Origin of the sequence: Aneurinibacillus sp. XH2 (genome assembly GCF_001439585.2) — a bacterium.
Classification (GTDB): domain Bacteria; phylum Bacillota; class Bacilli; order Aneurinibacillales; family Aneurinibacillaceae; genus Aneurinibacillus; species Aneurinibacillus thermoaerophilus.
Genome location: NZ_CP014140.1, coordinates 1,851,011 through 1,966,353, shown reverse-complemented (window position 1 = coordinate 1,966,353; position 115,343 = coordinate 1,851,011). Strand labels below are relative to the sequence as shown.

At 41.8% G+C, this 115,343-nt stretch carries 125 protein-coding genes, 1 tRNA gene, 2 pseudogenes and 3 riboswitches (2 of these 131 running past the window's edge); of the genes and pseudogenes, 46 read left to right on the top strand and 82 right to left on the bottom strand.

Annotated elements, in window-relative coordinates:
• Positions 1–507 carry the beginning of a M28 family peptidase gene (locus tag ACH33_RS20455; protein ID WP_156424039.1) on the bottom strand. 867 nt of this gene lie to the left of the window's left edge, so 507 of the gene's 1,374 nt are visible here — the first part of the coding sequence; the start codon lies at positions 505–507; its stop codon lies beyond the left edge, outside the window.
• A gap of 308 nt (positions 508–815) precedes the next feature.
• Here ACH33_RS20455 and ACH33_RS19850 point away from each other — a divergent pair, with 308 nt between their 5' ends.
• From ACH33_RS19850 to ACH33_RS09770, 6 genes are all read left to right on the top strand, one after another.
• A complete protein-coding gene (locus ACH33_RS19850) occupies positions 816–968 on the top strand; it encodes a hypothetical protein (RefSeq protein WP_175493568.1) in 153 nt (50 codons plus the stop codon).
• 152 nt (positions 969–1,120) lie between these two features.
• Positions 1,121–2,440 carry an FAD-binding oxidoreductase gene (locus tag ACH33_RS09790; RefSeq protein WP_057898855.1) on the top strand — a complete coding sequence of 440 codons (1,320 nt, stop codon included), beginning with the start codon at positions 1,121–1,123 and terminating at the stop codon, positions 2,438–2,440.
• A gap of 3 nt (positions 2,441–2,443) precedes the next feature.
• Entirely contained in the window at positions 2,444–3,811 is a 1,368-nt protein-coding gene (locus ACH33_RS19265) for a (Fe-S)-binding protein (protein WP_408863316.1), read from the top strand.
• Positions 3,812–3,814: 3 nt separating this feature from the next.
• Positions 3,815–5,227 carry an FAD-linked oxidase C-terminal domain-containing protein gene (locus ACH33_RS19260; protein ID WP_057898854.1) on the top strand — a complete coding sequence of 471 codons (1,413 nt, stop codon included), beginning with the start codon at positions 3,815–3,817 and terminating at the stop codon, positions 5,225–5,227.
• Between the two features lie 423 nt (positions 5,228–5,650).
• Complete coding sequence (locus tag ACH33_RS09775; protein ID WP_057898853.1) at positions 5,651–6,142, top strand: DUF456 domain-containing protein; 492 nt, start codon at positions 5,651–5,653, stop codon at positions 6,140–6,142.
• A gap of 342 nt (positions 6,143–6,484) precedes the next feature.
• A complete protein-coding gene (locus tag ACH33_RS09770; protein ID WP_082705984.1) occupies positions 6,485–7,441 on the top strand; it encodes an MFS transporter in 957 nt (318 codons plus the stop codon).
• 33 nt (positions 7,442–7,474) lie between these two features.
• On the opposite strand, the gene ACH33_RS09765 is transcribed toward ACH33_RS09770, so the two are convergent.
• Both ACH33_RS09765 and ACH33_RS18705 read right to left on the bottom strand, forming a co-directional pair.
• Complete coding sequence (locus ACH33_RS09765) at positions 7,475–7,747, bottom strand: hypothetical protein (RefSeq protein ID WP_057898851.1); 273 nt, start codon at positions 7,745–7,747, stop codon at positions 7,475–7,477.
• A gap of 539 nt (positions 7,748–8,286) precedes the next feature.
• Positions 8,287–8,533: pseudogene (locus tag ACH33_RS18705) on the bottom strand (transposase); the annotation flags it as partial.
• A 344-nt stretch (positions 8,534–8,877) separates the two neighbouring features.
• Between ACH33_RS18705 and ACH33_RS09760 the strand changes: the two are divergent.
• The 7 genes from ACH33_RS09760 to ACH33_RS09740 all read left to right on the top strand — a co-directional run bounded on the left by ACH33_RS09760 (position 8,878) and on the right by ACH33_RS09740 (position 11,540).
• Complete coding sequence (locus ACH33_RS09760) at positions 8,878–9,516, top strand: RNA polymerase sigma factor (RefSeq protein ID WP_057898850.1); 639 nt, start codon at positions 8,878–8,880, stop codon at positions 9,514–9,516.
• Positions 9,503–9,658: a YvrJ family protein gene (locus ACH33_RS18700; RefSeq protein WP_082705982.1), complete on the top strand. Its 156-nt coding sequence runs from the start codon at positions 9,503–9,505 to the stop codon at positions 9,656–9,658. The genes ACH33_RS09760 and ACH33_RS18700 overlap by 14 nt, the downstream gene beginning before the upstream one ends.
• Positions 9,655–9,888 carry a helix-turn-helix domain-containing protein gene (locus tag ACH33_RS09755; RefSeq protein ID WP_057898849.1) on the top strand — a complete coding sequence of 78 codons (234 nt, stop codon included), beginning with the start codon at positions 9,655–9,657 and terminating at the stop codon, positions 9,886–9,888. Before ACH33_RS18700 ends, ACH33_RS09755 begins: the two co-directional genes overlap by 4 nt.
• Positions 9,889–10,145: 257 nt before the next feature.
• The gene (locus ACH33_RS18695; RefSeq protein ID WP_082705981.1) at positions 10,146–10,406 is read left to right on the top strand and encodes a hypothetical protein; all 261 of its coding nucleotides are present in this window, start codon (positions 10,146–10,148) and stop codon (positions 10,404–10,406) included.
• A tRNA-Cys gene (locus tag ACH33_RS09750) sits at positions 10,386–10,459 on the top strand. Before ACH33_RS18695 ends, ACH33_RS09750 begins: the two co-directional genes overlap by 21 nt.
• A gap of 29 nt (positions 10,460–10,488) precedes the next feature.
• Entirely contained in the window at positions 10,489–11,133 is a 645-nt protein-coding gene (locus ACH33_RS19255; RefSeq protein WP_057898848.1) for a phospholipase A2 family protein, read from the top strand.
• A 116-nt stretch (positions 11,134–11,249) separates the two neighbouring features.
• A complete protein-coding gene (locus ACH33_RS09740; protein ID WP_057898847.1) occupies positions 11,250–11,540 on the top strand; it encodes a hypothetical protein in 291 nt (96 codons plus the stop codon).
• Between the two features lie 106 nt (positions 11,541–11,646).
• Here the strand turns inward: ACH33_RS09740 and ACH33_RS09735 are convergent, their stop codons facing one another.
• Both ACH33_RS09735 and lexA read right to left on the bottom strand, forming a co-directional pair.
• Positions 11,647–12,471 (bottom strand): alpha/beta hydrolase, encoded by an 825-nt coding sequence (locus ACH33_RS09735; protein WP_057898846.1) that lies wholly within the window; start codon positions 12,469–12,471, stop codon positions 11,647–11,649.
• 69 nt (positions 12,472–12,540) lie between these two features.
• Positions 12,541–12,648, bottom strand: a riboswitch (SAM riboswitch).
• 175 nt (positions 12,649–12,823) lie between these two features.
• Entirely contained in the window at positions 12,824–13,447 is a 624-nt protein-coding gene (gene lexA / locus ACH33_RS09730; RefSeq protein WP_057898845.1) for a transcriptional repressor LexA, read from the bottom strand.
• Positions 13,448–13,674: 227 nt separating this feature from the next.
• Between lexA and yneA the strand changes: the two genes are divergently transcribed.
• The gene (gene yneA, locus ACH33_RS09725; protein ID WP_057898844.1) at positions 13,675–13,962 is read left to right on the top strand and encodes a cell division suppressor protein YneA; all 288 of its coding nucleotides are present in this window, start codon (positions 13,675–13,677) and stop codon (positions 13,960–13,962) included.
• A 63-nt stretch (positions 13,963–14,025) separates the two neighbouring features.
• Here yneA and ACH33_RS09720 read toward each other — a convergent pair whose 3' ends face one another.
• Positions 14,026–14,355 carry a site-specific integrase gene (locus ACH33_RS09720; protein WP_257721605.1) on the bottom strand — a complete coding sequence of 110 codons (330 nt, stop codon included), beginning with the start codon at positions 14,353–14,355 and terminating at the stop codon, positions 14,026–14,028.
• 371 nt (positions 14,356–14,726) lie between these two features.
• Here ACH33_RS09720 and ACH33_RS18685 point away from each other — a divergent pair, with 371 nt between their 5' ends.
• On the top strand, positions 14,727–14,867 hold the full coding sequence (locus ACH33_RS18685; RefSeq protein ID WP_082705979.1) for an XkdX family protein: 141 nt from the start codon (positions 14,727–14,729) through the stop codon (positions 14,865–14,867).
• 35 nt (positions 14,868–14,902) lie between these two features.
• On the opposite strand, the gene ACH33_RS19250 is transcribed toward ACH33_RS18685, so the two are convergent.
• Positions 14,903–15,067 (bottom strand): hypothetical protein, encoded by a 165-nt coding sequence (locus ACH33_RS19250; protein WP_156424038.1) that lies wholly within the window; start codon positions 15,065–15,067, stop codon positions 14,903–14,905.
• 114 nt (positions 15,068–15,181) lie between these two features.
• On the opposite strand from ACH33_RS19250, the gene ACH33_RS18680 reads away from it, so the two are divergent.
• Positions 15,182–15,319: a BhlA/UviB family holin-like peptide gene (locus tag ACH33_RS18680; protein WP_082705978.1), complete on the top strand. Its 138-nt coding sequence runs from the start codon at positions 15,182–15,184 to the stop codon at positions 15,317–15,319.
• A 266-nt stretch (positions 15,320–15,585) separates the two neighbouring features.
• A complete protein-coding gene (locus ACH33_RS09715) occupies positions 15,586–17,271 on the top strand; it encodes a methyl-accepting chemotaxis protein (protein ID WP_057898842.1) in 1,686 nt (561 codons plus the stop codon).
• Between the two features lie 305 nt (positions 17,272–17,576).
• Here the strand turns inward: ACH33_RS09715 and ACH33_RS09710 are convergent, their stop codons facing one another.
• Together ACH33_RS09710 and ACH33_RS09705 are read right to left on the bottom strand one after the other, a co-directional pair.
• On the bottom strand, positions 17,577–17,942 hold the full coding sequence (locus tag ACH33_RS09710; RefSeq protein ID WP_057898841.1) for a hypothetical protein: 366 nt from the start codon (positions 17,940–17,942) through the stop codon (positions 17,577–17,579).
• Positions 17,943–18,240: 298 nt separating this feature from the next.
• Positions 18,241–18,531, bottom strand: a complete 291-nt coding sequence (locus tag ACH33_RS09705; RefSeq protein ID WP_175493681.1) for an AraC family transcriptional regulator — start codon at positions 18,529–18,531, stop codon at positions 18,241–18,243.
• 278 nt (positions 18,532–18,809) lie between these two features.
• On the opposite strand from ACH33_RS09705, the gene ACH33_RS09700 reads away from it, so the two are divergent.
• The 4 genes from ACH33_RS09700 to ACH33_RS09685 all read left to right on the top strand — a co-directional run bounded on the left by ACH33_RS09700 (position 18,810) and on the right by ACH33_RS09685 (position 22,448).
• Complete coding sequence (locus ACH33_RS09700; RefSeq protein ID WP_408863321.1) at positions 18,810–19,034, top strand: DUF896 domain-containing protein; 225 nt, start codon at positions 18,810–18,812, stop codon at positions 19,032–19,034.
• Between the two features lie 68 nt (positions 19,035–19,102).
• Entirely contained in the window at positions 19,103–19,774 is a 672-nt protein-coding gene (locus ACH33_RS09695; protein ID WP_057900321.1) for a YneB family resolvase-like protein, read from the top strand.
• A 560-nt stretch (positions 19,775–20,334) separates the two neighbouring features.
• Positions 20,335–21,120: a C40 family peptidase gene (locus ACH33_RS09690; protein ID WP_057898839.1), complete on the top strand. Its 786-nt coding sequence runs from the start codon at positions 20,335–20,337 to the stop codon at positions 21,118–21,120.
• A 257-nt stretch (positions 21,121–21,377) separates the two neighbouring features.
• Positions 21,378–22,448, top strand: coding sequence for an NAD(P)/FAD-dependent oxidoreductase (locus ACH33_RS09685; RefSeq protein WP_162265020.1), 1,071 nt, complete (start codon positions 21,378–21,380; stop codon positions 22,446–22,448).
• Between the two features lie 453 nt (positions 22,449–22,901).
• On the opposite strand, the gene arsC is transcribed toward ACH33_RS09685, so the two are convergent.
• The 6 genes from arsC to ACH33_RS09650 all read right to left on the bottom strand — a co-directional run bounded on the left by arsC (position 22,902) and on the right by ACH33_RS09650 (position 31,271).
• Positions 22,902–23,327 carry an arsenate reductase (thioredoxin) gene (arsC, locus tag ACH33_RS09680; RefSeq protein ID WP_057898837.1) on the bottom strand — a complete coding sequence of 142 codons (426 nt, stop codon included), beginning with the start codon at positions 23,325–23,327 and terminating at the stop codon, positions 22,902–22,904.
• Between the two features lie 39 nt (positions 23,328–23,366).
• On the bottom strand, positions 23,367–24,431 hold the full coding sequence (arsB, locus tag ACH33_RS09675) for an ACR3 family arsenite efflux transporter (protein WP_057900320.1): 1,065 nt from the start codon (positions 24,429–24,431) through the stop codon (positions 23,367–23,369).
• A 10-nt stretch (positions 24,432–24,441) separates the two neighbouring features.
• On the bottom strand, positions 24,442–24,786 hold the full coding sequence (locus ACH33_RS09670) for an ArsR/SmtB family transcription factor (protein ID WP_236781848.1): 345 nt from the start codon (positions 24,784–24,786) through the stop codon (positions 24,442–24,444).
• A gap of 482 nt (positions 24,787–25,268) precedes the next feature.
• Entirely contained in the window at positions 25,269–26,522 is a 1,254-nt protein-coding gene (locus ACH33_RS09665) for an McrC family protein (protein WP_057898836.1), read from the bottom strand.
• A 2-nt stretch (positions 26,523–26,524) separates the two neighbouring features.
• Positions 26,525–28,840 (bottom strand): AAA family ATPase, encoded by a 2,316-nt coding sequence (locus ACH33_RS09660; RefSeq protein WP_057898835.1) that lies wholly within the window; start codon positions 28,838–28,840, stop codon positions 26,525–26,527.
• Positions 28,841–29,768: 928 nt separating this feature from the next.
• Entirely contained in the window at positions 29,769–31,271 is a 1,503-nt protein-coding gene (locus ACH33_RS09650; RefSeq protein ID WP_057898833.1) for an aldehyde dehydrogenase family protein, read from the bottom strand.
• Between the two features lie 342 nt (positions 31,272–31,613).
• Between ACH33_RS09650 and ACH33_RS09645 the strand changes: the two genes are divergently transcribed.
• Positions 31,614–33,443 carry a sigma-54-dependent Fis family transcriptional regulator gene (locus ACH33_RS09645; protein ID WP_091260329.1) on the top strand — a complete coding sequence of 610 codons (1,830 nt, stop codon included), beginning with the start codon at positions 31,614–31,616 and terminating at the stop codon, positions 33,441–33,443.
• 158 nt (positions 33,444–33,601) lie between these two features.
• On the opposite strand, the gene ACH33_RS09640 is transcribed toward ACH33_RS09645, so the two are convergent.
• The 6 genes from ACH33_RS09640 to cidR all read right to left on the bottom strand — a co-directional run bounded on the left by ACH33_RS09640 (position 33,602) and on the right by cidR (position 37,771).
• A complete protein-coding gene (locus ACH33_RS09640; RefSeq protein WP_236781847.1) occupies positions 33,602–34,546 on the bottom strand; it encodes a S8 family peptidase in 945 nt (314 codons plus the stop codon).
• A 14-nt stretch (positions 34,547–34,560) separates the two neighbouring features.
• Entirely contained in the window at positions 34,561–34,842 is a 282-nt protein-coding gene (locus ACH33_RS09635; protein WP_236781846.1) for a helix-turn-helix domain-containing protein, read from the bottom strand.
• Between the two features lie 6 nt (positions 34,843–34,848).
• Positions 34,849–34,995, bottom strand: coding sequence for a YvrJ family protein (locus tag ACH33_RS19245; RefSeq protein ID WP_139184939.1), 147 nt, complete (start codon positions 34,993–34,995; stop codon positions 34,849–34,851).
• Complete coding sequence (locus ACH33_RS09630) at positions 34,973–35,614, bottom strand: sigma-70 family RNA polymerase sigma factor (protein ID WP_057898831.1); 642 nt, start codon at positions 35,612–35,614, stop codon at positions 34,973–34,975. The genes ACH33_RS19245 and ACH33_RS09630 overlap by 23 nt, the downstream gene beginning before the upstream one ends.
• A gap of 345 nt (positions 35,615–35,959) precedes the next feature.
• On the bottom strand, positions 35,960–36,763 hold the full coding sequence (locus tag ACH33_RS09625; RefSeq protein ID WP_057898830.1) for an ABC transporter substrate-binding protein: 804 nt from the start codon (positions 36,761–36,763) through the stop codon (positions 35,960–35,962).
• Positions 36,764–36,868: 105 nt separating this feature from the next.
• The gene (gene cidR / locus ACH33_RS09620; protein WP_057898829.1) at positions 36,869–37,771 is read right to left on the bottom strand and encodes a cidABC operon transcriptional activator CidR; all 903 of its coding nucleotides are present in this window, start codon (positions 37,769–37,771) and stop codon (positions 36,869–36,871) included.
• A 111-nt stretch (positions 37,772–37,882) separates the two neighbouring features.
• Here cidR and ACH33_RS09615 point away from each other — a divergent pair, with 111 nt between their 5' ends.
• Positions 37,883–38,254 (top strand): CidA/LrgA family holin-like protein, encoded by a 372-nt coding sequence (locus tag ACH33_RS09615; RefSeq protein ID WP_057898828.1) that lies wholly within the window; start codon positions 37,883–37,885, stop codon positions 38,252–38,254.
• The gene (locus ACH33_RS09610; protein WP_057898827.1) at positions 38,251–38,940 is read left to right on the top strand and encodes a CidB/LrgB family autolysis modulator; all 690 of its coding nucleotides are present in this window, start codon (positions 38,251–38,253) and stop codon (positions 38,938–38,940) included. Before ACH33_RS09615 ends, ACH33_RS09610 begins: the two co-directional genes overlap by 4 nt.
• Positions 38,941–39,148: 208 nt before the next feature.
• Here the strand turns inward: ACH33_RS09610 and ACH33_RS09605 are convergent, their stop codons facing one another.
• Positions 39,149–39,589, bottom strand: coding sequence for a thermonuclease family protein (locus ACH33_RS09605; protein WP_057898826.1), 441 nt, complete (start codon positions 39,587–39,589; stop codon positions 39,149–39,151).
• A gap of 119 nt (positions 39,590–39,708) precedes the next feature.
• On the opposite strand from ACH33_RS09605, the gene kapD reads away from it, so the two are divergent.
• Positions 39,709–40,356 carry a 3'-5' exonuclease KapD gene (gene kapD / locus ACH33_RS09600; RefSeq protein WP_057898825.1) on the top strand — a complete coding sequence of 216 codons (648 nt, stop codon included), beginning with the start codon at positions 39,709–39,711 and terminating at the stop codon, positions 40,354–40,356.
• Between the two features lie 129 nt (positions 40,357–40,485).
• Here the strand turns inward: kapD and ACH33_RS09595 are convergent, their stop codons facing one another.
• The 4 genes from ACH33_RS09595 to ACH33_RS09580 all read right to left on the bottom strand — a co-directional run bounded on the left by ACH33_RS09595 (position 40,486) and on the right by ACH33_RS09580 (position 43,032).
• Positions 40,486–41,079 (bottom strand): LOG family protein, encoded by a 594-nt coding sequence (locus ACH33_RS09595; RefSeq protein ID WP_057898824.1) that lies wholly within the window; start codon positions 41,077–41,079, stop codon positions 40,486–40,488.
• A 1-nt stretch (position 41,080) separates the two neighbouring features.
• Complete coding sequence (locus ACH33_RS09590; RefSeq protein WP_257721604.1) at positions 41,081–41,638, bottom strand: GntR family transcriptional regulator; 558 nt, start codon at positions 41,636–41,638, stop codon at positions 41,081–41,083.
• A gap of 22 nt (positions 41,639–41,660) precedes the next feature.
• On the bottom strand, positions 41,661–42,272 hold the full coding sequence (locus ACH33_RS09585) for a M23 family metallopeptidase (protein ID WP_082706176.1): 612 nt from the start codon (positions 42,270–42,272) through the stop codon (positions 41,661–41,663).
• Positions 42,273–42,468: 196 nt separating this feature from the next.
• Positions 42,469–43,032 (bottom strand): lysozyme family protein, encoded by a 564-nt coding sequence (locus tag ACH33_RS09580; protein WP_257721603.1) that lies wholly within the window; start codon positions 43,030–43,032, stop codon positions 42,469–42,471.
• A 471-nt stretch (positions 43,033–43,503) separates the two neighbouring features.
• Between ACH33_RS09580 and ACH33_RS20355 the strand changes: the two genes are divergently transcribed.
• Together ACH33_RS20355 and ACH33_RS09575 are read left to right on the top strand one after the other, a co-directional pair.
• On the top strand, positions 43,504–43,626 hold the full coding sequence (locus tag ACH33_RS20355; RefSeq protein ID WP_257721566.1) for a hypothetical protein: 123 nt from the start codon (positions 43,504–43,506) through the stop codon (positions 43,624–43,626).
• Positions 43,596–45,206, top strand: coding sequence for a DUF2339 domain-containing protein (locus tag ACH33_RS09575; protein WP_057898821.1), 1,611 nt, complete (start codon positions 43,596–43,598; stop codon positions 45,204–45,206). Before ACH33_RS20355 ends, ACH33_RS09575 begins: the two co-directional genes overlap by 31 nt.
• A gap of 147 nt (positions 45,207–45,353) precedes the next feature.
• On the opposite strand, the gene ACH33_RS09570 is transcribed toward ACH33_RS09575, so the two are convergent.
• The 6 genes from ACH33_RS09570 to ACH33_RS09545 all read right to left on the bottom strand — a co-directional run bounded on the left by ACH33_RS09570 (position 45,354) and on the right by ACH33_RS09545 (position 50,613).
• Positions 45,354–46,244: a peptidylprolyl isomerase gene (locus ACH33_RS09570; RefSeq protein WP_236781844.1), complete on the bottom strand. Its 891-nt coding sequence runs from the start codon at positions 46,242–46,244 to the stop codon at positions 45,354–45,356.
• Between the two features lie 259 nt (positions 46,245–46,503).
• On the bottom strand, positions 46,504–46,764 hold the full coding sequence (locus ACH33_RS09565; protein WP_057898820.1) for a hypothetical protein: 261 nt from the start codon (positions 46,762–46,764) through the stop codon (positions 46,504–46,506).
• Between the two features lie 131 nt (positions 46,765–46,895).
• Positions 46,896–47,921 (bottom strand): YkvI family membrane protein, encoded by a 1,026-nt coding sequence (locus ACH33_RS09560; RefSeq protein ID WP_057898819.1) that lies wholly within the window; start codon positions 47,919–47,921, stop codon positions 46,896–46,898.
• A gap of 215 nt (positions 47,922–48,136) precedes the next feature.
• Positions 48,137–48,340, bottom strand: a complete 204-nt coding sequence (locus ACH33_RS09555) for a hypothetical protein (protein ID WP_057898818.1) — start codon at positions 48,338–48,340, stop codon at positions 48,137–48,139.
• A gap of 11 nt (positions 48,341–48,351) precedes the next feature.
• The gene (locus tag ACH33_RS09550) at positions 48,352–49,380 is read right to left on the bottom strand and encodes a YheC/YheD family endospore coat-associated protein (RefSeq protein WP_057898817.1); all 1,029 of its coding nucleotides are present in this window, start codon (positions 49,378–49,380) and stop codon (positions 48,352–48,354) included.
• A 21-nt stretch (positions 49,381–49,401) separates the two neighbouring features.
• A complete protein-coding gene (locus tag ACH33_RS09545; protein ID WP_057898816.1) occupies positions 49,402–50,613 on the bottom strand; it encodes an ATP-grasp domain-containing protein in 1,212 nt (403 codons plus the stop codon).
• Positions 50,614–50,874: 261 nt separating this feature from the next.
• Between ACH33_RS09545 and ACH33_RS09540 the strand changes: the two genes are divergently transcribed.
• A complete protein-coding gene (locus tag ACH33_RS09540; RefSeq protein ID WP_139184938.1) occupies positions 50,875–51,615 on the top strand; it encodes a hypothetical protein in 741 nt (246 codons plus the stop codon).
• 400 nt (positions 51,616–52,015) lie between these two features.
• Here the strand turns inward: ACH33_RS09540 and ACH33_RS09535 are convergent, their stop codons facing one another.
• On the bottom strand, positions 52,016–53,383 hold the full coding sequence (locus ACH33_RS09535) for a copper amine oxidase N-terminal domain-containing protein (protein WP_057898814.1): 1,368 nt from the start codon (positions 53,381–53,383) through the stop codon (positions 52,016–52,018).
• Positions 53,384–53,693: 310 nt separating this feature from the next.
• Between ACH33_RS09535 and ACH33_RS09530 the strand changes: the two genes are divergently transcribed.
• The gene (locus tag ACH33_RS09530; RefSeq protein ID WP_057898813.1) at positions 53,694–54,074 is read left to right on the top strand and encodes an HAD-IIB family hydrolase; all 381 of its coding nucleotides are present in this window, start codon (positions 53,694–53,696) and stop codon (positions 54,072–54,074) included.
• A gap of 100 nt (positions 54,075–54,174) precedes the next feature.
• Here the strand turns inward: ACH33_RS09530 and ACH33_RS09525 are convergent, their stop codons facing one another.
• From ACH33_RS09525 to serC, 3 genes and pseudogenes are all read right to left on the bottom strand, one after another.
• Positions 54,175–56,268: a molybdopterin-containing oxidoreductase family protein gene (locus ACH33_RS09525; protein ID WP_057898812.1), complete on the bottom strand. Its 2,094-nt coding sequence runs from the start codon at positions 56,266–56,268 to the stop codon at positions 54,175–54,177.
• Between the two features lie 69 nt (positions 56,269–56,337).
• Positions 56,338–57,237, bottom strand: a pseudogene (gene gnd, locus ACH33_RS09520) (phosphogluconate dehydrogenase (NAD(+)-dependent, decarboxylating)); the annotation flags it as partial.
• A 185-nt stretch (positions 57,238–57,422) separates the two neighbouring features.
• On the bottom strand, positions 57,423–58,520 hold the full coding sequence (serC, locus tag ACH33_RS09515) for a 3-phosphoserine/phosphohydroxythreonine transaminase (RefSeq protein ID WP_057898810.1): 1,098 nt from the start codon (positions 58,518–58,520) through the stop codon (positions 57,423–57,425).
• 167 nt (positions 58,521–58,687) lie between these two features.
• On the opposite strand from serC, the gene ACH33_RS09510 reads away from it, so the two are divergent.
• The gene (locus tag ACH33_RS09510) at positions 58,688–59,794 is read left to right on the top strand and encodes a deoxyribonuclease IV (RefSeq protein ID WP_057898809.1); all 1,107 of its coding nucleotides are present in this window, start codon (positions 58,688–58,690) and stop codon (positions 59,792–59,794) included.
• Between the two features lie 76 nt (positions 59,795–59,870).
• On the opposite strand, the gene ACH33_RS09505 is transcribed toward ACH33_RS09510, so the two are convergent.
• On the bottom strand, positions 59,871–60,755 hold the full coding sequence (locus tag ACH33_RS09505) for a LysR family transcriptional regulator (RefSeq protein ID WP_057898808.1): 885 nt from the start codon (positions 60,753–60,755) through the stop codon (positions 59,871–59,873).
• Positions 60,756–60,922: 167 nt separating this feature from the next.
• Here ACH33_RS09505 and ACH33_RS09500 point away from each other — a divergent pair, with 167 nt between their 5' ends.
• Positions 60,923–61,954 (top strand): YeiH family protein, encoded by a 1,032-nt coding sequence (locus ACH33_RS09500; RefSeq protein WP_057900316.1) that lies wholly within the window; start codon positions 60,923–60,925, stop codon positions 61,952–61,954.
• 119 nt (positions 61,955–62,073) lie between these two features.
• On the opposite strand, the gene ACH33_RS09495 is transcribed toward ACH33_RS09500, so the two are convergent.
• Complete coding sequence (locus tag ACH33_RS09495) at positions 62,074–63,186, bottom strand: enoyl-CoA hydratase/isomerase family protein (protein WP_057898807.1); 1,113 nt, start codon at positions 63,184–63,186, stop codon at positions 62,074–62,076.
• A gap of 236 nt (positions 63,187–63,422) precedes the next feature.
• Here ACH33_RS09495 and ACH33_RS19240 point away from each other — a divergent pair, with 236 nt between their 5' ends.
• Positions 63,423–63,581: a hypothetical protein gene (locus tag ACH33_RS19240; RefSeq protein ID WP_156424037.1), complete on the top strand. Its 159-nt coding sequence runs from the start codon at positions 63,423–63,425 to the stop codon at positions 63,579–63,581.
• Between the two features lie 53 nt (positions 63,582–63,634).
• On the opposite strand, the gene ACH33_RS09490 is transcribed toward ACH33_RS19240, so the two are convergent.
• From ACH33_RS09490 to ACH33_RS19235, 3 genes are all read right to left on the bottom strand, one after another.
• Complete coding sequence (locus tag ACH33_RS09490) at positions 63,635–63,820, bottom strand: type Z 30S ribosomal protein S14 (RefSeq protein WP_057898806.1); 186 nt, start codon at positions 63,818–63,820, stop codon at positions 63,635–63,637.
• A 191-nt stretch (positions 63,821–64,011) separates the two neighbouring features.
• Entirely contained in the window at positions 64,012–65,916 is a 1,905-nt protein-coding gene (locus tag ACH33_RS09485) for an ABC-F family ATP-binding cassette domain-containing protein (protein WP_057898805.1), read from the bottom strand.
• 39 nt (positions 65,917–65,955) lie between these two features.
• Positions 65,956–66,120 (bottom strand): TRAP transporter large permease subunit, encoded by a 165-nt coding sequence (locus tag ACH33_RS19235; protein WP_139184942.1) that lies wholly within the window; start codon positions 66,118–66,120, stop codon positions 65,956–65,958.
• A 285-nt stretch (positions 66,121–66,405) separates the two neighbouring features.
• Here ACH33_RS19235 and ACH33_RS09480 point away from each other — a divergent pair, with 285 nt between their 5' ends.
• From ACH33_RS09480 to ACH33_RS09470, 4 genes are read left to right on the top strand one after another with little or no spacing between them, the layout of a single operon-like run.
• Entirely contained in the window at positions 66,406–67,545 is a 1,140-nt protein-coding gene (locus tag ACH33_RS09480; RefSeq protein WP_082705974.1) for an IS110 family RNA-guided transposase, read from the top strand.
• Positions 67,546–67,547: 2 nt separating this feature from the next.
• Positions 67,548–67,691: a hypothetical protein gene (locus ACH33_RS19230; protein WP_156424036.1), complete on the top strand. Its 144-nt coding sequence runs from the start codon at positions 67,548–67,550 to the stop codon at positions 67,689–67,691.
• Positions 67,692–67,722: 31 nt separating this feature from the next.
• Positions 67,723–67,893, top strand: coding sequence for a hypothetical protein (locus ACH33_RS09475; RefSeq protein ID WP_156424035.1), 171 nt, complete (start codon positions 67,723–67,725; stop codon positions 67,891–67,893).
• Positions 67,880–68,275 carry a hypothetical protein gene (locus tag ACH33_RS09470; protein ID WP_057898802.1) on the top strand — a complete coding sequence of 132 codons (396 nt, stop codon included), beginning with the start codon at positions 67,880–67,882 and terminating at the stop codon, positions 68,273–68,275. The genes ACH33_RS09475 and ACH33_RS09470 overlap by 14 nt, the downstream gene beginning before the upstream one ends.
• Positions 68,276–68,504: 229 nt before the next feature.
• On the opposite strand, the gene moaD is transcribed toward ACH33_RS09470, so the two are convergent.
• The 12 genes from moaD to ACH33_RS09405 all read right to left on the bottom strand — a co-directional run bounded on the left by moaD (position 68,505) and on the right by ACH33_RS09405 (position 78,556).
• A complete protein-coding gene (gene moaD, locus ACH33_RS09460) occupies positions 68,505–68,747 on the bottom strand; it encodes a molybdopterin converting factor subunit 1 (RefSeq protein ID WP_057898800.1) in 243 nt (80 codons plus the stop codon).
• A complete protein-coding gene (locus ACH33_RS09455) occupies positions 68,744–69,211 on the bottom strand; it encodes a molybdenum cofactor biosynthesis protein MoaE (protein ID WP_082705973.1) in 468 nt (155 codons plus the stop codon). Before ACH33_RS09455 ends, moaD begins: the two co-directional genes overlap by 4 nt.
• On the bottom strand, positions 69,208–69,711 hold the full coding sequence (mobB, locus tag ACH33_RS09450) for a molybdopterin-guanine dinucleotide biosynthesis protein B (RefSeq protein WP_057898799.1): 504 nt from the start codon (positions 69,709–69,711) through the stop codon (positions 69,208–69,210). Before mobB ends, ACH33_RS09455 begins: the two co-directional genes overlap by 4 nt.
• A 12-nt stretch (positions 69,712–69,723) precedes the next feature.
• Positions 69,724–70,977 carry a molybdopterin molybdotransferase MoeA gene (locus ACH33_RS09445; protein WP_057898798.1) on the bottom strand — a complete coding sequence of 418 codons (1,254 nt, stop codon included), beginning with the start codon at positions 70,975–70,977 and terminating at the stop codon, positions 69,724–69,726.
• Positions 70,974–71,561, bottom strand: coding sequence for a molybdenum cofactor guanylyltransferase (locus ACH33_RS09440; RefSeq protein WP_057898797.1), 588 nt, complete (start codon positions 71,559–71,561; stop codon positions 70,974–70,976). Before ACH33_RS09440 ends, ACH33_RS09445 begins: the two co-directional genes overlap by 4 nt.
• A 130-nt stretch (positions 71,562–71,691) precedes the next feature.
• Positions 71,692–72,909, bottom strand: coding sequence for an aminotransferase-like domain-containing protein (locus ACH33_RS09435; RefSeq protein WP_057898796.1), 1,218 nt, complete (start codon positions 72,907–72,909; stop codon positions 71,692–71,694).
• A 37-nt stretch (positions 72,910–72,946) separates the two neighbouring features.
• Complete coding sequence (locus tag ACH33_RS09430) at positions 72,947–73,177, bottom strand: hypothetical protein (protein WP_057898795.1); 231 nt, start codon at positions 73,175–73,177, stop codon at positions 72,947–72,949.
• Complete coding sequence (locus tag ACH33_RS09425; protein WP_057898794.1) at positions 73,170–73,928, bottom strand: CoA-transferase subunit beta; 759 nt, start codon at positions 73,926–73,928, stop codon at positions 73,170–73,172. Before ACH33_RS09425 ends, ACH33_RS09430 begins: the two co-directional genes overlap by 8 nt.
• Before the next feature lie 5 nt (positions 73,929–73,933).
• Positions 73,934–74,950 (bottom strand): CoA transferase subunit A, encoded by a 1,017-nt coding sequence (locus tag ACH33_RS09420; RefSeq protein WP_236781841.1) that lies wholly within the window; start codon positions 74,948–74,950, stop codon positions 73,934–73,936.
• Between the two features lie 37 nt (positions 74,951–74,987).
• A complete protein-coding gene (locus ACH33_RS09415; protein WP_236781840.1) occupies positions 74,988–75,830 on the bottom strand; it encodes a MetQ/NlpA family ABC transporter substrate-binding protein in 843 nt (280 codons plus the stop codon).
• Between the two features lie 177 nt (positions 75,831–76,007).
• Positions 76,008–76,117, bottom strand: a riboswitch (SAM riboswitch).
• Positions 76,118–76,213: 96 nt separating this feature from the next.
• Entirely contained in the window at positions 76,214–77,071 is an 858-nt protein-coding gene (locus tag ACH33_RS09410; RefSeq protein ID WP_057898792.1) for a tyrosine-type recombinase/integrase, read from the bottom strand.
• A 303-nt stretch (positions 77,072–77,374) separates the two neighbouring features.
• Positions 77,375–78,556 carry a thiolase family protein gene (locus ACH33_RS09405; RefSeq protein ID WP_057898791.1) on the bottom strand — a complete coding sequence of 394 codons (1,182 nt, stop codon included), beginning with the start codon at positions 78,554–78,556 and terminating at the stop codon, positions 77,375–77,377.
• A gap of 168 nt (positions 78,557–78,724) precedes the next feature.
• On the opposite strand from ACH33_RS09405, the gene ACH33_RS09400 reads away from it, so the two are divergent.
• Positions 78,725–79,192, top strand: a complete 468-nt coding sequence (locus ACH33_RS09400) for a L,D-transpeptidase (RefSeq protein ID WP_082705972.1) — start codon at positions 78,725–78,727, stop codon at positions 79,190–79,192.
• A 166-nt stretch (positions 79,193–79,358) separates the two neighbouring features.
• Here ACH33_RS09400 and ACH33_RS09395 read toward each other — a convergent pair whose 3' ends face one another.
• Together ACH33_RS09395 and ACH33_RS09390 are read right to left on the bottom strand one after the other, a co-directional pair.
• The gene (locus ACH33_RS09395) at positions 79,359–79,868 is read right to left on the bottom strand and encodes a MogA/MoaB family molybdenum cofactor biosynthesis protein (protein WP_057898789.1); all 510 of its coding nucleotides are present in this window, start codon (positions 79,866–79,868) and stop codon (positions 79,359–79,361) included.
• Between the two features lie 52 nt (positions 79,869–79,920).
• Positions 79,921–80,265: a thioredoxin family protein gene (locus tag ACH33_RS09390; protein WP_057898788.1), complete on the bottom strand. Its 345-nt coding sequence runs from the start codon at positions 80,263–80,265 to the stop codon at positions 79,921–79,923.
• A 171-nt stretch (positions 80,266–80,436) separates the two neighbouring features.
• Here ACH33_RS09390 and ACH33_RS09385 point away from each other — a divergent pair, with 171 nt between their 5' ends.
• Positions 80,437–81,243, top strand: coding sequence for a DUF2935 domain-containing protein (locus ACH33_RS09385; RefSeq protein WP_057898787.1), 807 nt, complete (start codon positions 80,437–80,439; stop codon positions 81,241–81,243).
• Here ACH33_RS09385 and ACH33_RS09380 read toward each other — a convergent pair.
• From ACH33_RS09380 to ACH33_RS09295, 18 genes are all read right to left on the bottom strand, one after another.
• Entirely contained in the window at positions 81,236–82,408 is a 1,173-nt protein-coding gene (locus tag ACH33_RS09380) for a CaiB/BaiF CoA transferase family protein (RefSeq protein WP_057898786.1), read from the bottom strand. The two genes, ACH33_RS09385 and ACH33_RS09380, sit on opposite strands and share 8 nt — an antisense overlap.
• Before the next feature lie 66 nt (positions 82,409–82,474).
• The gene (locus ACH33_RS09375) at positions 82,475–83,626 is read right to left on the bottom strand and encodes a PASTA domain-containing protein (protein WP_057898785.1); all 1,152 of its coding nucleotides are present in this window, start codon (positions 83,624–83,626) and stop codon (positions 82,475–82,477) included.
• A 429-nt stretch (positions 83,627–84,055) separates the two neighbouring features.
• Positions 84,056–85,330: a cation:dicarboxylate symporter family transporter gene (locus ACH33_RS09370; protein WP_057898784.1), complete on the bottom strand. Its 1,275-nt coding sequence runs from the start codon at positions 85,328–85,330 to the stop codon at positions 84,056–84,058.
• 228 nt (positions 85,331–85,558) lie between these two features.
• Positions 85,559–86,662, bottom strand: a complete 1,104-nt coding sequence (gene ispG, locus ACH33_RS09365) for a flavodoxin-dependent (E)-4-hydroxy-3-methylbut-2-enyl-diphosphate synthase (protein ID WP_057898783.1) — start codon at positions 86,660–86,662, stop codon at positions 85,559–85,561.
• Between the two features lie 168 nt (positions 86,663–86,830).
• Positions 86,831–87,028: a hypothetical protein gene (locus tag ACH33_RS09360; protein WP_057898782.1), complete on the bottom strand. Its 198-nt coding sequence runs from the start codon at positions 87,026–87,028 to the stop codon at positions 86,831–86,833.
• A gap of 74 nt (positions 87,029–87,102) precedes the next feature.
• Positions 87,103–87,639, bottom strand: a complete 537-nt coding sequence (locus ACH33_RS09355; protein WP_057898781.1) for a D-glycero-alpha-D-manno-heptose-1,7-bisphosphate 7-phosphatase — start codon at positions 87,637–87,639, stop codon at positions 87,103–87,105.
• Positions 87,640–87,857: 218 nt separating this feature from the next.
• Positions 87,858–89,150 carry an acetyl-CoA hydrolase/transferase family protein gene (locus ACH33_RS09350; RefSeq protein WP_057898780.1) on the bottom strand — a complete coding sequence of 431 codons (1,293 nt, stop codon included), beginning with the start codon at positions 89,148–89,150 and terminating at the stop codon, positions 87,858–87,860.
• Between the two features lie 219 nt (positions 89,151–89,369).
• Positions 89,370–89,771: an adenosylmethionine decarboxylase gene (gene speD / locus ACH33_RS09345; protein WP_057898779.1), complete on the bottom strand. Its 402-nt coding sequence runs from the start codon at positions 89,769–89,771 to the stop codon at positions 89,370–89,372.
• 180 nt (positions 89,772–89,951) lie between these two features.
• Positions 89,952–90,539 carry a hypothetical protein gene (locus tag ACH33_RS09340; protein ID WP_057898778.1) on the bottom strand — a complete coding sequence of 196 codons (588 nt, stop codon included), beginning with the start codon at positions 90,537–90,539 and terminating at the stop codon, positions 89,952–89,954.
• A 190-nt stretch (positions 90,540–90,729) separates the two neighbouring features.
• Complete coding sequence (locus tag ACH33_RS09335; protein WP_057898777.1) at positions 90,730–92,028, bottom strand: homoserine dehydrogenase; 1,299 nt, start codon at positions 92,026–92,028, stop codon at positions 90,730–90,732.
• Positions 92,029–92,123: 95 nt separating this feature from the next.
• A riboswitch (SAM riboswitch) is annotated at positions 92,124–92,238 on the bottom strand.
• Positions 92,239–92,350: 112 nt separating this feature from the next.
• Positions 92,351–93,214 carry a DUF1002 domain-containing protein gene (locus ACH33_RS09330; RefSeq protein ID WP_057898776.1) on the bottom strand — a complete coding sequence of 288 codons (864 nt, stop codon included), beginning with the start codon at positions 93,212–93,214 and terminating at the stop codon, positions 92,351–92,353.
• 338 nt (positions 93,215–93,552) lie between these two features.
• Positions 93,553–93,867, bottom strand: coding sequence for a YbjQ family protein (locus ACH33_RS09325; RefSeq protein WP_057898775.1), 315 nt, complete (start codon positions 93,865–93,867; stop codon positions 93,553–93,555).
• Between the two features lie 260 nt (positions 93,868–94,127).
• Positions 94,128–94,694 (bottom strand): YyaL domain-containing protein, encoded by a 567-nt coding sequence (locus tag ACH33_RS09320; RefSeq protein ID WP_057898774.1) that lies wholly within the window; start codon positions 94,692–94,694, stop codon positions 94,128–94,130.
• A 343-nt stretch (positions 94,695–95,037) separates the two neighbouring features.
• Entirely contained in the window at positions 95,038–96,174 is a 1,137-nt protein-coding gene (locus tag ACH33_RS09315) for a glycosyltransferase family 4 protein (RefSeq protein ID WP_057898773.1), read from the bottom strand.
• Positions 96,175–96,176: 2 nt separating this feature from the next.
• Positions 96,177–96,887, bottom strand: a complete 711-nt coding sequence (locus ACH33_RS09310) for a glycosyltransferase family 2 protein (protein ID WP_057898772.1) — start codon at positions 96,885–96,887, stop codon at positions 96,177–96,179.
• Positions 96,888–97,157: 270 nt separating this feature from the next.
• Positions 97,158–98,264 carry a glycosyltransferase family 4 protein gene (locus ACH33_RS09305; protein ID WP_057898771.1) on the bottom strand — a complete coding sequence of 369 codons (1,107 nt, stop codon included), beginning with the start codon at positions 98,262–98,264 and terminating at the stop codon, positions 97,158–97,160.
• A 224-nt stretch (positions 98,265–98,488) separates the two neighbouring features.
• Positions 98,489–99,091 (bottom strand): undecaprenyl phosphate transporter UptA, encoded by a 603-nt coding sequence (locus ACH33_RS09300; RefSeq protein ID WP_057898770.1) that lies wholly within the window; start codon positions 99,089–99,091, stop codon positions 98,489–98,491.
• 5 nt (positions 99,092–99,096) lie between these two features.
• Positions 99,097–99,714 carry an undecaprenyl-diphosphatase gene (locus ACH33_RS09295; protein ID WP_057898769.1) on the bottom strand — a complete coding sequence of 206 codons (618 nt, stop codon included), beginning with the start codon at positions 99,712–99,714 and terminating at the stop codon, positions 99,097–99,099.
• A gap of 235 nt (positions 99,715–99,949) precedes the next feature.
• Between ACH33_RS09295 and istA the strand changes: the two genes are divergently transcribed.
• Both istA and istB read left to right on the top strand, forming a co-directional pair.
• Positions 99,950–101,158: an IS21 family transposase gene (gene istA / locus ACH33_RS09290; protein ID WP_057897356.1), complete on the top strand. Its 1,209-nt coding sequence runs from the start codon at positions 99,950–99,952 to the stop codon at positions 101,156–101,158.
• The gene (gene istB, locus ACH33_RS09285) at positions 101,155–101,910 is read left to right on the top strand and encodes an IS21-like element helper ATPase IstB (protein ID WP_057897355.1); all 756 of its coding nucleotides are present in this window, start codon (positions 101,155–101,157) and stop codon (positions 101,908–101,910) included. The genes istA and istB overlap by 4 nt, the downstream gene beginning before the upstream one ends.
• Before the next feature lie 645 nt (positions 101,911–102,555).
• On the opposite strand, the gene ACH33_RS09275 is transcribed toward istB, so the two are convergent.
• From ACH33_RS09275 to ACH33_RS09265, 3 genes are all read right to left on the bottom strand, one after another.
• Positions 102,556–104,445: a thioredoxin domain-containing protein gene (locus tag ACH33_RS09275; RefSeq protein ID WP_057898767.1), complete on the bottom strand. Its 1,890-nt coding sequence runs from the start codon at positions 104,443–104,445 to the stop codon at positions 102,556–102,558.
• 71 nt (positions 104,446–104,516) lie between these two features.
• On the bottom strand, positions 104,517–104,699 hold the full coding sequence (locus ACH33_RS20285; RefSeq protein WP_035502040.1) for a DUF255 domain-containing protein: 183 nt from the start codon (positions 104,697–104,699) through the stop codon (positions 104,517–104,519).
• Between the two features lie 230 nt (positions 104,700–104,929).
• Positions 104,930–106,120, bottom strand: a complete 1,191-nt coding sequence (locus tag ACH33_RS09265; protein WP_057898766.1) for an IS701 family transposase — start codon at positions 106,118–106,120, stop codon at positions 104,930–104,932.
• Positions 106,121–106,289: 169 nt separating this feature from the next.
• Between ACH33_RS09265 and ACH33_RS20555 the strand changes: the two genes are divergently transcribed.
• From ACH33_RS20555 to ACH33_RS19215, 6 genes are all read left to right on the top strand, one after another.
• On the top strand, positions 106,290–106,334 hold the full coding sequence (locus tag ACH33_RS20555; RefSeq protein ID WP_139185036.1) for an erythromycin resistance leader peptide: 45 nt from the start codon (positions 106,290–106,292) through the stop codon (positions 106,332–106,334).
• A 130-nt stretch (positions 106,335–106,464) separates the two neighbouring features.
• The gene (locus tag ACH33_RS09260) at positions 106,465–106,797 is read left to right on the top strand and encodes a hypothetical protein (protein WP_091261525.1); all 333 of its coding nucleotides are present in this window, start codon (positions 106,465–106,467) and stop codon (positions 106,795–106,797) included.
• Positions 106,798–107,008: 211 nt separating this feature from the next.
• Positions 107,009–107,215, top strand: coding sequence for a hypothetical protein (locus tag ACH33_RS09255; RefSeq protein ID WP_057898764.1), 207 nt, complete (start codon positions 107,009–107,011; stop codon positions 107,213–107,215).
• A 440-nt stretch (positions 107,216–107,655) separates the two neighbouring features.
• The gene (locus tag ACH33_RS09250) at positions 107,656–109,230 is read left to right on the top strand and encodes a Vga family ABC-F type ribosomal protection protein (RefSeq protein WP_057898763.1); all 1,575 of its coding nucleotides are present in this window, start codon (positions 107,656–107,658) and stop codon (positions 109,228–109,230) included.
• Positions 109,231–109,385: 155 nt separating this feature from the next.
• Complete coding sequence (locus ACH33_RS09245; RefSeq protein ID WP_057898762.1) at positions 109,386–109,682, top strand: serine hydrolase domain-containing protein; 297 nt, start codon at positions 109,386–109,388, stop codon at positions 109,680–109,682.
• A gap of 465 nt (positions 109,683–110,147) precedes the next feature.
• Entirely contained in the window at positions 110,148–110,303 is a 156-nt protein-coding gene (locus tag ACH33_RS19215; protein WP_156424033.1) for a hypothetical protein, read from the top strand.
• Positions 110,304–110,439: 136 nt separating this feature from the next.
• On the opposite strand, the gene ACH33_RS09240 is transcribed toward ACH33_RS19215, so the two are convergent.
• The 6 genes from ACH33_RS09240 to ACH33_RS09215 all read right to left on the bottom strand — a co-directional run.
• Positions 110,440–110,985 (bottom strand): IS200/IS605 family accessory protein TnpB-related protein, encoded by a 546-nt coding sequence (locus ACH33_RS09240; RefSeq protein WP_082705969.1) that lies wholly within the window; start codon positions 110,983–110,985, stop codon positions 110,440–110,442.
• 494 nt (positions 110,986–111,479) lie between these two features.
• Positions 111,480–112,205 (bottom strand): ABC transporter ATP-binding protein, encoded by a 726-nt coding sequence (locus ACH33_RS09235; protein WP_057898760.1) that lies wholly within the window; start codon positions 112,203–112,205, stop codon positions 111,480–111,482.
• A complete protein-coding gene (locus ACH33_RS09230; protein ID WP_057898759.1) occupies positions 112,198–113,016 on the bottom strand; it encodes an ABC transporter permease in 819 nt (272 codons plus the stop codon). Before ACH33_RS09230 ends, ACH33_RS09235 begins: the two co-directional genes overlap by 8 nt.
• Position 113,017: 1 nt before the next feature.
• Positions 113,018–113,545 carry a nitrous oxide reductase accessory protein NosL gene (locus ACH33_RS09225; RefSeq protein WP_057898758.1) on the bottom strand — a complete coding sequence of 176 codons (528 nt, stop codon included), beginning with the start codon at positions 113,543–113,545 and terminating at the stop codon, positions 113,018–113,020.
• On the bottom strand, positions 113,542–114,885 hold the full coding sequence (locus ACH33_RS09220) for a right-handed parallel beta-helix repeat-containing protein (RefSeq protein ID WP_162265018.1): 1,344 nt from the start codon (positions 114,883–114,885) through the stop codon (positions 113,542–113,544). The genes ACH33_RS09225 and ACH33_RS09220 overlap by 4 nt, the downstream gene beginning before the upstream one ends.
• Positions 114,886–115,023: 138 nt before the next feature.
• A protein-coding gene (locus tag ACH33_RS09215) for a response regulator (RefSeq protein WP_057898756.1) crosses the window boundary here: on the bottom strand, positions 115,024–115,343 show its 3' portion. Its footprint extends 328 nt past the window's final position; the window shows 320 of its 648 coding nt (coding positions 329–648); the start codon falls outside the window, past its right edge; it ends in the stop codon at positions 115,024–115,026.

Below are 115,343 nucleotides of genomic sequence, written 5' to 3'. Positions count from 1 at the left end.
GTTGCGTACTTTGTCAGCGAACGAAATGTTGCCTCGCTGAATGAGGGCGATTTTTCCGTTCAAGTCTTTGCCGGCTACATCCGCAGTTGTGCCGAGTCCCACATAGACAAGTTCGGCGGTGACGTCACTGTTCGGGGAATATGTAAATGCTTCTCCTTCTTTCTTCTCTGTTCCAATTTTTAATGTCACTTCGGAAGGGGCAGTATATCCCTCAAACTGAAACGGCTGCACTTCTACATGATAACCGTATGATTTAAATTGTTGCTCGATATAGCGAACGGCTTTTAATTCCTCTGGTGAACCGGCTACACGCGGTGCCTGGGAAAGAAATTGGATGGTGTTGTACATGTTTTCGGCGTCTGTTCGTTTCGTGATTTGGTGATCCGCATGGGCCGGCGCGGTGTGTTCATGTTGGATCGGGGCAGGCGGCGCAGCATATACAGTACTTCCAGCCAGCAAGCTTGCGGCCAAGATGGTAGATAGAAAAGAAAAAGGCTTGTGCATCATGAATGTATTGCCTCCTTACATATTTTTGTAATTCAAAATTATGGATGGATTTTGGAGAAGAGCCAAGGGTACACAGACCGACATTCAAATAGGATAAGAACAATAAATTTTCGTTTCTATGAGATTGATTAATAGGAAAAAAATAACAGGTTTTTTTTGTGAATGGGACTATTGGCTATATTGTTGGTTATCATTAATTTTTTTGACCTTATATTCAGAAAAAATGAACATCAAGCATCTTTGGCATTTTGTTTGTAATTTTTCATATAAACAAATAGTGTAACTATGAACAAAGGAGTTGGATACATATGCAAAAAAAACAAATTTGCCAGCGATGCCATCGCGAAATGACAGAGGAAACCATTTGTGGCCGTTGTCAGGATGTATTAGAATTCGGCTATCCATCCTTCCCTTTTTATGAACTTGAAGAACATAAAGAAAGGGAGCCTGTTGCACAGTAAGTACAGGCAGGAACCTTTATATCGAGAGGTTAGGACAAAAAGGTGAAACGCGCTATCTAGCAACGTTTCGCCTTTATTTTTTAAATAAATTGAAAAAAAAGACAAAAAGCAGTACCATTCATTTTAAAGAAGCTAAGGGGGGAAGCGTATTCGTGATTTCATTCCCGTTTCAGAAGATGATTTCCCAGCAGCGAATCCGGAGACAGACAGGCCGAGCGTACTGCCCGTTAGGAAATACGGCTCCTTATACGGTGTATCCCCATACAGAGGAAGAAATTGCGCTTATTTTGCGTCATGCAAACGAACGTGGCCTCACAGTTATTCCCGAGGGCGGCGGTACAAAAAGGGGATGGGGAGGAACAAAAGAGAATGTCGACTTTTTGCTTTCTCTTTCCGAATATAAGGGCATCATCGAGCACTCGCCTGGAGATATGATTGTCACCGTACGAGCTGGCACGACCATTCAAGAGTTAAAAGAAGGGCTTGCCGCACATAAGCAAATGCTTCCACTTGATCCGCCTTGGCCTGAATTCGCCACGATCGGCGGAGTCGTGGCGACGAATGAAAGCGGGCCAAAGCGGTTGCGGTACGGCTCGGCCAGAGACCATGTCATCGGCCTGAGGGTGGTATATCCTGATGGCACCGTGATCCGGACGGGCGGAAAAGTTGTGAAAAACGTAGCCGGATATGACATGAACAAGCTGTTTATCGGTTCCATGGGAACCCTTGGAGTAATTAGTGAAATTTCGCTGAAACTTCGTCCTCTTCCCCAGTATGAGAGCCTGGTTCTGCTTGTTTTTCCGGAGAAAGATATAGCAGCGATGCGCCCTTTTGTCGTTTCTCTGCTTGATTCAGTATTGGAGCCGTTCTCGCTTGAGCTTCTAAGCCCAACCTTAACGGAGCGAATGTATGGGGAAAATGGCTATATGCTAGCGATCGCGTTTGAAGATGTCGAAAAGGCCGTCCGCTATCAGGAAGAATGGATACAGTCTCACAGACCGCCCGTCAGCCGTATGTACATTCTGGAATGTGAAAAGGCGGAAAAATGGTGGGACGATTTTAGTCGGATTTCCCCGCGCGGAGCGGAGGAGGAAGGTCTTTGGGATGCAAGGGTGACAGTGAAAATCGGCAGCAAGAACATGGATGTTCTTGACATCGTGCCCATGTGTCATATGCTGGGTCAGGTTAAAGGAATAACCGTGAAGGCTAGGGGAGGAGCAGGCCATGGTTTGAGCTATGTATATATCGGCGAACATACGGAAGAAACGCTTCTCTCCTATATCGAAGAGGTGCGTTCGTTCATCGGCCGAAAGGGAGGATATGCCATTATTCAGCATGCCCCGCTTGCGCTGCGCCAGAAGATAGAGGTATGGGGAGGTACGCCCTCTTCTTTCTTTTTGCTTGAGGGCATAAAACGTTCGATTGATCCGAACCGCATATTAAATCCAGGACGGTTCATAGGAGGGATATAAACAATGAGCCAAATGCCCACAGATTCAGCCGAACACGAAAAACGGGAGCCGGTCTGTGTTTCTTCCGGCAATTACCTTTGGCCCGATCCGCCGAGCGAGGACAAGTATTCAGCTTGTGTGCACTGTGGTATGTGCCTTGAGGCGTGTCCGACGTATGATGAACTGGGACAAGAACACCAATCCCCGCGCGGGCGTGTCTATCTAATAAAAGCCGTGGCGGAAGGAAAGATGGATGTCAACGAAGCGTTTGCCGATCCTATATTCACTTGTCTGGATTGCCGCGCATGTGAGACGGCTTGTCCGTCCGGCGTGCAGGTGGGGACGTTAATTGAAGAAGCGCGAGGGCAGGTGCGCCAGGCCATGCCTTTGACCGGATGGAAGAAGGCAGTAAATGATTTGTTTCTGAAAAAGGTATTTCCTTATCCGGCACGGCTGCATACGCTCGGGAGTTTATTTGCCTTCTATCAGAAAAGCGGGCTGCAGAAACTGGTGCGAAAAACCGGTTTGCTCCATTTGCTTCCGTCCTATTTGCGTGATATGGAGGCAGTCATGCCGAGCGTTTCCAAACCTATCATGAAGACGCATCCACGCATCATACCAGCGGAAGGTCCCGTTAGGAAGCGTGTCGCCTTCTTTACCGGTTGCGTGATGGACGCTATATTTGGAGAGGTTAACGAAGCTACGATTCGTGTGCTAACGAAGAACGGGTACGAAGTTGTGATTCCGGAAGACCAGCGCTGTTGCGGTGCCCTGCACGTTCACGCAGGAGAACGCGAAGAAGGAAAAAAACTTGCCAGGCGAAATATCGATGCATTTCTCGCTTTCGACATCGACCGGATTGTAGTAAATGCGGCCGGTTGCGGTTGTGCGCTCAAAGAGTATCCAGAACTGCTGCACCATGATGAGCGATACAGGGAAAAAGCGGAAACGTTTGCCGGAAAAGTGGAGGACGTAGCAAAATTTCTCTACGATAATGGGTACAGGAAGCCACGCGCGAAACTGAACGTTAGCGTCACGTATCATGATGCCTGTCATCTGGCGCACGGGCAGGGCATTCGCCTTGAACCGCGCCAAATCCTCAAAAATATTCCTGGCGTAACGATGGTAGAATTTCCTGACGCTGATCGCTGTTGCGGAAGCGCAGGCATTTACAATCTGACCCATCCGGAAATGGCGGGCAGGATTTTGGATAAAAAAATGGAAAATGTGCCGCGCGAAGTGGAATTGATTTCTATGGGGAATCCCGGCTGTATGCTGCAAGTTGCCATAGGCATACAAAAGCATGGACGAAATCAGAAGGCGGTGCACACAATCCAGCTGTTGGATTGGGCATACCAAGAAGAACAGAGGCAAACCGCAAAGGAGGGATAGGTGATGCCAGATCGGATCGTTCAGGAATTGACAGCTATCGTCGGGCCTGATGCCATTTTGTATAAAAAAGAAGATTTGCTTGCCTATGAGTGCGACGGGTATACGATTCACAAAGGGCTCTCTAGAGCCGTTGTTTTTCCGTCCACAACGGAAGAAGTGGCTGCGGTGGTCAAATATTTACACAACAAAAAAATTCCATTCATCCCGCGTGGAGCAGGTACAGGATTGAGCGGAGGTGCCACTCCGCTGGGCGGCGAAGTCATAATCAGTTTGGTACGCATGAAGAAATTGCTGCATGTTGATCTTGAGAACCGCTTGGCGGTCGTGCAGCCGGGATTCGTGAATCTGAAGCTTACGCATTCAATTTCTCATAAAGGATATTACTATGCGCCCGATCCTTCCAGTCAATACGCCTGTACGATCGGGGGAAACGTCGCCGAAAACGCCGGGGGTGCTCATTGTCTGAAATACGGCGTAACGACCAACCATGTGCTTGGCCTTGAAGTTGTGCTTTCTGACGGCAAAGTTGTTGAAATCGGAGGTGTCCCCGACGCGCCGGGCTATGATTTGGTCGGACTCTTGACAGGTTCCGAGGGCACACTAGGAATCGTAACGAAAATTATTGTCCGCATTCTGAAAAATCCCGAAGCCAAGCGAACGGTACTTGCATACTTCGATACGGTAGAGGCGGCAAGCTATACGGTGTCTGATATCATTGCTGCTGGCATCGTTCCCGCCGCGCTGGAAATGATGGATACAGTAGCCATCCAGGGAGTGGAAGCCGGAACATATCCGGTCGGGCATCCGCCGGGGATTAAGGCGCTTCTTCTGGCTGAAGTGGACGGCATCGCAGCCGGAATTGACGAGCAAGTTGAACGAATTGTCGGCATATGTGAGAAAAGGGGTGTCGTTGATGTAAAAGTGGCGCGAGATGAAAAAGAGCACATGAGATGGTGGGCCAACCGGAAAACGGCGTTTGCAGCTATGGGCAGCATTTCGCCTGACTATTTGGTACAGGACGGCGTTATTCCACGAAGCCGTCTGCCGGAAGTGCTTGCGGAAATTCAAACCATCAGCGAACGTTCCGGCTTGCGTATCGCTAACGTATTCCACGCCGGGGATGGGAATCTTCATCCGCTTATTCTGTTTGACGCGCGGAAGCCGGGCGAGGCCGAATTGGCTGTTCGAGTAGGCTCGGAAGTACTAAAGGTATGCGCGGATGTCGGCGGAACGATTACAGGAGAACACGGGGTCGGCATTGAGAAGAAAGAAGAAATGCGATACGTATTCAGCGAGGAAGAGATTGAAGCACAAATTCAAATCAGAGAAGTTTTCAATCCGGAGAATTTGCTAAATCCAGACAAATTGTTTCCGACTCCGGGTCGTTGTGCGGAGGTAAAGAAGGGGAGGCAGTAAGGCGGACGCCGCTTTTGATACCTAAGATACAGATAGAATGCCCTCTTTGATAGATAACATAAGGAAAGACAACACAAGTGAAAAACGGAGCGGTGAGCCACTAGATGGGCCACTATTTGTTTCCACGCCTAATCCCTTAGAAGTAAGAATCTTCTCGACTGATATGATAAAATACATCTGGGATTAGGCGTTTCTGAATGGCTAATTATGAAATGATATTCAAAGATGATAAAGAATGTTTTTCTATCTTAAAGTTTTGTTAATTAACAGTTAGTTATATAAGACAATATACGAAAAGAATATAAATACTGCGTACAAAAAATACATACAAAAAACCAAAAAACAAAGCTCAAAAAACTGCTTCCTCTGTGGTTTAATACACGTATAAAAATAAAGGAAAAATAGAAAACAAGGAGGAACCAAATGGAACTTGCACTTTGGTTTATTATTGGTGCGTTATTTTTGTTAAGCCTTGTAGGGGTCGTCATTCCTGTCATCCCTGACGCGCTTTTAATATGGCTTGCTTTCCTTATTTACCAGTTTGGCATTGATAACGCGACGCTCGGATGGACATTTTGGGTGCCGATGACCATTCTTACTTTGTTTATTATTGGCGCGGATATGCTTTCCAATATTTACTTTGTTAAAAAATACGGCGGAGATAAATGGTCAATGATGGCTGCGGTAGCCGGGATTTTACTTGGGCCGTTTGTGCTTGGCTTGTTTCTTGGTCCGCTCTCCATCGTAGTTGGGCCGTTCGTGGCTGTGTTCTTGGTTCAACTTGTACGCGGCTGTGGAGCAGAGAAGTCATTTCGCATCGCACTTGGAACATTACTGGGATTTCTTAGCAGCACGATAGCCAAAATCATTATTCAGCTCATTATGATGATCTGGTTCTTCATCGTTGTTCTGTAAATGTAAAAAATAATAAATAAAGCAAGATAGAACATGACTGAGACACGTGTCAAAACAGGCTACAGACTGGATTTTACTTCCACATCCAATCTGTAGCCTTATTTTTCAGGCGTATCATCAACGTTTTGTATTCGTTCTTATAGTGCTTAATTAGAACATGAAAGAGGGATAAAAAGTGATAAAAAACTTTTCATTTTACTTACTTCTAATAGGTCAGTTTATGGCTAATTTAGGAGACGCTTTATATACAATCACTGTTGTCACCTTAATTTATAAGCTAACTGGATCTGCAACTTTAGCTACAATGATTCCTATTATTCAAACTTTTTTCTGGTATTTTTAATGATGGTAACAAACTATTTAGGGGGAATATTGATTTTAGTCTTTGTAATTTCATTTATGGACGGTTGGACCAGACCTTGTAGAAATTCCTTAGTCCCTCGTTTAGTTTCCTCAAATCAAATAGTAAAAGCAAATAGTTTATTATCAAGTATTAATCAAATAGTTCAGATATTAGGTTGGTCTTTAGGAGGGATACTAATCGTTTATATTGGAGAGATCTATGTTTTATTGATTACAATTTGTTTGCTTGCTTTATCCACAATATCGTTGTTTTTTATTAAGGATCCAACAAATGATACAACAGTAAACCAAGACGCGGAATCTAAATGGAAGCGTTTCAGCTTTGGATGGATAAATATTTGGAATAACAAAATTTTGCGAGTTGTAACATTAATGGATCTTTTTGAAACATTCGCAGGGAGTATTTGGATTGGAGCTATTATTCTAGTTTTTGTAAAGAAAGTACTTTATAAAGGTGAAGAATGGTGGGGGTTTATTAATGCAAGCAATATAACCGGAATGTTGATTGGAAGTGTAGTTGCGTGGTTTTTAGCTAGATGGATTAATAAAAAACTCATCGTTAGTCTGTTTTTATCTTCTTTATCAGTCTGTATCCTTACTTTTATATTTGCGCTAAATAACAATCCATGGATATCACTTGGTATCGTATTGTTAATGGGAATACCATATCAATTAAGAGACATCTCTCAACAAACTATATTTCAAAAAAACGTAGAATATTCTATCCTGCCAATCGTTTTTTCTGCCCATGGGATTCTTATATACATGGTATTTGGTTTATCGGTACTAATCATGGGATTATTATCTGATCTATTTGGGGTTAAAACAGTGTATTTAACAGCTGGCACCCTTTACGGAATATCCGCACTTCTAACGGCGTTAGTAAAATCAAAAGTTAATATTGAAGATAACATAAAAATCAAAAGTACTTTGTAGAATTTTATTATGTTCTTCTCCTTATTTTATAATCTATTTATTACAAAATATTATATAATATGGTATTATGGATGATTCGTTTACAAATATATCAAATAGGAGGGAAAGTTTATGAAAAAAAAATGTACTAAGAGTTTTATCCTCTGCCGTATTAATCACTGCTTTGTTTACACCTTCTGCATTTGCAGAAGAACCAAGTAGTCCATCGGAAAAATCTCCTATGACAACAATTGAATAATTGGACAAATAATTCAATCCCGAAACTGCGACAGATAGTGCCCCTTTTGCTGCCGCCGCTGAAGTCAATGAAAAAGTCTCACCTGTACTAAATGAAAATGTTATCAGTATCTTAGAGAAAAACAATATTGACTTTCAAAGTTAAATGAAACATCACCTGAATTTATAACTGAGGTTAATAAGTTGCTTAGCTCACAGTCACAAATCAACCTTTCTGAGATGAAATGAGACGATTAAATTTTGGGATACTTTATTACTTTCATACTTAACTTTATAGTAGCTTACTTTATCTACGATGAACCCAGCTATGTTAAACCTTTAATGCATTCTGTTTTTATACTGACTTTGGTTGTTATAATGGATTTAATTAAGAAAAACAAAAAGAAAAGAAAAAATTAATCAAGTTAATGAACAAATGGTACCGTCAAGAATTTTGTGTAAGTAAGCAGGGTATCCACCGGAGGTGGATAGAAAATCGGAATCAACTCCCTCCTTAGTGACTCAGAAAAAAATACAGAAGGTTCAGTCAAGGGCAAGCTAAAAAGCGAGGGCCTGCCGAACCCTCGACGGGTTCTTCTATTTTTTACCATACAAACAGGAAGTTGATTCTACTCTCCATATTTTTGTTTAAATTTGTCTTGCAATGCCATATAAGCAGACGCAAATTTCTTTAGCTTGCGGGTAGACCAACGTTCTTGTAAGTCTTGCAGCGTAAGGTACACAATTTTCTCTGCCGCTTTGAGATTCGATAAGCTGTTCATGGGCTTTTAGGCGTTTACGAATTTCTTTGTTTGTACGTTCAATCCAGTTGGTTGTATAAATGACACCTCGGATCGAAGAAGGATAAGACAAAAAGACTCTAAATATTGGTGAATAACCTTACACAAAACACAAAATAATTACGTCATCTATATTATGGAAAAGAAGCAAGAGTATATAATAATTCCAGCATATAAATTATCGGTTTCACACTGGGTCTTTGCCCGTATTTCTGAGGTTGGGGAGTTCCGTATCGTGGCCCTTCACAAATCAAATGTAGTGCAGGATGTAATTTATAATAATTGAAAGGAGAGGGTTGTAGCCTCTCCTTTTTTCTTAGGGACAATAGCCAACTAAAATATATAATTTATGTTTAATTGATATTTAAGGTTGTTTTAATTCCTATATATCCCTTTTTTATAAAAAAAGGGGGGATATCATTGAATAAACCATATTCTTATGGGAAATTAAAAGGTGGGTTAGAAAGGAGCGTAGTGAATTTTATTCAACAATATAAAAGAGGATTATCTAATCGTGTTGTGAAAAGCTTTTTATATAATCAGGAACATTTTCATTTGTTTTTAAAAGCAATTTGTTTTCCTACAGCAGATAATATCGAAGAATTAAATCAAGCCTTCCGAAGACATTATATTGTTATCCGCTTAACTCACTATCTGTCTAAACTTCTAAGTCACACCTCACGAGATTATTACCACAAGCACAAAAAAAGACAGTATCATTGTCTACTTATTTTCGATCAGCCGATTAACAAGGGAGATTCCGTTGAAACCATTGGCAATCTTATAGATATAAATGAAAGTGATACTGCGGAAAAAGTAATTAATAAACAAGATAATTTTTTAGAGCACATCGAAGACTCTTCTTTGTATCACATCTTAACTACATTGAGCAAACGGCAGCTCGAAATTCTAGAATTATCCTTTCTGGACAATCTCACTCATAAACAAATCGCAAAAATCTTAGGTATTACACCTCAAGCTGTGTCTAAATCATATAGACAAGCAGTAAAGAAGCTAGCAGAAGCATACAAAATGAGGGATTCTTATGGAACAGTTTGACTGGGTAGGGGTGATTTCTAATGTAGGCTTTCCCATTTTTATTACGATTTATTTATTGGCTCGCTTAGAAAAAAGTTTTCAGCAATTGGAGAATATAGTGAAAGAACTAATTGACGAAATAAAGAAGAGGGAAACAAAATGAAAAAATTGTATGAACTGGTTGACAATATTCATGATAAAGAAACAATGTTAAAAATTATTAGATTGTTTGAGCCGAAAATTAAAAAATCAAGTCGTTTTATTACCTATTCCGAACAAGAAGATATAGAACAAGAACTACGGATTGAAATGATAAAGGCGATTCAACGATTTGATACATCTAATATACCTGGATTTTTTGAGTTTTTAGAGAGAGCGAATAGTGAAAAGTAAATAGAAATGCAAAAAGAACCTTCCTTCCATAAAAGGTTCTTTTTTTGGTTGTTTTCTTTATCACCTATTCCCTTTTAAGACATAGAAGCCAGCACCTAATCATTCGTTCACCTAAAGTATGGAATAAAAGCGATTATAGTAAAGGGAGTACTAGAGTTATTCCAAAATTCTATTTTTTTAAAGTGGTTGTTATTTTACACCTTGATTCCCTTTTCTATAGTAGAACTTCACAAAAGAGCTAAAGGAGGGAAAATATCATGAGTTCTCCAGAGAAATTGTTTCGCTGTTTCCAAGAAGCAAGGCGAAGTCAAGCACAATACTCTAAATGCTTGCAAGACATATGCTCAGATGGAGAGGAAAAACTTTTTCAGGAGTTAGCTATGGATGCTGCAAAACAAGTAAAGAAAATTAAAGATTTTTACAGAACTTACTATGGGACAAACCTCACATCTTGTCATTGTCGAAAGGAAAGGGGTGATTTATCTAAAAAATTTTTTGGCGGTATAGCCAAGTGGTAAGGCAAAGATCTGCAAAACCTTAATCCTTGGTTCGAATCCGAGTACCGCCTCCACCAAATTTTTAATAAGGAGAGTGTAACTTATGAAACAGTTTGTATCCGATGTTCAGGAGCAACAGTTGGTTGAGCAAGCGAAAAAAAATAAAGACTTTAATATCCTTTTGAAAGGATTAATTAAAGACAACATCTTATTAGCAAAAACCACAGCTTTTACATTAAAAAAAGGGGAAACTATTGTAAATGTTTTGGAGGTCAAATTAGGGAACATAAAAGTTCTTTTTACTGAGTCTGAAGTAGAATCAGTTTTTGGGAGTAAAATTGAAAAGAAAGGAGATATAATCGAAACTACTGGTTATAAAGTTATTGACAACCAAGTTAGTATTGTATATAACAAACAACATACTGAAAATGAGTTTCAAGAAATCCAAGAAATAATGAACGAAAAAATTAATCAAATTGATAGTCTTGATAATAAAACAGAATTAATGGATCTTCCATGTATTTATGGAAATTATTGCGGTCCTAAGTGTGGGTCTGGAACACCAATTAGTCCTGTTGACTGGTGCTGTAAGCATCACGATGATTGTTATGGGAATAATGGTTATTTTAATTGTGAATGCGATAGAAAGTTAATTCATTGTTTAGCACCTTACGTATATGAAGGAAGCGAATGGGCAATTATTATAAATGCTTATTTCCTTAAGCAGTATGAATATAATTGTACTTAAAAAGGTAATTAGAATCATTACAGAAGTAGTGTATTAAACACTACTTCTTTTTTTTGGATAAAATTCCTTGAATTATAATATATAATAAATTTAAATCTAATGATTGAGGTGTTGTTATGAATCAAATTAAATCTCCATGTAATATTGTAGGTTTGGTTTCTTTTTTGTTTTTAGTTTTTTCCATAATAGCCTTTTTTAGTGGTTTTCGCTTATTTGGATCTGAATGGGTGTTGTTTTATGGAAGTAATATAATAGGTTTACTAATTGGAATATCTGCCTTTTTCTTTGAAAAAAATAAACAAATGAACTATTTAAGTAAGTTAGGACTTTGGGGTAATTTAGCCATGGCTATTTTGTTTTTTCCGCCTTTTTACTTTATTTGGGGCACTATTCTTTTTGGTCCTTAAAGTTTTTGATATAGTCAATAATTTGGGGTCCCACCACATCGCCACCAAGCTAGTGAAAAGGAAAAGTTGAGAATCGAAAAACTTGATCATTTTTCCTTCCCAACTATCATATGATCCAGTCGCTCCAATTCTTTTTCCGGGTTTCAAGCTGCTGTAGCCAAGAGCAGGTATGAGCAAAAAGCAATTCGGAGGCAGAAATGGTAGAGAACGTATGATCAGCCCCTTCAAGCGTGATCGCACGACATTCCCCTGTAATCTGCTGCCGCAATACGCCTTCATACAAATAGCAGGCGTCAACCGGAATGACTTCGTCGCGTGTCCCGTGCAAAATAAGTGCATCATCAAGAAAACCAGCGCCAGATACAAGCGGTTGTGCTTCTGCAAGTGAAATGAAGAATTCTTTTTTAAGACGGTAGCCACTGTATTCCGTTTCGCCGTTTCGCATTGCTTCTTCATATGCATCGTTGCCGATGATGCGGGTAATATCCGCGAACGGATGGGCTACCGGTGCCCAAAGAATCAGCGCATTTACCCGCGTATCTCGTTCTGCAGTCAAGCGGGCAATGGCACCGCCCAAACTATGGCCGAGCAAGAACACACGTGTTTTATCAATACAATCGATGCTTAGTACATAATCAAGTACATAACGCGTTTGCTCAATAAAACTATCGATGCCGTAAGAACCGTATTCGCCATTGCTTTCTCCGCATCCAGCATAATCGAAGCGCAGAACAAAATAGCCTTCCGCTGCCAGTCTGCGCGCCGCTTTAACAAATAAGCGGTTAACCCCAATCCGATTACCGACAAATCCATGGCAGATAATAATTACAGGCCAGCATTTCTCCTTTTGTTTCCTTTTTTCTGCGCATGGATAATGCACACTGGCGACAAGTTCAAGACTTTGATACACGATGGTAATACTGCGTTCCATATTATTTCCTCCTTCAATAAATAAAAAGCTTTCTTCTGAAGAGAAGAAAGGAGGAGAAGAAAAGATCCTTTCTTATCTTTCAGAACAAAATGTCCTGTAGGATGTAGCACCTTGCGAATGCATCCGCCGGTTGCTGGGTTTCATTGGGCCTAATCCCTCCACCACTCTTGATAAGAACAAGAAAACCAAGTATAAAGATGTGATATATTACCTTAAAGTATAGCTACAGATGCTATTGACGTCAATAAAAACTTAAATTCAAACCTGTATAGTTGGTATTATTTCTTTTGCCAAAAACACGCATAACTAAAGAAAGCAGCCTTTAAAGGCTGCTTTCTTTAGTTCTCTAGATTTAATGAATGTTGCGGTATACCCCGATTACTTTGCCAAGAATGGTAACTGCAGGAAGCAAAATCGGCTCCATCGTCGGATTCTCTGGCTGCAAGCGAATGTGATTTTTTTCTTTGAAAAAACGTTTAACGGTTGCCTCATTTTCTTCTGTCATCGCCACGACAATGTCCCCATTGTTGGCGGTTTGTTGTTGGCGAACAATGACGTAATCCCCGTCTAAAATACCGGCATCAATCATGCTCTCTCCTTGCACACGCAGCATATAGACCGTATCATTTCCAACCATGTTTTCCGGCAACACGAAGTATTCCTCAATGTTTTCCACCGCTGTAATCGGCATACCGGCCGTAACTTTCCCCAATACGGGAATCGTTACAGTCTTAACGGACGCGTCTGTAGCTTCATTGCGCTCCCCGTCTAAAATTTCGATAGCGCGCGGCTTTGTCGGATCGCGGCGAATCAGTCCTTTTTTCTCCAAGCGTGCCAAGTGTCCATGAACCGTAGAGCTGGAAGCGAGGCCCACGGCTTCACCGATCTCACGTACGGACGGCGGATAGCCTTTTTCCCTGACTTCTTTCTTTATGTAATCAAGGATGGCAAGTTGACGGCTGGACAGCTTTTTCATACTAACACCCCATTCTTTCTATGAAATCTTCCTTGTTCTTAATTATATCAACATTTGTTCTAGTATACAAACATAAGTTCTAATCTTTGTTGACAAGAACGCTTGTTCTGATTAATATATTGATATACAACTAAGAACAAATGTTCTTTTTCATTCAGTTCTATTATACATAGACAAGCATAAACTCTCAATAACGAAAGCGAAAACAATAGAAGGGGGATAGTACGATGAAGATGAACAAGAAATCATTACTTATCGGAATTATTATCGGTATGGGTATCCTCGGCATGGCAAATCTTGTGTTTGCATCTATTGGCGGAAACGATAAGCCAGCGAACCCACTTGGTGTTGAGGTGATAGTAGAAGCTGGCGATACGCTCTGGTCGATCGCTGATCGTTATAATGAGAAGGCTGGCATGTCCATTAACGAGCTATTATTTTATATCCAGCGCGAGAACAAGCTTGACAGCGCCATTGTACATCCAGGTGATCATATTATTATTCCGATTAAATAAAGTAAAAAAGATTGTGGGGAGAGAAAACGCTTGATATATAAGAGGTTCTCTCTTCTTTTTTTCTTAAAAATAGGCAAATGACCACATTTTGACCACCTTTTGTTCAGCCTTATGTTTTCGTAAGCAAGCGACAGCATAGTCGGAAAGAGAAATAACTCTTTTGGAGCCTCTAGTTTTCGGCTCTTGAAACTGGAGTTTGCTAGCGCCTGTACGATATAACGTTTGTCGAATGCTGATTTTCTTTTCATCAAAGTTACAATTTTGCCAACGCAGTGCAAGAATTTCTCCTCGGCGCATTCCGGTATAAATTGCTAGGAGATATATAATAAAGTTGCTGTTTCCTTTCATAGCTTCTAAAAAGTAGTTTGCTTGTTCTAATGTCCAAGTTTTAATATTGGTTGTCTCTGGCCGTGGAGCTTTGGCTAATGAAGCGATGTTTTTTGGGATAAAATTTCACTCTGTTGCTGCGTTTAGTGCTTTTCTGATAATAGAGTGTATATTACGAATGTAGTTAGAAGAAAGGCTATTATCTAGTTTCTTCTTATATAGTTTTTGAAGATGCATTGGCTTTAAATCTTTGAGTTTAATATGTCCTAAAAAGGAAGGGGAGAGAATTGTAAAAAATAATCAATGATTTCACCTTTCATTTCAACAAGGCCCGTCCTATTTTTTGTAGCAAATACCAATTTGGTTTTTTCAACTTCAGTTTATAAGTGGAAAGACCTTATTGCTTACGTTAGCTCGTAATGGGGGGATTTTTGCTTATGTCTATTTGGTATAGCGCAGTAAAAATGTATTTTGACGAAGGATTTTATACAACGGATGATGTAAAAGTATTTGTTGGTGCAAAATGGATTACAGCTGATGAGTATCAACAAATTACGAATGAGCCATATTCAGCTTAACAAGCGTCTTTTCCAGATCGGAAGAGGCGTTTTTATTATGGAATTACTATTGTAATAGTATCTGGCCCCGTAACTTGACTGATAATACTACCGTTATTTATTGGAGCGACGATTACTTCTGTTTCTTTCGTTAGCAAAAATGCAATAGCTAAAGAAAAGAACAAAATCATTAACAATAATGAAAATAAAAATTTTTTCACGGTAATCCCTCCTAATAAACAAGCTTGGACACAAATAATGAGGGAATATACCTGAACACAGTCGCTTTAGCGGCTTTTTATTTTCCCCAACAGGGGGTGAGGAGGAATATAAGGATGGAAGAAAGCTTACTGAAGATTTTGTTTCAACAGGGGCCGTTCGCGGCCCTTTTTGTTTGGTTATTATTGTCCACTAAGAAAGAAGCACGGGAACGCGAGCAGAAACTCATGGAACATATAGACAAAGAGACATAGTGTTAAAGTCGTGCTGACGAGAACGAGTCTTCATTAAACGGATGAATTTGGCCGAATTCCGGCTTTTTGTGTTTAATGAGTTTACCATAGTGGACAGTATCAGACACTATGAATATAAATGGCATTATCAAACAGGCAAGAATTTGTATGAATTTCATGTACTCAAATTCATTAAACAAGGTATTTACGACTACTTAAAATAGGTACTATTATTTATTGAAAGAGTGTAAAATAGATACATATTCATTCATGGAGGAGAGGAAGAAATGAGTATAAGCAAGAAATTGTTTTCTGGGTTTTTTGCTGTTCTTTTGCTTTTAGCGATGATAGCGGCAATTGGCAGTTACCAAATTTCATCCGTAAACAATACATACTCTAACTTAATTGATGACCGAGTCAAAAAACTTAATATTACTAAAGAGCTGAAGTATTTGTCAGCACAAGAAGCTAAAGCGGTTTGGGGATATTTAATTTCGGGTGATGATTCGGATTTCAAAAGTTATGAGGAAAGCAAAGGTAAATTCTTGGAACTATTAAACCAAATGCAGAAGATTACAAAGTCGAAAGAAGCTCAAACCCTTTTGCAACAGTTAAATCAGCTTCATATTGAGTACGAAGAAGTAGCTAAGCAAATAGCTGCGTACAAAAAACAAGGTAATGTAGAAGGCTACATTGCGCTTATGAAGGAAAAGGGAACGCCTATAGGAGTGAAATTGGCTGCAAAAGCGCAACAGTTAGAAAAATACCAGCAGGATTCATTACATAAAGGGAGCCAGGAAACGTCTGCTAAAGTCTCAAATGTTAAAAGCGTTGTATTCATGATTTCGATTGTTACGTTAGTAATCGGAATGCTTATTGCTTTTTATATCAGCCGCATTATATCTAAACCCGTTATAGCAGTAGCAGAAGCAGCGAAACAAATTGCAGAAGGCGATCTTTCCATCTCTGATATTCATATAAAAAACAGAGACGAAATTGGGGAAATGGCACGTTCGTTTAATCACATGAAGCAAAATTTGCGGGAGTTAATTCGTAAAGTGAGTATAAGTTCCGAACAGGTAGCTACTTCTTCCGAGGAATTGTATGCAGGTTCTGAACAGTCTGCTGAGGCAGCCAATCAAGTAGCTACGTCTATTCAAGATATTTCTAGCGCCACAGATGTCCAGATGAAAAGTATGGAAGAAAATAGAAAGGCGATGGAAGAAAGTGCAGCTGGATTGCAACGTATTGCTGAATCAGCTTCCACAGTTTCAGAATCATCCACAGAGGTGCTACACGAGGCTGAACAAGGAAATCAGATCATAGTTAAAACGATACAACAAATGGAAAGCATAAATCTTTCCGTGCAGGAAGCTGCTGCTGTAATTAAAGATTTAGGAGAAAACTCAAAGCAGATTGGAAAAATTATTGAGGTTATTAGTGACATTGCAAATCAAACAAATCTCCTGGCGCTTAATGCTGCAATTGAAGCTGCACGGGCAGGTGAAAACGGAAAAGGATTTGCTGTTGTTGCAGATGAAGTAAGAAAACTTGCAGAACAATCCAAACAATCTTCCGAACAAATTGCAGTCTTAATTCAGAACATACAAGAAAACACGAGACATGCTGTAAGTGTAATGGAAAAAGGAACAGAAGAAGTCAAGTCTGGATCTGCAATCGTACATCAGGCAGGAGAGGCTTTCCGTCACATTTTGGATTCCATTCAGCAGGTTACTAATCAGGTACAAGAAGTATCAGCAGCAACAGAAGAAATATCCGCAAGTGCAGAACAGTTGACAGCCTCTATAGACCAGATTACACGTATTTCGAAAGATATATCAATGAACACACAGGCAGTTGCCGCAGCCTCTGAAGAGCAGCTGGCATCAATGGAGGAAATTACAGCTTCTGCGGATTCTCTAAGTAAGCTTGCCCAGGAATTACAAAATGAAGTGACCAAGTTTAAGGTTTAATCCCCTACAGTAAATATAGATACACTAAAAAAGCAGTTCTAAGTCTTCTAAAGGAACTGCTTTTTTTGCATAAGGAATATTATCGGATGCGCATTAATTCACAAAAATATTTTCCTTTATATTCCTTATGTGTGTTTTCATGTAAAATGGTTTGTAGCTTACCTATAAGGAATTGAAATCTCACATTTATCACTGCAAAAGAAACCCTTCCTATGTTTTTAGCCTACCTAAAAAGAAACAGCCTATTTATTTTGAGGCTGTTTCTTTCTAATCTTTATATACATGTGTATATATAGACCTAACCCTTAATTCTTTTTAACGGTGAAATAGTAATATCTTTTTTCACCATTTCCTATATCAACAGTAACAAGCGCTTCACCCGGCGCCACGCCTTTTACCCTTGCGAAAGTAAGTCCATTTTTATCCTCATAAAGACGGATATCAATAACATCCGGCCAACCGTATTCAGGTACGAAACTATAACCGTAAATCTCGCGAGAAGTGCTACCAACCCTTAATCTTTCATAAAAAGTATCTGATGCTATTTTGGAATCCGATACTACTGTATGTTCTGTAACAGGTGAAATCGATTGTTCAGAAGCGAAAGCGGCTGGTGTTAAGGAAATGGATAGAGAAAGAGCAGATAATGTAGCTAAAACTTTTTTCTTCATTGATTCATCACCTCTTTAATTTTTTGAAACTTATAGAAATTCCTAACAATATATTAATGTATTTTTCTTCCTATTTATATAAAAAAATTTCATCAAAATTCTGTGTAAAATGACAATAAGAGAGTGAATTAAGGAGAATTTCGTCTAAAAATATACATAAATGTAAATAAATATAACTATTATATTAACATACTATTAATAGTAAGATTTTTCTTGATATTATGTGGTAAAAAATACCCCGCTGTCCTTATGGATGGCGGGGATTTTTATTTTCGGCTATGTTAACTAATATTGTTGATTAATAACTAATAATGATACCTTGTTCGTCAGTGGTATCTACTTTAAAGACTTCATATTTCTCGTTATTCGGTATTTCAATAAAAGATTTCCCATTATTATCTTCAATTGCAACGCTTAATGAATAATCTCCTTTATAGTCACTTTCGTAATCATAATAAACTCCATATACACTATTTTGATGGTTTTTCAGTTTGCGAGAGGCTTCTCCCCACATAGTTTTGATTTTCTCCATCATTTGCTCATCATTAAAATTATTAGTTCTAATGCTGTTGATGAAATACAGCTTCATAATAAGTCATCCCTTTCGATAAAATATTTATTAAATTCTGATTAAATATTTAAATAACGAAAACGTTTGTGGTGATCATAGGTTGCAAGGACGATGAAGCAAAAATCAACAAGGGAAACCCCGTGTAAGTGTTAAAGAGAATGCAGAGTATCTTTACTTTGATAAGGTCTAGTAAAATAAGGGCAGTTGACATTCGAGGAAACCATGCTATAATGAATGGACACTTCCGGTCTCCTTTATTCACAACCTCAAGTTATACTTATTATAGAGAGGGGGATATGACTGGCATGGTAACCGAAGAGAAAATTAGACGGATTAATGAACTTGCCGCTAAATCGAAAAGTACGGGGCTTACGGAGAAAGAGAAAGCGGAACAAAAAGCGCTACGTAATGAATATATTCAGGCAGTTCGCCGTTCGCTTAAAGCAAATCTCGAATTGATTCGTTTAGTGGATGAAAACGGAAGGGAAATAGGGCCCTTGCCAAGAAAATATAAACACTGATACAGTCCCTCCGCATATGTTGGAGGGATTTTTTGCCCTTACATAAAGAAAAGAGCGTAGGTGAAAAAATGAGAGTAGGATTATACGCAAGAGTAAGTACAGAGCGCAAAGAGCAGGAAACGAGCCTCGCTCGTCAGATGGAAGAGCTGAGGCGATATGCATCACAAAAAGGTTGGACAATTGTCCATGAAATTTCTGAACAAGAAAGCGGTTTTGACATGGAACGGTCCGGACTTCTGACGCTGCTTGAAGCGTTATCAAACGGTGAGATCGAAGCGATTGTCATTCAGGATGAATCACGGCTGGGACGCGGCAACAGTAAAATTGCCGCCCTTCACCAAATCCGCAAACTGGGTGGCAAAGTGTTCTCGCTTGATAATCAGGGAGAATTACAGGTAAGTGAAATGGAGGGCATGGTGTTGGAAATTCTCGCGATTGTGGAAGAATATCAGCGCAGACTAACCAACCATAAAATTTCACGTGGCATGCAACGTGCTATTGCAAAAGGATACCGTCCAGAGAAAAATTTAAAAAACACTGACCAAGGCGGGCGCAAACGGAATGAACTTCCGATTGACGAAATCATTAAGTTGCGCCGCAAAAAACTTACATTCGAAGAGATTGCCCTCACGCTTCGCGGATTGGGATACGAAGCGTCGCGAGCCACCGTCCATCGTCGCTTCCGTGAGCATATAGCCGCTCAGCAAGTCGGAAAAAACGGCGAGAATACGGGAAGATGAAAAAGTATGTAACGGAACTTTTACCAGTCTGGTATCATTATAATGAACCAAATTGGATAGAAAAATACAGACACAAAATACATATACAACCACCCGCTTTTTAAACGAATCATATGAAAAGCGGGTGGTTTTTGTTTTTGAGGTTGAGAACGTAATTTTTATGTTAACATGATTTTAAGCTTAGTTATGAGAGGTGAGTATCGTTGGAGTGAAGTAGAAAATTAAAAAAGGATAACAGAAAGGGATAGTGTTCGACTGCAAAAAATATAGTCAGTTTTATGAAAAGGGCAATACATTCTTTTTCATTTAATAGATTTTAGAGATTATTTCTATTCATTCGCAAAACGGTTTCGATAGGTATTTTGTACTTAATGCATATTTTTCTTAAAAAAACAATACCCATTCTTCGTGAATAAAGCTAGAATAAGAATATAATCGGTACATACTTTTTACTATTCGCCCGTAATTTGTCGCTTTTGTAACGTGAAAAATAACAGAGAAATAGAAAAATAAAGAAACAGATAATAGAAAAATAGATAAACATGGGGATGGTGAAAGCAATGAGAAGATTAGCGTTGGCAACTTTTTTGTCCATGGCTATTGTCACGCCTGTATCGGCTGCCTCTTATACCGTTGGCAAGGATGATACTTTGTACAAAGTAAGCAAACGGTTTGGTGTTTCGATAGAGGAATTAAAGAAGGTAAACAAATTGACAAGCGATATCATTAAGGTCGGACAAGTTCTAACAATTCCAGGGACAGAAAAACAAACAACTGGAAATGGCAAAGGTTCATTATCCTCCAGAAATGAAACGAGCGGTATTTCGACCGATTATGTGGCGGCAAATTCCACCAAACGAAGCTCGGTGGTAGCTACGCGCGGGCAACAATCGTCAAACACTGCAAAAGTAGCTCGGCAAACGCCAACATTGGCTCTGAACCAGGAAAGGGAAGAAAAAACTTCGCGTTCTGAATCAAGAACATACGAACCAAGCCAGATGAATGCACTTATTAATCAGCTCCTTGGTATTCCGTACAAATGGGGCGGAACCACGCCAGAAGGATTTGATTGCAGTGGTTTTACGGCATATGTATTTAAATCCATGGGTGTCGATTTGCCTCGCACTTCTGAGGAGCAGTTTGAAGTCGGACAAGCTGTAGAAGATGAATTAAAACCAGGTGATTTGCTGTTCTTTGATTCGGAGAAAAAAGGCTATATTACTCACGTGGGCATATACATAGGAGACAACAAAATGGCGCATGCCGCATCAAAAAGTGTGCGCATTGATACCTTAGACTGGTACTTTAAAAATTACCAATATTATGGGGCAAAGCGTTTATTCTAGAACAGTGTGTTGATGTAATAATCCCACCTTCATGCAAAGGAATACTTTCTTATTCTTGTTCTTGAAGGTGGGATTATTTTTTCTTTATTCTTATGAACCTCCTACTATGGGAGAAGGCGACGAAGCAGACAAATCAATAGAAAAGTTGTGAAGAGAAGGACGAGAAAGTATGATAAAAAAAAGTATGATAAAAAAGAAGAAAAATGAATGACGGAAACAATCGACAAAGGCAGAAAGAAGGGGGAAAAGCAAGCGTCATGAACAAGCACATTGTTGTACTAGGTGCCGGTTACGGAGGTATGGCCTTTATCAACACTATATTGCCACATATACCATCTGATGTGTGCATTTCAGTTATCGACAGATTGCCTTGTCATACTATTAAGCCAGAATATTACGCGCTGGCCAGTGGATCGTTGAACGAAAACAAAGTCAAAGCAGCTTTTCCTATACATAGCCAAGTCGATTATATTCTTGATGAAGTCGAGGAAATTCAAGTTGCCTATCATAAAGTAATATGCAAAAACAACGAAGTGGCCTTTGACCAGTTAATCGTTGCGCTTGGATGCGTAGACAACTATTTCAACGTACCTTGGGCGGAAAAATATACAGAAAGCATTCAAACTTTTGGCCAGGCGATGCGGACGAGAAAAAAAATTGACCAGTTACCTCCAGGAAGCTGTGTAGCAATTATTGGCGGAGGGCTTTCCGGGATCGAGTTTGCCAGCGATTTGCGCGAACAACATCCCGATTTGAAAATTATATTGATGGAGCGTTCGAATGAAGTATTGTCGACGTTACCAGACCGCATCCGAAAGTATGTGCGCCAACATTTGGAAGATAATTCTATAGAAGTAATGACGAATGTAAGCGTGACGATGATTGATGAAAGGGCCATATATTATGGGCCTGTACAGGAATGGATGGAATACGATATGTGCGTATGGGCTGCAGGTATTAAACCGAATCCGGTTGCAAGTCCGCTTCTGGCTTATAGTAACGCCGATCGTTTAACTCGTATTGTCGTGAAAGAAAACTATGAACTTCCGTATTATAATGACATATTTGTTATCGGGGATTGTGCGAGCTCGGAATTTGCTCCGAGCGCCCAACTTGCGCATATTCAAGGTAAGCAACTCGGACAATATTTCATTTCTGTATGGGAAGGTCGTGAGTATCTTCCAGAGCCAATTAAACTAAAGGGCGTGTTGGGGTATCTTGGAAAGAAAACAGGATTCGGCCTTGTAAATGGGAATGTGCTACTTGGAAAAGTACCGAATGTAATTAAATCGGGCGTGTTGTGGATGCATAAGCATCATTTGGGATAATGATATTTCCCGCGCCGTAGACAACGCTAATCACTAGCTATAGCTAAATTGAAAGTCTGCGCGCGGGAACATTAAATAAATTTAATACTTACTTTTTACATTTTTCATTTTTTATCTCAAAATCTTAATAAATCTTAAGTTTTAAGATTTATTTCTATTGCGTCCGATAATATATATTATGTAAACTAATAAAATTCAATCGTCCCAATAACTCTCCCCTCTTCAAGTTCTTTATATGACGACATAAAACCATCCCCATTCTGCGACATAAACACATGAGCATAATTGACATAAAACTATCTTTATTCCTCTTTAATGCGTATACATTTATGTCACGATTTTATGACATAAATGTATACGCATAACTCACAAAAAAATATTATTTTTATCTGTGTATTTAGATGCCACCATAGGCTGCGTATACTAGGAATGATTCCATACAGCCTTAAATTTTTATTTTTCTTCTTGGGCAAAACGCTGAATTCTTTTTTCAATTTCGTCACGTACATGCTGGAAGAATGCCCATTTTTCTTCTTCCGTTCCAGTAGCTTTCGCAGGATCATCAAATCCCCAGTGATCACGCTTTACATGAGGAGGAGTCATTGGACATTTATCATTTGCATCACCACAGAGAGTTATCACATAATCAGCTTTATTTAATAATTCTGGATCAATAATGTCGGAGGTCTGATTTGAAATATCGATCCCCTTTTCTACCATGACCTTTACAGCGTTTGGATTCAATCCGTGAGCTTCAATCCCTGCGCTATAGACATCATACTTGTCGCCTAAATATTTTTTCCCGAATCCTTCTGCCATTTGGCTACGGCATGAGTTACCGGTGCATAGGAAATAGATGATTTTTTTATTATCTGTCATGATTATTTCTCCTTAGGATTTATTGTATTTCCTCTTTCCTTATATTTTTTGTTCTTTAAAGTATTTTCTCTGAAGCCAGAATGCAGCATTCACTAAAGCAATTAGGGCTGGAACTTCTACAAGAGGACCAATGACAGCTGCAAAAGCAGCACCAGAATTGATACCAAACACTCCGACAGCCACAGCGATGGCTAACTCGAAGTTATTTCCCGATGCAGTAAAGGCTAGAGTAGTTGCAATCGGATAATTTGCCCCTGCTTTTTTACTGAGATAAAACGATACAAAAAACATGACCACAAAGTAAATGAGTAACGGAATAGAAACCCGTATTACATCAAGTGGCAGTCGAACAATGACATCCCCTTTTAACGAGAACATAACAATAATAGTAAAGAGCAACGCGATGAGGGTAATGGGGCTAATTTTAGGGATAAATACTTTTTCATACCACTCTCTGCCCTTCGCCTTCACCAATACCAAGCGCGTTAGCATACCAGCAAGGAAAGGAATACCTAAATAAATAAAGACACTTTTTGCAACTTCGCTGATGGTAATATCTACGACAACGCCTTGTAAGCCAAACCATCCTGGAATAACCGTAACAAACACATACGCGTAAATGGAGTAAAAGAACACTTGGAATATGGAGTTAAATGCAACAAGTCCTGCGGCATATTCAGGATCTCCTTTCGCAAGGTCATTCCAAACAATCACCATGGCAATACAACGAGCAAGCCCAATCATGATTAAACCAACCATATATTCTGGATAATCACGGAGAAAAAGAATGGCCAATAAAAACATAAGAATGGGTCCAATAACCCAGTTTTGTAAAAGAGAAACCCCTAATATCTTTGTATTGCGAAATACATGCCCCATTTTTTCATAACGAACTTTGGCTAACGGCGGATACATCATCAAAATGAGTCCAATCGCTAAAGGAATGGATGTGGTTCCAGTTTGATATTTATTCAACCCTTGCACAAAATCTGGAGAAAAATAGCCAATTCCAATCCCAATAATCATGGCTGCGAATATCCAGAGAGTTAAATAGCGATCCAAAAAGGACATCCGTTTACGAACGGGAATTTCGATCATTTTCATCACTTTCCTTTTAGCCGTTGTTTTCCCTTTCACACATCATCGAATTTCTTTGTTTTTCATACACTTCCAGTTTTTCTTTAAGGGAAGGTGCATGCTGCAGAATAGCCTGAACCACCGGATGAGCCGATTCATCTAATCGATAATACATCCATGTTCCTTGTTTGCGTTCCTGTACTAATCCTGCCTGCTTCATTTTTCGCAAATGTTGACTAATTCCTGGCTGAGAAATACCAATCATTTCAACTAAATCACATACACACAATTCTTTTTCTTGTAAAAGTAATAAAATGGTAAGCCGTGTTTTGTCTGCAGTTAGTTTTAATACCTCAATCATTTCTTCAAGAGAACGCTCCAATATATTCGCCTCCAATTATATAATCTTATAACTATATTATTATTCACTTATATAAAATGCAATTCCCTTTTTACCATTTGGATGCCTATTTTATACGTTAGGTTTGTCGGTACGATCATTTTTCATAAAAGGAGTATTATTGCTTGGTAACGACAAATGAGGAGTTATGCACTGACTTTTATGTCGTAAATTTTACGACATAAAAGTCAGTGCATAAAAATAAAAAACCTTATAAAATAAGGTTTTAGAGAATTGATTAATGCACATAAAGCCATGGGAAGTTTAGAAGAATATCAGCCCCATCCTTTCCAACCGGTATTTTTAAATAAAAACGGCGAAAAACTGAACCCACGTGGTTTACATAAGATATTTATAGAAATCTTGCAAAAAGCGGGTCTGTCACCTCAAAGGAACTGTTCTAGTTTCAGCACTAATTCTATTCAGTCTTCACTTTATATTTTTTATAGCTCGAACCAATATCATCATATTTTTAAATATTCCATTAAATCATTTAAAATTCCATCTAAATTATCCCTACAAATATTAACATGAATAATTGTTATTTTAACTATCCCATTTTCCGTTTCAATCTCATATTTACCAAGAGGATTTATATATCCATTATTAATACGGAACATCGGATAAACTAAGATAATGTTTTTGCAATTATATGCTAGTGAATACGAAAGCATTTGATAAATATCTGCTTGTGACACATTTACGTCTATGCCATGAATAGGATTTTTATATTTTACATCAATAATCGTTTCGACTTTTCCATCTTTAAAAATAGTTATATCTGGTTTTAACATAAATGCTTTATTCTTTTTATCTAGATATTTTTGAGGCTTATGATAGAGAACTGAATACTCCTCTAAACCTTTTAAAGCTTTGTAAACCGTATATTCAAATAATTCATTTAAAGGAACTAAAAATGTAAATGTATATTCATCCCCATTAGACATGCCAGCTTGTTCATTATAATAAAACAATTTTGATAAATTAAATAGCGGAAGGTATTGATGATTTAATCTATTAAAACGAATCTTATCAAATATTGTTTGGTTTAATTTTATTGTCTGGACATGTTGTAGATACAATAGCCCTGTTTTTAACCTTTTCTTATTTTCAGCTATTTTTGTTATTCGTAAAAGTCTTTCAATAGTAGTTTTAAAAATCTGGTTTAGTAGAGTATCCTCCGTAAATTCTTCATATATTACATAATGCAAATAATTTAGATCACGATTTCTTAGCAGTGATTTTTGAAAAATGATTTTCCCTTTAATAAACTGTGTGTTTTCTTCAATTGGCTCGTATTGACGATGAACATTTACCTTGAATTGGTTAAGAAATTCTTTAATAAAGATCGCTATAAAAATTTCCAAAATATCATTTTGATATTTTGAAACCATCTTTGGGGTAGGTATTTCTTTTACCTTTAAATAGTTTGAGTAAGTAAGAAGGCGAAACAATAATTGTATAGAATGCTCCTTCTCTGCCTCTATTTCTCTTGATTCACCATCCCGGAAAATTTTAGGAAGAATTTGTATTTGTAAATTTTTAGATGCCACAAAGCCAACATATTTCTTTAACAATACTCGATGATCTGAACGTACAATAAAATTTTGGCTACCCCAAATCCGTTCAAAAGACTGAAGCTCTTTAGTTTGCTCTGGCGTAAGATTAACATAACAAGTTCTATCTTCAAACACCGTAATCATTTCTGAAGGCTTCATCTTTACTTCTCCGTGTAAATCGCCATAATGGCTTGTTCGAACTCAGTATATTGATTATTATTGGGCTTTATACTTAGGTAATGAATATTCCCATATTCATCTAAAAATTTTGAGCCAATAATTTCTTTGATTGTTTCAAAGTCTTGATAAAAATACTCCATAAGCAAAGGAAGAATTTTATAATACCATGTTTTATATAAATCTTCTAGAGTAATGATATCCATAAAATAGGCATGCCCAATTCGATGATCTCTATCTAAATGCTTTTGAATTTTTTTATTCAGAGCATCTAATAATTTGTCTAATTCTATTGAATGATTGACCCTTGCGCTTATATTTAAATACGGTTTGATAAAAATTGTAGGGTCAGGTTCAACTTCAAGAAATGCGAAACGTCTTCTTAATGCTGTATCCAACATCGCTATTGAACGATCAGCTGTATTCATCGTACCAATAATATATAGATTTTCAGGGATTGTGAAAGACTTTTTAGAATAAGGTAACGTAACACTTACATTATTTCGTTTATCTTTTTCAATTAGCGTAATTAATTCTCCAAATATTTTAGAAATGTTTCCTCGATTGATTTCATCAATTATTAGATAATAAGGCTTAATATCATTTGAAGAAACGTGTTGTTTTTCTTTATCCTCTACGTGAACCAGCTTAAGAATATCAGAAATAGATATTCTTGGTAGTTCATACACTGTTTTTAACGTTAATTTTTTCCGTCCATTAAGTTCAAAAATATCTACTGGTTCCTCAAACTCTTTCAACCATGCTACTTCTCTTGTGTGAGGATAAATCATTTTGGGATTGTATTTATAATCACCTTTTACAATTGCTATATCCCGAATAGTTGTTGGACCATCATAGACGAGAATAATATCCCCAATGCTCATTTGATTCACTAGATTATCTAAACTACTTGCATCCTGAAGCGGCTCAGGTTCATCATAAGATCTTTCTTTATTTAAACTTGTAAATATATCTTCATATGAGAAATTTGTTAGATCTTGATTGCTGAGCCAACCAACAGCAATAACTTTTTTTGTCTTACATTCATTATAAACATCATCACTGCTTCGATGTCCCAATGACACTTTCCATACCTTTGAAGAATCACGTATTAACTGAATGTCATTTGAGTGTATGTCTGCTTTTAATAATTGAGTAGATGCAGACTCTACAAATTCTTTTAGAATACCATCTTCTATCTTGTATTTAAGATCAGTGTTATCTTCATTGCTGAGTTGAGGACGAATTCCTTCGATAAATTCTTCATATGAATATGATTGATGGAAAGTTACAAATTTAACACGTTCTTCTTTCAAAACAGTGTCAAACTTCACGTATTTGCCATTTCGTTTAGTCTCAAAACATTCAATAATCTTTTTTGTAGCATAAGTTTTACCTGTACCCGGTGGACCATAGAGAATGAGGTTAGGGCTAAATTCTAATAAATCCGCATATTTTTTGTACTCCTCTAATTCTTCCAAATGTTCTTCTACATCATCATGTTCAAGATCTTCTCCCTCCCTAGGATTACTAATATCGTTTACGGATGAAGTTCTAGGTGTTTTTCTTCTCCCAACTAATATGTTGTCATAAAGCTGAATAGGATTATCGACAATAAAATAACCCTTGTCTTCTAGCTCTGAAAGGACACTTTTAATGTATTTTTCCTTATTTGGAGCTATATCTTCTTGGGCATACTTTAATAACTGATTTAACGAATATTTTGTTGGGTTTTTTTCGTTGTATAAATTTTGAAGAGGAAAATAAGGATGCCAAGCCCCATTTTGATATATTTTTATACCTACAATTTGTGTTTCACGGTTAATGATAATATTTATATCATTTTCTTTAGTATCTATTGCAGTATTTTCTAAGGTAATAAATATTTTTCTTTCATATTGAAAATTATAGCGGGTTGGATTATCAGGTGCATTGGGTGAAAGTTTTATCTCGAAAAAACCACACCCCATAGTCGCCTTAGATATTTTATTAAGTAAATTAATGTCATATTCAAAGTATGGATATTTAATAAATTTTTGAACACTCACAGGTTCTTCAAATATATGTACTTCATCAAATAAGACGACCCAGTTATCTTCCTTATGAATTTTGTTTGGCTTCTCACCATAGCCCTTTACCTTCCAAAGAACATTAATCTTAGAATTAAAAATCGGAAAAACATAATCTCCCGGCTTAATCCCTCCATACCAAGGATTGCCCTCTGGACCAGCAGCATAGAACTTCTCTTCTATCTGCTCCGGCTTATCCTTTCCAAACTTCCCAAAAAAAATTCTTCCCATTACTTAAACTCCTTTACTTTTACTATAAGCCTATTGTCTTATTTATATTATATATTTTATCTAACAAAACTGATCTTTTCATTTACATAAGTTACCCATCTATATCTCCCCTTATAATAGACAGTACATCCCCTTCTTTTTTCTGTCTACGTTTTTTTGTTCTAAAAAAAGGAATAATATGTTAATATAAATAATGTTCAATGTGATCTAAAGCAAGGAGTTGACTGAATTGTCAAAAATAAAAAAGATATTATTATGGTCAGTTATCACAATAATATCCATAAGGGTTTATTATGACTCCAATAAATATGGGGCTATTAATGGGTGCCGTACCTTTTTTATCTCTTGTTTTCTTAATTTGTTTCAAATAAGTAAAAGATACATTATTTATCCTCCTATCGTTTCTTTTGTTATTGGTCTTATCTTAATTCCCTTAGGTTTTCGTATAGAATTAGGTTACTTCAGTGTAGGAGCCGGAATACTTGTGACTTCTTTCTTTGGCATTGTCATTACCATCATAATACATGATTTTAACTATAAGAAACGAAGCGAAACGTATAACCCTTAATCTTGTTATGCTGATTCTAAACCCGTTTCAAAATTTTATTTTCATTAACCGGAAAGTTTGTGTTTAGAGTCTTTAAGGCAATAAAAAAGTAGGGTACCCTCGGAATTGTCCAGATCCCATAAAAGAAGAGTAACCCTACTATATCTAGTATCCCTCATTCCGATTTATCAAATCAGTTGAAATCCCTATTTCGAAATTTTATGAAAGAAAAGCTTGCACTCATTATGCGGGAAGAGCTAACGAACTTCCTGCAGGTGGAACAGCCTGATACTTTAAACAGTAAAAATGGGCAGAGGATGGTTTCCTCTATTTATTAAATCGTATAATTACATTAAATCCTCAAGAATAAATGAAGCATGTTTAATCAAGATTCATCCAGATAGACTTCACTTGTGTATATAATTCAAGCGCGTAAGACCCCATTTCACGACCAAAGCCGGACTGTTTATAGCCGCCAAATGGCACGGCCGCATCGAGCGCATTGTAGCAGTTTACCCAAACGGTTCCTGCTTCCAGCGCATGAGCAACCTTGTGCGCTTTTCGTACATCCGTCGTCCATACGCCCGCAGCGAGCCCATACTCACTATTGTTCGCACGCCGGATTACGTCAGCAATTTGCTCTTCATCATCAAACGGCATGGCAGCGACAACCGGCCCAAAAATTTCCTCTTTAGCAATTGTCATATGATCTTGAACATCGGCAAAAATGGTTGGCGGTATAAAATATCCGGCTCCTTCCAGCGGCTGTCCTCCGGTGAGCGGATTAGCCCCTTCTTCGATCCCTTTCCGCAAATAATTAGATACCCGCGAAAACTGCTCTTCTGATACCAGCGGACCAATTTGAGTCGATTCATCCATGCCGGCTCCCTGCTTAAGTTTGGATGCATAGCTTGTCATATCGGACAACACATTATCAAACACTTTTTTGTGCACAAATAGCCGTGAACCTGCGCAGCATACTTGCCCCTGGTTAAAGAAAATTCCCATTAAGGCCCCGGGGATTGCTTTGGAAAAGTCAGCATCCGGGAAAATAATATTCGGTGATTTCCCGCCGAGTTCAAGCGATACACGCTTCAAGTTACCTGCCGCCTGTTGCATAATTAGCTTCCCGACCTCTGTTGATCCCGTAAACGCAACTTTACGGATACGCGGGTGTTGAACAATCGCTGCTCCAGCCGTTGGTCCGTAGCCTGTAATAATATTAACGACTCCCTCCGGGAAGCCGGCTTCCTGAATCAATTTCGCCAAATAAATCGCAGAAAGCGGTGTTTGTTCAGCACTTTTCAAAATCACTACATTTCCTGTTGCCAGGGCGGCGCCCAGCTTCCATGTAGCCATTAGCAGCGGAAAGTTCCATGGGATAATTTGGCCAACCACGCCAACCGGTTCACGGCGCGTGTACGTAAACATGTTTCTGCCTACTGAATTATCAATTACTTCTCCAGCTATCTTTGTTGCCCAACCAGCATAGTAACGAAAATGATCGATAGAAAGCGGAATATCCACGGCACGTGCCTCGCGAATCGGCTTGCCGTTATCAAGTGTTTCGAGCTGGGCCAATGCTTCCGCATGCTCCTCTATTAAATCAGCGAGCTTCCAAAGCATTCTTCCCCTCTCGCTTGGTGTAACTTTTGACCAAGAACCTTTAAACGCACGTTCTGCAGCTTCTACCGCCCGGTTCACATCCTCCTTATCCGCTTCATATACAGAAGCGATTCTTTCGCCTGTAGCTGGATTGATCGTGTTAAACGTTCTACCAGAAAGTGATTCGACAAATTCCCCTCCAATAAACAATTTCTTCGGCTCACCCTTCAGAAAATCCTCTACACGTGGGTCAATGGAGACCGTAGCTATTTTCTCCATCTGCATTCCTCCTAACATATAAATTTATATAATTTTTTGATGATTCTGTTATACGCTTTTATGCATTTTCCATGCCAAGAGAAAACGTTTTCTTTTCAAGGAATCCTAAAGGCATCGTATTGTTCCATAACGGAACAATTGTGTCATTATGGAACAGGATACCCTTCTAATCTATCGAAACATTGAGTTCGTATCATTGCGTAAAACAGAAATTTCCTAACACCACGTTTCATTAAGGGATAATTCACACATACATTCGGACTTGAATCACCCAAAAATACGGAATATTATGATAAAATCTTTTTAAATGAGATGCTTATTTTAAATTAAGAGGTGAGAGAAATGCCGGAACCCATTAATACATGGTTAAAAAAGTCATGGGAACGAAGCCGAATGTACAACGTAGATCCAGCGGTGGCCAGGGATGCAATCCTTGGAGCCTCTGAATTTAAACAGTACAGGGAACAGAAAGAAGCATTTCTTCGGGAGATAAAACCGACGCTCGAACGTTTAGCTAATTGGTTGAAATCTTCTGGCTCTGTTGTAGTAATCTGTGATACAGCGGGATATATCCTGAAAAGCATGGGAGATCCGGTGTTTTTGAACGAGACAAAAAAAATTCATGTAGTAGAGGGCGCTTGCTGGTCCGAGCAGGTACGGGGCACCAATTCTGCAGGGACAGTAATTGTTGAGCAAAAGCCGCTCGCTGTAGTAGGAAGGGAGCATTATCTAGAAGAAAACCATATCCTATACTGCGCGGCTTCACCAATTTTTGATCCTCATGGCCGCCTGCTTGCTGTGCTTAATGTTAGCGGTTACCATGAGAAATACCACCCTCACATCCTTGGAATGGTGGATGTCATTGCGAGAGAAATTGAAGATCGAATTCTCATTCATCGCTCTGATAAACAAATACTCATTTCTCTTTACCCTGAACACAAACAAAACCAACAGGCATTGCTTGCAGTAAATCATGACGGGGTTTTAACCGGCACCAATCGGGAAGCACGGGAGATGCTACAACTTGATAAGTCAACAATTGGAAATGTTCATCTTTCTGAACTCATTTCAGATGTTCAACGGTTGCTGCAAAGACATGGTAAAATTTGTTCAAACGATATCTTTGCTCTTCAGGATAAAACAAAGGAGCAAAGCAGATGGATGGCCTCAGTATTGATTGATATGCGTCCCCATTTTAACGCACCGCTTGAAAAGCGAAATTCAAAACAGGCGACATCACTCAGAACTCCCTGCACATTTGCTAATCTATATGGTAATGACAGAAGCTTTCAGACCGCGATTCACCTCGCAAAGAAGGCGGCTGCAACCGATTATACAATTCTGATTACCGGTGAAAGCGGTACCGGAAAGGATATGGTTAGTCAGGCGATTCATCAGGCAAGTCTTCGGTCAGGAAAACCATTTGTCGCGATTAACTGCGGTGCGGTTACAAAAAGTCTCCTGGAAAGCGAATTGTTCGGATATGAAGCGGGAGCTTTTACAGGAGCCAAACAGTCTGGCCATCCCGGAAAATTTGAGTTAGCCCACGGTGGAACACTGTTTCTGGATGAAATTGCGGAAATGCCACCGGAAATGCAGGTAGCACTACTACGAGTCCTTCAGGATTTCACTATCACCCGGGTCGGTGGTACAAAACCAATTCGGGTTGATGTACGAATTATCGCCGCAACACACACAGATTTATGGAAAAAGGTACAGGATGGCAGTTTTCGAGCCGATTTATTTTATCGTCTGCAGGGGATACATATTACGTTGCCACCACTTCGTAAACGATCCGACCGTCTAGAAATTGCTCGTTTTCTACTACGAAATATTCAAGAAGAACTGCAAAAGGAAACTCTTTCCCTTTCTCCTGCAGCAGAGCGCTTAATCGAGAACTATGCATGGCCGGGAAATATCCGCCAACTTACTGGCGCACTACGTGAAGCTGCTTTTTTAGCAGACAGCTCAATGATTGATCTCGTCCATTTTCCATCCTATATTCTTTCTGACTATACACCTCATGTAAACAAACACGTCAGTTCACTCAAGCAATTGGAAAATCATGCAATTATGGAGACTCTACAAAAAACGGGCGGCAATATTTCGCAAACTGCACGTATTCTTGGTATTGGACGCAATACTTTGTATAGAAAATTAAAAAAAATATAAATGGAAATCATCCTCATCTTTTTCACGCCTAATAACGTTAGCTATCGTCGATTCCCAAATACAAAACCCCCGCTTGGACTGCATGCAGTCCAAGCGGGGGTTTTTCTTTCCAAAGAAAACCTGAGTAAGGATAGGAGATTTTTTGTTTTTTCTTCTCCTTACCGAACGGGAAGACGGGATGCGACAGCCAGATTGAGCAGGCCGTTTCCTTCGGCGCGTGCACCGTATCCGAGCGGTACGGTACGTTTGCATAGCTGCGCGTAAAGCTCACTCTCCGTTAGCGTGCGTCCAAATTCTTGCTCGCAACGGTTAATAATAAGTGCCAATGCCCCTGCCACGTGCGGCGTCGCCATTGAGGTTCCTGACAGCACTCCGTATTTGTTTCCCGGATATGTCGAAAGAATATCCACGCCGGGAGCGACCAGGTCAACTTGGTTGTTCGTATTTGAGAATTCGGCCAGTCTCCCATGTAAATCAACGGCTCCTACCTGGATGACTTCATTATAAGCACCAGGATAGGAAAGTTCCGGTGTGTCGGGGTCGTTGTCCCCTTCGTTTCCTGCCGCGCAGACGACAAGCACCTGCTGGCGGACAGCCTTCACAATGACTTTATGCAATTCAGGTGAATCTTCGGGACCACCAAGCGACATTGTAATAATACGTACGCGTTCCCCGTTCGGTCCTCTCCACTGAAGCGCATATTCGATCGCGTCAATAATCCACTGATAGTCACCAGAACCATCTGCGGATAATACTTTTAAAATCAACAGGCTAGCTTTTGGGGCAACCCCGACTACACCTTTATTGTTTAAGATTGCGGCTACCGTACCCGCGACGTGTGTACCGTGGTAATGGTTATCTTCATAACGGTTAGGATTTCCGTTATAATCGGTCGTGAAATTTCTGCCGCCGATAATATTGTCTTTTAAGTCAGAATGGTCAAGCTGGCAACCGGTATCGAGTACAGCAACAACAACCCCTTCCCCATAGCGGGCACTTTCCCACTCTGCCGGAGCCTGAATCATTTCCACACCTTGTGGAATCTCACGGGTATACTCCTTGACCTCGGTTACAACAGTTGGAAATAGATACATTTTGCTCATACGTGTTTCCCCTTTCATAGTTTATTTACATGGTCATTGTCCACGGTATCAGACAAGCATTCGCCAGGTTTCAGGCTTTCAATAAATTCCCAAAAGCCCGGTGTCGCGCTTATATCAAAGCGGCGCAGCGCCCTGACAATTTCCGTTTTCACCTCTTGTTCGACGTCATCCCTGTCTCGAAATGGAATAAAACGGCTTGATTTTTTGATTTTCGGTTCAAAGAGATGAAGAATGGCACATAATGCTTCCGGATCATTCTCTCGCGCTTTATGGGCCAGTTCGTATAATGTCGCCACGGGGATTCACCTCTTTCTCATTTCATCGATCATGTCCTGCACATTTTCAGATAGTTGCTGGAAACTTTTCTCAAGGCGAAGCAACACATAAAATGTCACCGCGATTGGAAAGCCAACCTGACGAATAAAGTTAATCCATTCGCTCGGCTCCAACGCACTCACCCTCTTTGTAGAATAAACGCAAAGTACGTATGGCCTTGTTATAAGATTTGGCGACGGATTGTCGGGAAATGCCAAGAACTTGTCCAATTTCCGTATGCGTCAAATGATGTAAAAAATGCAATTCAAGAATGTCCAGTTGCCTGCGGGTCAATTGCTGTAGAGCTTTATACAGCGAAGGATTTGATACGTGTTCCAGTAGATGTCGCGTATTGCGCACGACAATATCGATGACCTCTTCCTCTTTGTCTGCCACCTCATACTTCGGTCTGTTCGTATCCAAGCTGATGTCACAAAATGGTGCAAGCGAATAAGAGTGCCGCTTTTTTTCTTTCAGATAACAATCCCTGGAAACCCGTGAGATAAGTTTGGAGATGTAATGAATAAGACGTATTTCGGTGAAAAATTGCTGGAAGGCTTCGTCAAGTTTTTTGCGGTGATGGAGAGTTGGAATGCAGACGGCATCGACAAACAGTTTATAATATTCCGTATTACTTAAAAAGCTGTCGATTACCCGGTTTGATAGTTCATGTTTATGCTGTATAAGGAATGCGGTGAATATCGCTTCAAGATCTGGATACGATTCTTTGTACACGAACGGATATTTTTCCATTTCACCCCTCCCTTCACTCTATAAAGAAGGAAATACGGAAACATTTGACAACCCAGATTCAAAGAATCGTTCTAAAATAACAGAGATTATCATTGTGGTATAAGCAAAATTTACTAATAGATAAATGAATAAAGAACTAGGAGGGAAAATGTGTCCATTTGCAGATTCCTTGTCACAAAAAGATAAAAAGAGGAAGAGAACAAGAATGCCTGTCCTTTGGTTCTAACATATTTACTTTTGCCATCAAACATTCTTGTTCTTTTATTATAGCATGGAGCATACGAGGAAAAAAGAAAAAAATTCTAAAAAATCAATAAAATGTAATGTCGTTTGTGGTCATGTGAGCTATTTGCGTTGTTGTTCAATGGTATGAATTAATGTATTGAAATATAGTGCCGCTTTTATCATACGGACACCGTACCATGAGAACATCTCCCCGTCTACCAAAAGCGGCACGCTATCAGGAAATTGTTCATGAAAAACATTTCGGTGCGTCTCTTTGAAAGGAAACGGTTCGGAAGAAAGAAAAATAAAATCAGGCGCTTCCTCACGCAAATCTGCCTCCATCACTGTCGGGTAACGCCCCGGAAAGTCTCGGAACACATTTACAAAACCGCATTTTTCAAGCAGCGAATGAATATACGTATGGTTGCCTGCTGCCATATACGGTTTCTGCCAAATAAGGTAGGCGACACGCACATCCCGCGTCGGCTTCAGCGAAGCAAAATTTGTCTCAATTCGCGTGATAATGTGTTGGGCAGCATCTTCTGTTCCTGTGATTTGACCCAAATCCCGAATCATTCGTAGGGCGTCCGTGTAATTTTCTACGTCTGTTACATACACCGGATAGCGCTCAGCCAGCGCTTCAACCATTTCTTTTGGATTTTCTTCTTTTTCCGCGATAATGAGATCCGGCTGTAATTCTTTAATTACATCCATTTTTATTTGTTTCGTTCCACCTACACGCCTGACGTTCTTTACTTGCTCGGCCGGATGGATGCAAAACTGTGTACGTCCTACGATTTTTTCCTTTAATCCGAGTGCAAACAGCGTGTCAGTCAGCGACGGGCAAAGTGAAATAATGCGCTGCGGCGGAAAGTGAAAGGTAACAGCGCGTTCTGCATGATCTATAACCGTCTTGTTTTCCATGGTTTCACCACCTGTGTATGATTCTATGAATCGGTCAACTATTTAATAAAAACAGAGCCTGGTAAACCTGTCCGTATTGCTACTGGGATTGGTATTCCAACCTCCCTACACTGATTTCCTTTTCCTTTTTCCAAAAAGATCCTGGGTAAACCGAATCCATTCTCGTGCCGCAAACGAAAGATACCGATCTTTGCGCCAAATCATGACTAAATGCCAGGGGATGATCGGTTCAATGAGCGGCAGAACCCGAATCCGATCCGCATCAAGTTCACGACAAATCGGTTCCGGAAGAAGAGCAATGCCAAAATTAGCTGCCACCATTTCACTAATAAAATCCCATTGTGAACTCTCATATATCACGCGTGGCTGAAACCCTGCCTGCACACACTCCGCGATAATTCGATCATGGAGAGCAAAATCTTCGCGAAAAAAAACGAACGGCTCTTGTGCTAGCTCGCATAATGATACCGCTTCTCTATTTGCCAATGAATGGGATGGATGGACAAGTAACATCAACCTCTCCTTCACAAGCGAAAATGAATGAAACACCTCCTCATTTGTCGGTGATAGCACAACCCCGATATCCAGTACACCATTTTCAACATCCGCTTCTACTTTCTTTGCACCATCTTCTACAAGCTGAATTGTAACATCCGGATACTGCTCACGGAACTTTCCAAGCACTTTAGGAAAAAAACTTGACCCGATCATCGGGGGTAATCCAATCCGAATATGCCCCTTTTTCAAATTCATCAGATCATCCAGCTCGGACGACAAATTGTAAAATGAGTTTACAATATCCTGCGCCTGAGCAAAAATAATCTGTCCGGCATCTGTTAATTCTACCTGTTTTCCTAAACGATTAAACAGCACAACCCCTAGTTCCTTTTCAATATTTTTAATCATTTTACTAATGGTTGGTTGCGTGAGGTATAAAGCCTGGGCAGCTTTCGTAAAGCTTTTGCACTGTGCCACCTTCAAAAAACATTGCAAATGCCGTATATCCATTTCATATCTCCTTTTCTAACTATAGATAAAAGGAATAGTATACATTCTATATATGCATTTTACCTATGAAAACAAATAATGTACACTTTTCACTGAAAGGAGGGAAGAGAAGTGACAACCCTACTCAAAGGTGCGGGGCAAATTGCTCTTTTGTGCGTCTTTTCACTGGTCATGAACAAATTAGTCGACTTCTTTCATTTAAAAATACCAGGCAGCATTTTAGGTATTTTTATCATTTTTACTTTACTACAAACAAAAATAATCCGGCTAGAATGGGTTGAATTGGGCGCAAAATGGTTACTGGCAGAGCTGTTGCTATTCTTCATTCCATCGGCTGTTGGAATTATAAAATATAAAAGTGTTTTGGTAAATGACGGAGTATATGTAACCATGGTCATTGTTTTCAGCACGGCCATTGTCATGGCCTGCACAGGGCTAGTAGCAAAAAAAATCGCAGAAAGAAAGGAGCAAAAACCTTCATGATGATTTCTCTTTTTAGCCTCATTTTCACAATGAGCCTTTACTGGGGAGCCAAGTGGTGTTATAAGCATAAACCGAAAGTCTATTTGTCTCCCCTGCTTACGACACCATTATTTATCGTTGCTTTTTTATTTTGGACTCATATCTCGTATGAATCATACAATACAGGCGCAAAATGGCTAAGTAATATGCTTGAACCGGCCACCATTGCATTCGCTGTTCCACTTTATAAATATTTCAATATATTAAAAAAGCATGCGACTGAAATTATTGTCAGCGTGCTATCAGGTTCGGTTATAGCCATTGTTTCGTCATTGTGTGTTGCTAAAGTGCTACATCTAAATACGCAAATTGTTAATAGTCTGATCCCACGTTCCGTAACCACACCCATTGCCATGGATGTGTCTGAAAGCATTGGCGGTATACCTACTATTACAGCCGTATTTGTGATTATGACCGGATTGCTCGGCACAGTTATTGGGCCGATTATCATCCGGTTACTGCGGATTGAGAATGAGATTGCCCGAGGCGTACTTCTTGGTACAGGAGCGCATGGTGCAGGTACTTCAAAAGCTTTTGAACTTAGTTCCATTACAGGTACGATTTCCAGTTTATCCATGATTATGGCAGCGCTCATTACCTTATGTATGGCACCATGGCTCGTGCCCATGATACTGAGAATTTTTTGATTTATGCACCTCTGAATCGTACCGTTCTCGTCTATAAGATTCCATACTGTCGGTTCTGCGTCACCTTTTCCCAGCCCATCTCCTTTTACCAAAGGTGCCAATTCTGTGGCCACTGAAGACTGTGCGGAATCGCAAGCAAGCGCCCCCCTTTATAACAGTGTGCAAGTTGGTTGAAAATAGTAGGGTTAAGTTTATACGCAGTATTATTTTACTTTTGTGCCTGTTTAAGAACTTTTATGTACATTGTTTGATCTGGCGTCTGAAAAGCGCGCGCGTAGCCTTTTGCAACCATGGTGTGATTTACCATTTCTCCTCTCAGCCACACGTAAGCCAGAATGTTTCCTTTTTCATCTCTTGCTTGTTCGTCATATTCGAGCGCAACTTGCTGACCGGTGACCTTTTCTTTTAAAAACCACCTCGCTTCTCGTGTTGTGGAAATCATTATGCCTTGCAGGCGAACAGTATAGCTCTTTCCATCTATCATAGCCAGAATTGTATTATCTTTTGTTACTTTATAGACATAGGCAGTAACAGTATCACTGGGTATACCTTGTTGCAGCTTAGCTGGTTCATTTGTCAAATGCCAATAGGCAACTGCAAAGAAACAAAGAAACCAAAAAAGAAATACTAGATCATGTGGACGAAACACAATGATTCTCCCTTCTCCAATATGTCCTCTTTATCCATATGTGTACAGCGCCCAGGAATTGACTGATTTTCTGTTTAAAAATAGAATGAAAAGAAGAAAAAGAAAAATGGGGGGCACAGATGAAAGAACGGTATATGTTCATTGACTTTGAATTTACAACGTTTGACAAAAAAGAAGCTCCGAAAGGCTTTTTCCATGAGGTCATAGAAGTGGGGATGGTTATCATTGAGGAAAATGAAATTGTCGATACATTTTCCTCGCTGGTCGTTCCTGTCTTCTTTCCCCAGTTGGGCGAAAAATGTATCAAGCTGACTGGAATTACGCAACAAGACGTTATGGAAGGCATCGAATTTAAAGCAATGATTGACGAACTGCTTGCACAATACATACGGGAGAAGACAACGCTTGTTACATGGGGCGATTTGGATATGAAGGGATTACGCCGCAATTGTCGGGAACACAATATAAAATTCCCTTTTTCCGTAATGCTGGAAGATTGGCTGGATTTGTCCAAAGCATACCAGTTCTACTATGGGCATAAAGACACACCTGGCCTATGGTACGCTTTAGACAAATACGGATTGGCTGAAACGGCACAGTCGCACCGTGCCCTTGACGACGCGATGGCAACATTTAAGGTCATGCAGATGATGCAGAAAGACCAGTGGGTATATACGCGGGAAAAACCAAAAATGCAAACATCCATTGCAGATTTAATGGGGAGCCAGATGACGCTTTTGGAAAAACTGAAGCAACAACTTTCCTAAAAAGTAAATAGCGCCCCCCGTTTTTTGTGCGGCGGCGCTTTTGATTTGAATGCATATGGTCGAGGGAAAGTGAGGGGTTCTGAACGATCCACCTAAATTCCTAAAGCGGCTGACTCTTATTCACTATGTTTATTTATTTTTATTATATTCCAGTTCACTCCATTTATTTGTCTTCACAGGTGGCTTGTATGTACGAATCTTCTCTAGGAGAATTATTGGGTCGCTTTCGCAAATAATAAACTCTTTATGTGTCGAAGGCATAAAACCTCCTTCTACCGCTTTTGCAATCATCTCCATTAAAGGGTTGTAGTAGCCTTCTACATTTAATACTGCTACAGGCTTATTATGTATTCCTAGTTGTCCCCAGCTAACAAACTCAAAAATTTCTTCAAATGTTCCATATCCTCCAGGAAGAGCAATGAACGCATCGGAAAGCTCCCCCATCTTGGCCTTTCGTTCATGCATATCTTTTACTTCATAGAGATGAGTGAGGTTCTGATGAACCACTTCTCCACGGAACAAGTTTGTAGGCATGACGCCTATAGCGGTACCACCTTGCTCTAATACCGTATTCGCTATCGTACCCATAAGTCCGATATTTGAGCCACCATATACTAGCTCAATTCCTTTTTTTACCAACTCTTTCCCGAGCTGAATGGCAGATTCTTTATACTCAGGATGAGTTCCGGGATTAGATCCAGCAAAGACACAAACACGCTTCATTTTATCGCTCTCCTATTGTTTTTAAATTGTCCAATGTCATTATATTATATATTTCAAAACAAAGGGTACGAAAAAAGATGAATAAGGTTGTTTGTGTCCAAGTAATGGGGGTTAATCCGTAAAAAACATCGTGAAAGGACTCGTCTGCTTGAATAGCTTGAATAATATCGTTTTGTTCAAGTGAAACCTTTAAATTATTATTACTTACCTCCATCATTTTTATATCTGAATCCTTTAACAAAGGAACCGCAAGTCGAGCAGCTAAAGAATGTAAGGCTGCTACGACAGTAAATGCATGTTTTGCCTCCTCTGGTTTTAATGGCGTTACACGGGTAGCGGAACCGGGAACAGATTCTACAAGACCCTCATCTTCAAGACGTTTAAGCGCCTCTCTAACTGGGGTGCGGCTTATTCCAAAGTCTTCGGCTAGTTCCTTATCATTCAAACGTTGCCCCGGCTCTAACTTCAACATTATAATAGCTTTTTTTAAGGTCTGATATACTTCATCTCTAAATGACAAATTGGTAAAATATTTATATAAAAAATAGAATAGGAATATGGAATGGAGTGCTTCTGGTTCTTCATCGAATGATGTTGTTTCTTACAAGAAATTTGCCATTGAATTTGATCGGAATGCCTTCTCCATCTTTTTCTGCATGGATATGCAGATGCGGCTCTGCCGCGTTTCCGGAATTGCCCACTCGTCCAATCGGTTGACCCTCCTGTACAACTTCCCCTTCTTTCACTGCAACACTGCCTTCCTGCATATGTGCCATATAGATCACTGCTTCTTCATTTTCACACACAAGAGCGACATAATTTCCCTCCGGTCTTTCAGAATCCATATCCGGTGGCATGAGGTCAGGTGCATCATTTCTTACTTTCAGCACTTTACCGGTACAAGGACTTATCACTTCATCACCGTAAATCATGTATCGATCAAGCTGTTTTGGATATATGCCATTCGAACGCATACCAAGCGTATTCAATTTCACAATATCCAAGGCATACTTTTGCGACGGATAGGCATTATGATTATTCATTTGCACATGATTGCCACCTTGGAGCACATAATAAGTTCCTTTATGCAATGGGAAAGACAGTTCAATCGCTTTTTTTCCTGTCACATAACTACTAAAAACAAAAGTATTATATATGCCAAACACAAGCAAAAGCACTGCATAGATCGCCATATATACTTTCTGCCTGCGGCTGAATTTGATACGAAGCGGCAATGCCCGCGCTTTTTTCCATGATCGGTAAGTCGATAAAGTTTTGTGCTACTTTTAATCGCTTCTTTTGTCATTTTATCATTATTTTCATGATACGTATCTTACATTTTTAGAATAAAAAAATACTCCCCTTCATATAGGAGTATTTGAATCGTTCTCAACTTGCTTCCATTGTATTTTTTATACGTTCTCGCTTTTGCAAGACTTTTGTAGTATAAGAAAAATCACCGTAGCAATAGGGGTATCGAAAATTGTTGCGATCCTCTCCACAATTGTAGACATTAGGTTCTTTTTTTACCTGAATTGCGGAATATTGCTTTGCCAGTTCTTCCGTATGCTTCTTACCATGTGCAGCTATAAAGTCAATGTATCCTTTCCCCATATTATACGCCTGTATAACAGTAGGGAAGTCGACTTTCTTTTTTGTTCCGTACGTAAGAACGTCATTAAAATGTTTTACCCCCTGTCGGATGCTCCAGGCAGGATCATTGATTGTATTTGGTGGAAGACCGGCCGACTCTGATGCCTGCATTGGGTCGCCTCCTTCCCCTCTGCTTTCCTGATGCATCAAGGCAAGCAGCGTAAGTGTATATTCTTCCAAATGATACTTTCTTAATTCAGCTCGTAACATAGGTTCATACTGCTTAACTTTCTCGTACCTATCTATCCTAGGGGGTGTCGGGGTATCATAATCCGTTCTGTAAGTAAACAGTAACGCCATAATGAAAAGCCCGAACATGATAGATAGGATACCTATCCATTTCTTTATTCGTTCCATTCTTCTCTCCCATCGCTATATCTCTTTATGCTTTATGTATATACGTTCTGAGTGCTCATAGCATAATAGAAACGACGATAAAGCAAATCAACGAACCAATCCAACCATATAATATACATCCGATGTCTTTTGATCAATACCCTGCGGTTGAAGTAGTGTTACCGTATCTTCTCCGAATTTGAGATACATAACTAATTTTGCTGTCATATCATTCTGCATCTCATGTATTTTTACTTATCGTATCTTCTCTCTTATCTAATTTTTTATATCATCCATATTTACCAAATAATTAAAATATATATTTTTATTTCTTGTGAGAATCTTATGATCTATTCCATAATAGAGAAAATACCGCAATCAATAAAGAAAATGCCGCATGGATTACAAAATTTAGAATGAATGGGAGGAACAAATATGAATCTTATTCCTTATGCCGGTACCAACCACGCGCTATTTGTTTTGTTTGAAAAAAATGATTATATCAAAAATGAAAAAGGAGGAAATGTATGGATCAAGAACAACGAATTGCCGAGTTAGAGGCCCGCGTGGCGCAGCTGGAACGAAAAATAGCGGCCCTTCAGCCCCAAAAACCTACACTGACTGGGATAAACAACGTTTCGCCTGCGGTGAAATCGCACACGGTGTCAGAGAAAAAAGAGCCGACAGACTGGGAAACACTTATCGGTCGTGTCTGGCTGCCACGCATCTTTGTCATCGTGCTACTGGTCGGCATTGTTTGGGCATTTAAAGCTTCGATTGATCGAGGATACATTACCGAACCTGTGCGTATTGTGCTTGGTTTTATCGTATCCGGGTGGCTCCTCTGGATGGGGAGTCGTCAAATGAAGCATCAACGAACCGGGCTTGGCCAGGTTTTGTTAGGAGCTGCCATTTGTATTGTGATACTGACGACATTTGCTATGCATATGCTGTACGGATTTATCCCAGCTTCCCTAGCCTTTCCGCTCAATATCATCTGGATCGCGGGCGGTGTCTTTTTATCGTATCGCCATCGGTCACAGGCGCTGGCTGTGCTATCATCCCTAGCCGGTGTATTTATTCCGTTTCTTGTAGAAAGCCATAATCCGAATTCTTTGTTTTTTGTTGCATACGAGATAGCATTGTACGTCACGTTTTTATATGTGGCAATACGAAAGCAATATCTCGTTTTGTATTACACGTCGGCAGCTCTGTTACAGATTGTTTTCTTTCTCTTTTTCATCATTACTGGAGGCGAAGAAGGAAGTACTTTTGCGGTTGGCAGTATAATTCAGCATGCAGCCCTGCTTTTGTTTTTCCTGCGACAAACCGTGTACATGCGCAGTCAGACAGGTATGCTGTTTACTACATTTGTACTGACAACGATATGGCTGAACATCGCATTTGCTGAAGTACAGGTAGAATGGATGCTGCTTGGCATATTTGTGTTGTATGGAAGCATAGCTTATGCTTTGCTGGGACGAAACCGGAAGAAAGCGGCCGTTGCCATATCGATCGCTTCTTTCGCGCTAGCAAGCTATATACTGTACGTACTGGAAAACGAAAATGAGACGATAATGATACTGTTGGAAGGAACGCTGGCATTGTATCTGGGGATTGTCCTGCAGTCAAAGTTACAGCAAATTACTGGTGGCCTTATTTATGGTCTCAGTCTGATGGTAACCATTGCGCGTGATATTAAATTTGTCGTTTCATCAGTGACGTTCAACTGGTGTGTTATGCTCATTACGGCAGCCTGGTTATATAAACTGCTTAAGCAGAAGAGGCTATTTAAGGAAGAAAAAGTATTCCGCATAATGGGTGTAGGTTATGCATTTTTGTTGCTTGTTTTTTTAACGGAAATTACCGGAGCGGTCATGCGTGAGATGTCGTTTGAAATAATGCAGCTAGCTATTTCTACAGTTTGGGCACTGTATGCAGTGGCAGGAATTCTTTATGGTGCGAGAAGCGCCAACAAAGATCTGCGCCGCCTGGGAATGGCGCTGCTTATTATAACACTGCTGAAAGCAATTTTCTTTGATTTACCGTTTCTGTCGCTTCTTGTCCGTGCTGTTTTGTTCATTGGTCTTGGCGTTATTGGACTCATTGTATCGCGCTTTTTCTATACAACTAAATAAATGTACGTTGAAATTTCAATATTTGTAATGTGGCATGAGGAAGAGGAAAAGATTCGTTTTTATCTTTTCCTCCGTCTTCTCTTCCTTCTGTTGACTAAAACACACTTCCCATCCATATCAGACAGCGCAATGTTAAAAACAACCAAATTATGATTTTGTGTCTGTTTGTTTCTTCGTCAAGAAATTCTCGATTTTATATTCGGCCCTCTTCTCTTCCATCCAAGTATTGTATACAGGCTGCATTTTCTTGGCGAATAACATGTCTTTTATTTCACTTTTGCTTTCTTCATAATTCGCTTGTTTCGCTGGCTTTTTTTGTTCTACCTTAATAATGTGGTATCCAAATTCTGTTTTCACTGGGTCGCTGATTTTCCCTGGCGCTAATGAAAAGGCGACTTTGTCAAACGGTTCTACCATCTGGCCCTTGCCAAAAAAACCAAGATCGCCTCCCTGATCCTTATTGTTTATATCTATCGAATATTTTTTTGCCAGCTCGGCAAAATCTTCGCCAGCCGCTAATTTCTTTTTCACTTCGTCCGCTTTTTCTTTCGTTTCTACCAAAATATGGCGGGCTTTTACTTGCTCTTCCGTTGCAAACATCGCCTTGTTTTCTTCAAAATACTTTTTCATTTCTTCTTCAGTTATTGGAACTTTCGGTTCAAGCAGCTTTTTCACTTTTATATTGATGGCCGCATCTTCTCGCAGATCCTGCAAAGAAAAACCGGTTTGTTTCAACGCTTCATTAAATGCTTCTTCCGTTCCGAAGGAATCCTTTACTTTTTTTAACTCCTTATCTATATCCGCCTGTGAAACGGAAATGTTTTGCTTTTTGGCTTCCTGGTTGATGATACTGTTTGTAATTAAGACGTCTAATGCTTGCTCTCCATTTTGTTTCACCATAAAATTATACAAATCATCCCTGCTAATCGTTTCCCCATTTACGCGAGCTACGGCTTGTTCATTTGAGCATGCACTGGTGATGAGCACAAGCCCGAGCATCAAAATGAGAAGTAAAAATCGAACATTTTTTTGAAACACTTCCTCGTTCTCCTTTCTAAATTTCCTTTTAGAACAATCAATCGTTTACACATCAATCAGCATACCATTTCTTCATGAAAAAAAGGGGAACAAGGAAACATTCATAATCTTCTCACTTTATGATTTCCATTTAGGGGAATGAAAACAAGCGCAACGGGACACAGAAAAAATAAAGAGATTGGAAATATCATCCAACCTCTTTTTTTCCTGCTTTTCGATTTTCCAACTACAATACCGGTATCCAAACGAAAAAATACATTCAATAAAAAAGGGAGCCACGATAAAACCACTGGACAATGATGCCTACGACTCCAAGGCCAATCGCCCACCATCCCAGGGTGTTCGCCTTACTAAACACTGTGATCAATCCAAGGATTACGGCAGCCCCGCCAAAAAGAAGCGGAGCGTAGAAGAAAGCAACAATCCCCGCTACGATGCCGATCCACCCCAACCATAGAGCAGAGGTATCACGTGTTTCTTCCTCTCTTGTTTCCTTTCTTGTTTCCTTTACTTCATCCATTTTATCACCTCCTTCAACTTTTAGTATTCCCGGCTTTTTTGCATTTGTTCCGTTCCTTCACAGTTTCTTAAAAAAGGAAGCAAATTATGCATGAAAAATCGCTTGTATTTATTGGATATTGCAGTCTTTTTCTACTGTTTCACAGCTATACAAAAAAGTAACAATAATCCGGTGTAGCCAAATAAAGGATAGAGGAAGCCAAGCAGGGAACCAAATCCAATCTGACTAATTAAAAAGCTAAGTAATAAAATCCCTACTATCATCCATTTTTCCGATATAACGAAGAATTTCTGCATTTTGCGCGAAATTCCAAACACGTTACCAATTAGCGTGGTAAAAATTTCGCCATAAACGACGATCAGGAATAAAATATGAATAAACGAACCAAAATCTTCGAGCACTTCAGCGATAGGAACATTAAATTGTGCTACGTTCGGTAAAGAAGAAAGAGCTAAATGATAAGAGATCAGCATACAACAAAGACCGATCCCTCCCCAAAAACCTCCCCACTTCAACACGCTTTCGTCCTTTATTTCTTTTCCAAGAGGAACAAGAACAGCCTGTGCCATAGCCAGATTAAATGCCACATAAGCAAAGGGACTCACAAGCGACTTCCAGGTTACCTGTGGTTCTTCTTTCTGAAAAACATGGGAAAAATCATGGTGTCCCAACAAAGAAGTAGCAATCAGAAAACTAAAAAAGAGCATCATCGGAACGACCAAGGAATTAACAGCAAGAATGCCATCCAGTCCTTTTATCATGACGGCATAGCAAAGAATCAGCGTAAATAAAATCCCCCATTGATAAGAAAAGCCTAATTGTTCTTCAAAAATGGAACCCGTTCCTGACAACATGACCGACGTAACACCAAATAAAATAAGCAGCGTCAGTACATTGATCACCTTACCAACCATTTCACCGAATATATAGGTATTTAATTCTTCATAGGAATAGGCGCCAATCCGGTGGGATAGGAGCATCATTTTCGTGCCAATCCAAATAAACAACATTCCACTTACTAAGATGCCGATTAGTCCTACCAGTCCGTAAACAGTAAAAAATTCAACAATTTCCTTCCCGGAAGCAAACCCTGCCCCAACCACAGTGCCGATATAAGTGGCTGCAATTTGTAATATAGTTCCCCATCTTTTCTTCATATCCCCACCCCTGTAAACAGTAAACTCACAAAACCTTACTGCATGGAAAGATTGCTTTTTTATGCAAATTATATGTAGACATTTTGAAAAAAAAGACAGGCTGTACGATTTAATTTTTCGCCTTTTTGACAAATTCTACATTCATTCATGAACAAAAATATCGGCCTCCAAAAAATATTGGGAGACTTCCGGCCGGCCAAAAATAACGGTAGATACTACATGCCTTGCCGGTTGCCTGCTTCCAACCATCTTGCTGCTGAAACAAAAGAACGATGTAAAAACATCAAAAGTTTAAAAGATGGCATATTAAAAATTTTCCATAAAAAAACCGCAAACCCGGAATGAAAATCCGGTTTGCGGCATAAAATATAAATAAAAATCAATGCAAGCTTAGCGTTTTTGTCAATGAAACCTTCCACCTTCTTACCGTTTAACGTCCGTGGAATTTGTTCGACAAATATACGGCATAATGAATGGTATTTCTGGCTACATCCAGCTCTAAATCAAACGTGGGAGGAACTCCGGGACGCCAATTCACCTCGTAAATCCATATCTTCCGGTTGGCGTCTAATCCTACATCAATGCCCAGTTCATCAAAAGATTCGTCATAGATTTTATCCATATGTTCGGCAAAAACGAGGGAAAATTGTTCGAGATATCGTTTAACATTGTAGGACTCCTCCTCAAACTCCTGAATTAAAAAAGATTCCAGCATCGAGATGGCGCCCCCGCTATTTAGATTAGTTACAATTTTTCCCGGATTGGCGATTCGTGGATAAATGTTTGTAATCACCCATTTGCCTTCTCCGTTTTTCTGAACATGCAGGCGAAAATCATAGGCGCTTCCATATTTTGTTTTTGATGAAACATAACGCTGAATCAAATATTCTTCATCTATAACCAACGGATTTAACAATTCCCGAAGCGTTTGTTTACTATAAGTTGAAGTATCGTCCTGATTAATAACAGTGTACGTGCCATTATTTTCTTCTATAAAGATAACCCCAATCCCTTTATGACCGGATACAGGCTTTATGACTACATTTTGATGCGCAGCCAAAAATTCAAAAACATCTTTCATACTCTTTATCATCATAAAAGGAAGAAGATATTGAGAAAATTGGCCATTTTTCTTGACTCGTTCATACACACTCGTTTTACTGCCTAGCGAGTGACTTGTAAAAGGAATTTGTTCAGAAAGTTTTTCATGAATATCATACGCCTTCTCAGTCAAAGGACTGCCTGCATTATAAATCACATCAGGAAATGGCATTTTTCTTTCTATCCATTCTCCTTTTTCCAATGCATACCCTAGAATCGTTTTCTTTTCCATATTCACTTTTCCGGGGGTAAAATAGAAAAAATCAACCCCTTCCGCCTTGGCAACAGCAGCAAATGCATATGCTTTTAGAACTTTCTCCGGGTGTTTACGATAATGGAGCATGCCGATTGTCGTCATGTTCCCCCTCCTTTCTTAAAATCAATAAAGATGAAAGTGGATTTCCTTGGCTGCGGCTTTCGCGATTGTTTTGGCTTCTTCCTTTGTAGAAGACGAAGCCATGACATAGGCATAACGGTGCCCCATCGATAATGGAGGATGCAAATACGTTCCCCGCTTTGGCTTAATATATACATCATCAACCCCTTCATATCGCCAAGCTCTGTTTCTTCCGGTTACCAATTGCAGTTCTCCTGACGAAGCTAACGTAATATACTGAGTAAAAACGAATTTCTTATATGTTTTTTGTAAGGACGGCGCTTCTCCAATAGCTATTTTAATAATTTGTTCAGCTAAATTAATGCCATAAGCAACCTCAATCATTTTGTTCATGGCTCCCCCGGATATTCTGGGATTCGCTTCTATCAGTTTCCATTGGTTTTTGTGGAATTTTAATTCCAGATGGCATGCCCCGTTTTTCATCCCTAACATTCGAATGATTGATATAACAGCACGCGAAAGACTTTCATATAAATGCTCCTCTACTTTTGCAAGCAAAGAATAGCCTGTTACAATAAAGCGTTGCTCTTTTGAAATTTCTTGTTCAATAATAGCTACAATGTTCACCTTATTTTGGTAAACCAACGTTTCTACCAAATATTGCGGTCCATCAATATATTCCTCAACTAAAATAGGGCTTCCTGGATACTTTTGCTTTAATTTGTTTACACAAGATTCAAACTCAGATTTGCGGTCAACTTTTAAAACGTCTTTCGAACCAGCTGAATGGGGAGCCTTTACAATGAGCGGGAATGTCAGCTCGTTTTCTTCTATAAAAAAAGATAAAGATCCTTGCTTATATATCGCATAATTCATATTAAAAGGAGTCTTTTGCAAAGCGCTGCGTGTTTGTATTTTATCTTCCATTTTTAAAATGGCTTCCTTGGACAGGTCTGTATGACAAAATTCCTCCGAAAGAACCGCGGCCGTATAAACAAGTCCATCAACAAAACTAACAATCGCCTCAATGATTTTTCCTTGTTTTTGTAGCTGTTTGATCTTTTCTCTCATTGATGGTACATCATCTAAATCAATCGATATTAATTCGTGGACATCGGAAAATTCCGCTCGTTGCTCCAGATTTAGCTTACGCCTCGTAAAGAGAACGGTATAAAAACCAAGCCGTTCGGCCGCCCGAATCGCTTCCCGACTCGAACCGGACTTGCTTGTTCCTATAAATACCATCGTTCTCATACAGCCAACCACCTCTTTTTCTCTCATTAAAGTAGAACCGCACATTGTCTCATTGTGTTTACAAATACAATGTATCTTATGCACGTACAAAACGGGTTGGTTATAGGTGAATGAACTGTATTTGAAAGCGACGGATATAAATTTCTCCACGTTTGTCGTCACCAATCCATTCTTTTTTGCATTCTCTATACAGTGTGAGGGTGTTGCAAAACTAACCTAAAGATAACATGTGATAACACCGTTCAGTATGAAAAAGAAAGGATGGATCGTATGCGTTCCTATATTATTTCCCAGGCTCAATACAATATATATAAAAATCAATCGATTATATACAAAGCTCAATCTGCTACATATAAAAATAAACATAGTACATCAACGCCAAAAAAAGTCGCAACATGCTTAGTGGCAAACCTGGAAGAGCAAAAAGAACTGGACGAGGAAATGCCAACAAATATTCAAAAGCAACTATTATCTGAAAGACGTACAAAGGTAGTGAGCAGCCAACAAACATCGGCTCCTTACGATGAAACCATATGTAACCGGTCTGTCCCTTTTAGTTGCAATATTGTGCTACCACAAGGATTCAGGCTTGCCCCTTCTTTTGCTCCTGACATTGCTTTTAACACAGAGGGGATCGAATGCATTATTGATACTTGTACACAAACCGCTGAACATATCCCTCATTTTGACCAAAAGGAAGCGAATTGTAGCGGGAGCCTTCAACGCGTGAGAGCGGTAGGCTATATCCAGTTTATTGTCAGTATCTCTAACATTACGGGAAACGTTGGCAGAGATTTAGCAGCGATTAGTCGCTTGGGCTCAGTTCACGTGAATCATACGATTTACTTTACGCGCGCTGAAAATCCCTGCCCGGATTTCAGTAACATCGTTGTTTCAGAACTACGTATTGATGAGGATCTCTCGTTTACAACGGATTGCGGAGAAACCGTTCTAAACATCAAAGGGACATTCGAACTTCCAGCCTATAATGAAAGCGAATAAAAGCATGCTATACATCCATATTTTCTCCCTTAATAGACTCACTAATACGGAAGCGATCATGCCGCCAACATAACGAAACAACGAAACGTTGAAAAAATTCCCGATGCAATTCCTGTCATCTTTTTGGGAACGGCCTGTAACATCCTTTAAAACAGTGGTGGCCATTCTACAACGGAAGGAACTTTATATTCTCGCGCTACCGTGCCCGCATGGGATAAAACCCCTATATACATTCCTAATATTTAGGCATAAAGAAAGTAGGGCACATTATGCACCCTACTTTCTTTATGACGAATACCTTTATAAATAATAATTAATAATGATTTAAAAATAATAGCCGTTGAACATCATACAAATGAAACTGAATGGATTTTAATGAATTATACCGGAAATCTACGATCTAGCTCAGTATAATTTTTTTGCTTGCCGGCTCCCACTTTGCTTTCACTCCTAAAAATGCGGCAACCACATCAAGCGGCACCATAATATGTGCATCTTTCATTTCAATATCTGTAGGAATCGGCACTTTCATACTGTTAATACCCACGATATCGCTTCCTGCCTGTAACTGAAGAATCTTTTTGTCTTTAAGAATGGTCATCGTTTGGCTTGCTTCATCCCAGAGCAACTCATTTTCATGAATCCCCAGCGCTTCGGCCAAATGATGAATCGGCGCATAAATGTGGTTCTTCTTCATGTAAGGAGCAATATTCATTTTTTTCTCTGTGTGCCCTATGTAATAAACCAGCTCTCCAACCGAAAAAGATATCTCTCTTTTTACTTCATGCTTTTCATCTGAACCGTTAACTGAAACGTACGGAAAAGACATCACCTTCGAATCTTTCAACTGTTTTTCATGCGCCAGAGCATCTCCCCATACGGTTAAATCATACAATCCATCTGCCATCGTACGGTTGGTAGAAATTTTAATATCAGAAACCTGGATGACGGAAGGTTTGGAACTTTCTTTTTTGATTTTAAAAGTAATTCCATTAGAATAAGAGTCATCTTTCAGTTCTTTCTCCTCTACCAGCTGAACCGAATGCTCATCGATTTGCAAATCTCCCTTGATGACTTTAACCGTCGGCACTTCACTAAAGCGCATACCAACTCTGGGAAGATGAAATGTAATATCGGCATTTCCCTCTTTTCTAAATGCACCTGCCACACGTTCAGTAAAAAGAAGATCGGGTGCCGGCTGAGCTTGAACACCTAAACGGAGCGGACGTTGTTTTTCGTTTTTAACGGGCTCAATGCTTGCGCCCTGAATAACCCTTGCAATCAAAACCTTGCTTTCCGTAACGCCATCCCCTTTAATTGTCGCTTTTAATTCTCCTTCTTGATCAATCCTGGCGACAAGGCGCATGGTTGCTGTCAGTTTATATTTCTCCTCTGAACGATAGGCTGGGACATGGATCGTAATTTTACTTGTTGTCGTTTCGACGCGTAAATCGCTATTATGCCAAACCTTAATTTTGTCCACCGATGAAAGCCCTTTTGGCAAGGAAAAAGTAACTTCCCTTCCAGGCAGGAATGTCCCAGGAATCAGCTCCTCGATTTCAACCGTGGTCAATGCATTTTCATCCTTCTTTCCCGCTACCAACGTATGAACTTTATCCACGGTAACGGATACCTTGTATTCTTCTTTTTCACTCTTCACCGATTTATCCGAACTACTCGCTTGTCCATATGACGGATACGAAAATAAAATAGAAGATATAACAAGTGTAGCCGATCCTACTCGTTGTATTGTCTTTCTTTTTATCACTTACATTCTCCCCTTAATAAATAAAAATGAAACTCATTATCAATTAAAAACAACAAAAAAAATAATCTAGCCGATTTACTTCCTCCTTTTTCATCTTTTAATCAATAATGATTATTATTATCAATATCAATTATAGTTTAGTTATTATTAGGTACACTGTCAATATCCTTTTCCATATACAGTTGGTACCATCAAGAAGTTTGTGTAAATAGGGGTCCGTACCCTCCGCCCGATGTGATATGATCATATGGGCAAAATTCGAATAGAAAGAAAAGGAGCGATGATATATTGTATAAAATGATTTCTATCGATGCTGTTATACTATGATGAACCTGAAGCACTTGATGCACTAGCAAAAGAGCTAAACGAAGAATTTGGGGAGGCGGCATATATTACGAAATCAAAGCCATATTTTCTTGAAGTTATGCACCCCGAAGCCAGCAAAGGCCAAGCGATTCTTCATCTGGCAAAAATGTTTGGCATTGACCGTTCGAAAATCATCGGCATCGGGGATAGCTATAATGACATCGATTTGATTAAAGTCGCCGGTCTCGGCGTCGCGATGGGCAACGCGCCGGAGTTTATTAAACAAAAAGCCGATTATGTAACGCGCTCCAACAATGAAGAAGGCGTGCGCCATGTCATCGAAGAGTTTGTACTGCAAAAAAGCACGAAATCAGGTTCATTTTAGCGATAACATTCGCATGACGCACGTATTATATCCGTATTTTACTCCTGTTTTGTGCTACAGTTCGGGCAGAGAGGTAAGGACGGTTGCTTTTTCCCTTTTCTTACACATCGCTGTCCGAATTCTTTTTATCATCCATTCCGTTTGCGTCTGCTGCCAGTTTCTCTACCTCCACTCTCGTTGAAAAGAAAGTGGCACCTCCTCCCATATCAGATAAACGGCTTGGCGTCAGAGCGTTCACAATGCGTTTTGTTCCTGGCTCATCCGCCCAGAGCCCCTGGCTGACAACCGCACCTGGCAAAACATTTTCTGCAACGAAAGCGGTCAGTTCGCATTCACCACGGTTATTATAGACACGAACCTTTTCTCCATGCTCAATGCCCCGTTTCCGGGCATCTTCCGGATGAATGTGCAGGCGCGGCGTTTTCTCCATCGCTACATGCTTAGCATTATTAGAAAACGTTGAGTTTAAGAAATTATGGTTCGGCGCCGAAACGAACAAAAGCGGAAACATCTCTTCTTCTTTAATAGGTTCGTATGTCGGGAGCGGCGGCAATCCCTCTTTTTCCATCCGCGTGGAATACAGTTCAATCTTGCCGCTCGGTGTCGGCAGGCGCCCGGGGAATTTCGGAGCCTTGCTACTATCGATTTTCATAAACCGTTTCTCATGCAGCGCTTCATACGTAATGCCGTCCAAGTATGGATTCGCCTCGCGGTCGAGAATTTGCCGAATCATCTCCTCTTCCGTATCTTTAAACGCTTGTTCTTCGAACCCCATCGCCTGTGCAAGCAGACGAAACACGTCCACATTGGATTTGCTTTCCCCGTATGGTTCAAGCACCGGCTCGTGCAAATGCACGTACAAATGCCAGTATGACGTGTACAAATCCAAATTTTCAAACGCCGATGTCGCCGGCAGCACAATATCGGCGTAACGGGCGGTCTCTGTTAAAAATAAATCATGCACAACCGTAAACAAATCTTCGCGCGCAAAACCCGCTTTTACTTTATTTGTATCCGGCGCCACGACAAGCGGGTTGCTATTGTAAACAAAAACAGAGTAAACGGGCGGATCGAGTTCAGTGAGCGCTTCGCCAATTTGATTCATATTAATGGAGCGTGTCTTCTGCTTCAGCAAATCCGGACGTTGCAATACTTGAAAATTGACGGCTGAGTAGTCGCTGTTTCCTTTAATGGCCCCTCCACCTTTGATATGCCACTGGCCGGTTAAGGCCGGAAGACAGGCAACGCTACGCACGAACATGCCACCATTGTCATGATGCTGTGGCCCATTGCCAATTCGGATAAATGCGGGCGATGTTGTACCGTACAAGCGCGCCAGCTTATAAATATCTTCCGCTGGTACTTTTGTGATGGCGGAAACCGTTTCCGGATCATATCGCTTAACATGTTCACGCAATTCCTCATGCCCGACTGTATGCGCAGTAAGAAACTCCTCATCCACCAGATTTTCAGCAAATAACACATGCATCAGTCCGAGTGCGAGTGCCGTATCAGTTCCCGGCAAAATCGGAATAAACCAGTCTGCCCAGCGGCCAGTCTGGTTTTTGTGTACATCAATGACGACAACCTGGGCACCGTTTTTCCGCGCTTTTTCTGCGAGCGTAACCTGATGCATATTCGTACTGACCGCATTGCAACCCCAGAAAATAAAAAGTTTCGCATGCACGGTTTCCTCCGGGTCGGTGCCATACCCACCGCCCAACGTATACATATATCCGGCTTTGCCAGCGGCATTGCAAATGGTACGCTCTAGCTGACTTGCGCCGAGTCGGTGAAAAAAACGGCGATCCATGCCTTCCGCGTTCAGAATTCCCATATTGCCGTAAAAGCTATACGGCAGAATGCTTTCCGCGCCATGTTCGCGGATAAGCGCTTTCCATTTAGATGAAATGGTTTCGATCGCTTCTTCCCATGTAATGCGGGCAAACTTGCCCTCTCCCTTCGCCCCGATGCGCTTTAGCGGGTATTTGAGTCGGTTCGGATCATGAATGCGCGCCGGCATGTTGCGCACTTTGTTGCAAATGGCCCCCTGTGTTACTGGGTGTGTCGGATCCCCTTCCACTTTGACGATTTTTCCATCCTTTTTATGTACAAGCAAGCCACACGTATCCGGACAATCAAGCGAACAAACGGAAGGAAATATTCCGTCTTTTTCTTTTGCGTACGAAGCCATCCGCTTTCCCTCTCCTTTCCATACTTACTTTAAGAAACGTTTACTCTCCTTTATCCCTTCTTCGTACCGTTACTTCTTCACGACCGCGTGTCCGCCAAATTCGTTGCGCAGTGCGGCGACAACTTTGCCATGGAACGTATCGTCTTCAAGCGAACGAAAGCGCATGAACTGGGACAGCGCGATAACTGGAGCGCTCGCTTGCAGTTCCATCGCAGTCTCCACTGTCCAGATTCCTTCACCGGACGAATGCATAACGCCTTTAATATTTTCTAGTCTCGGTTGTTTGGAAAACGCGTTTTGCATCAGTTCCATCAGCCAACTGCGGATAACGGAACCGTTGTTCCATACACGGGCCACCGCTTCGTAATCATAGTCAAACGGACTTTTGTCCAGAATTTCAAACCCTTCACCGATGGCCTGCATCATCCCATATTCAATACCGTTGTGCACCATTTTTAAGAAGTGGCCGCTGCCCGGCTGTCCTGCTTTGAGAAAACCGTTCGGCACAGAAATGCTTTCAAACAACGGAGTGATATAAGCAAGCGCTTCCGGGTCGCCGCCGACCATGGCACATATCCCGTGCCGCGCACCTTCCGTGCCGCCGCTTGTGCCACAATCGACGAAATAAATTCCTTTTTCCTTAAGCTGCGTATAGCGAGCGAGCGTATCTTTATAATTGGAATTCCCGGCATCGATTAAAATATCACCCTTTTCGAGATAGGGTACCAACTCCTCGATCACTTGACTGGTGATTTTTCCAGCTGGTACCAACATAATAATAACACGTGGCGCCTTTAGTTTTTCCGCGAGTGCGGCCAGAGAATCAGCTCCTATCGCACCTTCTTTCGCAATGCGTTCCACGTGTTCGCCTACCGTATCATAGGCAACGACTTCATGCTTCTTGTCCAACATGTTTAACGCCAGATTGTATCCCATTTTTCCGAGTCCGACCAATCCTACTTCCATTTCTTTGCCACTCCTTTGTTTTTTTGTCTTCGCTCCTTACTCTAACATGTTGCACGGAGACGCAGCAATGCTTCAGAATCAGAATGAAAAAACAATAAAGAAGATGCACGCGCACATAACTGCTTTCTGCCCGGCAAAGTTACACAGGCAAAAACCAAGCACACTGCATCTTCTTCCTGCTTTCTTCATTATCCGTTTTTCTTCATAAAGTCTTTCATGAATTCGCTGAGTACCTTGCAGCTTTCATACGGCACAGCATTGTAAATGGACGCGCGACAACCTCCGACGGAACGGTGACCGTTCAGACCTACAAAACCTGCTTCTTTTGCTTCGGCGAGGAACTTTTTCTCCAGCTCTTCAGAAGCGAGACGGAACGTAATGTTCATCAGGGAACGGCTGTCTTTTTCCGCATGTCCTCTATAGAAACCTTCACTTTGATCAATAACATCGTAAATGAGTGCCGCTTTTTCTTTATTCATTTTCGCAAGCGCTTCAAGGCCACCTTGCTCTTTTGCCCACTCAAGCACAAGGCTAAGCATATAAATCCCAAACGTCGGCGGCGTGTTATAGAGGGAGTTGTTTTTCACATGTGTATCATAACGAAACATTGTCGGCACGTTCGCGTTAGCACGCTCCAGCATGTCCGGTCGCAAGATGACGACGGTAACACCGGAAGGCCCCAGATTCTTTTGTGCACCCGCATAGATCATCGCGAACTTGCTGACATCGATCGGATGGGACAGGATATCGCTTGACATATCCGCAATGAGTGGTAAATCACCGGTATCGGGAAACGTAAACCACTCGGTGCCAAAAATCGTATTATTGGACGTAAGATGCACATACGCCGTATTGTCTTCGTATTTCAACTCATCCAGCGCCGGAATACGGTTGTAATTTGTTTCTTTTGTGGAAGCGACCACGTATGTTTCGCCAAGCATTTTCGCTTCTTTATGTGCTTTCTCAGACCAAGAACCGGTCATAATGTATCCCGCTTTTTTACCTTGTGCAAGAAAATTCATCGGAATGGTCGCAAACTGCGTGCTGGCCCCGCCCTGCAAAAACAGAACGTGATAGTCTTCCGGAATATTCATTAGCTCTTTTAAGGACGCGATCGCCTCGTTATGTACCTGCTCGTAAGTGGCACTGCGGTGACTTAATTCCATCACGGACATGCCAGTTCCCTGGAAGTTTACAAGTTCTTGTTGAGCCTTTTCCAAAACGGCGAACGGCAAAGCGGACGGGCCCGCATTAAAGTTATAGGCGCGTTGTGCCTGTTTTAACATCTCTATTCACTCCTTGGTCGGTTTAGAAAAAACTTTGTCTTTATCCTACACCTAATTTTCATAAAAGAAAAGAGAGGTTTTCATTCAATCTGAATACTTTTACACTTTTTAAAGATTGAGGGGAGGGATTTTCTGATACAATAGGACGTTGGAGGAGTGATATATAGATGAAAATTGGATCGCATGTTTCGTTTTCAAAAAAAGGATTATTAAACGCGGTGGAAGAAGCCATTAGCTACGGTTCCACTTCGTTTATGGTGTATACGGGGGCACCACAAAACACAAAACGAAAACCGATGGAAGAACAATACGTCGCAGAAGGCCTGGAACTAATGAAGCAGCACGGGATCGATGACATTGTTGTACATGCTCCCTATATTATCAATCTCGGTTCCTATAAACCGAACACATTTGAACTTGCGGTTTCGTTTTTGCAGGAAGAGATCAAGCGAGCTGAATATCTTGGGGTAAAAAACATTGTGCTACATCCGGGAGCATACACAGACAAAGACCCGGAATACGGCATCAATCGGATTGCCGAAGGACTAAATGAAGTGCTGCATCGGGGGCAGACCGTCAACATCGCGCTTGAGACGATGGCGGGCAAAGGCTCCGAAGTGGGCCGTACATTTGAAGAATTAGCGGCAATTATCGATAAAGTGACATTGAACGACAAACTGACGATTTGCTTTGACACATGTCATACGCATGACGCCGGATATGATATCGTGAACGACTTTGACGGCGTAATGGAACATTTTGACCGGATAATTGGGCTTGATCGTCTTGCCGTCTTCCATATCAATGACAGCAAAAACTTCCGTGGCGCCGCGAAAGATCGGCATGCGCCCGTTGGTTCCGGACTTATCGGATTTGACGCCATCCATTACATCGTTCACCACGAAGTCGCACGGAACAAACCGATTATTCTAGAAACACCATGGATCGGCAAAAACAAAAATGACCAATCTCCAATGTATGAAATCGAAATCGCTCTTCTGCGTGGTACAGTGGAAGAACGTTTTACGGATAACTTCCGTAGCGATGTCGAACGACTGACTGCTTATTTCGCCAAAGAAGGTATTGACCGCCGCGAATATGTGGTACAAAATTGGGAAGTGCTACAGGATAAACAATTGAAAAAAGCAGATCCGCGCGAACCGCTTGAGAAGCTATTCGACACGGTCGTAGACGCAGAGCTTTTACCAAGCGAGTCTGAAGAAGGCATTTACAAACGCCTGATTGCTTGGCTGGCTGGTCTTCAAACAAACTAAATTGAAAAAGAAAAAACGGGGAGGAAATTCAAATTTCCTCCCCGTTTTTTCTTTGAAGTCCAACCGTGTATCACATCTACTCCAATTTTTGCACAAGGCTGGAAAGAAAAACTTCAACCAGTCTCGTTCTTTCCGCATGCGCCGGATAAATGTACGAAAACCGCCGCAAAAACGGCTCGCTTTGAAGTGATAATTCAGCAAGTTCGCCGTGCTGCAAATGCTTTTTGACCACCCAGCGGGATAACAGCGTAATCCCCAATCCGGCAATAACCGCTTCTTTGACCCCCTGATTGCTGCTTAATGTAATCATTTTTTTCACTCTAAGACCGAATGCCCGGATCACGTAGTCAGAATAGACGCGTGTGCCGGAACCTTCCTCCCTCACTACCCACGTTTCATCCTGTAGTTCATCAGGTGTTACTGTCCCACGCGCTGCAAGCGGATGTGCAATGGGGACAACAAGCACCATTTCGTCTTGCATAAACGGGGTAATCCGCAATTCTTTATCGCTCGTTTGTCCTTCAATTAAACCGATATCCATCTGTAACAGTTTCACAGCTTCAGCAATGCGTTTTGTATTGCCGATCGTTACCTCCACTTCGACCTCCGAGTACCTGCGGCTGAAGTCGGCCAGCAAAACCGGCAGCACGTACTCCCCGATAGTGAAGCTCGCTCCAATGCGGAGCTTTCCTGTTACCGTGTGTTGATGCGCGTAGATGTCTTCTTTCGTCTTTTCATATAGGTTTACAATTTGTTTGGCTCTTTCATACAACATTTTTCCCGCCGTCGTAACATACAGATGCTTCGGCGAACGATCAATCAGTTTTGCCTGGAACTCCGTTTCAAGATGTTTAATATGAAGACTTACGCTTGGTTGGGATAAACGAAGCTTTTCCCCTGCTCTCGTAAAACTTTTTTCTTCCACCACCGTAATAAATGTACGCAATGCGTCGTAGTACATATATCTTCCCTTCTATCATTAAAAATATTAATCTTTAGCATAATATATCTATATTTTACTTATCATTTAATCTTTCATATATTGAAAAATGAAAAAAGATTATGAGAGGAGGGCGAAACATGGATCAAACAGCTATGCAAAAACCTTCTGCCAGCAAAGACGTTTCTATTGAGAAGACATCTCCCGAAAAAAAAGGGACTGTTCTTCCGTTTCTGCTGGGTATCGGCCTAACATTGCTGATTGCCGTAGTAGCAAAATATGTGGCGATGCTTCCTTTACTTAGCATCATCGGTCAATTGGTCATCGCTATTCTGCTCGGGATGCTATGGCGATCGACTCTTCCTGTCCCGGAAAGAGCACATAGTGGAATCACTTTCTCCAGCAAAAAGCTGCTACGTTGGGGAATTATTTTGCTTGGTATGAGGCTGAATTTATCCGATATTATAGCGTCCGGACCGAAAGTGTTCACGATTGCGGCCGCTGATATCGCATTTGCGCTCTTGGTTGTATACTGGCTTACCCGGCTATTTAACGTTGACAGGAAACTGGGCATGCTGACGGCATGCGGAACAGCGATTTGCGGTGCAGCGGCCGTGGCGGCGGTAGCTCCGCAAGTCAAAGCGGACGAAAAAGAAACAGCGGTCGGCGTTGCGATCATCGCCGTGCTCGGTACACTATTCACGCTAGCCTATACGCTATTGTATCCAGTACTAGGACTTACGGAGAAGGGTTTCGGCGTGTTTTCCGGAGCAACATTACACGAAATCGCCCATGTCATTGCCGCAGCGGCGCCGGGCGGGCAGGCGGCAATGGATATTGCCATTATTGTGAAACTGACGCGAGTAGCATTACTCGTACCCGTAGCGATACTCATCGGCTGGTGGTTTCAGCGGCACGCGGCAAAACAAGCCGGGCAGAATGACGATAAACGCACTTCTTTGCAAATTCCTTGGTTTATTTTAGGTTTTCTGCTTATGAGCGGAGTCAATACGCTAGGTATTATACCGGAAAATGTCGCCGCCCAGATTGTTACAGCAGCCTACCTGCTGATTGCGATGGCAATGGCCGGGCTTGGGCTTAACATTGAAGCAAGCGCGTTTAAAAAAATGGGAGCCCGTCCTTTCTGGGCGGGATTCATTGGCTCGATCCTGCTTTCCTTGTTTGGTTTTGCTCTTGTTTGCTTCCTAAGACTTTCTTAAGCGCTAAAACGAAAAAACCTGACATCATCCTTACATCACATCGTAGGATGTTCTGCCAGGTTTTTTCTATGCATGTGTTATCCATATCATAAACAATCAGTTATTTGCTTTTCCTGCATCTATTCATCCGCAAGCGGATGCTGTCCACCTTCCCACGGGTTTTTGAAAAACGCTTCCACATCTTCACGCTTTACCTCTTCAATAGAAGCCGGTCTCCAGTTCGGATTACGGTCTTTGTCCACAAGCACGGAACGTACACCTTCGTAGAAATCGTGACTGTGCATGAAATGCATGCTCATGTCCATCTCCATACGGAAACAATCAGCAGCCGACATGTTTTTGCCACGGATAAGCTGTTCAAGCGCCACGGCCATCGAAATCGGGGATTTGCTGCGCAGCGTTTTGGCGGTTTCAGCCGCCCATTCGTCTCCTTCTGCGGCAGATGCATCCAAGGAAGCGAGAATGTCTGCGACAGAGTTATGTGCGAAATGTTTGTCCACTTTGTCTTGCACGTTTGCAAGCTGTGATTCCGGCACCTCTTTCACCGTGTATTTTTGGATAATTTCACGCAGTTTGTCTTCCACCACTTTACGTCCGCCGCATGCGATCCAATCCATGGTCTGCACGTCTTTTTTCAGCGCGTCCCAATTCGTGGATTCCATGTAATGGTCAGCTGCTCCAAGATAAATCGCGTCCGCGCCGTTGAACAAGTGTGCAGTCAATGCGAGATAACGTCCCATATGGCCAGGCATTTGGTTTAAGAAGTAACTGCCCCCCACATCCGGAAAGAAACCAATATTCATCTCTGGCATGGATAATTTCGAGCGCTCAGTCACCACGCGGTCACTGGCAAAGATCGATAAGCCGACACCGCCCCCCATGACAATCCCATTCATGTAAGCAACAATCGGCTTTGTATAACGATATAACGCAAGGTTCATTTTATATTCGGTAGAAAAAAACGTAAGCGCATGTGCCTCCACATTATCGTTACGCTTATCGTAGAACGAGCGCATATCTCCACCAGCACAGAGCCCTTTTTCGCCAGCACCTTCAATTATAATAATCGCAACGGAATCGTCTTGTTCCCATTCAGTCAATCTTTTTCCAATTTCCTCCACCATTCTAATAGACAAAGCGTTAATTGCTTTCGGTCGGTTTAACAGAATATGTCCGACTCCATTTGTTACACTAAACAGCACCTCATTGTTTGCTTGTACCGCGTTCTCCACTCTATAACCTCCTGTTTTTTCTTTCTATTCAGTATTTTTTTCGACAAAATTTGCGAAATTCCTTCATAATTTCTTATGTAAAAGCGGCCCATCAATCACTTTATCATCTATGAATGAAAGATGAAGAATTCGTGCGATTGTTGGAGCGATAGGTACGATATGTTCATTTGTTACATACCTTGTGAAAAGAAAAGAATTCTGACGCAAAACCTGAATACGAGCAGGTGACCTTTATAATGAAACGAAAAAAGGGCAAACAGAAAAAAGGCGAAGAAATTTTCTCGCCCCAAAATTTACAACTGATCGGACAGGTGCTGGCTACGATTGGCGCTGTTCTCCAGACTATCGGATACGTACAGGAGCTAGAAGAAGAAAACAATAAGAAAAATGGATAACGTATGAAACCCGAAGCCTATATCGACTTCGGGTCTGTTCTCAAGCATCCACATTACCAGCTTGCTTTTTTCACGCCAGGCAACTGCCCCTGGTAAGCCAGTTCCCGGATGCAAATTCGGCACAACTTAAATTTGCGGTATACGGAATGCGGACGACCGCACCGCTCGCAGCGGGTATATGCGCGAACTTTGAATTTCGGCTTCCGCTTGGATTTTGCGATCATTGATTTTTTGGCCATAGCTTCCTCCTTTACATTTATTAACATCTATCCTATCACACAAAGCGTTATCTATATCAATACAACTCGATATATCGACATTTTTTCATGGGATCGAGAGAAATAAAAAAGACACCCGACAATGTCGAAACATCAAGTCAAATGTATATATATATCATATCACTGCTTGCGTTTGAGCGCAAAACCGCATTTCAATTTTTCTGCGCCTCTATTTCTTCCACAAGCAAACTTAATTCCGCCCAGCGCTCCACTTTTGCTTCCAGCTCGGCGTCGATCTTTTCTTTTGCGGCGGTCAATTCCTGCAATTTGCCATAGTCGGTAGCGGCCAGCGCCATTTCCTCTTCAAGCTCCTGGCTGCGCCGCTCCAGTTCGCTAATCTCTTGCTCAATCGTTTCAAACTCCCGTTTTTCTTTGTATGACAGGCGGCGCGGCTTGTCTTTTTTCTCACGGAGAGCAAGCTCCTTCTTCCCTTTTACGACTTCAGTCGCTTTTTGCTCTTCCCGTTTCTTTACTTCCAAATATTCGCTATAATTGCCGATATACTCCCGAATTACGCCATCACCTTCAAATGCAAATAGGCGGTCCGCCATACGATCGAGAAAATACCGATCGTGTGACACGGTAATAACAGCACCAGGGAACGTTTCGAGATAGTCTTCCAGAATGGAAAGCGTCTGGATATCCAGATCATTCGTGGGTTCGTCCAATAGCAAAACGTTCGGCTCACCCATTAAGACACGAAGCAAATACAAGCGGCGCTTTTCCCCGCCGGATAACCTGCCAAGCGGCGTCCCATGCATATCGGATGGAAACAAGAAGCGTTCCAAAAGTTGGCCTGCCGAAAGTGTTTTGCCGTCCGCAAGATGAATGATATGCCCGGCTTCTTTAATATAATCAATAACACGCTGCGTTTCGTCCATTTCTGTATTTTCCTGTCCGTAATAACCAAGCCGTACAGTCGGTCCCAGCACCGCCGTCCCTTCCGTCGGTTCGAGACGACCAGCAATGATTTGCAATAAAGTTGTTTTGCCGCTCCCGTTCGGCCCGACGATACCGACACGGTCGCCAGGGACAGCGATGTAGCTGAAATCGCGGATGAGCGTTTTTCCGTCAAATGATATCGAAACATGATCAAGCTCGATGATTTTTTTGCCAAGTCGCTGCGTTTTTAGCTCAATTTGTAGCGTTTTGCTTCGTTCCTGTGGCTTGTTTTCCTGTAGTTCACGGATGCGGTCGATACGGGCTTTCTGCTTCGTTGTACGCGCCTTCGCCCCGCGCCTGAGCCAGGCAAGCTCGCGGCGCAAAATATTCTGCCGGGTCGCTTCCATCGCCGCCTCACGCTCTTCGCGCGCCGCTTTTTGTTCCAGAAAATAACCATAATTTCCGGCATATGAGTACAGCTTCCCTCTATCAAGTTCAATAATACGATGGACAACACGATCAAGAAAATATCTATCATGCGTGATCAAAAGCAGCGCCCCTTTGAAACGCGACAGATAACTTTCCAGCCATTCTATCGTCTCGTTATCGAGATGGTTGGTCGGCTCATCCAAAATCAACAAATCAGCCGGATTAATCAGGGCGCGCGCCATCGCCACCCGCTTGCGCTGCCCCCCGGAAAGCAAGCGGGTTTCCGCAGAAAAGTTATCGATGCCAAGACGCGTTAAAATTGTTTTGGCGTTCGTTTCCAAATCCCAGGCACCAGCGCGATCCATTTGCTCGTTAAGGCTAGCCAGCTTCTGCTGGAGCTTTTCATTTTCCGGATGTCGAGCTAATTGCTCTATCGTCTGTTCATATTCTTTAACCAGTTGGATCAACGGAGAATCGCCCAGAAAAACTTGATCCAGTACCGTTCCTTCTTCTTCAAATGCTGGATTCTGCGGAAGATATTCGACGCGTATGCGATTTCCGATAGTGATCGTTCCGGTATCAGGTGGAATGATGCCGGCCAATACTTTCAGCAACGTCGATTTGCCTGTGCCATTCACACCAATCAGACCGATTCGCTCCCTTTCCTGAATACCGAAGGAAATGTTTTCAAACAGCGTTTTTATGCCATACGATTTAGAAAGATTTTCTGCCGTCAAGATGTTCATAAATACAACGATCCTTTTCTATGTAATCATCTAGTTTTCTCATCTTTTATTATAAATGAAATGTGAGCGAAACAAAGCCGAGTTCAATAAAATTTCAGGGATATTTCCCCATTTGATTGTCTTGTAAATCACAATTCCAACAAAAAAACTGTAAAACACAGCTACGACCGCTGATTCAGTCGAAATAAAAATCCCGCTGTAAATTCCGCATTCATCAAAATGAACAAATGTTTACAGGAGCTAGTTTTACGATTTGTTTAATGACAAAAAATTATTAATATAAATAATTTTTATAATATTTCGTTGATTAAAGTTTATTAAGTATATATAATCAAACATAAAGCAATAAAAAATGAATTTGTACTTTTTTATTTATAGATGATATTGCAAAACTAACATAAAAATTCAATATTATGAATAAGTACGCACAACTGACAGTGGAAATAGTAGCGATTTTTACCATACCAACGAGGCTACTCAAAAGAGAGTTTGTTCTTTAGGCAGCAGAATACATGCTCAATTTCTTTTTCAAGTACACGCCGTGGCTTCGAATCCTTCTATTATTGGATACAAAGTTTGATGACAGAACATCAAAAGACAGAAGTTATTGTCGGTTTAGAACCTACTGGGCATTATTGGTTAACACTAGCTGCTTTTTTACGAAATCGTAAGATTTCGATCGTCGTTGTTAATCCTATGCATGTAAAAAAGTCAAAAGAATTAGATGATAATTCGCCAACAAAGAACGATCCGAAGGATGCGCGTGTGATTGCACAACTCGTGAAAGATGGGCGATACTCTGTACCTTATTTCCCGAATGGTGTATACGCCGAGTTGCGGGAAGCTGTGAAAATAAGAGACGATATCTCTTGCGAGATTCAGCGTATTCAAGGAAACATTCATAACTGGTTAGATCGCTACTTTCCAGAGTTTCTGGAGGTATTTGCAAGCTGGGAAGACAAAGCAGCTTTAGAAACGCTTAAACACTTTCCTTTGCCTCAAGATATCATCGAAGCAGGCTCTTCCGTCATTCTGTCTGTATGGCAGAATAAGATGAAGAGAGGATTACGGCCCGTACGGGCCGTTGAACTTGTGGAACAAGCTAGGCATTCTATTGGCTTGCATGAAGGTGCCAAAATGGCTCAATTGGAACTAAAAACATTGCTCATGAGCTATGAACTAAAGGAACAATTACTTAATCAAGTTATGAAAGAGAGCGAAGAGCTACTGGCTCATATCCCAGGGGTTCAAGAGATTCTAACAATCCCTGGAATGGGAATAACCACCGTGGCGGGTTTTTTTGCCGAAGTTGGAGATTTGTCGCGATACCAGCATCCTCGACAACTTCAAAAATTATCCAGATTGAGTTTAAAAGAAAATCGTTCTGGAAAATATCGTGGAAAAACACAGATTACTAAGCGAGGACGTCCTCGGCTTCGTACTTTACTCTATCGAGTCATTCGACCAATGGTGCTCGTAAATCCAGCTTTTCAAGCACTGCATACCTACTATACGACACGCCAGGAAAATCCATTACGCAAGCAACAATCGTTGATTGCCTTATGTTGTCGTTTACTTCGTATCATATTTGTGCTTGTACGTAAACAAATCGCTCGGGAAAAACGCTAAATATGTCAACCATCAAGCGTTGGACCGACGAAGGCTATCTCGAAGAAGTGATTGACGAACGTGAACGGTTTTGGGCACTAAAGCTGAAGCAGGGAAAAAAAACGCAACCTCTACTCCGTGTCCATCGTTTTTTCTTTTTTGTATGAAAAAAGATATATCGCTCCTCTCTATGATATATTGGACGAAGTAATGTATACTGACGGAGACGAAATGCTGTACGCAGTTGTAACAGATGTGCGAATGAGCGAGGGCCGCTTCTTATATAAAATCCAGTTAGAAGATTACACGGTATTGCAGGATATAGACGAAAAAGCACTGGCAGGTGTACAAGAACATGGTCAAAATTGAAATGAAAAATACAAATGAAAATATTTTGGTTGCAAGAAAATTTCGAGATAAGAACAAATACAATGTAGAAAATTTTAATCTTTATTTCAGCGAAGATAACAGTACCATTATTATTGAAGGGAACAAACTGCTGATTCCCTGCAAAAAGTTTCCCCTCCCTAACATAAAAATAAAAGGCTTGCTTCATCCGCGCGGCGAAGAATTCGAACTTGTAGACGGAGAAAAGGGAAAAACAGTAAACCTTCATTTGGATGCCGAATTGGTAAAAGAGATTAACGCGATTCGAAGCTATGTCAAAAGTAAAACGCAGCATGAAGCTCTGCTTGAAGTGTTTAAGAAAGGATTGGAACAGTACAAAAAAGAACAGGGCGGAACAGAATAGCGATGAAGCACCCCCGTCGAGCAAACGAGGAAACACTCGCGAGGTGTGTTTCAAACATTGCTTTTTCCATGTGGAGCGTGTGGGACGGAGAAAGATCAACAATGGTCTCCTTCCTCAAAGTACCTAGATGTTTTGCCGATTCGACTGAAGAGCCACAAAGCGGCCGTTTGGCTTTTTTGAGGAAAAAGAGCGAACAGCAACACCCGCGAGTGCTTCTTATCATGTAGAATCAGCCACCGCTAACGGGTGGAATGAATGCTACTTCGTCGCCGTCTTGCAACGGGTTCGCAAAGGCGGCAAATTCCTGATTCACCGCGACCATTGCGGCTGGAATCCGGGAGGCAAGCGACGGATATTGTTCGGCAAGCCACCTTTTCACGTCTTCCGTGGTCATTCCTTCCTGCCACGTCATTTCGATCGTTTCTTTGCCTGCCTCTTCCGCCATGGCTGCAAAAAGTTTGATCGTAATCAAGCGTCTTTTCCTCCAATCTCCGGTTTTCCGGTCGGGTATGGTGTGATTTCTTTTTGATCACCAATCCATTCTTCCCCATCTTCCCAATGCTCTTTTTTCCAAATCGGGACGATTTCTTTCATTCGTTCGATGGCGTAACGAGAATATTCGTAAGAATCCGCTCGGTGCGGAGTCGCAACTGCAATGGTGACAGCGATATCGCTAATGTCGAGCCGCCCGATGCGATGGGTAATAGCGACGCGGGCCTCCGGGCACTTCTCCTGAATTTCGCGGCCGATTCGTTCCAGTTGTTTCTCCGCCATTTCTTTGTAAGCAGCATATTCAAGATACAGTGTTTTTTTACCTTTCGTTAGTTCACGCACGGTACCGACGAATAAATTAACGGCACCGCAGTTCGGATGAATCACTTTGCGCATGACCTGCTCTACAGATATCGTATCTTCCACAATTTCAAACAGCTTCAATCCGTTTCTCCTCCAAGATAAAGTAACACTTCCTTCATCAGGCCGGTTACATCATTTATGTGATACTGTGGACATGAAATGTTGGGAAGGGGTTCCCAGGCGGCAACCATAAGCACAGATGTAACATTCTCCAATAACTCTGTATGTTCCGGATGCCGGAGAACGACGATTTTCGGATAATCGGCCCATTTATATCCCTCAATAAACACCACATCCATATCTTCATACATCGGGAGCAATTCTTCAATGGAGCGCCGTTCCTGAATCATGATCGCCGTTTTGGCGGCAGAGGTAATGGATACAATGCACGCACCCGCTTCCCTGTGTTGCCATGTGTCCTTGCCCGGTTTATCCACATCAAAATCGTGGGCGTCATGCTTAATAGTTCCGACTTTATAGCCACATGCGGTCAGCCTAGCGATCAGTTTGACAAGCAATGTCGTCTTCCCGCTGCCTGAATAACCGACAACCTGTAATACGTGCGGCCTGTGTTGCGTCATAATGCTCTCCCCTTATTCTCCCGCATTGTACGGTAGCAATAGAATCGTAGCTTTATCCCCTCTGCTTATGCCGCTTCCTCCCGGCGGGATACGAAGCAGACAATTCGCGTCGGTGATATTGGTCACGACACCGGATTTATCCTGACCAACCGGGTAGACGACTATTTTTCCGTCTTCTACCGTCCAGGAACTGCGGACGTACCGCGTGAACGAAGATGGCTTTTTCATATCGAGCCCCATTGTCGCTTCGATTTCAGGTAAAGTCACTTGTTTTTTCCCTTGCATCGTCTGCAACAGCGGACGGACAAACAGCTCGAATCCGACGAAACAAGCGCCTGGATTACCGGAAAGCCCGAAGATGAATTTATCCTTATAGCGAACCGCTGACGTTACGCTGCCCGGGCGCATCGCGATTTTGTTGAACAAAAGTTCTGCTTTCAAACGTTGAAAAACTTCGACCATAATATCAAAATCGCCGACTGACACGCCGCCGGACGTAATCAGTATATCGGTTTCCTCCAGAATGGAAAGCACCGTTTCTACCGCTTTATCCGGGTTATCTTCAAGGTTGCCATATAATACGGGAATGCCTCCTGCCTGACGAACTTGGCTTGCCGTCATATAGCTATTACTGTTGCGAATTTTTCCGTAGCGCAGCGGCTCCTCCGGCTGCAAAAGTTCCGAGCCGGTGGCCAGAATCCCAATTTTCGGCTGGCAATATACAGGCACCTGTGCATAACCGAACGTGGCAAGTAGGGCCATCTCTCCCGGACCGATGCGTTTGCCGGCCTCAATAAGCAAATCGCCTGTTTTCGCCTCTTCTCCCAATTGAATAACATTCTCACCAGGTTTCATTTCCTTTTTAATACCAACGATTTTTTTCGTTGGCGCTTCGTTTTCCGTTGTCATCTCAAACATAATAACACAGTCGGCTCCTTTTGGAATGGCGGCGCCGGTCATAATGCGTGCGGCCTGTCTTTTTCCGACAAAAAAAGCTGGCTCATCACCGCAGGCAATCGCTCCGACAATTTCCAGTTCAACAGGTTTGGTGATGCAAGCGCCAATGGTGTCTTCTGAGCGTACAGCAAACCCATCGTACGGAGATTTTGGGAAATGTGGCACATCATTAGTGGCACGAATCGGCTCCGCCAGCCTGCGGCCTTCGCTTTCCGTCAACGGAACAAGCTCCACGGCGCCTGTTTCGGCAAATGCAAGAATACGTTGCTGGGCTTCCGCCACCTGAATGGGTTCTCGGTGAAACCTCATGTTCTCTCTCCCTTTCGAAAATGATTGTACTCTTCCATCGTATTTACGTTATAAAAAGGATCGGCTGCAAAATAAGGCGTGGCGTCCCACTGTTTCACTCTGGATGCCTGTATCACATCGAACATACGTCGCCGTCCACTTTGCAAAAGCTTGATGACAAGCGGATATAACCTGCGGTGGTAAAGCGCACATAACGGATGCGCCCGTCCATTCCACAGCGGGAGAACGATATCAAAATCGGCACGCAACTCGTCCGACTGCGCACGCAACATTCGTAACAGTTCCAGAGTAAGCGCGGGCATATCGCACGCTACCACCAGTAATACATCGTGCTTAGATACACGCATGGCGGTCGCTATACCGCCAAGAGGTCCCTGCCCTAGTATGTCGTCTGAATATATAGGAACACTGTCTGAAATCATGGTCAACCGTTCCCGGTGATTGGACACAATTAGACAACTATTCGCCACTAAATCAAGCAATTTCCATGTCCGCTCAATGAACGTAACGCCGCTCACTGGAAGCAGCTCTTTGGGCCTTCCCATCCGCGAGCTCCGCCCGCCAGCGAGAATCACGCCTTCCATTCGCTCGCTCCTTCTCTACAAAAGTTGGTATTATTCATCTATTTTACCTTATTTACAATTTAAAAAAACGGTTGATGAAAGATAAAGAGAGCGAACGCGCAGCTTCGCTCTCTTTATCTTTCCTAGTTTCTTATATTTCCGTCAACGCTTTATCCGTTGTAATGGCTTCATACGCTTCTTCAAGGACGCTGACAAGCTGACTCATGCCAAATTCGATTTTCTCCGGAACAGAGTGCGTATAATTGAGACGGAACGTGTTATGTTTCGGTTCTTCTACATAGAACGGGGAACCCGGAACGTACGCTACGCCTTTTTCAATCGCTTTAGGAAGCAGCGATTTCGTATTGATTTTCTCATGCAGAGAAACCCAGAAGAACATGCCTCCCTGCGGAACGACATACTCGAGACCAGGCAAGTCTAATCTTTGCAGCTGGTTAAGCATGGCATGCATTCTTTCTTTGTAAACGGCGCGCAATACCGCAATATGCCCGTTCAAATCAAAATCGCGCAGCAAATAATACAGGGCCTGCTGGTCGATGGAACTGGAATGAAGATCAGCAGCTTGCTTGGCTTGCGCCATCATTCGGATGATCTGATAGGGCCCCATTACCCAGCCAGTGCGCAAGGCGGGCACGACCGTTTTGGAAAACGTGCTCGTATACAGTACCGTTTCACCGTTATCAAGCGCAGCAATGGGTGTGTAATTGGCCGCTTCATCGAATTGAATTTCTCCGTACGGATCATCTTCAAAAATAATGACATTATATTTTTTCGCAAGGCGCAACAGGTGTTCGCGGCGCTCAAGCGACCATACTTTGCCGCTCGGATTGGAAAATGTCGGCACAACATATACGAATTTCGGCAGATGAGTTTTCATTTTTTTCTCTAGGTCTTCCGGCAACATACCGAACGCGTCCGATTCAACCGGAATGACCTGTGCTTCGTACGATTGGAATACCTGAAGCGCCGCTAGATATGTAGGATTCTCCGTAAGAATAATGTCGCCCGGGTTCAGCATAATGCGGGCGAACAAGTCAATCGCTTGCTGGGAACCGGTTGTAAGCAAAATATTTTGCGTATCCATACGAATGTTCTTGCGCTGCGCCATCCGTTCCGCAATCGCTTCGCGCAACAGAATAAACCCTTCGGTTAAACCATATTGCAGCGAATGTTTTCCGCTCTCAAATACCCGCTTATATGCTTCTTCTACCGCTTCAAGCGGAAACAAATCATCATCGGGCAATCCACCAGCGAACGAGATGATGTTCCCTTGGTCAATAACTTTTAAAATATCCCGGACCGCGGATGATTGGAAGTTCCGGGTTCGTTGTGCAAATGCGTATTTCATAATCCAGCCACCTCGATATGCTTTGCTTTTTAAAATATTAAAAATACATTATACCTTTTGAGCGAGATTGGCAAGACCTTACGCTATTTTTCTTCCAGATTTTTTGGAATAGACGGATAAAATGCGTTCGCTTGCAAAGCCGTTCTTCAGGCAGAACACCCAAAACATCCAAGTAGTCCAATGTTGGAGATAGCCCATGTTTTTTCCGTTTTTCAAACGGTTTTGCTGAAACGAAAAAGCAAACTTCACTTTTATCAAAATTAGCCAAGCACGATTCCGCCTGGATCTAAAGTATATAATATCTTCAATTCCTCTTGTGTCGGCTCAGGGAGGTAACTCCAATTCGGATCAATATCAATGGCAAAACCGCTGTTCTCCTGCACTTGCTCCAGTTTCACTCCTTCGTATAAGTGCAAAAGAGTCAATCGACGCGTTTCTTTGGGAAAACCGTAAACACCTAACTGCGTCACCACGCGGTACGGCCCCGTATCCGCGGGCAATCCTCGGCTCTCACGTGCACCTGGACCGTCAAAGTATCCCGGACTGGTGATAAAATCGAGTTTGGGCGTAAATTTTCTTTTATCCTGCTTCATTAAAATAATCGTTCTCCAGCAGAAGGAAGCGATATCCGCTCCGCCACCGGAACCGGGAAGTCTGACTTTCGGATTTTCCCAGCTTCCAATCACCGTTGTATTTAAATTTCCATAAGGATCAATTTCCGCTCCCCCAAGAAACCCATACTCGACAAAACCCGCCTGTGCGAGGCTCATTACATAATCCATGGAACCGACAATAATTCCGTTCTGAAACGTCAACGACTCACTCACCTGAATGGGCAATCTTCCGGTCGGCTGGCCCCCGACTCCGCCTCCCTCATAGATAGTAAGCAGGCCCGGTGCATGCGTCCGCTGGGCCAAGACCGCAGATAAAAGCGGCATTCCCGTTCCAACAAATACACTTTTATTGTTTTCCAATAATCTTGAAGAAGCAACGATCATCCGTTCCATATCTGTTGCCATAGCTCTTACCTCCTTTTCGCTACCGGCGGATAATCCGCAATTCCTTTCTCAATATGCTCCAGTTCACGCAGTACGCGCAGACCCCCGATTCGCTCCAAGTACTCATAGTGGTCTTTTGTGCCCCGGATATACGTGTTGAGATACTCTTCCACACCTTCATCGGTCAACGACGCGTCCAGCCATTCCTGCCAGTGTATTTCATCAAAGGAATACAGATATGGAACCTGGTTCGGATGAGAACCGTACGGCACTTCAACGACTGAATCCACTACAAAATAAGGGATTTTCGTATGGTCAGGACGCTTTCGAATTTCATCCGTTGCCACAATTTTTTCCGTCGTGACAATAACGTGCTTGGCAGCATGGGCCAGTTCGAAATCTTCTGTGATATTGCCGTCAATTTGACAGTTACCATATTTATCCGCACGATGGACATGCAGAATCACAACATCGGGATAGCAGGCAGGAATCAATTCCACCGGCCTTCCAGTAAACGGGTCTTGTATGCGTACAGAACCACTGTAGTGCAGCGTGTCGGTGCCGATTGCCGTGCGTGTGGGATAAAACGACAGGCCCTTCATAGCAGCCGTAAAACGCCATTGGAAGGCGGCATTTGTTGTCTCAGAAATGACCTTTAACTTTCCACTTTCTACTGCCGCACGAGCTGGACGGGACAGTCCTCTAATTTCATCCCCGAAGCCATAGGCCACTTCCGCTTTTGAAACTAGTCCGGCGGCTGTTAACAAATTCCAGTCATGCTGAGAACCTTTGGCTCCTACTGTCAAATCGCCGATCCCCTGTCGAATTATTTCGTAGACGGCAGCCATAGGGGTACGCACGGAACCCATACCGCCAAAGACAATATAGCTTCCCGGTTTGACACCCCAGCTTATCGCTTCTCGTAACGTTGTTCTTTTGTCGCGCAGTTCTACCGATTTATGCTGACGTCGGTATGCCCGTATCTCATCCGGGTCCGCCCATCCAAACAGGTAGGGGTTTACTTGTGTTGCTTCGCTTGTCATCAGCGATCTCATCTCCTTACTTAAACCATTCAGCCCATTATTTTTGATAATCTGGCTTTACGAATCCTTCAAATTCTTTATCTGTAATTTCTTTAAATTCAGATGATTTATAAGCTTCAACTAAATCTTTCACAAACATTTTATCTTTGTCTTCTGTTCTAACTGTTAATACGATCATGTAGTGAGGTGGCGTTTTTTCCAACGCAACCGCTTCTTTAAGCTTTAATCCGGATGCGATGGCAAAGTTTCCGTTAATAAATGCGTAATCGGCGTCATCAAGCGAACGTGGAAGTTGGGCCGCCTCCAGCGGAAGAATAGTAAGTTTTTTAATGTTTTGCGCAATATCTTTTTCAGAGGCTTTGGTTGGATCGAGCCCTTCTTTCAGCTTAATCCAGCCAAACTGGTCAAGCATGGTTAAAGCTCGTGCCTGATTCACTGGATCGTTCGGCAGTGTAACCGTTGCCCCTTCCTGAATATCATTCAATGACTTATGTTTCCTAGAATATAGCCCTATCGGCGCTGTCGGCACTTCAAGCACCCCTGTAAGATGCAAGTTATGGTCTTGCGCAAACTTTTTCAAGTATAGTGGATTTTGAAATACGTTGGCATCCAGCGAACCTTCGGCCAACGCTTTGTTTGGCTGCACATAATCACTGAACTCAACCACTTCAATTTTATACCCTTTCTTCTCAAGAATCGGTTTAATCCCTTTGTTAATCTGATCGCTGTATGGTCCTGCTGTAGCACCGATTTTCAATTCCTTTTTCTCTCCGTTTGCTTTACCGGCTGCAGCTGTTTCTTCCTTCGCCGAGCCGCAAGCTGATGCAATCATTGAAAAAATGAGAATAAGCGCCATAATGAATACAGACTTTGTTTTCACCGGAAATCCTCCTCAACAAGTTATATACTTTCTGAATCCAGCCCATCCCTTACACGTCTACATGAAATCTATGTACCGACAATATTTTTTTACTCTTTCACCTCCTGAATGAATAAAAAAATTGGCCTCTTGTTACACAAGAGGCCGACGGATGATGAAAAGTTGTCACATCGCACCTCCTTATCTTTCAGGACATAAATCCTGTTGGAATTGGCACCGTTTGGATGTAGTCTCCAATGGTTGCCGAGGTTTCACCGGGCCAGTCCCTCCACCTCTCTAGATAAGAAAGTAAGTATTCAAAGCAGTTTACTTTGTATTATTTTATTACTACAATTCCAATTAGTCAACTAAGTTTAATTACATGATATACAAATTTTATCTTCCTATCTTTGTGCCGCGATTTCTTCCATAATGTGATCAGGCAAAATCAACTGCTCGATGCCAAGCATATCGGCCACTTCGTCCCGGCTGTAACCGCGCAGCATCTTCTGCACAACAAACGTGTTGCGCAGTTTTTGCGCATGGATGTGCAGCCCCGCTTTTTTGCCGAGCGTGTTCAGAATAAATTGGATGCTGCGCGGGCTCATTCTTTCCCCCTGCCGTGATGTAAACACAAACGGTGAATCCCCGCTGACTTCTTTGTATGCCCGTAAAAATCTGGCTTCGTGCGCCGTGAGGACAACCCGTCGTATATTTCCAAGCGAAATGCCGATAATTGTGCTGTCATTTTCCCATATGATTTCGTTCCACAATAAATTCGACGCCTCCTGAATTCGCAGCCCTCCCCATAGAAACAGCGAGATAAGCGCCATGTTGCGCAAATAGATCTCCTGCTTATTTTTCGCGGCCGCATCCTGTTCGACGGTACGAAGCAAAAAGTCCACTTCCTCATCCGTTAAATAGAACGCCTGCTCCTCCTTTTTATCCGGTCGCCGCTTCAGTTTAGCGCACGGATCAATGCCAATTACGCCTTTAAGCCATAAAAAATGAAAGTAGGATTTGAGCGCCGATATTTTTTTGTTAACGGTCGACACCTGACGCCCTGCTTTCAATTCTTCTTCGATAAATTGGGTTACTGTCGAGTAACCGATTTGATGCAATTCCATATGGGGATGCACCCTGCCAAGCCAGGCGAAAAAGATGGTCATTTCCATCATATAAGAATGAATCGTTAAATCAGCTCTCATCTGCTCGATCAGATATTGTTCGTACTCATCGTGGTAGCTGAAGCGATAGTTCATAGCACTCCCTCCTTCTTTTTTGGTGTGTTTGGTTTATGGTTTGTTATTTTATACGCAGTATTTTTATACATTAATTTTATTGAATATTCTTCCTTTTCTCAAGCTTTTTTAGCCGAGAATTTACCGCAGCTTTCATACAGACTATTAATAAAAGTAAAACGCCAGCAGAAAATCTTTAATGACGCCGGAGAAGAGGAGTACATATAACGGATGTGCTTTATCACAGCAACGCAACGAAGGCAGCAGAAAAAAGAAAGAGCACGGGGCAACATTTCCGCGCTCTTTTATTATGCTTATTCATCTTTATATCGTCATATTTTCATAAATGACTGACAGCCCCATGCCACCAGCCATACAAAGCGTTACCATACCATACTTCACACCTGAACGCAGCATCTCATTCATCAGCGTGACCGTCAACTTCGCTCCGGTTGCACCCACGGGATGGCCCAGCGCAATAGCGCCCCCATTCACATTCACGACATCCGGGTTCAAGTCGAGCTCTTTTATTACTGCAAGCGCCTGGGCCGCAAACGCTTCGTTTAGCTCGATCCGCCCAATATCCTCTAACTTTAATCCCGCTTTCTCCAATGCCTTGCGTGTCGCCGGCACCGGGCCGATCCCCATAATATTCGGTTCCACGCCCGCGCTCGCGAAAGCTTTCACCTTTAGCAACGGTGTAAGCCCTTTTTCTTCCGCTTTTTCACGTGACATCATCAGTACGGCTGCCGCTCCGTCATTCATCGGGCAAGCGTTGCCCGCCGTAATCGTGCCGTCTTTTTTAAAGACCGGACGAAGCTGCGCCAGGCTGTCAAGATTAATATCAGCGCGAACCGACTCATCCGTCGTAAACAGCTGCACCTCTTTCCGCCCGGTCACTTTTACCGGGACAATCTCATCGTTAAAATGCCCGTTCTCAATCGCCTGCAACGCTTTTTTGTGACTATCGTACGCAAACTTATCCTGTTCTTCACGACTGATGCCGTAGCGTTCAGCTAAACGTTCTGCTGTCATGCCCATATGTTCGTTTTCAAGCGAGCAAATAAGTCCGTCTGCAAGCAGCGCATCTTCCATTTCAATGTTTCCAAATTTGCTGCCCCACCTGTTTTTCACAAGGTATGGTACATTGCTCATGCTTTCTACACCTCCGGCGATAACAACGTCTTCTTGGCCTGCCGCTATCGTAAGCGCGGCCGTCGTAATTGCTTTCAGGCCGGAGCCGCATGCTTTTATGACAACATGAGCCGGGGCGCTGCGTGGGAATCCTGCGCGCTGGGATGCAATGCGCGCAGAGTTCAATCCGCCGCCGTGCACATATCCGTGCCCAAAAATAATTTCATTAACCTCTTCTTTCTTCAGCGAAGTTTTCGTCATCAATCCTTCCAACACCTGCACACCTAGCTCAACCGCCGGCACGTCGCGCAACGATTTTCCAAACGCTCCTACAGGCGTACGTGCACCCGCTACGATCACCGCTTCTTTCATATTCTTCTTCCTCTCCTTCTTCAGCCAGTCTTATGCACCTTCTTCGTCTCCATCATAAGAAAAAAGCAGGGCGCAAGACATCCGCCGCGGCATCTGAAAATCACACAAATTTTTATACATTGTGTACAAACGCAGTACCTTTACCGCTAACACGCTTTCGTCACTACCATGATCGTTTCCTCAGTTATTCTTTGCAACCCATCGACCTTGATTTTCAACAATGATTCCGTCATTACGTTTTTGTTACCCATCCATGCCCGGCCAACCCTCTCTTCATACGATAAGAAAGGAGGTGATCGCTTGGCATACTCTATTCATGTTTCCCTTTTTGCCCACACGCTGACGCTTCAGCAAAATAATCGCGTGATCAAAACATACCCCATCGGCGTCGGAAAAATGCTCACACGTACACCTATCGGCACATTTTATATCATCAACAAAGCTCCCAATCCCGGGGGGCCGTACGGCACCATGTGGATTGGCCTTTCCAAAAAACATTACGGCATACACGGCACCAACAACCCGGCTTCCATCGGCAAAAACGTATCGAAAGGTTGCATTCGGATGCACAACCGAGACGTCAATGAACTGGCACGGATCGTCCCTATTGGAACGCCGGTATACATTCGTCCATAGTCAACTTCCCCACCTCCGCTAACACTTGGGGGTAAAGAGCCTATGCGGTTTGGGATAAAAAAAGCACCCTCGTCATCCAAAGGTGCTCTAAGAATAAGTTATGATTGCTTGATTAGCAATCCATCTTTATGTCCCAGCGTCGCTACGCTGGTTTTCTTTTCCTTTTCTATTTTTTATATATCTCCCTTATCACATGACCTAATTCAGGAATAATCAACTTGCTCATCGCAAGTCGCACCGCACCCGAAGAGCCCGGCATGGAGAAAATAGCTCGGTCTTTATATACGCCCGCAATTGCCCGACTCAAAATGGCCGCTGAACCGATATCTTCCGTATAACTGAGCATGCGGAAAATCTCGCCAAACCCCGGCAACTCTTTTTCTAACAAAGAAGCGACCACTTCATACGTCACATCCCGCTTCGCAATCCCTGTTCCTCCGTTCAAAAGAATAGCATGCACATCCGAAGCGGATACCGCTTCTTCGATTGCCGCCGCAATCGCATCCCGCTCGTCTTTGACAATCTGGTAGCGCACGACCGGATGGCCTGCTTCTATTAGAAATCTGCGAATAAGCTGCCCGCTTTTATCCGTTTCCTCATTTCGGGTATCGCTTACCGTAATAATCATGCAGCCGACCTGCTTCGGTGCTTCTTTTTTATGTTCCGCTACTGACACGTGGATCTTCCTCCCCTTTTCCCGTGAATACCGGCTCACGTAAACATAAGGTTTATTTTTGCAGCGCTTCCGCTACCTGCACAGCACGATTAAGGAACGTTTCGATCTCCTCACGTGTTTTGCCAGCGCGGCTTACAAAGCGAACAATCTCCCTGCCGTTCCGAAATGCGACAAAACTCGGAATACCAAAAATGTTAAGCTCTTCGGAAAGCTCGGGAAACGCATCACGATCCACGCTGATGAATGTTACCTTATCTTTATACGCCTCTTCAACTTCCGGCATAAATGGGTCAATCCGGTGGCAATCCGGGCACCAATCGGTATAAAATTTCGCAACAGTAAGCTCATCGGATTGAATCGCTTCCCGAAATTGTTCAGCTGTTTTGATTTCTTGCATAAATATTCACTCCTTGACATTGGTGTAATCGTTTTTCAAGAGAACTATCTCTTTCATTATCTTATCTTTTTCCTGCGCAAAAAAACACGAACAGCCTCTCTTTCATTTTTCTAAATTCTCTTCTTCTCTCATAACAATATTACTAGCAACTGTTACGAGGGAGGAAAATGCATGTCCAACCTTTTTGCTGAACGTTCACTCCACGAAATCCGCTTCTGGAGCCAGATTATGAAAGAACACGCCTTTTTTCTACGCCTCGGGTTTACTTCTGACCAATCACGGCTGATTCAAGAAGCAAACCAATTTTACCATATGTTCGAAAACATTGAGGAGCGCGCAGGTGCTTTTGCTGCTGATACTGACCATGAAGCGATCGCACGCTTTAATATGGAAGTGTATCAGGCGACGACCCGCCTTTGGACCTATAAGCGCAACGTGCTTGGGCTCATTCTATCCTGTAAAATCCACGCTCATCTCTTTCCATCGTTCATTGATCATATAAGCCGGGAAGCCGCCTACTTTATGAACCGGCTTGAACAATTGAATCGCGGCATGCTCGATCCGCTACCAGACACTGTGATTAATGAGAATGTTTTCTTTCTCCGCCTGATGGCCGATCATGCAAAATTTATCGCGCACATGCTCGATCCGTCGGAGCGAAACCTTATCAGCGAAGCGACCGATTTAAGCTATCAGTTCGAGCAATTGCTATTCCAGATGGTCGATCTTGAATCGATGCGCCCTGCTTCGCAAACCGCGGGCATTTTAACCCGGCTCCTTGAGGAACATCGCGAAGCCATGCAAAACATCCACGCCTTTAAACAAACGATACGTGAGTTACTGGAGCTGTGCTGCCTCCGGGGCATCATACATCCGCTTTTTGCTGATCATACGTACCGGGAAGCGAACCATTTCCTTGAGCTGCTCGGACATCTGGAAGCGAGCTTGACAGCAGGACCGGAGCCCTCCGCTAAATAATGCTTTTTTCTTTTAATTCTTGAATCATCTTGTCATCATATCCTAACCCGCGCAACACTTCTTCCGTCTGCGCGCCGCGCGCAGGCGGAAAAGCTTGCGCTTCAATGTTCGCCTCAGCCAGCAAAGGATTCTTCACCTGTGTAACGGAAGGGTGCTCGTTCCAGCGCGCAAACATGCCCCGGTCAAGCAAATGCGGATCGTCCAATGCCTCTGCCAACGATAATACCGGTGTCAGACAAACGTCTTCTTCTTTAAAAATATCCATAATCTGCTCAGCTGTATATTTCTTGAAATAGGCCGTTACTTCCTTTTTAATGCACAGCTGCTTGGCAGGCTCCAAATAATCCGGCATGTGATCATCAAGTCCGGCCACTTCACAAAAGCGCTTCCAAAACTTCGCCTCAAGCGCTCCGAGAGCCATCCATTTCCCATCCTTTGTCTCATAAACATTATAGCAAGCAAGCGCCCCGGTCAGCGGATTGAACGAAGGTCTGCCACTTTCTCGGGCCGCAAGATGGTACCCCAGTGCCGGAATCATAAACGGCAACACACCATCCGTCATGGCAACATCAAGATATGTGCCTTTTCCTGTTCGCTCCCTGCCAAAAAGCGCAAGCAAAATTCCGCTAACCGCGTGTAATGTACCGGCCCCTATATCCGCGATCTGAACCGGAGGAAGCCATGGCATGGGCGTCTTTCCTGAGTGAATGCAATCATGGAGCAACCCGGTAAATCCTATATAATTCAGATCATGGCCGGCCTTTTTCGCATACGGCCCGTTCTGTCCGTATCCAGTAATCGAGCAATAAACAAGACGCGGATTTATTTCGCACAATGCCTCATAGTCCAATCCAAGCCTCCGCATAACGCCCGGACGAAATCCTTCCACCAGTATATCGGCCTTGCAGACCATCTTCCGTAAAATCTCTTTTCCCTCTTCCTGCCGCAAATCGAGCGTCATGCTTCGTTTGCCACGGTTAACGAGTTGGTAAAGCGCACCCGCACCCGCAAGCATCGGTTCCATTTCGCGCGCATAATCTCCCAATCCGGGGTCTTCAATCTTTACTACATCCGCTCCCCAATCCGCCAGATACATCGTACACAACGGCCCTGGAAGCAACCGGGTTAAATCAAGCACCTTGATTCCATGCAACGTCCGATGCATATTCTCCCTTCTCTCTATAGATTTTTTCCTTTCAAATAAAAAAATAGCACACTAAGGTGCTATTGGCTATTCACTAACCCACAGTTCTACAACTTCGACTCTCGGAATTTTCTCACCAGGTTTTGGGTTTTGCTTCAACACAGTCCCTTTTTTAAAGAACGAAGATTCAAGATAATATTTATAACGCAAGCCCGATTCACTTAGCTTCTGGCTGGCTTCCTGAAGGGATAGACCTTCTACGTCCGGCACCTCTACTCCCGCTTTATTTTCTTCCGACTGCTGTCCGCCTGTCTCTTGGGAAATCGTTTCAACCGATTTAGCCGAACTCGGTTTATCGTTTTGTGCAAATGCGAACGCCACTACACAAACGATTGCTACCAGCGCAACCGCAGCCAAGCGTTTAGGCGACAGGCCTGGAACCTTGCGTTTTTTCGCTTCTACGTGGGCGCGCGTTTTTAGCGGAGCTGAAAGCAGCCCATGCGATGTTGTATTCTTTCCCTCTTCCTGCACAGAAAAAGGACGAAGGCCCGCTTGTGTCTTTTTAATATAATGATAAAGAGATGTAATATCTTCCAGCGTTTGCGCCAGCATTCTTTCATACTGTTCTGCCCTATTCTTCTGTTCACGACGCCAGATCGCCCGGAGCGATTTGCGGATAATAAATAGATCTCCCGGATATGATAAAGACATTTCTTCAATGACTTGCTCAAGCGGTAGCTCAATCTTTACCTCGCCGAACATCATATAATGCATAAGACGAAACATATCGCTAATTTCACGGCCGACGGCTTCTTCAGATACAGCCCAGCTATTGATCACTTTCACTTCTCCAGTTTCCGTTAACCAAAGATTATTTTTAGTAAAAAGCAACCCCCGGCCTTTCGTTTGGCTGGCCTCTTGCAAAATTTGCACAAACTGGCGAGCCATACCAAGCGCCTCCTTCAAAGACAGTGCACGCGACTTGGCCGCCGTGCCAAGCAGCAGGCCCGGGATGTATTCCAAGACGACAAACGCTTCGTTTTCCGTCTCCCCTCGATCCAGGATTTGCAGAACGGATGAGCCGTGCATCATGCATTCCGGGTACGACGATCTGCGCGGAAAAATATAGAGAAGAACATCGCGCTTTAAAATTTTATCGTGCCCGCGGTGAAGCTGCCCTATTTCATCCTCGTGCAGCAGCATATCCGGCACATAACGCTCGTACAATCCTTTTTTCATATGCAATCATACCCCTCACATCGGTTTCTCAAGCTGTCGTTCTAGTCCGTATGACTTTCTTCAAGACTGAAAAACTGTCGTATCTTTCTTGCATCACCATACACAGCACACAGTCCCCAGGTTGAATCACGGTGCTTCCTGTCGGATTTTTAATGATGTAGCTGTTTCTTTTTTATATTCATGATTTTTACATCTTGTTGTGCCAAATTCAACTCTTTTAGCGGAATAGTTATTACCTGTTTATCCTTACTTATACAGTACTAAAAAACGATGTGCAACAAACATCCTCCTACTTCATCTATATGTCTGTCTACTACCTAATATTAAAGAAGACATCTTTGGATGCAAGCGAATTTTAGTTGCATTTTGTAATAAAAATAAAAGCCTCCCTATTTTTTCCTAGGGAGACTTTTCTGTTCTATACATCATTTAGTTACTTTCCGCAGCATGGCTAAGTTTTTGAATGTAATAATCTGCTTCTTTTTTGTTGAATTGGCCTTCCCATTTGGACATGACAATGCCAGCTACCGTGTTACCCAATACGTTTACAACCGTACGTGCCATATCAAGCAAACGGTCAATACCTGCAATGAACGCCAAACCTTCCACCGGAATACCAACAGAGCCGAGCGTTGCCAGCAACACAACGAAGGATACACCCGGTACACCGGCAATCCCTTTTGATGTCAGCATCAGAACAAGCACAAATGTAATCTGTTGGGTAATAGAAAGCTCAATGCCGTACATCTGCGCGATAAAAATGCCAGCTAACGCTTGATATAGTGTACTTCCATCCAGATTAAACGAATAGCCGGTCGGGATAACAAAGGATACGATCGATTTCGGACAGCCCATTTTCTCAAGCTTTTCCATAATGCGCGGAAGTACGGTTTCGCTGCTGGAAGTGGAATAAGCCAGCAACAGTTCTTCTTTTAATACGCCCATTAAGCGGAAGATACTAATGCCTGCCCATTTTGAAATAACGCCCAATATGACAACAACAAAGAATATCATCGTGAGATACACTGTAATAAACAACTTGCCAAGCGGAATGAGAGAAGATACCCCGAACTTGGAAACTGTTACGCCAATTAACGCAAATACACCGAACGGTGCAAACCGCATAACCATATTCGTTACGTTAAACATTGTATCCGCTACCAGTTCAAAGAAATTCAATAACGGTTTGCCGCGTTCGCCAAGCTTGGCCAAACCAAGACCAAACATCACTGCAAAGAAAATAACTGCCAGCATGTCCGCTTTGGCCATGGATTCAATGATATTGGTCGGTACAATGTTAACAAGCGTTTCCGCAAAACCGTGCGCTTTTGTTTCTTCTGTTGTGTGAACATACTTACTGATATCTGTTTGAGAAAGATGAGACATGTCCACACCAACGCCGGGCTTAAAAATGTTCGCTACTAAAAGACCAATAATGATAGCGATCGTTGTTACAATTTCGAAGTAAATGATTGTTTTACCGCCGAGCTTACCAAGTTTCTTAACATCACCGACTCCAGCTACACCGACAATAAGCGTAGAAATGACAATCGGCACAACAATCATCTTAATAAGATGAATAAAAATGGTTCCGATCGGCTCAAGAATTTCTGCTACTTTCGGATTGCCATAGAAAATCGCACCCACGGCGATACCGAGGATCAGACCAAGCAGAATTTGTCCTACGAGTCCGAATTTCTTCATTTTGTCACCGCTTTCATTCAGGATTCTCAACTTTATGTTAATTATCTATAAATTAAGTGTAATCTCGATCGACAAAATCCTACATAAAAACTCATAAAAATACAGATTAAGAAAGCCTCGTGGGCATTGCCACTCACTTTTTTCCGCAACAAAGTGAAACAGCCACTTATCCACTCAAACAAAAAACGCATAAATCCATATTGTGAATTCATGCGTTCTCTTTTCATCTTATTTCATATGTGCCGGACGTGGCAACGAACCAGTCCGATGATAAATCTCGGCCAGTTCATCAATTTCTTTTTTCAATTCTTCTACAAGCTTCTCTTCCGGAATTTTGCGGGCGATTTCACCATGTTTAAACAGCAGTCCTTCTCCGCGCGCCCCGGCAATACCTATATCCGCTTCGCGTGCCTCACCCGGTCCGTTGACCGCACAGCCGAGCACCGCAACTTTAATGGGTGCCTTCACTTTTGCAATATATTCTTCAATTTCATTGGCCACAGAGATTAAATCAATCTCGATCCGCCCGCACGTCGGGCAGGAAATCAATGTTGCTGCATCAGACAAAAGGCCGAACGTCTTCAGCAGTTCACGACCCACTTTAATTTCTTCCACGGGGTCGGCACTCAGCGACACGCGCAGCGTCGATCCGATACCTTGCGCCAGCAACGCTCCGAGGCCAGCGGCGCTTTTTACCGTACCAGCAAACAATGTGCCCGCTTCCGTAATGCCGAGGTGAAGCGGATAGCGAAACGCTGCGGCCGCCTTCTGATATGCTTCGATCGCCAACGGTACATTGGAAGCTTTCAACGATACAATAATATCATGAAAATCGAGCTCTTCTAAAATTTGGATATGGTGTAGCGCGCTCTCGACCATCGCGTCAGCTGTCGGATAGCCATACTTCTCCAACAGATGCTTTTCCAAAGAACCGGCATTCACCCCGATTCGAATCGGCACGCCATGTGCTTTGCAGGCCCGGACAACTTCCTCGACCTTTTCGCGCCTTCCGATATTACCAGGGTTAATCCGCACTTTATCAATCCCATTCTCAATCGCTTTCAACGCAAGTCTATAGTCAAAATGAATATCGGATACAAGCGGAATGGAAATCTGCTTTTTAATCTCCTTAATGGCTTCCGCTGCTTCCATGTTGTTCACAGTCACACGCACAATCTGGCAGCCCGCTTCTTCAAGGCGGTAAATTTGCTCCACGGTCGCTTTTACGTCCGCGGTTTTTGTCGTGGTCATGCTCTGCACGATCACCTGATTGCTGCCGCCGATTGTCAAATTCCCTACCTTCACAGGTCTGGTTTGTGTACGATGATACATCCTTTACGTCTCCTTTTCAGGAATATATTTGTTTCTTGCCTTTTCTATCTTATCATAAAATAGAAAACGCGAGAATGTATCATCTACGGCAATAACGCTTCACACTAACAGCTTATGGTTTAGCGCATTGACCAGCTCTTCTTCAACCCCTCCTCCTTTTGTAGCCTTTTATGATTCGAACAACCGATTGATGTCTACGCCCCGTTCCCGCAAAATCTGACGTAGCACCTGTTTGTGCTGCTGCTCAGTGTACGTATTCATCCCGAGCGTTAATGCGGCCGACATCTCAATATCGTACAAAATGTCTTCGAGTTCGCTCGTCGGTAAACTGCTGTAACGTTCATAAAGACTTTTGTGTTCGCTCATCTTCCGTTTCCCCCATGCCATATATCGTATTCGTTACCCATGTATAAACGCTATCTTTATATGTTATACAACTTCTATATATGGTGTTCGCTTGTACCGACAAGCGAGGCCACCGCCTCCGCGAGCGAACCAAAAACATAGTCCGGCTGCGGTTCTTTTCCCTTTAGATTTTCTTTACCGATATACACCGTTTTTAAACCAGCTCGATGCCCGGCTTGAATATCTGTATAAAAGTCGCCCACCATATAACTTTTAGAAGGTTCAATATTATATCGTTTTATTAAATCAAATATCATTCCCGGTTCCGGTTTACGGCAAGTACACCCTTCCTGCGGTTTATGAGTACAAGCCAAAATTTCCGCTAACATCCCACCCGCTTCTTTAATTTTTTCTTCCATATAGTTATGAATTTCAGCGAGCGCTTCCCGTTTCATGTATCCCAAACCAACACCGCCTTGGTTTGTTACGACAAACACTTTGTATCCTCGCTCATGAAGCGTGCGTATCGCCTCGAGCGCTCCCGGTATAAAAACAAACTGTCCAACATGGTTGATCGGGTGAGGATTTTCGTTAATGACCCCATCACGATCCAAAAAAAAGGCTTTTGTCATCCGTACCCCTCTTTAGATGTAAGAAAAATGATGTATTCATATGAAAATACTACAAATATATTCATCATTATGATAAATAATCGTTTCGTTTATTGATGTAGAAGCGAAACTGCAAAATATGCTCTTTTTATTGTTTCGCTTCGTGCTGGTATGTATCCTTCCAAACAGAGGAAAAAAACCGCTCCGGAGTCTGGAACGGTTCTTTATCCTTTGGTAATTTAATATAACAAACCAAACTTCCTCGCCTCGAATTCCAGTTCTTCCCTAAATTTCGGATGAGCAATTGCTAAAAGCGCTTTTGTACGCTCAGCAATGCTTTTTCCGCGCAAGGAAGCCACACCGTATTCCGTCACAATGTGATCTACATCGTTTTTTGAAGTAGTGACAACCGAGCCGAGCGTAAGCTGCGGACGAATGCGGGAGATCGAGCCATCACGCGTGGTAGAGTGCAAGCAAATAAAGCCCTTTCCGTTCTTAGCAAAACGGATTCCGCGTGCAAAGTCCGCCTGACCTCCGCTGGAACTATAATAACGTCCAGCAATCGTTTCCGAGGCGCACTGTCCCATAAAGTCCACTTCTGTCGTCGCATTGATGGAGACGATGTTATCCTCCTGTCCGATAATACGCGGGTCATTGACATAATCAACCGGCAGCATTTCTACGCTGGTATTCTCATCAATAAAATCATACAATTTCTTTGTGCCAAGCGCAAAGGTTCCGACAATTTTTCCTCTATGCGTTTTCTTTTCAATACCGTTGACGATTCCTTGCTCCGCTAGATCAACAATACCGTCCGTTATAAGCTCTGTATGAATACCGAGATTTTTATGATCTTGCAAAAACCCGATAATCGCGTTCGGAATGGCACCGATTCCTACTTGCAACGTCGCTCCGTTCGGAATCCGTTCCACCACATAGGCAGCAATTTTGCGGTCGATATCGGTCACTTCCTTTTCTTTTACCTCGTACAGCGGATAATCTACTTCAATGTAGCCAAGAATCTGGCTAATATGTATCTGATTCGATCCGAAGGTACGCGGCATGTTTGGATTCACTTCAAGGAAAAACGGTACTTTTCCAATAAAGGAAGCAACATAGTCAGCCTGCGTACCAAGCGAGAAATATCCGTGCTCATCCATCGGCGCGGCAGCGGCCAGCACGAGCGACATTTTCGTTGTTTCCCGTAATAGACGCGGTACCTCATGAAAATGATTGGGAACAAGATCGCATTCGCCAGCAAGAAACGCTTTGCGCGAGGCGCCGCTTAAGAAATACGCAACATGGCGCAAATGTTTCCGGTATTTTCCGTGAATGTAGTCGCGCTCTTTAAGCGCATGCATCTGGTGAATACGCACGTCGAACCAGCGCTCCGCATGTTTCTCAATCGTATCCAAAAGCACGAGCGGCTCACCGTTCGCGAGCGGAACAATAATGTCATCCCCGCTCTTGATGTACGCTAATACATCTTGTGGCGTTTTTCGTTTGTTCTCCAAATCAATGAACTGATCCATTCATTCAACCTCCATATATACAGTTAACTTGATATATCAGCATCGTATTTTCTTACCACAGGGCGAATATCAAAACATCAAAAACTGTACAGCGAGTATTTTTCCTTTATTCATCATAAATGCCAAAGCTTATGCAAGCAACCAATTTTCTGTTAAGAATAAGTGAAAAGTCCACCCCGCAGTTTCAGGGTGGACTTTCTTCTATACCGTTATTTTCTTTTACATGTTTTGCTTTTGCTTCGTGATTTCAGATTCCAAAACCTGCAGCTCGCCCATACCACGAATCAGCTTACGGGTATAGAGCTTTTCGGGCTGCAAAATGTTGACCATATATTCGATCGCAAGTTCCGGATCAACCGTCTCGCCACACGTGTAGCAATCGAGCGCAGCAAACCCTTTTTCCGGATATGTATGAATCGAAATATGGCTTTCAGATAATAGAACCAGTACTGTTGCCCCTTGCGGTTCGAATTGCTTCGATTGTACGGACAAAACCGTAGCACCGCAGGCCTCCGCAGCTTCAACAAGATGATGCTGCAAAAACTCCGCACTGTTCAACTTTTCAAAATCGACACCCCAAGTATCAATCGCAACATGTCTTCCGAAAGTAGAATATTCCACTTTTCGGTCCCCCCTCCTAGCAATTTTGTGTTGAAAATCTCGCTAGGACCTACGTCATTCACTATATTTCGAGGAGAAACTTCCTTGAGTGAATCCTGGTTCCTAATCTTTTCACAACAAAGAAGATAGCATGTTTCTAAAAAATTTGCAACAGTTTCTTATGGATACTTGGGAAACTTTTTACGCTTCTAATACAAACAATTGATGAGAGAGCGTAGCTAACTGACGATCCACCTCTTCCGTTGGCAAATGTGCTGCTTGGCGTTGATTGCGAAAATCGAGCAACTGATCAATATGCACCCTAAGCCATGCGATTTGATCTTCAGCGCCCTGCGCTTCGTATAGACGCTGCAAGTCTCCTACCGTATCCCGGTATTCAAAGACAAGCGTTTCGCTATCTCCTTTCCGTTCGATAATTTTCATAACTTTCCCTTCTTTGTAATGATAAATCATCGTATACGCTGGATATACCCGATAAACGACAGCGTCCCCTTTAAAGCGGCGCACAGCCTGGCGCATTTGGTTCGCCAATTTGGCGTCCCGAATAGTATACCTGCCCTCAAAAGTGTACATATTTCCGATCAGTTTAAAGGATAGGGGGATTTCTTTTTCCCTATCAAACAGTACGATTTCCTTTTCACCATTGTCATACACTCGAACTTCTGTCTCAAACTCTGCACATTGAAACATTTCGATAAAAGATTGCAACTGCCAAGTACTTAATTCAAGCACAAGCTTCTTGTATTCGGTGGCTACTCGTTGAGCCATACAAATCTCTCCCATATATTTTTTCCTATCGTAATTATTATACCGAAAAGCTATATCTATTCTCCAATCGCTTATACAATAGAAAAAGTAAGGATAGAAGAGAAACAAAAAGATAATTTCGCTAAATAGCTGTTGATTCTTGTCTATATCCGTTATATTATGAAAAATTACATTTTTGTTTACCTGACATTTATTTTACCAGTACTGCGGCATCTTCTCTTGCTGCGCTCAGCCGTTCGTCTAACACCGGGCGAAGCTTGAGTTCCGCCTGTAAGTCGTCGGCCAATGCTTTCAACGCGTACACATCCGGATTGCTGATTACGGCAGCTACATGTACTTCGCTCCCACTGCTAACTGTTTCCACCGCGTGCAAAAACCCTTCTCCACCTGATAAAAAGGAAATCAGACGAATTTTCTGACTGTCATTCGTTTGTTTTGAAAAGGTAAAGAACGCCAGCACCACTTTTTCCACACCTGTGCTTTGCTCCACGTCTTCTCTCATGAGCCCCTCTTTATCGGGTGTAAATGTCCAACCACGAACAATGTTTAACATATCTTCCACAATCGCGCTTCCTGTAGGCAGCGCTCCTGCTCCCTTTCCGGTAAATGATACATCTCCAACTACATCGCCGGTAATAAAAACACCATTGCATTCATTTTTAACTCCGGAGAGTGGATGAGCGTACGGCACCAACGTCGGCACAACCCGTAAGCAGCATCCTGCGTCCGTGCGTTCTGCGGAAGCAAGCAACTTAATACGGTATGCCAGCTTCTCACATACTTTCATCTCTTCACCGGTTATGGACGCAATTCCTTCGCGCTCCTGTTCCAGTACCGGGGTGTCGGGGCCGAAGCACAGATTAGCTATAATCTGAATTTTGTTAAATGCATCATACCCTTCTACATCCGCCGTAGGATCAGCCTCTGCAAAGCCAAATTCCTGTGCCTGTTCCAGCGCTTCTTGATATGTGAGTCCTTCTTCTTCCATCTTGGTTAAAATATAGTTGGTCGTACCGTTTAAAATACCGTATACACGCGTAATCCGGTTTGCCTTTAATAGCTGGCTTAACGCATTTAAAATTGGAATGCCGCCACCTACGCTCGCTTCGTATAGGAGCGAAACACCATTTTTGTCAGCCAGCCTGTGCAAATGTGTGCCATAGGCAGCGATCATTTCCTTATTCGCAGATACAACGTGGCACTTCCGTTCAATCGCTTGCTCGATATAACCGAGTGCGGGGGAAATCCCGCCCATCGCATCAATCACAATCTCCGGATTTTTCTCCCAAATGGTTTCGATCTCTGTAGTCAAAAGTTCCCGTTTTACTTTCACGCGGCGCGGCTTTTTAACATCGCGCACCAGAACGCCTACCACTTCAAACTTGACCCCCGCCTGCTTTTCGATTCGTGTAGCATGTGTATGTAAAATCGTCATAACTCCTGAACCGACTGTACCCAACCCAAGTAACGCAATTTTCCAAGTTTTCATAACGTATCCCTCCCAAAATCTATAGCCTGCGAAATAAAAAACCCTCTTCCAGAGAAGAGGGCTGTTGGACCATATCGATCCGCAACACGTTCCTCCTCTCATCTGCCAAAGCTTATACACAAGCTTTGATGGAATTAGCACCTTTCAGGCTTTTGCCTGCGGTTGCTGAGGTTTCATCGGGCCATTTCCCTCCGCCTCTCTGGATAAGAGTTTTCCGTTTCGTTCGCTATTTAATTGATTTAAAAATTATACTATCGTGTTTTTCCGCGAATGTCAAATATTTGTACAAGCTTTTTTTATGGTTTTCCGCCAGAGATTCAAGCTACTTGAACCAAGAGAGAATTTGCTCGATCAAATGTTTCAAAAATAAAAGAATTTCCTGTACGAGCGATTTTGCTTCCGGGTTGTTATTCAGGAACTCTTGAATTTTTCCTTTATAGCTTGAAACCTGCTCCAGCGTTTTGTTCCAGTCAATATCTAAATTTTGGATTTTACGTAGAATGCTGACGAGGGATTCAATCTCCGCGTCGGAAAGATTCAGTCCCATCTGATCCGCTACGCTGCGAATCATTTCGCGCAATTGGTCGTCAGACAATTTACTCGTCTGTTTGGCCAGTTCCGCTTTCAGGCGTGTCAGAAGCTCAGCCGCTTTTTCTTTATCGCCGATCGTCTCACCGATTTTCGCGGTGGTGACCATCTCTTCGTTTGCCACTTTTTTCTGCGTTTCATCAATTTTTTTCCCGGTTACCGTTTCATACGCCTTCATAATTCCTGTCAGCGCAGCCGTGCCAGACACCGGGAACGGGGCATCAATTTTTACAATCGCGTCTTTTACACCCGCCGTCGCCAATGCGTTTTCGTACATGGCTTTGCTAACCCAGGTAATATTGTTTGTTTCAACCACAATCCCCTTGCCAGGTTCAGCGATTTGAATCATCGCCGACGAAATGGCACGGGTACCGATCACGCTTTTACTGAGCAAACCTTCCAGATATTTATGCTCCTCCGCGTTAGTGACGGTAATTTCTTGCGCGTTCGGCGCATTAAACCTGCTTTTGATTTGTTCTTTCTGCGCCGGTTTTAAATCCTGGCCAAGCGTGATAATGGTGTCACCCACCGCAGCGTCCGCATACGCGGTCGCAGTCGTCAGGATAAAAAGAAGTAGGGCTAAAAGCAGCCTCCTCACTTCTATTCACTCCTCCCCATCTGAAATGATATCCCATCTGAATTATAGCACAGAGAAGAAAAACAGCCAGAGCTGTGCGCATATACATGCGACAATGGAGTCATTTCACCCGCGCAGCGCCGACTCCATCAAGAGTTCCCTGTTTCTAACCAACAATTATGTCGGTTAACTAACTTACAGCCAAACTATAATCGGTAAAAACAAACAAGTCAACTCCCTAAAGAAGTGGTGGTTTACTCTCAAACACGATACAATATGTTATTTATCGTTTTTATATGCGTATATGCGGTAGCGAAAAAGAGGGTGTCCCACCACTTTTGGGGACACCCTCATAGATCTTATCTTACTTTTACCGCTGTTCCTGTAGCGATACACATCATCATACCATCGCGCAACGTTTCAAAATCTAAATCTACCCCAACAACCGCGTCGGCTCCCATCGCTCGCGCTTTATCTGCCATCTCTTTCAAAGCAATTTCCCGTCCCTCCGCGAGTTTGCTTTCATACGCGCCGCTACGACCACCGATAATGTCTGTAATCCCGGCCAAAAAATCCCGTACCACGTTTGATCCCATGATGGCCTCGCCTGAAATCACACCCAGGTACTCCTGAATTTCTCTTCCTTGAATCGTCGGCGTTGTCGTAATGATCATACCATGATTCCTCCCTTAACAAGTGTGCGCCTTACAAAGCGTTCACTATGTTTTACGGTTCACTTACCGTATCGTTTCAAAAATCTGGCTCACATGAAACATTCGCGAACAAGCGCATGGAAAGTTTCCCTTTTCTAACTATTAAAAAAAAAGCACATATTCCTGTATCCATTCAAAGAAATATGTACTTTCGTGAACTCCCCACCACTTAGCTATCGCTTGAAGAGGAGACTTCTTGGCTGTTCAGTTAAACAGGCCTGTCAGTGTAGTCGTTCTCTGACCATTTGTACATCCGTAACCGGGGCCTGGCACGCAAAATTTTCACACACGTACACAGTCGCTTTGCCCTTTCGAGCGGTTTTATCGGTGAGCAGCGGGGCAAGCAGCAGCAATTTCTCACGTGTTTCATCCGTCACAACCGATACGACGCTGTTCGGTATGAAGTGCGCTCGAATTTCCTGAATCATCTCCTCTGCCACCTTTTTATCCGGCGCCGCAATAATAATTTCCTTGGTTGGTCCAAACAGGAACTGAATCGCCATCATGAAATGGGCATGTGCCTGTGGATAAAGAGAAATCTCCCCAGCAAACGCCGAGATTTGTTCGCTGGAAAGACGCATAATATCGTTTTTTCCCGTCAGGCGTGCCAATCTAAGCAGATTCATCGCTGTTACCGAGTTGCCGGACGGCATCGCTCCATCATATAATTCTTTCGGTCGAACCAGCAATTGTTCGCCGTCACTGCCGTAGAAATAAAAGCCACCCTCTTCATTGTCCCAGAAGAGCGCAAACTGCTTCTCCTGAAGCTGAAGCGCGATCGAACACAAACTGTAAAAGCTTTGGATAAAATATTAAATATCCTTTCTAAACAAGAATACAAATTTGTTACAATTTCTGATCTAGTCCATCAAAACCTAAAAGAAAACACACAAAAAATGGAGAACCCATACCCCTCCATTTTTTGTGTGTCAGTTACCTAATCCCCACCATGTTTTTAAATTGCTGTATTGTAGTGGTTGAAAGAATTCCGTAGCGCGGAATTTCAAAAGGCGGAGTGCCTGGTTGAACTTTGCCGGGACGAGTGGTAAAAGCCATTGTATACCCTGCTTTTTTAAGCAATTGAATAGTACCCTCAACAGTTTAAGTACTTGTTCGTAGTTTAATAGGAACTTATGGAGAGGGCGGAATAAGGGAAGCATAGGTGTTCAATAATGTTTTTGTAACTTGCTCGATCCCAAAATTTTCCTTAATAAAAAGGCGGTTTTGTCGTCCCCAAATCAATCTTTGTCTCTTTGAAGTAGAAAGAACCGTTTTTATATTTTTTGCGAGGAGAGAACTCGTGCATGGCTGAATAGAATTATGATCACCAAAGTAGTAATACCAGGCTTGCTGAAGGTTGTTAGGATATAGAGTACCAAAAAAACCATGCCGTCCTGCAGAAACGACCAGACGAGAACATGCCATCGCCTCCAGGGCGACACGTCCTGTGCCAACGACACAGTTACTGATTGAATATAAAGAACTCATCATGGTATATTCACCTAAAAAATGAATAAATTTGTATTTAGATTTACCTTGAACTTTTTCTATCATTTTTTTAATCTCACCATCATGAAAGCCCTTCCCAGCAATAATCAAATGCAAAGAGGGAAAATATCTTTTGCGTAAATAACAGCAGGCTTGAATAACCTGTTTACATATTTTTGCCTTTTCCCAACTTAATCGAGCTGCGTACAGAACAACCGGGGCATGTAAGGGAATCCTCATTTTTTTAAGAAGATTCGTTTTTTGTAAGGGTCGGTATTGTTTTAGATTGATTCCGTTAGGAATTAACGTAGAAGAAATATTTTGTTGCATGAGCCAATGTTGTATCGGTTGACTCACACTGATGATAGTACCACCATTTTCCGCAATATCACGTAGATTTTCTAAGCTTTCATACGTACCATGTACTGTAAACACGAAAGGAATGCCTAGTTCTCTGGCGACAGGAAAAGCAAATCGTGCTGAAGTTGTTTGATGACCATGTACAACGGTGATTTTCTCCCACTTCATAATTTCCCTTAGTATATTCTTCGTTTCTTCCCATATATCAGAAGAAACGCTTCCTTCTACTTTGCACTCAATTGGATAAATAGGACAACCAAGGGACAAAAAAGAGCGATGTAGAGGTCCTGTTTTCCCAACGATAACAACATGTACCCCCTGTTTTATCATTTCTTTGGCTATGGCTAAAACGTGTGTCTCTGTACCACCAATATATAATCCGTCCATAATGATTAAAACACGTTCGTTTTGTAGCGTCATTATCATTTATCCTCTTCTTTACCGAAGTATTTTCTTGAACGCTGTAGCGAATGGGCACGATAGTAGTAGAGAACTTCAGGAATATTGTTAATAGGTATACCGTTATTAAGAAACTTGACAATAAACTCGTAGTCCTCTGCCCCCTCCATTCTCCTTGTCAGGCCACCTATTTGGTCAAATATCGAACCTCGAAACATAATCGTTCCATGGCACACACAATGTCCACCTGCGGCATATGTTTCCCTGATATCATTACCATATTTAATCCAGTTAGCTTGTTCCTGTTTATTGAATGCGCCATTTGTAAAGGAGGCGTAGTTTGTTCCAACCAAGCCCACTTCGGGATGACTACGAAGGAACTGCACTTGTTTTTCCAAGCGTTTCGGATGGGATAAATCATCGGAATCCTGAATGGCGATAAATTCCCCTCTTGCCATAAATAATCCCGTCGTTACAGCCCCAGGAAACCCAATATTTCGCGGCATCTTAACTTCTAGAACACGACGCTTGCGCGAAAGTGCTACACCTGATGATTTTCTCCATGCCTCAATGACCTGGGAAGTTCTATCTGTTGAAGCATCATTAACGATGATAATTTCAATATTGTTATAGCTTTGTTTGCGCAAACTATCCAAACATTTTCTAATATAGCGCGCTCGATTATAAGCCGTAACAATAATGCTTACACGTCCCGGAACTCTTTGAAATGACATCCTTTCTTCCTCCTCATGTTGTTATAGTAGGATTTCTATCGCTTAGTACAAATTATGTGGCAAAGAATTGAGTGTATGAGCTTGTACCTATTTATTAAAAATATACTTTTTTCTCTATCACTTAAAATAAAACTCTATCACTCTTTGCTTGCTTGATTGAGTGTGTTTTTTCTAATTTGAAAGAGAAAATTATGCTAATTTTGCAACAAGCTCAAGTATGTTAGAATTCAAAACGAGTCTTCATCATTCTAATTATGTTTTATGAAAGAGTTACTTTTGTAAAATTTTTGTATAGAATTGCTGATAATCAGCTGCAACACGTTCCCAGCTAAAATGGGAAAGTACCGTTTTTCTTCCTACTTCAGCTAATTTTTTTGCATACGCAGGTTCATTGAAAATCTTATTTATTTCTTTAGCAAAAGCTACAGGATTTTTATAATCAAGAATAAGTATACCGTTCTGTCCATTGATAATCTCTACAACCCCACCACGTCTTGATGCAATTACAGGTAGTTCACTAGCCATAGCTTCTACACTAACCAGTCCGAACGCTTCGTGGAATTGAGTTGGAAAAACAAAACAATCCCCTAACCAATACATTTTATACATAACAGAGGGTTTCACACTCCCTGTAAATAATACAGGGACCTTTCTTCGTTTTGCTTCACGCATAAGCCTTGCTTTATAACCTTTTAGATATGGACCTACTAAAACAAGACGAACGGAAGGAATCGTTTTTTTGACAAGACTAGCGGCTTTAATAAGGATATGCACACCTTTTCCTGGAATAATTCGCCCAGCGTATAAAATAATAAAAGAAGACGGGAGAGCATAGCGAGCGTACATATCACTTTTTTCTTCAGGAGTAGGCTTCCTAAAACGGGACAAGTCTGTTCCTAGGTGAATTGCAGTAATTTTATTTTCATAATGTGGAAATTTACTCGCGTAGTAGTTTCGAAGAAATTGACTATTACATATAATTGCAGTTGATTTACGAATAACATCATGTTTTTCTTTTATCGTTAAGAAGTTCATAAAAGTTAAGGAATGTAGCACAAGAACAAGTGGAATATTAGGAAAGTGACGACGCAGAATCGGAATAAAGCGGGGACGGTTATCAACCTGAATACAGTCAAATTTATGAGATTTTATATAGTGTATGACATTACGTACATAACCTTTTCCACCTGGAACTCGGACAATAGTTAGGTTTCCACTTTTAGAAATACGGGGAAGGCTGTTTGATTTCCGACTAATAATAGTAACATTATTTTGTAATGCGAGTCGCTTAGCAGTTTGATATATACTGATTTCAACTGAACCTCCAGTAGTTTCTGAAACAGAAAGCATTGGAGGGGCCACTATTAAAATGTCCAACTCTCGCTCCCCCCTTTTTAATATTAATGTTATGCAATAAAATAGAAAAGACTAAATAGTATCTGCCTAAATTCTCTTTTATTATTTTGAAAAATTAAAGATTACGAATATCACACTCTGCAAGGAGTAGATGAGCCAGAGACTAACTAAAAACACTGAAAGAAGAACTCGTATACAAAATCTTTATATGCTACACCACTTGTTCATTTGTACAAAAAATTATATTATTCAAACTTAGTTCTCTTTTTCTTAAACACAGTAAATAAGAAATATAAAACGGTGGCTAAAATTACGATTACAATCACAAGTTGAACGTATGGGTTTGCTGTTTCATTTATTCGCCCCCAATTATCACCTAATTTATTTCCTAAATAAATAAAAAGCATAGACCACGGAATGATGGCCAAGATGGTGTATAAAGTAAACTTTTTGAAGCTCATTTTAGAGATTCCAGCTGGTATAGAAATAGCATGTCTCACGATTGGAATAAAACGGGCACTAAAAATAACACCGGGCCCATACTTAGTAAACCATGATTCAGCTACATTAATATGTTTTTCATGAATGAACAAGTATTTTCCGTATTTCTTTAGGAAAGGCCTTCCTCCAAATCTCCCTATCCAATACAGAAACCATTGAGCAATTGTACCACCAATAATTCCAGCAATAACCGCCTCAAAAAAGCTGATTTTTCCTTGTGATACAAGATATCCCCCATAAGCCAGTACAATCTCGCTTGGGATAAATTCCACCATTAACCCTAACATAATACCTACATACCCCAAACTTGTAAGTGATAGTAAAAAGACAGAAGCATATTCTTTCATGTTTTTCATCCTACTGGTTGCTTACTTTTATTACCATTTACAGGTAAAATTCGCTGTTCTACCCTCTCATATAAAACAAGGCCTCGATGTAAAAGAAGAGCAATGATTCCCCATTTTTGGAGCCACTTATGTATGGCTTTCGCTGAGAAAATCCCTAGTAAAATCCCGGCAAATACATCCCCAGGATAATGTGCCCCTACCCAAATACGTGAGAAAGCAATGCCGGCTGCCAGTGTAAGCCATACAAACCCTTCCTTTTTACGAAAAATCAAGATCGATGTAGCAATAACAAAAGCAGCTGTAGCGTGATCGCTTGGAAAGGAAGCATTTACGGCATGTGGAATTAACTGAATAACATGATGAGTAACAAAAGGCCGATCACGATATAAAAAATCCCCGATTAACCCACTGATACCAAGAGCTACACAAGCAGCTACTAAAGATTGAATAACCATCCAGCGATTTTCTTTCTTTCGAGTAAACCAATAAAAAATAATCCCTACGTAAAATACATTTTCACCATCCTGAGCTAAAAAACGCATAATAGGGTTTAAAAAAAGATAAACCACAGCTAGATGGTTAATAAATTGAAACAAATGATAATCTAAGTTAAGTAACGCCATGATTTATTGCCTCCATATTTTTTAATCTCTCAAATCAAAGGACTGACTATGCTACAAAAAAGTTCAGCTAAATTTTAAAAATAATGATGGACATATGAATACTCCCATGATTGAACAGTAAAAAATGCTTAAATGGATGTTATGTTAAAGCCGATGATAAAATCCCCAATATAGCCGGAATAAAATTCCCCAACCTACAATAAGAACCATAGACATCTGAGAGGAGCTATGGTTCATGATTACGAGAGGGGAATTTTTTATGATCAAGGAGTTATACCGGAAAGGAATGTCTATCTCTGACATTGCCCGGCAGTTGGGGATTGATCGAAAAACAGTTCGTAAGTATCTTGGGGAAAACTCCCCGCCTTTGAAAAAGAAACGAACGAGCCGAGGAAGTAAACTAGACCGCTATAAAGACTACTTGCATAAACGCATGATAGAAGATGGTGTGTTTAACAGCGAGAAACTGTATGGAGAAATCCAGAGCCTTGGTTATACAGGGGGAAGAACGATCCTGAAAGACTACATCAAGCCCTTTCGGGATACGCATAGAGCGAAGTATACCGTACGGTATGAAACGTTGCCTGGAGAACAGATGCAGGTAGACTGGAAAGAAATTGGCACCGTGATCCTACATGGCGAACCAGTCAAGCTGACAATGTTCGTTGCCGTATTAGGATACTCCAGAATGAAGTATGCAGAAGTGACAACGTCTCAAGACCAGGAGCACTTGATGCAGTGTCTCATTCATAGTTTCAAGTATTTTGGCGGTGTTCCGCAACATATCTTGTTTGACAACATGAAGACTGTGACAGATGGACGGGAACAAGGTGTGGTGAAGTGGAATGAACGATTTGCGGAGTTTGCCTCTTACTACTCCTTCACTCCGAAGGCTTGTAAGCCCTACAGGGCTCAAACAAAGGGCAAAGTAGAGCGAGCCATTCAGTACATTATAAATTCATTCTATGTAGGGACATCTTACGATTCGGTAGAGGATCTGAACCAACAGCTTCTTCGATGGCTGGATCGCGTTGGAAACCGCAAGAAAAACGATACGACAGGGGTTTCTCCGCAAGAGCGTTGGGCAGAAGAAAAGCTTCAGCCGATTCTCCAGAAAGCGGACTATGACACAAGTTATCGTTCCTATCGCAAGACGCATTTCGACGGGACGTTCTCCTATCGTGGCGTGAAATGGATTGTGGATCCAGAGTACTCACAAAAAGAGATACTGGTCAAAGAGTCCCTAGATGGACAAGTGACAGCCTACTATCAAGGAGTGCGCATCTCGTGCAAACAGCTTCACGAGAACGTGATTTTCCTTCCGCAAAAGCAAAATGAGAAACAGGACATTGGAGTTGGCCGCTCTCAACCCGCTTCTCATTTTGAGGTACATACTCGTTCGCTTTCTGAATATGACGAGCTCACCGGAGGTGAGATGTCATGATGGAGAAAATCGAAGAGTACTGTCAAAGATTAAATTTACCGACCATATGCGATATGTGGTCGGAAGCAGCAGAACAAGCTGCCAAGAATAATGTACCATACTCTGCGTTTTTATTCAGCCTTCTAGAAGCAGAAATTGCGCAGAAGCATCAACGTACAACGGAAACGTTACTCAAGTTGGCGAAACTACCGTTTCGCAAAACGTTGGACGAGTTTGACTTCTCTGTGCAGACTTCTGTAGATGAACGGCGTATTCGAGAATTGATGACCCTTTCATTCTTGAAACACAAAGAGAACCTCATCTTTCTTGGTCCTCCCGGCATTGGGAAAACACATCTTGCCGTTTCCATCGCTCTTGAGGCAATTGGACAAGGGCATAAGGTATATTTCATTACAGCACAGGAGCTAATCTCCCAGTTACGAAAAGCGGACCAAGAAGGAAAGTTGGAGAAAAAGCTTCGCACATTCGTAAAGCCAAGTTTACTCATTGTGGATGAGATGGGTTATATGCATCTAGAGCACGGAAGTGCCCACTATCTTTTTCAAGTCATCTCTCGCCGCTATGAACGTGGTTCTATCATCATGACCTCCAACAAGTCATTTGGTGAATGGGGAGAAGTATTGGGAGATCCAGTTATTGCGACAGCGATGTTGGATCGACTTCTGCATCATTCTCGTATCTTTAACATGAAAGGTGAAAGCTACAGATTACGGGAAAAGAAGGCTGCATCACGAAAACAGAAGGGTTCGTGAGGAGCCCTTCTGGGGAATTTTAAAACGGCGATTTTGGGGAAGTTATAGCCGGCCTTGACACATAGAGTGGTCACCGATTTTATTCAAAATTTTTTCAGCGAAATAGTTGCCAAGGTGGCTATCTTTATTATGTACATCGGTTCAGGCGTTACACTCATATGTGTTATACTCTTGGTAGGAAGTTATCTGTTGTTTCGTTTGCACCACGTTTGGGAAACTGTTATTCTTGCTACCAGTTTGTTGGAGGGTTCCTTGCTGAATGGTATACTAAAATTAATCTTCCGACGTACCCGTGCAGATATCAAACATTTGGTAAAAGTGGGGGGTACAGCTTTCCAAGCGGACATGGCATGGTATCAGCTACATTTTATGGAATGCCCGGTTATTTGCTATGGCTAAATCTGCGTGAGCATTCTAGACTTATGCTATCCCGGTGTGTTGTTGTATTTACCTTTGCTTTAATTGCAGCGATTGGAATGTGAATCCATCGGTTGTTGTACCAACTTTCAATGTATTGGAAGATGCGTAGCTTTGATGTTTGGCACTTTATGATATGATATTATGTTAATAAAATAGACACAAAAAAATGGAGAAGCGTCCGGAAAGAACTTTCTCCACTTTTTATTTTTACTTTAGAACATACATTTATTTCAATTGGCGTTTCAATTCTTCAAGGCTTGTCACAGGCTTCTGGCATGCAAAGTTTTCACAAATGTAGACTGTCGCCTTTCCATCCTGTGTCGTTTTATCCGTCAACACAGGCGCAAGCAGGAGTAATTTTTCCCGCGTCTCATCTGTGATAACTGATACTACCGCATTCGGCATAAAACGAGTCTGAACTTCCTGAACGATTTCCTGTGCGGCTTCCCGGTTCGGTGCAGCAATAATGATTTCTTTCACCGGACCAAACAAAAACTGCGCCGCCATCATAAAATGCGCGTGTGCCTGTGGATACAGGGCTACCTCTCCCGCAAATGCAGCGATTTGCTCATCCGCTAAGCGGGCAATGTCTTCTTTACCAGTAAGACGAGCGAGCCGCAACAAGTTCAGCGCTGCCACAGAGTTCCCCGAAGGTATGGCTCCGTCATACAATTCTTTTGGTCGAAACAACAACGCTTCGCCGTCACTGCCGTAAAAATAAAAGCCACCCTCTTCATTGTCCCAGAAAAGCGCAACCTGCTTTTCCTGAAGCTCAAGCGCGTATGACAAATAATCCGTATTAAAAGTGGCTTCATACAGTTCAAGCAGCCCCCAGATCAGAAACGCATAATCGTCCAAATAACCGAGAAACGCCGCCTCTTCGTCCCGATACCGCGCAAGAAGACGCCCATCTTCCCGTTGCAGTCGATTCTGAATAAAACGGAGCGCCCGTTCAGCTGCCGCCACGTATATCGTGTCACCTAGCACTACTGTCCCGCGTGCCAGCGCCGCAATCATCAGACCGTTCCATGCGGTCAAAATTTTATCGTCTTTGTGCGGATGCACGCGCGTTTCCCGTGCCGTGAATAATTTCTCCCGGCACTTCTCGATGAACGGCTTCAGTTCGTCCAGTTCCATTCCTTCTTCCCGTGCCGCCTGATCCAGCGACTTGCGAACAAGGTTAGGAATACTTGTGTTGTGTTCAAAATTGCCATGCTCCGTAATATCGTAAATCCGACAGAAACGCGTGCCGTCTTCTTCTCCAAGAATTTGGCGAATTTCTTCTGGACGCCAGACATAGAACTTGCCCTCTTCGCCCTCGGAATCGGCGTCTTCCGCCGAATAAAATCCGCCTTCCGGGTGCGTCATATCACGCAACACATATGTGAAAATTTGACGCGCTGTTTCTGCGTACTCTTCTTTTTTCGTTGCTTGGTAGGCATCAAGATAAATGAGTGCGAGCAAGGCGTTGTCATACAACATCTTTTCAAAGTGCGGAACAAGCCATTCCCGGTCAACCGAATAGCGCGCAAATCCGAAGCCGATATGATCGTAGATGCCGCCGCGGCGCATAGCATCAAGCGTTTTTTCAACCATGGCAAGCGCGCGTTCTTCCCCTGTCAGTTTCCAGTGTCTCAGCAGAAAGGCTAAGTTATGTGGCGAAGGGAACTTAGGTGCCGACCCGAACCCGCCGTATTCACCGTCAAACGTGCTTACATATTGGCTGTACGCTTCTTGCAGCGTCTGTTCGGTAAGTTCGCCGTTTCCTTTTGTTTTTATACGATGTTCCTGAATAGCCTGCGTGATCTGTTTACCGGTACGGACAACGCGATCCCGGTCTTCAAGCCACTTGCTATGAATTTGATTTAAAATATCGACAAGCCCCGGGCGGCCGTATTTGCTCTGTTTCGGAAAATAGGTGCCGGCAAAAAAAGGTTCTTTGTCAGGCGTCATGATGATGGTGAGCGGCCAGCCGCCATGCCCGGTCATGGCCTGGCAAACGGTCATGTAGATCTGGTCGACGTCCGGACGTTCTTCCCGGTCAACTTTGATCGAGACATAGTGTTCGTTCAGGATTGCCGCGACTTCTTCGTCTTCGAAGCTTTCTCGCTCCATGACATGACACCAGTGACATGTACTAAGTTAAACCTCTTTTCGTTTATTTCATAGTTAGCCCCATTACAGGGCTAGCTATAGCCAATGGACAAAAAGACAGGCTTACCTTCCCTTTTCGCTTTTTGAAACGCTTCTGGTGACCATTCCAACCAATTCACAGGATTTGTTTCATGTTGCTTCAAATAAGGACTTTTAGACATCACTAACCAGTTGTATTTTTCGTTATAACGTTCACGTTCGAGATATTCCTTCATCATGTAACACTTCCTTTTATCAAATAATAGAACACTTCTTCCATCTTTGCTTGAACGGTTGTCCACAAGACCGTATAAAAATATTTGCTTGGAAGATATGTTCATGTATATTTTACCAATTAACTTCACGAAAATGCAGCCAAAAACAAACTTAAATAAACTAAATTATACACTAGACTTGCCCAAAATTTGATACAAAATTTACCATGTAGAAAGAACCGAAGGTTCTCCTAGGCAGCTTGTAACTGATTTTTTATCAAATCCAGCTGCGTTCCTGCCTTTGCTTCATAGTAAACAAATTCGATCCAACTCTCTGTCTTTTTGTTTTGCCAACTTCGTAGTCCTGTTAAGATATCACCGTGTCCTGTTACACTGCAGAACATGGCTGTAAAAGAAAGCAATGTCCAAAACCGCTTAATTGCAACGGTACTACGTATTTGATAACCGTTAAAGGAAAAGTTGCTTTTCATGGTACGAAAATAAGTCTCAATCGCCCAACGTTTACTGTAGTACGTTAGAATTTGCTCATTAGATAAGGAAACGTCTGTACTTAAGAATGCCCGCATAGTTTGGAGAGTCATTGGCTGGGTCGCATCCCAACACAGTAGTACCACAGCATTTTCAATGAAATTTAGCTTGCCTTCATAACGATAGACGTGATAAGAAGCGTGACCGACGGTCACAAGGTCGGTATCTTCTTTATGGATGTGCGAGGCAAATTCCTTTATTGACTGCCGAATACCATATGGATAAATAATACGATTGGTTTTTATACCGCTAATGACGTGAAATCCAGATAAAGCGCAGGTTTCGAGTACAGATTGAGCAGGATACCATGTATCCATAAGAACATAAGTAGAAAAAGAACTTTTTGGCACCATAGAAAGCAGTTCACATGCAATATCAATTTTGCTGTTTTGCTCTGATTCGTATCGGCTAAACGCATAAGGGAATGTTTTTTCACCACATCGAATGAATTCCTGAACTACTGCATGCCCCCATACTGACTTACCTTCGGTATGGGAATAGTGAAAATCTGTTCCTTGCATAGGGGACAATGCCGGTGACGAGGGCTTTGTCTTTCTACAGACCGTATCATCGATAATAACGAAAATCGGCTCTTGTGTATGTTTCGCTTCCCTCTTGATGCTCTCCCATGATTGTTGCTGAATTATACGCATCAAATGCTGCTCATTCCACTTCCCATGAGTAAGAAAATGGCTCAGTGTCCGTCGGTCTTGTGAATGGCAACTTTCACGATGGATATCGGTTAACGTTCCAGAAAAACCTCTGGTCATCACACCATCGAGAAAATGAACCATATGGTTCATTACCGGCTTAGAAAAATAAAGTGGGAAACGCCAGGTACGTAAAATATTGTTGATTTCCTGTTGATGTGCTACCCTATACGTAAGAGGCATATAGTCTTCTCCTTTGCGTAAAAGTGGTTGGTGGTACTTCTATTTTTACACAGGGTGAAGAGATATGTCTCTTTTCTATTCAATTGTAAATTTGTGTAAGTGTTTTTGGGCAACTACAGTTATCTATTGACAACTAGAGTAAGGAAATCTTAAGGAGGATTATTAAAAAATGACAAATTCTATGAGACTTCGTTTCCCAAATTTGAACAAGTAATTGAATATGTTCAAAGACTCTGCTTGTGAGACAGAGTAAACGGGATAAGTCTGTCCTTTTTTAATAATCTTCATTTTTGTATTATACTTGAATGAAAATGATAGAACCTCGCGTTAAACGAATCAAGGGCATGGCGAATACCGTTGAAAAGCTATCTACAAGTTTGAAATATAGTCGGTTAAGAATGGCTTTATGCCATACGGATATTCACAATTGGAATCTGATGCTGGTTGACTGGGAAGGGCTTAAATTGGCCCCTGTTGAAGCCGATCTGATGTTTTTGGTTGACAATCCGCATTTCAATACATTTTTAAGCATCTATCGGAAACTCCATAAAAACTATGCCATAACTGCAACGCCCTTCAGTTTTATCAGGATAGACGCAGGCTGGAAAATATTTAGGAATTTATTCAACAACTTTTATTCGATGAACAAGATGCGCGGGAAAAAACTGAAACGATAAGCTTCTTAACGAAAGAGTTAAAAGATATCGTTTAGATTTTCTTCGTTACTATGAAAACCAATTCGGTCGGAGAAGATGTGTCTATGAAAATAGACTAACATCATATATTGCAAACAGAAAGGATGATGGTTATATGAGTTAATAAAGTCGATCGTTCAATCTATATTCACCTGCCCCCCATTGTTTTGCTACCGAAAAGGAGAGATGTTTCATGAAAGCCGTAGCATTTTCGAAGTATGGTTCCCAAAATGTTTTGCGTGCGATGGAATTTGATAATCCTCAAGCTGCGGCAGGTGAAGTTGGAACCGTCGTCACATGTCGTCGGAGAAAAGAACAAGAAATAACTCATTTTTCCTTTCGCAATGCTTCGTTTGTAAATCCGTGGATATTTATAATTAGTAATTTTTTCATAACATAGTCCTCTCCTTATCCATAGTAATGATAAAAATTAGTATTGCCAAATGATTCTTTGTTAAACCAGTAATCATAACTATATAAGACACAAATCAAACCGCTCATAATTGTAGAAAAGGTATATTTACACATAAAATTTGACAATTCTCAATAGATCCTTTAAAGTGACAATAAGTAAAAAGAACGGAAGGGTGAACCAACTACATGAAGTACTAATCCTATTTATGAAAACCATTAACTGAAGGCATTTTTTAGCAGATGAATGTCTCTGCCTTATTTTTGATGTCTTCAATCGGAGTTTTCAGAATAGGATTGGATTTCTATAGTTGAAACCAAAAGGAGTAGTCTCTTTTTGATGTCCACCTATACCTATGCCTCCTATTCTGAATGTAGATAGGGGGCATTTTTTGTCCCTGAAAAAATGGAAAAAACGGGGATGATGATATGATTCTATTAGAAGCACTTAATATAAAGCACTATGTAAAGGATCGTTTATTGCTAGATGTTAACCAATTACAAATTCATAAAAATGATCGGATTGGATTAGTTGGCCGTAATGGCAGTGGAAAAACAACATTATTGAACATATTGGCTGGAAAATTACCCCCAGAAAATGGGACGGTAATTCGTCATGTTCACTGTGAACTTTTGCCACAGCTAAAAAGAACAGATACAACTAAAAGCGGTGGAGAAGTAACACAGGCATATATTAATGATGCCATCGTTAAGGCTCCAGAAATCTTATTTGCAGACGAACCAACCACAAATCTTGATACAGAGCATATTGAATGGCTGGAAAAGAAACTGATTCAATGGAAAGGAGCTTTCGTCATTGTATCTCATGATCGAGCATTTCTGGATGCCCTTTGCACAACCATATGGGAAATTAATGAAGGACAGGTAAACGAGTATAAAGGCAACTACAGCGATTATGCAGAGCAAAAAGAAGTGGAGTATCGTCAAAAGAAAATAGCTTATGAAAAATATGAGATGAAGAAAAAACAGTTAGAAGAAGCATTGAAATTAAAAGAAAAAAAAGCTGAAAGAGCAACAAAAGCTCCGAAAAAGGTAAGCAAATCAGAAGCAAAAATAACGGGTGCCAAACCATACTTTGCTAAAAAACAAAAAAAGTTGCAAAAAACAGCAAAAGCGATTGAAACACGGCTAGAAAAGTTAGAAAAAGTAGAAAAAGTTAAAGAGACTCCTCCACTTAAAATGAATATACCTAATGAAGACACGTTTAAAGATCGAATTATTCTTCGTGTACAAGGTGTTACAGGTGCCATTGGCGAACGTATTCTTTGGAACAAAGTAAGCTTTCATGTTCGTGGTGGCGATAAACTAGCGATTATCGGGCGGAATGGCAGTGGAAAAACGACTCTTGTGAAAAAAATCATCAATCAAGATAAAGGTATCACGATTTCTCCATCTGTGAAAATGGGCTACTTCAGTCAAAACTTAAATATAGTAGATGTTGAAAAGTCGATTTTAGAGAATGTCAGCTCCACTTCAAAACAGGATGAAACATTCATTCGAACGGTACTTGCAAGGCTGCATTTCTTTAGAGACGATGTTCATAAAGTTGTAGGGGTTTTGAGTGGAGGTGAGCGAGTAAAAGTAGCGCTTGCAAAATTATTTTTGAGCAATATTAATACGTTAATTTTGGATGAACCGACGAATTTTCTCGATATTGAAGCTGCTAGCGCATTGGAATCGCTCTTAAAAGAATATGAAGGAACCGTAATCTTTGTCTCTCATGACCGCCGACTAATCGAAAACATCGCTACACGAATTTTGGCTATTCATAATAGAGAGATTGAACTGTTTGAAGGAACTTATAAACAATATAAACATTATGAGCACCAAAAAAAGCGAAATATTGGGGAAGATAAACGGCTCATACTTGAAACAAAAATATCAGAAGTACTAAGTCGGCTAAGCACCGAACCATGTGAAGAACTGGAAATGGAGTTTCAACGCCTTTTAGAAGAAAAACGAAAATTGGATATGTTTGAATAGCTTAAAAAAGTGCCTTTTGTAAAAGTAGTAAATTTAAAATTGAGAAGATAACTTTATGGATAAATTCAAGCAAGATAAAATGCTAAAAAAGAATAAGTAATCCAGTGGGGAATTTGCTGATTCAGTTAACCGGTTTATGACCGGAACTTAAATAAGTGGTAAAAGGCGGCTGTATTATCAAAGTTTTCATAACAGGAATAATTATTATTGAATTCCTTACGCTATTTCGCATCGGATCGGTTAGCAAAAGTTTAACAGCAACGTTAATTATGCGGCTTGTGCAAGAGGGCATTTTGGATTTAAATGTACCCATTCATACGTATATACATGAGTTTACTTTACAGAATAAAGAGGATACTCGCAGTATTACACTCTGTATGTTGCTGAGCCATACCGCTGGTTTTCCTGATGGTGGAGACATCGTTGGAGAGACTATGCGGGAAATTATTTAGGTGCGGAAAGAGAATTTGTTAGTATAACAATTGAAGATACTGAGCTCATGATGGAGTGGAATGGAGAAAAGATGCCTGGCATTTTGGAATACGTAGATGACAAGAAACAAAGCGTAATTGAGAAGTAAGCATTAAGTAGCTATGGAAAATATAAAAAAGAAAAATTGTTAGGGCTGTCAGGCTGATGATGTTTAACTTTATCATCAGTCTTATTTTACGTATTAAGTTTTTTATTGATTTTTCCAAAATAAAGGGAGAAAGAAGAAATATAAAAAATGTGTTTACTATTTACGTTAGCAAATTGTGATGTTGTAATAATTTTCTCGAATTTATCAGAGCAGAACATTCAGCTCATTTGATATAGAGAGCGTTATATGGATGTAGCATATGAGTCAAGAGAGATAATAAAGTGGTTTTTCTTTTTTTAAGAAGCAAATTTATATAATTAGCCAAAGGGGTGTTTTTATGTCCGAAAGAAGAGCATCTGAAGTTGAAAAACGGATGGATGAAGGTCACAGCACTGGTATTGGAACGAATTATAAACGACTTTATTTTTTAATATGGCATAGTACATTTGAATACTCATCTGCTTTTTTTAGAAAGGAAAGTAAAAAACTGTAATAGTTCTAGTTACATGAACCTCCCCCACTTACCATAGGTTGAAGTGGGGGTTTTTGAACGATCCACCTCGATAGAACAGGCGATCAGCGGGTTGTCGCTGATCTCACAGACACGTGCCGTCTGCGAGGGGAATCATTCAGCAACACACCCTTACGGGCGTGGGTCGGAACAAACCATCTACTACTTCTCGCTTAGGCGATCCGTAGATACGTGGGTTTCTGAATTTCAAACGGCAAGGACTGAATCCGGTTTTCATACAACACTTTGGACAGTAGATTCGCCGCACCGTGAATGTCCCGATGTTGGGTATAGCCGCACCACGCACGTTCTTTTTCGCCCCGCAAACCGGACAGGTTTGCGATGTATAGCGTTCCTCGCGCTTGTGGAGCATGATGCCTTCCGCCTTCAGTTTGTACGTTAGGTACTTCTTTACTTTCCCAACCTGCCACTGGCTCATTCGCTGATTGTGGCAGCGAGAACGTTTCTTTTTCTTCTTTCGCTGGACACCTTCGACATCTCCAAGGTAGACTTCGTTCACTTGCTGGGCGACCACCCATTCGACAAACTGTTTCGTCGTTTTATGCAAGGCATCCTGTAACTGGCGTTTACTTTTAGAAAGAAGATATTGTTTGGCTCGGTTGTACCGCTTCCACTGGCGGTTGTATTTCTGGCACTTGCTCATTTTTCATGGTGGAGCGGGATGCGGTAAAAGCGACTTTTGCGGTTCGAATCATTCGAATCACCTTCTTTCTCACTACGAACGTACATTCCCAGTGTACAACGAATAGAAGGGAAAAAGAAGCACGATTCATCTCCCACCTACGCCGGAGGCGTGGAGGAAGGGGACTTCTCGCGTGTTATGTTAAAAAATTTCCGTTAAAAATGGGAACCCAAGCATTTTCGGCAGGTAAATATTCGATAAATACTTTCCCTCTGGCATCAAGCTTCTTTCTTCAAACCTGCACCTCAACTATTTTTTAACATGACTCCGTTCTGAGTTTTCTTGTCAGACATTGCACAGCAGATATGGTGCTCTAAGATGTTATCCTGGCTTAATTTTAGAATATCCGCCAGGTTTATCACCTTCGTATTATTATACATTATTTTGGATCAGCTTATCGGACATCGGTGTAGCTTTTGTATCTTCTTTTTCCCAATCATAATCAAGCAGACCAATCATTTTTCTTGACCGCTGAACAGCTCGGAAAAAGCCGCATGTAATCCAAGGGCGCCATATCTTTTCCGAAACTCTTCTATCGTACCTTCCTGAATGATCTTCCCATTTCGTAGAAATATAACCCGATCTGCAATCGCCTCAGCAACATGAAGCTGATGAGTTGAAAAAAGCACGGCATGCCCTTTTTCCTTAATCCCTTTGACAAGACGAACAAACGAATCCATCCAATACGGATCAAGTCCGTTTGTTGGCTCATCCAACACAAGCAGTGGCGGGCGGGACAATAATGCCTGGGCGAACAATAGACGCTGCCGCATTCCTTTTGAAAAAGCAGAAACAGGTTGGTTTTTTACCTCTTCTAATCCGACCCATTCTAATGTTTCTAAGATCTGTCCTCTCTCAACCCCTCGTAATTTCGCCCAAAAAGTCAATGTCTCTATCGCCGAAAGGGCATTGCCAAATTGATAATCATCCGGCATATATCCAATATATTGCGCATAACGTTCACGTTCCTGCTTCCATTGTATCCCCTTTACAAAAATGCTGCCTTTTGAAGGCTGCGACAATCCTACAATCATGCGTATGATCGTGCTTTTCCCCGCTCCGTTACCTCCACATAAAGCAATCACTTGCCCTGGAAACAACGTCATATTTATAGACTGGACAATGGTCTGGTTCTCAATCATCTTATAAACATCTTGCACTTGCAGCACAGGTTCAGTCACGTAAGCGTCCCCTCTCCCAAAGCACAACAGCCAAATATATTGAAAATCCAACCCACATCACACATGCCCACAGAAAAACAAGTATTCCACTGGGATGATTGATCCATTCAACCCATTGATAATACTCCGGGCCAAGAACAGAACCCCCTCCCAATTTCACGATAACAAATAAGCGAACAAGTTCTGCAGGATTCATTAAAGTTAAACATACAAGTGCTGGCTTAATCCAAAGATACGGAAGCAATCCTAAAAAGGAAATAAGAATCATTGGCCATCCGATAATGGTAAAAAACCAAATACCTACACAAAAGGTTAAAGCTTGCCAGCGGTTTTTAGCCAGCGTACCAACGATAAGAGCAAGCGCTAGAAACAAAAAAATAAGCAGCATTGAAAAAACAAAAAACAGTATATAAACAGGAAAAGCAAACGATTTTCCAATCAAAGCGCCAATTATGCCTATTAATCCATATCCAAAACTAATAATAACCAGCAAAACAATCGTTAAGCCTATGTATTTTCCATTAATAAAGGAAGCTGTACTCATTGGATACGTAGACAGGAGCTGCCAGCTTCCTTCTTCCTTTTCTCCGGTTAGAGAAAAGGAACCAAGCAGCAGTGTCATAAGCGGTAGCAAGTATAAAATAAGATTTAGCATCGTTCCGGTTGTACTTGAGTAACCTTCAATGAAATTTTGTGTGTTAATGAGGAGCAACGTAAAGCTAAAAAAAGAGAAAAGAGCCATAAACGAATAGGCCCATGGATTACGAAATCCCATTTTAATTTCTCTGAGCGCAATCGCATTCGTATGCATCTTATGAATCCGCGCCTTTCTTATCCATCTTCATACTGTCGGAATGGCCGTGCTTCATTTTGTGCATCATATCCATGTTGCGCTCCCATGTATGAGAGTGTAAGTCATTCGCGTTCATTAGCTTTCCTTTTCCTTGCCCATTCAAAAACGTTTGTGCTGCTCCCTTGTCCTTAAATGAATAAATTCCATATCCCATCGGTGTTTTGAACGTTTTATCGTAAATAAAAGAGGCTTCTTTAAGAGGAACCCATTCTTTTGTATTATAGTCCCGGACATATTCGGCTCCTACTTGTTCTGTTCCGTTTTTCTTCTCCCACTCATTCAGGCAACCAATATCGTCAAATTTCAAGGCTTTTCCATCTTTAAGAATGATTTCGGTCGAATGTTGATTGTCCGCTACTTGCATATTACAAACTGAACATTTATCCACATTCTCCTCAATGCTTACAGGATGATACTCTTTGGTTCCACAGCCTGATAATAAAGCGATGGACAATACTGATGCCATAATAAGCCCTTTTTTCTTCATATTCTTCTTACCCCCAAATAGAAAATTGTGCTAATAGATGCTACAAACAAAAACACGCCCATCCATAAAGTGTTTTTCGATTGTAAAGAACGGTGTATATCAGTAGTCAAAGGTGGTCTTATCAATGGTGAAGTATCTTTTGTCCAGGAATCCTGATTTGTCATAAACATACTTTCTAAAAAAAACATTCCTGGAGATTGGAAAAATAACTGATAGGCAGGAACCGCTTCTGTCAGCTTTTGAAAGAAAGGGTTTATCGCATAAGGAATACTGCTATGACCTGTATTCGCCATATCAATTCCTTGAAAATTGTCCCAGTAATTCTCTTTTAGTTGATTGTTGCGACTATCAATTCCTTCAGCCTGAATGACATTCGCATAAAACAGGTTGCTGTGGCATGTATTCTGCTGAGCATTTTTAAGCTGCAAACCAATAAAATTTTGATGAATCACGTTATTCCTCAGATCGTTGTTTTGAGATTGCTCAACATACATGCCAACGCGGTTCCCTTCCAATCTATTTCGCTCAATAATAGACGTTTGCACATCATACAAAAGCAATCCTTGGGAATTAACATTTTCACTCTGTTTATAAAATGTGTTTCCAATTACCTGGGTGTTTTTTGCCCCCATAATCATGGCCCCTGTTACATTATAGGAGCCTACATTATGACGAATGATCGTACCGTTTGTGTACATACAATGAATGCCATATCGTGAGTAATCAATACGATTGCTTTCCACTTGATTCAAATTACTATTTTCGAGATAAATACCATCATGCAGGTTCACAACCGTATTTTCTATGATGTTGTTTTGATGGGATTTCCATAAGTCAATGCCGTTTCCTTTTTGCGACATTTTAGCGGGTGGTTCATCCTTTTGTTCCAACCAAATAATCCGTGTTTCTCGAATCGTATTATGGCTAGCATTGCTCAATTGAATTCCAGAAGATTTTGTTTGTATCGCTAGATTTTCCAGGATATTATCATTTCCTGTTATAACAATCGCCGCCGATTCTTTAGATAAAGAATCAACAATCTCTATTCCGGTAAGACGACTGTGATCTGCTTTTATTTGAATAGCAGGCTGCTTGCTTTCATTTCGAATGCGAACCTTACCATTTACTACTTTAAGATGAAGAGGCTTGTCAATAATGATGGGGCCCTTATAGTCTCCAGCCTGTATCAGCAATGTCTCACCAGGTTTTGCAAGTCTGATCAGGTTTTGGAGATTATCTGGGGAACCCTGCTCATTTGCACTCCCTTCTTGATTGGAGAGAAAAGAAAAGATACATATAAAAATTAGACCTTTTATCAGTTTATGGGACAATTCGTTCACCTGCCTATAAACATCCAGTCGTAATTGACACCTCTTCTATTTTAAACCTGTAATAAGAACAGAAAAATGGCTCGAATGAGTCATCTTTGCACTCATCTTCTATGATTTTTCAACGTTACCTTTTATGCCGTTCTTTACTTATTCTACTGTCAACCCATGCCGAACAGCATAAGCAGCCAGCTGTACACGATTATCAAGATGAAGCTTTTCTAACAAATTTTTTATGTGATTTTTTACCGTATTTTCCGCAATCATAAGACGATTCGCTATTTGTTTATTCGTCTCACCTGCCGCTACCCAAGAAAGGATTTCACGTTCTCTCGGCGTCAAAGAACCCGGATCCGGTTCATTAGATGTCTTCTTTGTACGAAAACGATATAACAATCGATTGGCTATTTCTCTCGATACTTCTACATCCTCTCCAAGCAAAGCATGAAGGTATTGTATCCAATCATCCG

Excerpts from the sequence above, each read along its gene's own strand:
- ACH33_RS09240 (WP_082705969.1), bottom strand. The coding sequence starts at position 110,985 with ATGAGCAAGTGCCAGAAATACAACCGCCAGTGGAAGCGGTACAACCGA.
- ACH33_RS09595 (WP_057898824.1), bottom strand. The coding sequence starts at position 41,079 with ATGAAGCGTGTTTGTGTCTTTGCTGGATCTAATCCCGGAACTCATCCT.
- ACH33_RS19240 (WP_156424037.1), top strand. The coding sequence starts at position 63,423 with ATGAAACGAAAAAAGGGCAAACAGAAAAAAGGCGAAGAAATTTTCTCG.
- ACH33_RS09585 (WP_082706176.1), bottom strand. The coding sequence starts at position 42,272 with ATGGCGATCTATGCAGTGCTTTTGCTTGTGTTTGGCATATATAATACT.
- ACH33_RS09690 (WP_057898839.1), top strand. The coding sequence starts at position 20,335 with ATGAGAAGATTAGCGTTGGCAACTTTTTTGTCCATGGCTATTGTCACG.
- serC (WP_057898810.1), bottom strand. The coding sequence starts at position 58,520 with ATGTTAAAACAGGCACAACGCGCCTATAACTTTAATGCGGGCCCGTCC.
- istB (WP_057897355.1), top strand. The coding sequence starts at position 101,155 with ATGATGGAGAAAATCGAAGAGTACTGTCAAAGATTAAATTTACCGACC.
- ACH33_RS09370 (WP_057898784.1), bottom strand. The coding sequence starts at position 85,330 with ATGAAGAAATTCGGACTCGTAGGACAAATTCTGCTTGGTCTGATCCTC.
- ACH33_RS09660 (WP_057898835.1), bottom strand. The coding sequence starts at position 28,840 with ATGGGAAGAATTTTTTTTGGGAAGTTTGGAAAGGATAAGCCGGAGCAG.
- ACH33_RS09350 (WP_057898780.1), bottom strand. The coding sequence starts at position 89,150 with ATGGATCAGTTCATTGATTTGGAGAACAAACGAAAAACGCCACAAGAT.
- yneA (WP_057898844.1), top strand. The coding sequence starts at position 13,675 with ATGAAGATGAACAAGAAATCATTACTTATCGGAATTATTATCGGTATG.
- ACH33_RS09255 (WP_057898764.1), top strand. The coding sequence starts at position 107,009 with ATGAAAGCCGTAGCATTTTCGAAGTATGGTTCCCAAAATGTTTTGCGT.
- ACH33_RS09275 (WP_057898767.1), bottom strand. The coding sequence starts at position 104,445 with ATGGAGCGAGAAAGCTTCGAAGACGAAGAAGTCGCGGCAATCCTGAAC.
- ACH33_RS09425 (WP_057898794.1), bottom strand. The coding sequence starts at position 73,928 with ATGGCAACAGATATGGAACGGATGATCGTTGCTTCTTCAAGATTATTG.
- ACH33_RS18695 (WP_082705981.1), top strand. The coding sequence starts at position 10,146 with ATGAGTTCTCCAGAGAAATTGTTTCGCTGTTTCCAAGAAGCAAGGCGA.
- ACH33_RS09530 (WP_057898813.1), top strand. The coding sequence starts at position 53,694 with ATGCTGTTATACTATGATGAACCTGAAGCACTTGATGCACTAGCAAAA.
- ACH33_RS09300 (WP_057898770.1), bottom strand. The coding sequence starts at position 99,091 with ATGAAAGAATATGCTTCTGTCTTTTTACTATCACTTACAAGTTTGGGG.
- ACH33_RS09610 (WP_057898827.1), top strand. The coding sequence starts at position 38,251 with ATGATGATTTCTCTTTTTAGCCTCATTTTCACAATGAGCCTTTACTGG.
- ACH33_RS09265 (WP_057898766.1), bottom strand. The coding sequence starts at position 106,120 with ATGCCTCTTACGTATAGGGTAGCACATCAACAGGAAATCAACAATATT.
- ACH33_RS09360 (WP_057898782.1), bottom strand. The coding sequence starts at position 87,028 with ATGAGCGAACACAAAAGTCTTTATGAACGTTACAGCAGTTTACCGACG.
- ACH33_RS09315 (WP_057898773.1), bottom strand. The coding sequence starts at position 96,174 with ATGACGCTACAAAACGAACGTGTTTTAATCATTATGGACGGATTATAT.
- ACH33_RS09410 (WP_057898792.1), bottom strand. The coding sequence starts at position 77,071 with ATGAACTATCGCTTCAGCTACCACGATGAGTACGAACAATATCTGATC.
- ACH33_RS09390 (WP_057898788.1), bottom strand. The coding sequence starts at position 80,265 with ATGCAAGAAATCAAAACAGCTGAACAATTTCGGGAAGCGATTCAATCC.
- ACH33_RS09230 (WP_057898759.1), bottom strand. The coding sequence starts at position 113,016 with ATGCATACGAATGCGATTGCGCTCAGAGAAATTAAAATGGGATTTCGT.
- ACH33_RS09685 (WP_162265020.1), top strand. The coding sequence starts at position 21,378 with ATGAACAAGCACATTGTTGTACTAGGTGCCGGTTACGGAGGTATGGCC.
- ACH33_RS18680 (WP_082705978.1), top strand. The coding sequence starts at position 15,182 with ATGGAAGAAAGCTTACTGAAGATTTTGTTTCAACAGGGGCCGTTCGCG.
- ACH33_RS19850 (WP_175493568.1), top strand. The coding sequence starts at position 816 with ATGCAAAAAAAACAAATTTGCCAGCGATGCCATCGCGAAATGACAGAG.
- ACH33_RS09490 (WP_057898806.1), bottom strand. The coding sequence starts at position 63,820 with ATGGCCAAAAAATCAATGATCGCAAAATCCAAGCGGAAGCCGAAATTC.
- ACH33_RS09580 (WP_257721603.1), bottom strand. The coding sequence starts at position 43,032 with ATGGCGTTACTGTTTACTTACAGAACGGATTATGATACCCCGACACCC.
- ACH33_RS09225 (WP_057898758.1), bottom strand. The coding sequence starts at position 113,545 with ATGAAGAAAAAAGGGCTTATTATGGCATCAGTATTGTCCATCGCTTTA.
- mobB (WP_057898799.1), bottom strand. The coding sequence starts at position 69,711 with ATGACGCAACACAGGCCGCACGTATTACAGGTTGTCGGTTATTCAGGC.
- ACH33_RS09295 (WP_057898769.1), bottom strand. The coding sequence starts at position 99,714 with ATGGCGTTACTTAACTTAGATTATCATTTGTTTCAATTTATTAACCAT.
- ACH33_RS09770 (WP_082705984.1), top strand. The coding sequence starts at position 6,485 with ATGATGGTAACAAACTATTTAGGGGGAATATTGATTTTAGTCTTTGTA.
- arsC (WP_057898837.1), bottom strand. The coding sequence starts at position 23,327 with ATGACAGATAATAAAAAAATCATCTATTTCCTATGCACCGGTAACTCA.
- ACH33_RS09435 (WP_057898796.1), bottom strand. The coding sequence starts at position 72,909 with ATGAAATACGCATTTGCACAACGAACCCGGAACTTCCAATCATCCGCG.
- ACH33_RS09540 (WP_139184938.1), top strand. The coding sequence starts at position 50,875 with ATGGATCGTATGCGTTCCTATATTATTTCCCAGGCTCAATACAATATA.
- ACH33_RS09525 (WP_057898812.1), bottom strand. The coding sequence starts at position 56,268 with ATGGCTTCGTACGCAAAAGAAAAAGACGGAATATTTCCTTCCGTTTGT.
- ACH33_RS09705 (WP_175493681.1), bottom strand. The coding sequence starts at position 18,531 with ATGAAGCTGTATTTCATCAACAGCATTAGAACTAATAATTTTAATGAT.
- ACH33_RS09545 (WP_057898816.1), bottom strand. The coding sequence starts at position 50,613 with ATGAGAACGATGGTATTTATAGGAACAAGCAAGTCCGGTTCGAGTCGG.
- ACH33_RS09645 (WP_091260329.1), top strand. The coding sequence starts at position 31,614 with ATGCCGGAACCCATTAATACATGGTTAAAAAAGTCATGGGAACGAAGC.
- ACH33_RS19260 (WP_057898854.1), top strand. The coding sequence starts at position 3,815 with ATGCCAGATCGGATCGTTCAGGAATTGACAGCTATCGTCGGGCCTGAT.
- ACH33_RS09695 (WP_057900321.1), top strand. The coding sequence starts at position 19,103 with ATGAGAGTAGGATTATACGCAAGAGTAAGTACAGAGCGCAAAGAGCAG.
- istA (WP_057897356.1), top strand. The coding sequence starts at position 99,950 with ATGATTACGAGAGGGGAATTTTTTATGATCAAGGAGTTATACCGGAAA.
- ACH33_RS09665 (WP_057898836.1), bottom strand. The coding sequence starts at position 26,522 with ATGAAGCCTTCAGAAATGATTACGGTGTTTGAAGATAGAACTTGTTAT.
- ACH33_RS09715 (WP_057898842.1), top strand. The coding sequence starts at position 15,586 with ATGAGTATAAGCAAGAAATTGTTTTCTGGGTTTTTTGCTGTTCTTTTG.
- ACH33_RS09405 (WP_057898791.1), bottom strand. The coding sequence starts at position 78,556 with ATGAAAGAAGCGGTGATCGTAGCGGGTGCACGTACGCCTGTAGGAGCG.
- ACH33_RS19215 (WP_156424033.1), top strand. The coding sequence starts at position 110,148 with ATGTCCGAAAGAAGAGCATCTGAAGTTGAAAAACGGATGGATGAAGGT.
- ACH33_RS18700 (WP_082705982.1), top strand. The coding sequence starts at position 9,503 with ATGGAACAGTTTGACTGGGTAGGGGTGATTTCTAATGTAGGCTTTCCC.
- arsB (WP_057900320.1), bottom strand. The coding sequence starts at position 24,431 with ATGAAAATGATCGAAATTCCCGTTCGTAAACGGATGTCCTTTTTGGAT.
- ACH33_RS09560 (WP_057898819.1), bottom strand. The coding sequence starts at position 47,921 with ATGAAGAAAAGATGGGGAACTATATTACAAATTGCAGCCACTTATATC.
- ACH33_RS19265 (WP_408863316.1), top strand. The coding sequence starts at position 2,444 with ATGAGCCAAATGCCCACAGATTCAGCCGAACACGAAAAACGGGAGCCG.
- ACH33_RS09630 (WP_057898831.1), bottom strand. The coding sequence starts at position 35,614 with ATGGAAAAATATCCGTTCGTGTACAAAGAATCGTATCCAGATCTTGAA.
- ACH33_RS09700 (WP_408863321.1), top strand. The coding sequence starts at position 18,810 with ATGACTGGCATGGTAACCGAAGAGAAAATTAGACGGATTAATGAACTT.
- ACH33_RS09510 (WP_057898809.1), top strand. The coding sequence starts at position 58,688 with ATGAAAATTGGATCGCATGTTTCGTTTTCAAAAAAAGGATTATTAAAC.
- ACH33_RS09485 (WP_057898805.1), bottom strand. The coding sequence starts at position 65,916 with ATGAACATCTTGACGGCAGAAAATCTTTCTAAATCGTATGGCATAAAA.
- ACH33_RS09355 (WP_057898781.1), bottom strand. The coding sequence starts at position 87,639 with ATGACAAAAGCCTTTTTTTTGGATCGTGATGGGGTCATTAACGAAAAT.
- ACH33_RS09775 (WP_057898853.1), top strand. The coding sequence starts at position 5,651 with ATGGAACTTGCACTTTGGTTTATTATTGGTGCGTTATTTTTGTTAAGC.
- ACH33_RS20285 (WP_035502040.1), bottom strand. The coding sequence starts at position 104,699 with ATGAAGGAATATCTCGAACGTGAACGTTATAACGAAAAATACAACTGG.
- ACH33_RS19255 (WP_057898848.1), top strand. The coding sequence starts at position 10,489 with ATGAAACAGTTTGTATCCGATGTTCAGGAGCAACAGTTGGTTGAGCAA.
- ACH33_RS09565 (WP_057898820.1), bottom strand. The coding sequence starts at position 46,764 with ATGGATGAAGTAAAGGAAACAAGAAAGGAAACAAGAGAGGAAGAAACA.
- lexA (WP_057898845.1), bottom strand. The coding sequence starts at position 13,447 with ATGAAAAAGCTGTCCAGCCGTCAACTTGCCATCCTTGATTACATAAAG.
- ACH33_RS09710 (WP_057898841.1), bottom strand. The coding sequence starts at position 17,942 with ATGAAGAAAAAAGTTTTAGCTACATTATCTGCTCTTTCTCTATCCATT.
- ACH33_RS09470 (WP_057898802.1), top strand. The coding sequence starts at position 67,880 with ATGGTCAAAATTGAAATGAAAAATACAAATGAAAATATTTTGGTTGCA.
- ACH33_RS09325 (WP_057898775.1), bottom strand. The coding sequence starts at position 93,867 with ATGATCATTACGACAACGCCGACGATTCAAGGAAGAGAAATTCAGGAG.
- ACH33_RS18685 (WP_082705979.1), top strand. The coding sequence starts at position 14,727 with ATGTCTATTTGGTATAGCGCAGTAAAAATGTATTTTGACGAAGGATTT.
- ACH33_RS09575 (WP_057898821.1), top strand. The coding sequence starts at position 43,596 with ATGGATCAAGAACAACGAATTGCCGAGTTAGAGGCCCGCGTGGCGCAG.
- cidR (WP_057898829.1), bottom strand. The coding sequence starts at position 37,771 with ATGGATATACGGCATTTGCAATGTTTTTTGAAGGTGGCACAGTGCAAA.
- ACH33_RS20355 (WP_257721566.1), top strand. The coding sequence starts at position 43,504 with ATGAATCTTATTCCTTATGCCGGTACCAACCACGCGCTATTTGTTTTG.
- ACH33_RS09650 (WP_057898833.1), bottom strand. The coding sequence starts at position 31,271 with ATGGAGAAAATAGCTACGGTCTCCATTGACCCACGTGTAGAGGATTTT.
- ACH33_RS09260 (WP_091261525.1), top strand. The coding sequence starts at position 106,465 with ATGGCGAATACCGTTGAAAAGCTATCTACAAGTTTGAAATATAGTCGG.
- ACH33_RS09755 (WP_057898849.1), top strand. The coding sequence starts at position 9,655 with ATGAAAAAATTGTATGAACTGGTTGACAATATTCATGATAAAGAAACA.
- ACH33_RS09640 (WP_236781847.1), bottom strand. The coding sequence starts at position 34,546 with ATGAGCAAAATGTATCTATTTCCAACTGTTGTAACCGAGGTCAAGGAG.
- ACH33_RS09385 (WP_057898787.1), top strand. The coding sequence starts at position 80,437 with ATGTCCAACCTTTTTGCTGAACGTTCACTCCACGAAATCCGCTTCTGG.
- ACH33_RS09335 (WP_057898777.1), bottom strand. The coding sequence starts at position 92,028 with ATGAAAACTTGGAAAATTGCGTTACTTGGGTTGGGTACAGTCGGTTCA.
- ACH33_RS09250 (WP_057898763.1), top strand. The coding sequence starts at position 107,656 with ATGATTCTATTAGAAGCACTTAATATAAAGCACTATGTAAAGGATCGT.
- kapD (WP_057898825.1), top strand. The coding sequence starts at position 39,709 with ATGAAAGAACGGTATATGTTCATTGACTTTGAATTTACAACGTTTGAC.
- ACH33_RS09375 (WP_057898785.1), bottom strand. The coding sequence starts at position 83,626 with ATGAAAAAAGGATTGTACGAGCGTTATGTGCCGGATATGCTGCTGCAC.
- ACH33_RS09400 (WP_082705972.1), top strand. The coding sequence starts at position 78,725 with ATGATCGTTTCCTCAGTTATTCTTTGCAACCCATCGACCTTGATTTTC.
- ispG (WP_057898783.1), bottom strand. The coding sequence starts at position 86,662 with ATGTATCATCGTACACAAACCAGACCTGTGAAGGTAGGGAATTTGACA.
- ACH33_RS09445 (WP_057898798.1), bottom strand. The coding sequence starts at position 70,977 with ATGAGGTTTCACCGAGAACCCATTCAGGTGGCGGAAGCCCAGCAACGT.
- ACH33_RS19230 (WP_156424036.1), top strand. The coding sequence starts at position 67,548 with ATGTCAACCATCAAGCGTTGGACCGACGAAGGCTATCTCGAAGAAGTG.
- ACH33_RS09735 (WP_057898846.1), bottom strand. The coding sequence starts at position 12,471 with ATGGAACGCAGTATTACCATCGTGTATCAAAGTCTTGAACTTGTCGCC.
- ACH33_RS09310 (WP_057898772.1), bottom strand. The coding sequence starts at position 96,887 with ATGTCATTTCAAAGAGTTCCGGGACGTGTAAGCATTATTGTTACGGCT.
- ACH33_RS09505 (WP_057898808.1), bottom strand. The coding sequence starts at position 60,755 with ATGTACTACGACGCATTGCGTACATTTATTACGGTGGTGGAAGAAAAA.
- ACH33_RS09550 (WP_057898817.1), bottom strand. The coding sequence starts at position 49,380 with ATGACGACAATCGGCATGCTCCATTATCGTAAACACCCGGAGAAAGTT.
- ACH33_RS09740 (WP_057898847.1), top strand. The coding sequence starts at position 11,250 with ATGAATCAAATTAAATCTCCATGTAATATTGTAGGTTTGGTTTCTTTT.
- ACH33_RS09420 (WP_236781841.1), bottom strand. The coding sequence starts at position 74,950 with ATGACAAGCGAAGCAACACAAGTAAACCCCTACCTGTTTGGATGGGCG.
- ACH33_RS09625 (WP_057898830.1), bottom strand. The coding sequence starts at position 36,763 with ATGGAAAACAAGACGGTTATAGATCATGCAGAACGCGCTGTTACCTTT.
- ACH33_RS09340 (WP_057898778.1), bottom strand. The coding sequence starts at position 90,539 with ATGGCTCAACGAGTAGCCACCGAATACAAGAAGCTTGTGCTTGAATTA.
- ACH33_RS09380 (WP_057898786.1), bottom strand. The coding sequence starts at position 82,408 with ATGCATCGGACGTTGCATGGAATCAAGGTGCTTGATTTAACCCGGTTG.
- ACH33_RS09440 (WP_057898797.1), bottom strand. The coding sequence starts at position 71,561 with ATGGAAGGCGTGATTCTCGCTGGCGGGCGGAGCTCGCGGATGGGAAGG.